General features: G+C 42.0%; 103 protein-coding genes, 5 tRNA genes and 5 pseudogenes (1 of these 113 running past the window's edge). 56 read left to right on the top strand and 57 right to left on the bottom strand.

Going from position 1 to position 115343, the window contains the following annotated elements:
- Window positions 1-107 precede the first annotated feature (107 nt).
- The 12 genes from V7K85_RS25720 (at window position 108) to V7K85_RS25775 (ending at window position 10089) form a co-directional block, all read left to right on the top strand.
- Window positions 108-359 carry a hypothetical protein gene (locus V7K85_RS25720; protein ID WP_334817857.1) on the top strand — a complete coding sequence of 84 codons (252 nt, stop codon included), beginning with the start codon at window positions 108-110 and terminating at the stop codon, window positions 357-359.
- A complete protein-coding gene (locus tag V7K85_RS25725) occupies window positions 352-714 on the top strand; it encodes a type II toxin-antitoxin system VapC family toxin (RefSeq protein ID WP_334817859.1) in 363 nt (120 codons plus the stop codon). The genes V7K85_RS25720 and V7K85_RS25725 overlap by 8 nt, the downstream gene beginning before the upstream one ends.
- Before the next feature lie 179 nt (window positions 715-893).
- Window positions 894-1388: a phosphohistidine phosphatase SixA gene (gene sixA, locus V7K85_RS25730; RefSeq protein ID WP_334817861.1), complete on the top strand. Its 495-nt coding sequence runs from the start codon at window positions 894-896 to the stop codon at window positions 1386-1388.
- A gap of 106 nt (window positions 1389-1494) precedes the next feature.
- Window positions 1495-2631 (top strand): citrate synthase, encoded by a 1137-nt coding sequence (locus tag V7K85_RS25735; RefSeq protein ID WP_334817863.1) that lies wholly within the window; start codon window positions 1495-1497, stop codon window positions 2629-2631.
- A gap of 477 nt (window positions 2632-3108) precedes the next feature.
- A complete protein-coding gene (nuoH, locus tag V7K85_RS25740; RefSeq protein ID WP_334817865.1) occupies window positions 3109-4227 on the top strand; it encodes an NADH-quinone oxidoreductase subunit NuoH in 1119 nt (372 codons plus the stop codon).
- A gap of 96 nt (window positions 4228-4323) precedes the next feature.
- Window positions 4324-4908, top strand: coding sequence for an NAD(P)H-quinone oxidoreductase subunit I (ndhI, locus tag V7K85_RS25745; protein ID WP_334817867.1), 585 nt, complete (start codon window positions 4324-4326; stop codon window positions 4906-4908).
- 151 nt (window positions 4909-5059) lie between these two features.
- Entirely contained in the window at window positions 5060-5674 is a 615-nt protein-coding gene (locus V7K85_RS25750; protein ID WP_334817869.1) for an NADH-quinone oxidoreductase subunit J, read from the top strand.
- A 59-nt stretch (window positions 5675-5733) separates the two neighbouring features.
- Entirely contained in the window at window positions 5734-6039 is a 306-nt protein-coding gene (gene nuoK / locus V7K85_RS25755) for an NADH-quinone oxidoreductase subunit NuoK (protein ID WP_006199065.1), read from the top strand.
- 6 nt (window positions 6040-6045) lie between these two features.
- Window positions 6046-6966: an NAD(+) kinase gene (locus V7K85_RS25760; RefSeq protein ID WP_334817871.1), complete on the top strand. Its 921-nt coding sequence runs from the start codon at window positions 6046-6048 to the stop codon at window positions 6964-6966.
- 15 nt (window positions 6967-6981) lie between these two features.
- Window positions 6982-7110, top strand: a complete 129-nt coding sequence (locus V7K85_RS25765) for a hypothetical protein (RefSeq protein ID WP_334817873.1) — start codon at window positions 6982-6984, stop codon at window positions 7108-7110.
- A gap of 225 nt (window positions 7111-7335) precedes the next feature.
- On the top strand, window positions 7336-8130 hold the full coding sequence (locus tag V7K85_RS25770; protein ID WP_334817874.1) for a GNAT family N-acetyltransferase: 795 nt from the start codon (window positions 7336-7338) through the stop codon (window positions 8128-8130).
- A gap of 291 nt (window positions 8131-8421) precedes the next feature.
- Entirely contained in the window at window positions 8422-10089 is a 1668-nt protein-coding gene (locus tag V7K85_RS25775; protein ID WP_334818088.1) for a glycosyltransferase family 39 protein, read from the top strand.
- Here the strand turns inward: V7K85_RS25775 and V7K85_RS25780 are convergent.
- On the bottom strand, window positions 10082-10333 hold the full coding sequence (locus V7K85_RS25780; RefSeq protein ID WP_334818089.1) for a glycosyltransferase: 252 nt from the start codon (window positions 10331-10333) through the stop codon (window positions 10082-10084). The two genes, V7K85_RS25775 and V7K85_RS25780, sit on opposite strands and share 8 nt — an antisense overlap.
- Before the next feature lie 411 nt (window positions 10334-10744).
- Between V7K85_RS25780 and V7K85_RS25785 the strand changes: the two genes are divergently transcribed.
- Window positions 10745-11464 (top strand): DUF4079 domain-containing protein, encoded by a 720-nt coding sequence (locus V7K85_RS25785; RefSeq protein WP_334817876.1) that lies wholly within the window; start codon window positions 10745-10747, stop codon window positions 11462-11464.
- Between the two features lie 431 nt (window positions 11465-11895).
- On the opposite strand, the gene V7K85_RS25790 is transcribed toward V7K85_RS25785, so the two are convergent.
- Together V7K85_RS25790 and cobU are read right to left on the bottom strand one after the other, a co-directional pair.
- On the bottom strand, window positions 11896-12345 hold the full coding sequence (locus V7K85_RS25790) for a hypothetical protein (RefSeq protein ID WP_334817878.1): 450 nt from the start codon (window positions 12343-12345) through the stop codon (window positions 11896-11898).
- Window positions 12346-12459: 114 nt separating this feature from the next.
- On the bottom strand, window positions 12460-13035 hold the full coding sequence (cobU, locus tag V7K85_RS25795) for a bifunctional adenosylcobinamide kinase/adenosylcobinamide-phosphate guanylyltransferase (protein WP_334817879.1): 576 nt from the start codon (window positions 13033-13035) through the stop codon (window positions 12460-12462).
- 216 nt (window positions 13036-13251) lie between these two features.
- Here cobU and V7K85_RS25800 point away from each other — a divergent pair, with 216 nt between their 5' ends.
- From V7K85_RS25800 to V7K85_RS25825, 6 genes are all read left to right on the top strand, one after another.
- A complete protein-coding gene (locus V7K85_RS25800) occupies window positions 13252-14079 on the top strand; it encodes a hypothetical protein (protein WP_334817880.1) in 828 nt (275 codons plus the stop codon).
- 158 nt (window positions 14080-14237) lie between these two features.
- Window positions 14238-15170: a glycosyltransferase gene (locus V7K85_RS25805; protein ID WP_334817882.1), complete on the top strand. Its 933-nt coding sequence runs from the start codon at window positions 14238-14240 to the stop codon at window positions 15168-15170.
- Window positions 15171-15193: 23 nt separating this feature from the next.
- Window positions 15194-16150 carry a glycosyltransferase family 2 protein gene (locus tag V7K85_RS25810; RefSeq protein ID WP_334817884.1) on the top strand — a complete coding sequence of 319 codons (957 nt, stop codon included), beginning with the start codon at window positions 15194-15196 and terminating at the stop codon, window positions 16148-16150.
- 24 nt (window positions 16151-16174) lie between these two features.
- Window positions 16175-16756 carry a hormogonium polysaccharide biosynthesis acetyltransferase HpsU gene (gene hpsU, locus V7K85_RS25815; RefSeq protein ID WP_334817888.1) on the top strand — a complete coding sequence of 194 codons (582 nt, stop codon included), beginning with the start codon at window positions 16175-16177 and terminating at the stop codon, window positions 16754-16756.
- 721 nt (window positions 16757-17477) lie between these two features.
- On the top strand, window positions 17478-18641 hold the full coding sequence (locus V7K85_RS25820; RefSeq protein WP_334817890.1) for a substrate-binding domain-containing protein: 1164 nt from the start codon (window positions 17478-17480) through the stop codon (window positions 18639-18641).
- A gap of 368 nt (window positions 18642-19009) precedes the next feature.
- On the top strand, window positions 19010-19486 hold the full coding sequence (locus tag V7K85_RS25825; RefSeq protein ID WP_334817892.1) for a hypothetical protein: 477 nt from the start codon (window positions 19010-19012) through the stop codon (window positions 19484-19486).
- Window positions 19487-19619: 133 nt separating this feature from the next.
- Here the strand turns inward: V7K85_RS25825 and V7K85_RS25830 are convergent, their stop codons facing one another.
- From V7K85_RS25830 to V7K85_RS25840, 3 genes and pseudogenes are all read right to left on the bottom strand, one after another.
- Entirely contained in the window at window positions 19620-20015 is a 396-nt protein-coding gene (locus V7K85_RS25830) for a nuclear transport factor 2 family protein (RefSeq protein WP_334817894.1), read from the bottom strand.
- A gap of 38 nt (window positions 20016-20053) precedes the next feature.
- Window positions 20054-21061 (bottom strand): annotated as a pseudogene (locus V7K85_RS25835) (zinc-binding dehydrogenase).
- Between the two features lie 212 nt (window positions 21062-21273).
- Window positions 21274-22074: pseudogene (locus V7K85_RS25840) on the bottom strand (aspartyl/asparaginyl beta-hydroxylase domain-containing protein).
- Window positions 22075-22319: 245 nt separating this feature from the next.
- On the opposite strand from V7K85_RS25840, the pseudogene V7K85_RS25845 reads away from it, so the two are divergent.
- A pseudogene (locus V7K85_RS25845) lies at window positions 22320-22727 on the top strand (hydantoinase); the annotation flags it as partial.
- A gap of 233 nt (window positions 22728-22960) precedes the next feature.
- Here V7K85_RS25845 and V7K85_RS25850 read toward each other — a convergent pair.
- The 6 genes and pseudogenes from V7K85_RS25850 to V7K85_RS25875 form a co-directional block, all read right to left on the bottom strand.
- Window positions 22961-23734 (bottom strand): DUF4437 domain-containing protein, encoded by a 774-nt coding sequence (locus V7K85_RS25850; RefSeq protein ID WP_334817895.1) that lies wholly within the window; start codon window positions 23732-23734, stop codon window positions 22961-22963.
- 85 nt (window positions 23735-23819) lie between these two features.
- Window positions 23820-24641, bottom strand: coding sequence for an alpha/beta fold hydrolase (locus tag V7K85_RS25855; protein ID WP_334817897.1), 822 nt, complete (start codon window positions 24639-24641; stop codon window positions 23820-23822).
- A 55-nt stretch (window positions 24642-24696) separates the two neighbouring features.
- Window positions 24697-24996: a protealysin inhibitor emfourin gene (locus tag V7K85_RS25860; protein ID WP_334817899.1), complete on the bottom strand. Its 300-nt coding sequence runs from the start codon at window positions 24994-24996 to the stop codon at window positions 24697-24699.
- Window positions 24997-25173: 177 nt separating this feature from the next.
- Window positions 25174-26253: a M4 family metallopeptidase gene (locus tag V7K85_RS25865; protein ID WP_334817901.1), complete on the bottom strand. Its 1080-nt coding sequence runs from the start codon at window positions 26251-26253 to the stop codon at window positions 25174-25176.
- 413 nt (window positions 26254-26666) lie between these two features.
- Window positions 26667-27112: pseudogene (locus V7K85_RS25870) on the bottom strand (class I SAM-dependent methyltransferase); the annotation flags it as partial.
- A gap of 203 nt (window positions 27113-27315) precedes the next feature.
- Window positions 27316-27483, bottom strand: coding sequence for a type ISP restriction/modification enzyme (locus V7K85_RS25875; RefSeq protein WP_334817903.1), 168 nt, complete (start codon window positions 27481-27483; stop codon window positions 27316-27318).
- Between the two features lie 495 nt (window positions 27484-27978).
- Between V7K85_RS25875 and V7K85_RS25880 the strand changes: the two genes are divergently transcribed.
- The gene (locus V7K85_RS25880) at window positions 27979-28251 is read left to right on the top strand and encodes a sensor histidine kinase (protein WP_334818090.1); all 273 of its coding nucleotides are present in this window, start codon (window positions 27979-27981) and stop codon (window positions 28249-28251) included.
- A gap of 63 nt (window positions 28252-28314) precedes the next feature.
- On the opposite strand, the gene V7K85_RS25885 is transcribed toward V7K85_RS25880, so the two are convergent.
- Window positions 28315-30585 carry a RelA/SpoT family protein gene (locus tag V7K85_RS25885; RefSeq protein WP_334817905.1) on the bottom strand — a complete coding sequence of 757 codons (2271 nt, stop codon included), beginning with the start codon at window positions 30583-30585 and terminating at the stop codon, window positions 28315-28317.
- A 381-nt stretch (window positions 30586-30966) separates the two neighbouring features.
- Here V7K85_RS25885 and patD point away from each other — a divergent pair, with 381 nt between their 5' ends.
- The gene (patD, locus tag V7K85_RS25890) at window positions 30967-31407 is read left to right on the top strand and encodes a heterocyst frequency control protein PatD (RefSeq protein WP_334817907.1); all 441 of its coding nucleotides are present in this window, start codon (window positions 30967-30969) and stop codon (window positions 31405-31407) included.
- A 208-nt stretch (window positions 31408-31615) separates the two neighbouring features.
- On the opposite strand, the gene V7K85_RS25895 is transcribed toward patD, so the two are convergent.
- Window positions 31616-32209, bottom strand: coding sequence for a TetR/AcrR family transcriptional regulator (locus tag V7K85_RS25895; RefSeq protein ID WP_334817909.1), 594 nt, complete (start codon window positions 32207-32209; stop codon window positions 31616-31618).
- A gap of 600 nt (window positions 32210-32809) precedes the next feature.
- Here V7K85_RS25895 and V7K85_RS25900 point away from each other — a divergent pair.
- From V7K85_RS25900 to trxA, 10 genes are all read left to right on the top strand, one after another.
- Window positions 32810-34399 carry a DHA2 family efflux MFS transporter permease subunit gene (locus V7K85_RS25900; RefSeq protein ID WP_334817911.1) on the top strand — a complete coding sequence of 530 codons (1590 nt, stop codon included), beginning with the start codon at window positions 32810-32812 and terminating at the stop codon, window positions 34397-34399.
- Window positions 34400-35041: 642 nt separating this feature from the next.
- Window positions 35042-35767, top strand: a complete 726-nt coding sequence (gene cysH / locus V7K85_RS25905; RefSeq protein WP_334817913.1) for a phosphoadenosine phosphosulfate reductase — start codon at window positions 35042-35044, stop codon at window positions 35765-35767.
- Between the two features lie 1142 nt (window positions 35768-36909).
- The gene (locus tag V7K85_RS25915; protein WP_334817915.1) at window positions 36910-37932 is read left to right on the top strand and encodes a helix-turn-helix domain-containing protein; all 1023 of its coding nucleotides are present in this window, start codon (window positions 36910-36912) and stop codon (window positions 37930-37932) included.
- 376 nt (window positions 37933-38308) lie between these two features.
- A complete protein-coding gene (locus V7K85_RS25920) occupies window positions 38309-40954 on the top strand; it encodes a TonB-dependent siderophore receptor (protein ID WP_334817917.1) in 2646 nt (881 codons plus the stop codon).
- A 231-nt stretch (window positions 40955-41185) separates the two neighbouring features.
- Window positions 41186-41332 carry a hypothetical protein gene (locus V7K85_RS36680; RefSeq protein WP_442940624.1) on the top strand — a complete coding sequence of 49 codons (147 nt, stop codon included), beginning with the start codon at window positions 41186-41188 and terminating at the stop codon, window positions 41330-41332.
- Window positions 41308-41730: a hypothetical protein gene (locus V7K85_RS25925; RefSeq protein WP_442940625.1), complete on the top strand. Its 423-nt coding sequence runs from the start codon at window positions 41308-41310 to the stop codon at window positions 41728-41730. The genes V7K85_RS36680 and V7K85_RS25925 overlap by 25 nt, the downstream gene beginning before the upstream one ends.
- A gap of 100 nt (window positions 41731-41830) precedes the next feature.
- Complete coding sequence (locus tag V7K85_RS25930) at window positions 41831-43084, top strand: exonuclease SbcCD subunit D (RefSeq protein ID WP_334817919.1); 1254 nt, start codon at window positions 41831-41833, stop codon at window positions 43082-43084.
- A 613-nt stretch (window positions 43085-43697) separates the two neighbouring features.
- Window positions 43698-44228 carry a YdcF family protein gene (locus V7K85_RS25935; RefSeq protein ID WP_334817921.1) on the top strand — a complete coding sequence of 177 codons (531 nt, stop codon included), beginning with the start codon at window positions 43698-43700 and terminating at the stop codon, window positions 44226-44228.
- A 485-nt stretch (window positions 44229-44713) separates the two neighbouring features.
- On the top strand, window positions 44714-45877 hold the full coding sequence (locus V7K85_RS25940; RefSeq protein WP_334817923.1) for a GuaB3 family IMP dehydrogenase-related protein: 1164 nt from the start codon (window positions 44714-44716) through the stop codon (window positions 45875-45877).
- Between the two features lie 356 nt (window positions 45878-46233).
- Complete coding sequence (gene trxA / locus V7K85_RS25945) at window positions 46234-46557, top strand: thioredoxin (protein ID WP_069070846.1); 324 nt, start codon at window positions 46234-46236, stop codon at window positions 46555-46557.
- 148 nt (window positions 46558-46705) lie between these two features.
- On the opposite strand, the gene V7K85_RS25950 is transcribed toward trxA, so the two are convergent.
- Window positions 46706-47299, bottom strand: a complete 594-nt coding sequence (locus V7K85_RS25950) for a MarC family protein (protein WP_334817926.1) — start codon at window positions 47297-47299, stop codon at window positions 46706-46708.
- A 210-nt stretch (window positions 47300-47509) separates the two neighbouring features.
- Between V7K85_RS25950 and V7K85_RS25955 the strand changes: the two genes are divergently transcribed.
- Window positions 47510-48322, top strand: coding sequence for a carbon-nitrogen hydrolase family protein (locus V7K85_RS25955; protein WP_334817928.1), 813 nt, complete (start codon window positions 47510-47512; stop codon window positions 48320-48322).
- A gap of 175 nt (window positions 48323-48497) precedes the next feature.
- On the opposite strand, the gene fba is transcribed toward V7K85_RS25955, so the two are convergent.
- The 11 genes from fba to pdhA all read right to left on the bottom strand — a co-directional run bounded on the left by fba (window position 48498) and on the right by pdhA (window position 58645).
- Window positions 48498-49577 carry a class II fructose-bisphosphate aldolase gene (fba, locus tag V7K85_RS25960; RefSeq protein ID WP_229500223.1) on the bottom strand — a complete coding sequence of 360 codons (1080 nt, stop codon included), beginning with the start codon at window positions 49575-49577 and terminating at the stop codon, window positions 48498-48500.
- 487 nt (window positions 49578-50064) lie between these two features.
- Window positions 50065-51582, bottom strand: a complete 1518-nt coding sequence (locus tag V7K85_RS25965; protein WP_334817932.1) for a metallophosphoesterase — start codon at window positions 51580-51582, stop codon at window positions 50065-50067.
- A 132-nt stretch (window positions 51583-51714) separates the two neighbouring features.
- Complete coding sequence (locus V7K85_RS25970) at window positions 51715-51873, bottom strand: hypothetical protein (protein ID WP_334817935.1); 159 nt, start codon at window positions 51871-51873, stop codon at window positions 51715-51717.
- An 85-nt stretch (window positions 51874-51958) separates the two neighbouring features.
- Entirely contained in the window at window positions 51959-52507 is a 549-nt protein-coding gene (locus V7K85_RS25975; RefSeq protein WP_334817937.1) for a hypothetical protein, read from the bottom strand.
- Window positions 52508-52680: 173 nt separating this feature from the next.
- Window positions 52681-52815, bottom strand: a complete 135-nt coding sequence (locus V7K85_RS25980; RefSeq protein WP_334817939.1) for a hypothetical protein — start codon at window positions 52813-52815, stop codon at window positions 52681-52683.
- A gap of 191 nt (window positions 52816-53006) precedes the next feature.
- A complete protein-coding gene (locus tag V7K85_RS25985; RefSeq protein ID WP_334817941.1) occupies window positions 53007-53579 on the bottom strand; it encodes a hypothetical protein in 573 nt (190 codons plus the stop codon).
- Window positions 53580-53829: 250 nt separating this feature from the next.
- Window positions 53830-55470 carry a tetratricopeptide repeat protein gene (locus tag V7K85_RS25990; protein ID WP_334817943.1) on the bottom strand — a complete coding sequence of 547 codons (1641 nt, stop codon included), beginning with the start codon at window positions 55468-55470 and terminating at the stop codon, window positions 53830-53832.
- Window positions 55410-56249, bottom strand: a complete 840-nt coding sequence (locus V7K85_RS25995) for an RNA polymerase sigma factor (protein ID WP_334817944.1) — start codon at window positions 56247-56249, stop codon at window positions 55410-55412. Before V7K85_RS25995 ends, V7K85_RS25990 begins: the two co-directional genes overlap by 61 nt.
- Before the next feature lie 264 nt (window positions 56250-56513).
- Window positions 56514-56585, bottom strand: a tRNA-Lys gene (locus V7K85_RS26000).
- A gap of 59 nt (window positions 56586-56644) precedes the next feature.
- On the bottom strand, window positions 56645-57514 hold the full coding sequence (locus tag V7K85_RS26005) for an aldose epimerase family protein (RefSeq protein WP_334817946.1): 870 nt from the start codon (window positions 57512-57514) through the stop codon (window positions 56645-56647).
- A gap of 96 nt (window positions 57515-57610) precedes the next feature.
- Window positions 57611-58645, bottom strand: coding sequence for a pyruvate dehydrogenase (acetyl-transferring) E1 component subunit alpha (gene pdhA, locus V7K85_RS26010; RefSeq protein WP_334817947.1), 1035 nt, complete (start codon window positions 58643-58645; stop codon window positions 57611-57613).
- Window positions 58646-58829: 184 nt separating this feature from the next.
- Here pdhA and V7K85_RS26015 point away from each other — a divergent pair, with 184 nt between their 5' ends.
- Window positions 58830-59072: a hypothetical protein gene (locus V7K85_RS26015; RefSeq protein WP_334817949.1), complete on the top strand. Its 243-nt coding sequence runs from the start codon at window positions 58830-58832 to the stop codon at window positions 59070-59072.
- A 523-nt stretch (window positions 59073-59595) separates the two neighbouring features.
- Window positions 59596-61908, top strand: coding sequence for an IMS domain-containing protein (locus tag V7K85_RS26020; protein WP_334817950.1), 2313 nt, complete (start codon window positions 59596-59598; stop codon window positions 61906-61908).
- 87 nt (window positions 61909-61995) lie between these two features.
- Here V7K85_RS26020 and V7K85_RS26030 read toward each other — a convergent pair.
- The 4 genes and pseudogenes from V7K85_RS26030 to V7K85_RS26045 all read right to left on the bottom strand — a co-directional run bounded on the left by V7K85_RS26030 (window position 61996) and on the right by V7K85_RS26045 (window position 66835).
- Window positions 61996-63805: pseudogene (locus tag V7K85_RS26030) on the bottom strand (hypothetical protein).
- A 79-nt stretch (window positions 63806-63884) separates the two neighbouring features.
- Complete coding sequence (locus V7K85_RS26035; RefSeq protein WP_334817955.1) at window positions 63885-64364, bottom strand: O-antigen ligase family protein; 480 nt, start codon at window positions 64362-64364, stop codon at window positions 63885-63887.
- A gap of 192 nt (window positions 64365-64556) precedes the next feature.
- Complete coding sequence (locus V7K85_RS26040; protein WP_334817957.1) at window positions 64557-65447, bottom strand: hypothetical protein; 891 nt, start codon at window positions 65445-65447, stop codon at window positions 64557-64559.
- A 230-nt stretch (window positions 65448-65677) separates the two neighbouring features.
- Entirely contained in the window at window positions 65678-66835 is a 1158-nt protein-coding gene (locus V7K85_RS26045) for a hypothetical protein (RefSeq protein ID WP_334817959.1), read from the bottom strand.
- A gap of 49 nt (window positions 66836-66884) precedes the next feature.
- Between V7K85_RS26045 and V7K85_RS26050 the strand changes: the two genes are divergently transcribed.
- Complete coding sequence (locus tag V7K85_RS26050; RefSeq protein ID WP_334817961.1) at window positions 66885-67130, top strand: hypothetical protein; 246 nt, start codon at window positions 66885-66887, stop codon at window positions 67128-67130.
- A gap of 695 nt (window positions 67131-67825) precedes the next feature.
- Here V7K85_RS26050 and dhaL read toward each other — a convergent pair.
- The 3 genes from dhaL to V7K85_RS26065 all read right to left on the bottom strand — a co-directional run bounded on the left by dhaL (window position 67826) and on the right by V7K85_RS26065 (window position 70631).
- Window positions 67826-68464 carry a dihydroxyacetone kinase subunit DhaL gene (gene dhaL, locus V7K85_RS26055; protein ID WP_334817964.1) on the bottom strand — a complete coding sequence of 213 codons (639 nt, stop codon included), beginning with the start codon at window positions 68462-68464 and terminating at the stop codon, window positions 67826-67828.
- Window positions 68465-68480: 16 nt separating this feature from the next.
- Window positions 68481-69554 carry a dihydroxyacetone kinase subunit DhaK gene (dhaK, locus tag V7K85_RS26060; RefSeq protein ID WP_334817967.1) on the bottom strand — a complete coding sequence of 358 codons (1074 nt, stop codon included), beginning with the start codon at window positions 69552-69554 and terminating at the stop codon, window positions 68481-68483.
- A gap of 201 nt (window positions 69555-69755) precedes the next feature.
- Window positions 69756-70631 (bottom strand): MBL fold metallo-hydrolase, encoded by an 876-nt coding sequence (locus V7K85_RS26065; RefSeq protein ID WP_334817969.1) that lies wholly within the window; start codon window positions 70629-70631, stop codon window positions 69756-69758.
- A gap of 220 nt (window positions 70632-70851) precedes the next feature.
- On the opposite strand from V7K85_RS26065, the gene V7K85_RS26070 reads away from it, so the two are divergent.
- The 4 genes from V7K85_RS26070 to V7K85_RS26085 all read left to right on the top strand — a co-directional run bounded on the left by V7K85_RS26070 (window position 70852) and on the right by V7K85_RS26085 (window position 72739).
- Complete coding sequence (locus tag V7K85_RS26070) at window positions 70852-71256, top strand: hypothetical protein (protein WP_334817971.1); 405 nt, start codon at window positions 70852-70854, stop codon at window positions 71254-71256.
- Between the two features lie 795 nt (window positions 71257-72051).
- On the top strand, window positions 72052-72273 hold the full coding sequence (locus tag V7K85_RS26075) for a type II toxin-antitoxin system HicB family antitoxin (protein WP_334817973.1): 222 nt from the start codon (window positions 72052-72054) through the stop codon (window positions 72271-72273).
- A 17-nt stretch (window positions 72274-72290) separates the two neighbouring features.
- Window positions 72291-72500, top strand: coding sequence for a 2-oxoisovalerate dehydrogenase E1 subunit beta (locus V7K85_RS26080; RefSeq protein ID WP_334817975.1), 210 nt, complete (start codon window positions 72291-72293; stop codon window positions 72498-72500).
- Window positions 72497-72739, top strand: coding sequence for a type II toxin-antitoxin system HicA family toxin (locus V7K85_RS26085; protein WP_334817977.1), 243 nt, complete (start codon window positions 72497-72499; stop codon window positions 72737-72739). Before V7K85_RS26080 ends, V7K85_RS26085 begins: the two co-directional genes overlap by 4 nt.
- A 246-nt stretch (window positions 72740-72985) precedes the next feature.
- Here the strand turns inward: V7K85_RS26085 and V7K85_RS26090 are convergent, their stop codons facing one another.
- Window positions 72986-73939 carry a heme o synthase gene (locus V7K85_RS26090; protein ID WP_334817979.1) on the bottom strand — a complete coding sequence of 318 codons (954 nt, stop codon included), beginning with the start codon at window positions 73937-73939 and terminating at the stop codon, window positions 72986-72988.
- A gap of 261 nt (window positions 73940-74200) precedes the next feature.
- Complete coding sequence (locus V7K85_RS26095; RefSeq protein WP_334817981.1) at window positions 74201-75121, bottom strand: COX15/CtaA family protein; 921 nt, start codon at window positions 75119-75121, stop codon at window positions 74201-74203.
- A gap of 393 nt (window positions 75122-75514) precedes the next feature.
- Between V7K85_RS26095 and V7K85_RS26100 the strand changes: the two genes are divergently transcribed.
- The 5 genes from V7K85_RS26100 (at window position 75515) to V7K85_RS26120 (ending at window position 82580) form a co-directional block, all read left to right on the top strand.
- Entirely contained in the window at window positions 75515-76597 is a 1083-nt protein-coding gene (locus V7K85_RS26100; protein WP_334817983.1) for a cytochrome c oxidase subunit II, read from the top strand.
- A gap of 83 nt (window positions 76598-76680) precedes the next feature.
- Window positions 76681-78417 (top strand): cytochrome c oxidase subunit I, encoded by a 1737-nt coding sequence (ctaD, locus tag V7K85_RS26105; protein ID WP_334817985.1) that lies wholly within the window; start codon window positions 76681-76683, stop codon window positions 78415-78417.
- A gap of 108 nt (window positions 78418-78525) precedes the next feature.
- Complete coding sequence (locus V7K85_RS26110) at window positions 78526-79152, top strand: cytochrome c oxidase subunit 3 (protein WP_334817987.1); 627 nt, start codon at window positions 78526-78528, stop codon at window positions 79150-79152.
- 932 nt (window positions 79153-80084) lie between these two features.
- Window positions 80085-81299: a serine/threonine-protein kinase gene (locus V7K85_RS26115; protein WP_334817989.1), complete on the top strand. Its 1215-nt coding sequence runs from the start codon at window positions 80085-80087 to the stop codon at window positions 81297-81299.
- Window positions 81300-81506: 207 nt separating this feature from the next.
- Complete coding sequence (locus V7K85_RS26120; protein WP_334817991.1) at window positions 81507-82580, top strand: PstS family phosphate ABC transporter substrate-binding protein; 1074 nt, start codon at window positions 81507-81509, stop codon at window positions 82578-82580.
- A gap of 230 nt (window positions 82581-82810) precedes the next feature.
- Here V7K85_RS26120 and V7K85_RS26125 read toward each other — a convergent pair whose 3' ends face one another.
- The 8 genes from V7K85_RS26125 to surE form a co-directional block, all read right to left on the bottom strand.
- Window positions 82811-82978: an element excision factor XisH family protein gene (locus V7K85_RS26125; RefSeq protein WP_334818091.1), complete on the bottom strand. Its 168-nt coding sequence runs from the start codon at window positions 82976-82978 to the stop codon at window positions 82811-82813.
- A 136-nt stretch (window positions 82979-83114) separates the two neighbouring features.
- Window positions 83115-84899: a tetratricopeptide repeat protein gene (locus V7K85_RS26130; RefSeq protein WP_334817993.1), complete on the bottom strand. Its 1785-nt coding sequence runs from the start codon at window positions 84897-84899 to the stop codon at window positions 83115-83117.
- The gene (locus tag V7K85_RS26135) at window positions 84889-86181 is read right to left on the bottom strand and encodes an ATP-binding protein (RefSeq protein WP_334817995.1); all 1293 of its coding nucleotides are present in this window, start codon (window positions 86179-86181) and stop codon (window positions 84889-84891) included. The genes V7K85_RS26130 and V7K85_RS26135 overlap by 11 nt, the downstream gene beginning before the upstream one ends.
- A gap of 926 nt (window positions 86182-87107) precedes the next feature.
- Window positions 87108-88016 carry an AAA family ATPase gene (locus V7K85_RS26140; protein ID WP_334817997.1) on the bottom strand — a complete coding sequence of 303 codons (909 nt, stop codon included), beginning with the start codon at window positions 88014-88016 and terminating at the stop codon, window positions 87108-87110.
- Window positions 88017-88144: 128 nt separating this feature from the next.
- Entirely contained in the window at window positions 88145-89239 is a 1095-nt protein-coding gene (locus tag V7K85_RS26145) for a bifunctional riboflavin kinase/FAD synthetase (protein ID WP_334818001.1), read from the bottom strand.
- A 44-nt stretch (window positions 89240-89283) separates the two neighbouring features.
- Window positions 89284-89454, bottom strand: coding sequence for a hypothetical protein (locus tag V7K85_RS26150; RefSeq protein ID WP_334818003.1), 171 nt, complete (start codon window positions 89452-89454; stop codon window positions 89284-89286).
- 309 nt (window positions 89455-89763) lie between these two features.
- Window positions 89764-90660 (bottom strand): MBL fold metallo-hydrolase, encoded by an 897-nt coding sequence (locus V7K85_RS26155; protein WP_334818005.1) that lies wholly within the window; start codon window positions 90658-90660, stop codon window positions 89764-89766.
- A 286-nt stretch (window positions 90661-90946) separates the two neighbouring features.
- Window positions 90947-91744 (bottom strand): 5'/3'-nucleotidase SurE, encoded by a 798-nt coding sequence (gene surE, locus V7K85_RS26160; RefSeq protein WP_334818007.1) that lies wholly within the window; start codon window positions 91742-91744, stop codon window positions 90947-90949.
- A 402-nt stretch (window positions 91745-92146) separates the two neighbouring features.
- Between surE and pheS the strand changes: the two genes are divergently transcribed.
- The 5 genes from pheS (at window position 92147) to V7K85_RS26185 (ending at window position 94996) form a co-directional block, all read left to right on the top strand.
- Window positions 92147-93139 (top strand): phenylalanine--tRNA ligase subunit alpha, encoded by a 993-nt coding sequence (pheS, locus tag V7K85_RS26165; RefSeq protein ID WP_334818009.1) that lies wholly within the window; start codon window positions 92147-92149, stop codon window positions 93137-93139.
- A 363-nt stretch (window positions 93140-93502) separates the two neighbouring features.
- Entirely contained in the window at window positions 93503-93829 is a 327-nt protein-coding gene (locus V7K85_RS26170) for a BrnA antitoxin family protein (RefSeq protein WP_334818011.1), read from the top strand.
- Between the two features lie 207 nt (window positions 93830-94036).
- Complete coding sequence (locus tag V7K85_RS26175) at window positions 94037-94228, top strand: hypothetical protein (RefSeq protein WP_334818013.1); 192 nt, start codon at window positions 94037-94039, stop codon at window positions 94226-94228.
- Window positions 94229-94361: 133 nt separating this feature from the next.
- Window positions 94362-94655, top strand: coding sequence for a DUF433 domain-containing protein (locus V7K85_RS26180; protein WP_099102280.1), 294 nt, complete (start codon window positions 94362-94364; stop codon window positions 94653-94655).
- Complete coding sequence (locus V7K85_RS26185) at window positions 94652-94996, top strand: DUF5615 family PIN-like protein (protein ID WP_334818015.1); 345 nt, start codon at window positions 94652-94654, stop codon at window positions 94994-94996. The genes V7K85_RS26180 and V7K85_RS26185 overlap by 4 nt, the downstream gene beginning before the upstream one ends.
- A 63-nt stretch (window positions 94997-95059) precedes the next feature.
- Here V7K85_RS26185 and V7K85_RS26190 read toward each other — a convergent pair whose 3' ends face one another.
- Both V7K85_RS26190 and V7K85_RS26195 read right to left on the bottom strand, forming a co-directional pair.
- Complete coding sequence (locus V7K85_RS26190; protein ID WP_334818016.1) at window positions 95060-95509, bottom strand: alpha/beta hydrolase family protein; 450 nt, start codon at window positions 95507-95509, stop codon at window positions 95060-95062.
- A 5-nt stretch (window positions 95510-95514) separates the two neighbouring features.
- The gene (locus V7K85_RS26195) at window positions 95515-96948 is read right to left on the bottom strand and encodes a S9 family peptidase (protein ID WP_334818018.1); all 1434 of its coding nucleotides are present in this window, start codon (window positions 96946-96948) and stop codon (window positions 95515-95517) included.
- Window positions 96949-97179: 231 nt separating this feature from the next.
- Here V7K85_RS26195 and V7K85_RS26200 point away from each other — a divergent pair, with 231 nt between their 5' ends.
- Complete coding sequence (locus V7K85_RS26200; protein ID WP_334818020.1) at window positions 97180-97401, top strand: hypothetical protein; 222 nt, start codon at window positions 97180-97182, stop codon at window positions 97399-97401.
- Between the two features lie 220 nt (window positions 97402-97621).
- Here V7K85_RS26200 and V7K85_RS26205 read toward each other — a convergent pair whose 3' ends face one another.
- Complete coding sequence (locus V7K85_RS26205) at window positions 97622-99064, bottom strand: RecQ family ATP-dependent DNA helicase (protein WP_334818021.1); 1443 nt, start codon at window positions 99062-99064, stop codon at window positions 97622-97624.
- 163 nt (window positions 99065-99227) lie between these two features.
- Between V7K85_RS26205 and V7K85_RS26210 the strand changes: the two genes are divergently transcribed.
- Entirely contained in the window at window positions 99228-99665 is a 438-nt protein-coding gene (locus V7K85_RS26210; protein ID WP_334818023.1) for a GNAT family N-acetyltransferase, read from the top strand.
- Window positions 99666-99970: 305 nt separating this feature from the next.
- Here V7K85_RS26210 and V7K85_RS26215 read toward each other — a convergent pair whose 3' ends face one another.
- From V7K85_RS26215 to V7K85_RS26225, 3 genes are all read right to left on the bottom strand, one after another.
- Entirely contained in the window at window positions 99971-100651 is a 681-nt protein-coding gene (locus tag V7K85_RS26215; protein ID WP_334818025.1) for a SnoaL-like polyketide cyclase, read from the bottom strand.
- A 318-nt stretch (window positions 100652-100969) separates the two neighbouring features.
- The gene (locus tag V7K85_RS26220) at window positions 100970-102574 is read right to left on the bottom strand and encodes a 2-isopropylmalate synthase (RefSeq protein ID WP_334818027.1); all 1605 of its coding nucleotides are present in this window, start codon (window positions 102572-102574) and stop codon (window positions 100970-100972) included.
- Between the two features lie 95 nt (window positions 102575-102669).
- Window positions 102670-103191 carry a LabA-like NYN domain-containing protein gene (locus V7K85_RS26225; RefSeq protein WP_196517317.1) on the bottom strand — a complete coding sequence of 174 codons (522 nt, stop codon included), beginning with the start codon at window positions 103189-103191 and terminating at the stop codon, window positions 102670-102672.
- A 739-nt stretch (window positions 103192-103930) separates the two neighbouring features.
- Here V7K85_RS26225 and V7K85_RS26230 point away from each other — a divergent pair.
- On the top strand, window positions 103931-106273 hold the full coding sequence (locus V7K85_RS26230) for a CHASE2 domain-containing serine/threonine-protein kinase (RefSeq protein WP_334818029.1): 2343 nt from the start codon (window positions 103931-103933) through the stop codon (window positions 106271-106273).
- A gap of 213 nt (window positions 106274-106486) precedes the next feature.
- Here the strand turns inward: V7K85_RS26230 and gorA are convergent, their stop codons facing one another.
- Together gorA and V7K85_RS26240 are read right to left on the bottom strand one after the other, a co-directional pair.
- Entirely contained in the window at window positions 106487-107833 is a 1347-nt protein-coding gene (gene gorA / locus V7K85_RS26235; RefSeq protein WP_334818031.1) for a glutathione-disulfide reductase, read from the bottom strand.
- A gap of 258 nt (window positions 107834-108091) precedes the next feature.
- Window positions 108092-108775, bottom strand: coding sequence for an exonuclease (locus tag V7K85_RS26240; RefSeq protein WP_334818033.1), 684 nt, complete (start codon window positions 108773-108775; stop codon window positions 108092-108094).
- A 130-nt stretch (window positions 108776-108905) separates the two neighbouring features.
- Between V7K85_RS26240 and V7K85_RS26245 the strand changes: the two genes are divergently transcribed.
- Both V7K85_RS26245 and V7K85_RS26250 read left to right on the top strand, forming a co-directional pair.
- Window positions 108906-109490 carry a helix-turn-helix transcriptional regulator gene (locus V7K85_RS26245; protein ID WP_334818035.1) on the top strand — a complete coding sequence of 195 codons (585 nt, stop codon included), beginning with the start codon at window positions 108906-108908 and terminating at the stop codon, window positions 109488-109490.
- Window positions 109491-109520: 30 nt separating this feature from the next.
- Complete coding sequence (locus V7K85_RS26250; RefSeq protein WP_334818037.1) at window positions 109521-111215, top strand: NACHT C-terminal helical domain 2-containing protein; 1695 nt, start codon at window positions 109521-109523, stop codon at window positions 111213-111215.
- A 196-nt stretch (window positions 111216-111411) separates the two neighbouring features.
- Here the strand turns inward: V7K85_RS26250 and V7K85_RS26255 are convergent, their stop codons facing one another.
- The 5 genes from V7K85_RS26255 to V7K85_RS26275 form a co-directional block, all read right to left on the bottom strand.
- On the bottom strand, window positions 111412-113013 hold the full coding sequence (locus V7K85_RS26255; protein WP_334818039.1) for a TROVE domain-containing protein: 1602 nt from the start codon (window positions 113011-113013) through the stop codon (window positions 111412-111414).
- A gap of 37 nt (window positions 113014-113050) precedes the next feature.
- Window positions 113051-113176: transfer RNA gene (locus tag V7K85_RS26260), tRNA-OTHER, on the bottom strand.
- Window positions 113177-113243: 67 nt separating this feature from the next.
- Window positions 113244-113370 (bottom strand) — tRNA-OTHER (locus V7K85_RS26265).
- A gap of 49 nt (window positions 113371-113419) precedes the next feature.
- A tRNA-OTHER gene (locus tag V7K85_RS26270) sits at window positions 113420-113545 on the bottom strand.
- Between the two features lie 28 nt (window positions 113546-113573).
- Window positions 113574-113707 (bottom strand) — tRNA-OTHER (locus tag V7K85_RS26275).
- A gap of 400 nt (window positions 113708-114107) precedes the next feature.
- Between V7K85_RS26275 and V7K85_RS26280 the strand changes: the two genes are divergently transcribed.
- Complete coding sequence (locus V7K85_RS26280) at window positions 114108-114836, top strand: hypothetical protein (RefSeq protein WP_334818041.1); 729 nt, start codon at window positions 114108-114110, stop codon at window positions 114834-114836.
- Window positions 114837-114867: 31 nt separating this feature from the next.
- On the opposite strand, the gene V7K85_RS26285 is transcribed toward V7K85_RS26280, so the two are convergent.
- Window positions 114868-115343, bottom strand: the 3' portion of a protein-coding gene (locus V7K85_RS26285) for a quinone-dependent dihydroorotate dehydrogenase (protein WP_334818043.1). 667 nt of this gene lie beyond the right edge of the window; the window shows 476 of its 1143 coding nt (coding positions 668-1143); the start codon falls outside the window, past its right edge — the gene reads right to left on this strand; the stop codon is at window positions 114868-114870.

Below are 115343 nucleotides of genomic sequence, written 5' to 3' on the forward strand. Positions count from 1 at the left end.
TTATACGCGCACCCATATCTTACTTACCTCAGTAGATACATTCTCCGTATTTATTTATCTTTACATAGTTTGGTTTTTTCACGCCGTTTTACTTAACACAATAAGAATTGTTTAATGAGTTTTTATCCCTTTCTGCGGAAGCACAGCGTCAAGTCATTGACTATATTGCTTTTTTGGGACAAAAATATGCAGTAGTTGAACCTACCTCTCAGTCGCCAGATTTTGACTTGATAAATGATAGCTTTATTGGGATGTGGAGCGTAGGCGTAGCCCGTCGTAGACATCGCCAAGATTTAGCTGATAGCACTGCTTGGGTGCGTAGTGTTCGAGAAAATGAGTGGTCAAAGTCAGATGACTAATTCAACCATCGTTGATACTGATATTCTAATTGATACAGGTCGCGGTGTTCTCGAAGCAGTAAAGTGTTTGCAAAATCTGAAAGCGAGTTCTGGCTTGGCAATTAGCATAATCACACAGATGGAACTAATGGTAGGTGGTGATAACAAAGCAGAACTACAAACACTAGAAAATTTTCTCAAACAGTTTTATATCATTAAGATTGACCAGGCTGTGTCTGACACAGCAGTTGATTTATTGCGGTCTTATCGGCTAAGTCATGGCTTGCTCATTCCTGATAGTCTCATTGCAGTTACAGCAATAGTGTTGAATTACCCGTTTATCACAAAAAACCAACGGGATTACAGATTTATTTAAGGTTTAAACCTATTGCCATATCCATAACACGTTAGAACACCTAACGCTGCGTTGCACTGAATAGATGGCAGCTCAACGAATACGTAATAGTGATTAAGATTAGGATAGGTTAATTCACACTAGACGTAACTCCTAACTCAGCACGGGCTACGCCCCGCTATGCTAACAAAATTCAAAGTATGGAACTATATTTAATTCGTCATGGCATCGCTGAAGACAAGGGATTAGGCATCAAGGATGAGGAGCGCAGCCTTACCAAAGAAGGACGGCAAAAAACTGAGAAAGTTGCCCAGCAACTTGTTAAATTGGGTTTAAGCTTTGATTTAATTCTCACCAGTCCTTTAGTGCGGGCCCGCCAAACGGCTGAAATCCTTATAGCAGAAAAACTAAGCTCCCAGTTAGAGGAATCTAGCCACCTCGCCCACGATGGTCAAATTTCTAGTTGGCTAAAAGACTGGTTAGAGGCAAGGAATTATTCTCAAAATACCCAACTGGCGCTGGTTGGACACGAACCTGATTTGACCAATTGGGCAGAAATTCTCCTATGGGGAGAAGTCAAAGCAAGCTTAGTCTTGAAAAAAGCAGGTATGATTGGGATAAAACTACCAGAAACAGGTTATCCTCTGGGTCGGAGTCAGATGTTTTGGTTGACACCACCCAAGTACCTGCTATAACAGTTTTCAACATTTTCAATTGTTGTTAGAAGGGCTACTGTTATAGCGACAATAATTTCTGGTAAGTTAGCTTGATCAGGTATTTCAAAAAGCAAATGGTGTTGCCATGATGGTGTGCGAATACAAGCCTGGTTTAGAAGGCATTCCCGCCGCCCAATCAAGTATCAGCTATGTTGATGGGCAAAAGGGAATACTAGAATATCGTGGCATCCGGATTGAGGAATTAGCAGAAAAAAGTACATTCATAGAAACTGCTTATCTCTTAATCTGGGGTGAACTGCCAAGCAAGGAAGAACTGCAAGGATTTGAGCATGAAGTTCGTTTCCACAGGCGGATAAAGTACCGCATTCGGGACATGATGAAATGCTTTCCAGAAAGCGGACACCCAATGGATGCCTTGCAAGCCTCTGCTGCTGCTTTAGGCTTATTTTATTCGCTCCGCGATTTACATAATCCTGTCTACATTCGAGATTCAGTGGTGCGCCTGATAGCAACCATTCCCACAATGGTGGCGGCGTTCCAACTGATGCGAAAAGGCAATGATCCCGTGCGTCCTCGTGATGACTTAGACTATTCCGCCAACTTTCTATACATGCTCAATGAGCAAGAACCCGAACCTTTGATGGCGCGAATTTTCGATATCTGCTTGATACTTCAGGTCGAGCATACAATGAATGCTTCCACCTTCAGTGCTAGGGTGACAGCTTCTACCTTAACTGATCCTTACGCTGTGGTTGCTAGTGCCGTGGGCACTTTGGGTGGCCCCCTGCATGGTGGAGCCAATGAAGAAGTAATTCAGATGTTGGAAAAAATTGGCTGTGTGGAAAATGTCCGTCCCTACATAGAGCATTGTCTAGAAAGTAAATCTAAGATTATGGGCTTTGGACATCGTGTCTACAAAGTAAAAGACCCACGAGCCACAATTTTGCAAGGACTTGCAGAGCAACTGTTTGAAAAGTTTGGGCATGACAAGTTTTATGACATTGCTCAAGAGATGGAACGAGTGGTAGAGGAAAAACTCGGTAGCAAAGGAATTTATCCCAATATTGACTTTTACTCTGGTTTGGTGTATAGAAAGATGGGGATTCCCACAGACTTGTTTACGCCAATATTTGCGATTGCCCGCGTTGCCGGTTGGTTAGCCCACTGGAAAGAACAACTAGCAGAAAACCGGATTTTCCGTCCTACCCAGGTTTACAACGGTCACCACGAAGTTTCTTATACCCCCATTGACCAACGTTAACTCGGATTGGGCATTGGGCACTTGTACTGAGCATCTCGACTTCTCTACGAGACGCTACGCGTAGCTTGCTTCCCCGTAGGGGTACGCTCGATGGAGCCGAAGCCGTTGGCGCAGCCCAAGGTAGAGAAGTATTGGGCATTGGCCAAACAGGGCATGGAAAATTGAACCAATGCCCGATATACTATGCGCTGTTTGGGCGGTCTTCACAGATCGGATCACTGCGTAAGTCCTGAAATATATACTTTCCCCTTGTCCCCTTGTCCGCTCAATAGCCAATCTCAATGCCAACCATAAGTAGAAGTTCTCATCTCGCTTCAGGGTGCTCAAACCATCCAAGGATATACTAGGCATGGGAATTGGCAACAAATCTTCAATCAGGCCTCATCACAGTAAAAATTATAAATGGGTGAATTTACGGATATTAATTCAACTAATAGTTGTAACTCACCATGACTCGATGTCTTAAAGAGCGGAAACATGAATTCAGGAATTGACCTCCAAGGAACTTTTATTGAATCCCTCCGGGATTTAGGTATACCAGCAGGAACAGCCAAAGCGATTTGGATGCCCTTGCCAATGATACTGATGCTGATTGGGGCAACAGTGGGGGTATTAGTTGCCACTTGGCTAGAACGGAAAATTTCCGCCGCCGCACAGCAACGAATTGGGCCAGAATACCAGGGGCCTTTTGGGTTGCTGGTGCCTGTAGCGGATGGTCTGAAGCTGGTATTTAAAGAAGATATAGTACCAGCCAAGTCTGACCCCTGGCTGTTTACCCTCGGGCCAATTATTGTTGTAATTCCGGTGTTTCTGTCGTTCCTGATCGTCCCCTTTGGGCAGAACATCGTAATTAGCAATGTCGGCATGGGAGTATTCTTGTGGATTGCCTTGTCAAGCATTCAACCCATTGGCTTGCTAATGGCTGGCTACGCATCAAATAACAAATACTCCCTCTTAGGAGGCTTGCGGGCAGCAGCGCAATCTATTAGTTATGAAATTCCTTTGGCGCTGGCGGTGTTAGCGATCGCTATGATGTCTAACAGCCTCAATACCGTTGATATTGTCAATCAACAGTCTGGCTATGGCATCCTAGGCTGGAACATTTGGCGACAACCGGTCGGTTTCCTGATCTTTTGGATAGCCGCCCTAGCTGAATGCGAACGATTACCCTTTGACTTACCCGAAGCGGAAGAAGAAATTGTAGCAGGCTATCAGACTGAATACTCAGGCATGAAATTCGGTCTGTTCTACCTGGGTTCCTACGTTAACTTGATCCTTTCTTCCCTACTAGTAGCAATTCTCTACCTGGGCGGTTGGGACTTTCCTATTCCCCTTAACCTCATCGCTGGTTGGCTGGGAGTCAGTGAACTAAATCCCGTGTTCCAGATAGTAACTGCTGCTTTGGGGATCATAATGACCGTTTTCAAAGCCTATTTACTAGTATTTGTCGCCATCCTGTTGCGCTGGACAGTGCCACGGGTACGGATTGACCAACTGTTAGATTTAGGATGGAAGTTTTTGTTGCCAGTTGGTTTGGTTAATCTCCTATTAACCGCCGCCCTGAAACTAGCCTTTCCCTTCGCCTTCGGCGGGTAAACCAATTTTAGATTTTAGATTTTAGATTTTGGATTGAATCTGAAATCTAAAATTAAAAATCCAAAATCCAAAATCCAAAAGAGAGAGTGAGACAAAATGCTCAAGTTCCTGAAACAAGTTGGTGATTACGCCAAAGAAACGGTACAAGCTGCGCGTTACATTGGTCAGGGACTTTCTGTCACCTTCGATCATATGCAGCGGCGTCCGATTACCGTACAGTACCCTTACGAGAAACTGATTCCTGGCGAACGGTTTCGCGGTAGAATTCACTTTGAATTTGATAAGTGCATCGCCTGCGAAGTTTGTGTTCGCGTTTGTCCGATTAACCTGCCTGTAGTAGATTGGGAATTCGACAAAGCCAGCAAAAAGAAAAAACTCAACCACTACAGCATTGACTTTGGAGTTTGTATCTTTTGCGGTAATTGTGTAGAATTTTGCCCCACCAACTGTTTATCCATGACAGAAGAATATGAGCTTGCCACTTACGATCGCCATGAATTGAACTATGACAACGTAGCGCTAGGTCGTCTGCCCTATAAGGTAACAGATGACCCAATGGTTACACCACTGCGCGAACTAGTTTACCTACCCAAGGGCGTTCTCGAACCACATGGAGTGCCCGCAGATGCGCCACGTGCAGGTGTGCGTCCAGAAGACCTGGTGGAACAAACAGAAAAATAACAGAAAAATAAATGTCATTTGTCATTTGTCCTTTTTCTAGTGACCAATGACCATGCAAATTTGTGATTTGTGATTTTGGATTGAAACAAAAATCTAAAATCTAAAATCTAAAATCTAAAATCCAAAATTGATTGACTAAGGACAAAAAACAGTGAATCTAGCGGAAGGAGTACAGTTTGTATCGCTTGGCATACTGGGCGTGATGATGATTGGGGCGGCTATTGGCGTGGTGCTGTTCTCCAACATCGTCTATTCTGCCTTTATGCTGGGGGGCGTGTTCATCAGCATAGCGGGAATCTACCTGTTGCTAAATGCTGATTTTGTTGCAGCTGCACAAATACTAATTTACGTTGGGGCGGTTAACGTGCTGATTTTGTTTGCCATTATGTTGGTGAACAAGCGGCAGGATTTTGTAGCATTTCCCAATTCTTGGGTGCGTAAACTGCTAACAGGTATAGTCAGTGTAGGATTGTTCGGTCTTTTAAGTACGATGGTGCTGGCTACTCCTTGGGCTTACTCAGCTGCTCCTGTGGCAGGTGGTGAAAGTTCTATAGTTTTAATTGGAGAACATTTCTTCACTGACTTTTTACTGCCTTTTGAACTGGCTTCCATTTTGCTGCTGATAGCGATGGTAGGAGCAATTATTTTGGCACGCCGTGAGTATTTGCCAGACCTATTGACACCATCCGATCTGGGGCAAACTGTTTTGACTTTGCAAGAACGCCCCAGAGAACTGGTATCAACAACCAGCGAAACGAAAGAGTAAGATTTGCGACCTCAGTCGCAGATAAAAAGCCAGTCTTTTCCGGAGGGATACCCAGATTCATGCAACTCCAGTACTTTTTATTACTAGCAGCAGCTTTATTCTGCATCGGCATCTACGGTTTAATTACCAGCCGCAATGCTGTGCGGGTGCTGATGTCAATTGAGTTACTGCTCAATGCTGTTAATCTGAATTTAATGGCATTTTCCAACTTCCTCGACTCAACATTAATTAAGGGTCAGGTTTTCACAGTATTTGTGATCACAGTGGCGGCGGCCGAGGCGGCGGTGGGTTTAGCGATCGTGCTTGCCATTTATCGTAACCGTGATACCGTCGATATGGAGCAGTTTAATCTCCTGAAGTGGTAATTGTGCGTGCAACTCAAGCAGGTAATCATTGCTTATAAAGCGCGAGATGCCCAGAGTAAAGAATGGGCAGAAATCTGTGCTAAACAACTAGAAAATCGCCAGTGCCATGTGTTGATGGGGCCTAGCGGGCCGAAAGACAACCCTTATCCCGTCTTTTTGGCTTCGGCGGGTCAACCAATCGATCTGGCTTTGGTACTTGGTGGTGATGGCACTGTTTTAACCAGTGCAAGACATTTAGCCCCAGCTGGCATCCCAATTCTGGGAGTGAATGTGGGGGGTCATCTGGGGTTTTTAACTGAGTCAGTGGAAGAGTTTCAGGATACGGAGAAAGTTTGGGATCGGCTGTTTGAGGATCGCTATGCTATCCAACGGCGGATGATGCTACAAGCTGCGGTCTATGAGGGTCATGGGTCTAATTTGGAACCTGTGAGTGAGCGTTACCTGGCTTTGAATGAATTTTGTGTCAAACCCGCTTCCGCTGACCGGATGATTACCTCAATTCTGGAAATGGAAATTGACGCTGAGGTAGTCGATCAATACGTCGGGGATGGGTTAATCATTGCAACTCCCACAGGTTCTACTGGTTACACCGTTTCTGCCAATGGGCCAATTATGCATGATGGTATGGAGGCGATTACCATCACTCCTATTTGTGCAATGAGCCTTTCTAGTCGCCCCCTGGTTTTACCCCCTGGTTCTGTGGTGAGTATTTGGCCTTTGGGAGATTACGATTTGAGTACCAAGCTGTGGACAGATGGGGTTTTGGGGACTTCAATTTGGCCAGGACACCGCGTTGATGTGCGGATGGCAGATTGTCGGGCTAAATTTATTATTTTGCGCGAGAACAATTCCTACTATCAGACGCTGCGGGAGAAGTTACTTTGGGCAGGTACAAGGGTTCACTACAGCAATAATCACCGTAGTTAATTAAGTCCTGTTAGAGTGCATTTATCGCAGATTGCGATCGCTACGCCCGCTGAAGGCATCGCAACCAAAATTATCCAAGCCCCTGGATTCATCCGGGGGCTTTTTGCCCTGATTTTGACTTTCTTAGCTGACTTACATTTATAGCGTATATCAAAGGAAAATTTTGTATCTTATTGCCAGATTTTTTGGTAATTAATGTCCATAATAAAAGCACTCTACCCCTAATTCAAGAGAGTAAAAAAGCACTATAGAGGTTCTTTTATCGAAAAGTGTCCCAATCACCCTTCGACACATTAATGCATAATGTAAGCTATTGTATAGTGCCTAAATCCTGGTAGGATATTTTCACAAATTTAAGTAGGAAGATAGATGGAAGTTTCTGGACGCAATATTAATTACCCACTGAATCCTCCTTCCCCTCTTGAAGATTTTCCCGTCCTTCAAACTGAAAAATATATCCTACGGCTGGCATCAACTGAAGAAGAACTAGAATCAATTTTTCGGTTGCGCTTTGAAGTTTTTAATCTTGAACTGGGCTTGGGATTTTCTGCTTCTAACTTTACTCAGATGGATATAGATAAGTTTGATGCGGTTTGCCATCATTTAATGCTGATCTCCAAACAAACGGGTAAAACGATTGGAACTTATCGGATGCAAACCTATACAATGGCTTCTCAAAGACTAGGCTTTGATGCTGCCGATATATTTAATCTTAATGCGATTCCTAATTCTGTGCTTCAGGCATCAGTTGAAGTTGGGCGTGCATGTATAGCTAAAGAATACCGCAACAGCCAGGCACTTTTACTACTATGGAAAGGTCTGGCAAATTATCTCATCTGGAGTAGAAACCAATATTTCTTTGGCTGTGCATCATTACTAACACAATCTTCTTGGCAAGCTACTTGTGCTTATGATTATTTTCAGCAGAATGGCTTGATGCATCCAAGTATTTTGGTTTATCCAAATTCACAATCTTGTCTAGAAATGCCTCAAAATTGCCCAGATTTATATAATGTTGAAATCCCTCAAATTTTGCAGGCATATTTAAATATTGGAGCTAAAATATGCAGTATTCCAGCTATCGACCGACACTTTAAGACTATTGATTTTTTAACTATATCTAATAGCAAAGACTTTCCTAGATGGCCTTACCAAATTTTGTAAAAATTCTCTTTTATTCTAAGACGCTCAGTTGCGGCTACAGGAACAAAGTCCGTATGGTGCGCTAGCAAAAGCGCACCATACGGACTGTAAGAATAGAAAGTTAATAGAAGAGAAGTATTTATTGTCAATATTTGAAATCAGATGACTCCCACTCAAAGGAGGTTGGTAATGTCTGATGAACAGGTTCAGATATAATTACTAGCGATGTCCACGACGGGCGTAGCTGCGGCACTTCATCCAGTGCGCCTGCCTGACTGGATTATTTTAGACAACTTCTTGGGAAAACTACTTATGCGCCATCTCAAATTTGCTCCGAGTTGGTTGCGATTTTTAATTATTTTCTTATTGACGATGGGTATATTGTTTCGCTTTTTTAACCTTGATGGCAAAGTTTACTGGCATGATGAAACTTATAGCTCATTACGAATTTCTGGTTACACAATTAATCAAGCAAAACAGCAACTTTTTAATAATCGTGTGATTGGCAAAGAAAGTTTTGCCCAGTTTCAAGGTGCAAATCCAGAAAAAAGCTTAAATGACACAATTATGACTTTGGCAACAGAAGATTCTCTGCATCCACCGTTGTATTACGTAATAGCGAGATTGTGGATGGAAATCTTTGGTAATTCGGTGACGGCGATTAGAAGTTTATCAGCCTGCATTAGTTTGCTAGTTTTCCCTTGTGTTTATTGGCTATGCCGAGAATTATTTAATGTATCATTATCGGTTCCTGGTGTAGCGATCGCACTCATGGCAATTTCTCCAATTCACCTAGTATACGCCCAAGAAGCACAAGAATATATTCTCTGGTTAGTCACTATATTACTAACCAGTGCGTCTCTGCTGCGAGCAATGCGGTTGGAATCACAAGATAAAGAGGAGCTAGTAAAAGCACGACAACGACCAGATTTATTCGCTATCTGGAGCATTTATGCAGTAACTTTAGCCATTAGTCTTTATACATTTCTTTGGAGTGGATTTGTAGCAGTTGCTCACGGAATTTATGTGATCAGCACTGCTAAGTTTCAGTTGACGGAAACGGTCAGAACTTATTTGCTAGCATCACTGGTAGGTTTTTTAGCCTTCATGCCTTGGATAACGGTTGTGATGGGTGAGTTTTTTCAATTTTTGATTTCAGCAGATAAGACAACAACGCAATCATCTTTGATACCTATATTTCCATTTTTGCTGATGCAGTTAAGCCGGATTTTTTTTGATATAAACCTGAGCTTAGACAATCCTATAAGCTATTTAATTACACCAATTTTTTTAATTTTTGTAGGATATTCAATTTATTTTATTTGTCGAACAACTAACTATAAAGTCTGGTTTTTTATGAGCACATTGATTGTAGTGCCAGCACTACCCCTAATATTGCCAAGTTTAATTGCTGGGGGCATACAATCATCTAGCGAACCATATTTCATACCATCTTATTTAGGAATCCAAGTGACTGTTGCTTACCTACTAGCTATGCAACTATATAATGGGAACGTGTCACGCCGGAGCATTTGGCAGATAATCATAGCATTAGTGATTATTTGTGGTCTGATTTCTTCTAAGGTGAGTTCCCAGGCAGAAACTTGGTGGAATAAGGGTATGAGCTATGACAATCCACAAGTTGCCCAAATTATCAATCAAACGACTCGCCCACTTTTGATTAGTGATGCTTTGGGCAATAATTATGGGAATGTCTTTTCTTTAAGCTATCTTTTGGAACCAAAAGTGCGATTTCTGTTGGTGAACAACCAAAAAATTCCCAAAATCCCTGATGGGTTTGCTGATGTTTTTTTATTCAATCCTTCAGATACTTGGCGCGAAACAATCGAAATAAAGTATAAATTAAAGACAGATATTGTTTCCAGTGAAAAATATTATTCGGTCTGGAAAATGGCTAAACCTCGTAAGTTGCACCGACGTAATATCTCACGCAGAGGCGCAGAGAAAGAGTCTAAATAGCAGGTTTTTTAGCCTTCACACCTTGGATACTGGTTGTGATAGTTATGGGGTCAGCGTTATCAAAGCTTTGGGGCGTTTGTACAAGGGCAATTTTTTTATCTGGAAAAAAGCCGATGGTACGAGTGAGAAAGTTTTTGGTAGCGACAAAATCAGCATCAAAAACTACTATTAGTTCTCCATTATTTTTAGCGAGCGCATGATTCAAATTACCTGCTTTTGTATAACTGTTATCAGGTTGCGTCAGATAGTGACAACCTAATTATTTTGTTAATTCTCTTATTTGTAAACGATTGATATCATCCAAAAGATAGATTATTTTATTTGCATAATCTAGGGCTTGATAACCAATAATTGTCAGCCGCAAAATAAAATTATGCAAAAAAAGCATTTAACTTAGTTATAATGTATTTTTTAAAAAAATCTCATAAAATATTTTCAATAACACTTCATCTTCAAAAATACTGTAATACATAAACTAGGTTTAGCTATAGTCATAATCTTTTATGAGATATTCAAATATTTGCTTTCTTAAAATCAGCTAAAAATCACAAAAGTAAATATTAAACAGATTCTCATCTGGAATTAATTTAAGTAGTCGGACGATGCTTTAAATTGTCCTTTGAGATGAATTTAATGATTTTTTGAACGGTGTTGTATGCAAATAACAGATTTTCTTGGTCTTTTACATCCAGCGATCGCAATTATATTCGTGTTTCCACTGATCGGTACAGTGGTTAATTTCGCTTGGCAAACCCGCCAACGCAGATTGCAAATTTTAGCCGGGAGTAAGAGCAAAATTCCCCCAGTGGTGGGTGGAGAACATAAGCAGTTAGGTGAAAGACTAACAGGTGCAGTTGTCGGATTAACTTTAATCGGATTAAGCTACCCGATTGGCAAAAATATTCTTAAAAATCAATTGTGGAATAAAACACCTTTTCAAGTTGTTTTTATCTTGTTAATATTTGCCGCAACCATCGCATCTTTAGTATTTCTTTATCAGGCAAAGCAGCGAGTGTGGAGGGGAGTTTTTGCAACTTTAACTGGTGCAGGTTTAGTAATACTAGGCTGTCAGGATGGAGTATATCGCCTCACCAAAGAGTGGTATTGGTCACATTATTATATTGGGATTACCGCAGCACTGCTGATGATTTTTTCATTAGCAATTGTTCAAGATATTTATCAAGATAAGTCCAATCGCTGGCGCATCGTCCATATGATTTTAAATTGTATTGCTTTGTTGCTATTTATTGGACAAGGCATGACAGGAACGCGAGACTTATTAGAAATTCCTCTGAGTTGGCAAGAACCCTATATTTATCAGTGTGACTTTGTTAATAAAACTTGTCCAACACCAAATTCCCAAGTACCAAAGTGAACTAAGGGATTTCCAATTGAATTGGAGACTCTTTATTGGAAACTAGTACCGCAAGGCGGAAGTCAAAAGTCAAAAGAATTATATTCCTTGCTCTTGCGCCATTTTGTAGACGCAAAGCGGCTTCCCGGAGGGTATGGTAGGTTTATTTACGCCGTGCTGTACTAGTAGTCTGTCAAAGCAACTTTGATGAGTTAATAAGTTTGTAGTTATGACTAAAGTCCTTGATTTGAGTGCTAAAGCGCTCACTACAAACCCAGCAAACTTACAACAACTATCAGATTTCTTAAAGGATATTTAGTCAATCAAGCGATCGCAATTCCCAAAAAACCTTATGCCAAAATTCTGTGGTGGGACTAAAAGCCACTACAGGAAAAATTAAAATAATCAAAGAATTAAAAAAAACTTGTCAGATTGAGAAATTGGTTGTTTGTTTATGCAATATTATCTACAAGCCGATCGCGAATTGTTTTGAGTTGGTCTTGAGTCTTTATTGGCTCTCGCGGTGCTGGTAATTCGGTATTAGGCCAGTTAGGTAAATTATTGCAGGGGCATAACAACGGCGGCATCCCGACGTTTCGCGCGGCTACTGGCATACTACATCGGCTGCAAGGTAACATCTCCCATGCTGGTGTCAACAGTTCAGCAATGGTTTCATCTGTACCCTCCAGGTAACAATCACCCGATTCCGGTGAAATAATTTTCTGCCAGCACTCTTCAAATTCTTCACTATAGCGATCGCCATTTAGCACCGATAGCGTAGCGTTAGCGAGTCCGCGAGCGTCTTGGGGCAAAAAGCTTGCCTTACCGTTGTCCGTAATCACTTTCTTACCTAACTGAAACCAGTAGGCAAGGTATCCTCTAACTTCTTGTTTGGTTGCCATATTACAATTTTAGATTTTAGACTTCGGCTTACTTCGACTTCTCTACGAGACGCTGCGCGAACGCTCAGTACAAGTCGCTCAGTCGAACGATTTTAGATTAATTTGAATCAAGAGTTAAGAATCTTGACTCCTGAATGTTCCAGCATCCTCTCTATTTGGCAATGGCGAACCAAGAACGCTGAGATTGAGAACATGACCACCAGTAACTAAATAAACAGTTTCGCTGAGTATACCTAGTTGGCGCACTAAAGAACCCAGGCGATCGCGGAACGTCCTCCCAAGGGGATAAGCTGGTACCACACCCCAGCCCGTTTCTTCTGCTACAAACAGCATATCAGCAGCAACCAGATCGACTGTCTCTAACAACTCTGCAAGGATGTTTTCCCAGCTAGATTCGTTTTGTTCCAGGAGATTAGCAACCCAAGTTCCTAAAGAATCAACTAAAAGGCAGGTATAGGGTTTGGCATCGGCGAGGGTAGCAGACAGTTCCACAGGTACAGATAGAGTTACCCAGTCTTGAGGACGACGTTGTTGGTGTTCTAAAATGCGTTGATGCCATTCTTGGTCATCTGAGTTATCGGTGGCTGTTGCTACGTAGACAACTGCTTTTCCTGACTGCATGGCCAGAGTTTCTGCCCATTCACTTTTACCAGATCGTGCTGGCCCTGTTACTAAAATGATTTTACCCAAAGTTGTTTCCTAAGTATTTTAACAATAAGTAGCTAATTGCAATTTATCACCGCAGTTTTTTACTTCATCGGTGAGATTTTTGGTTTCAAATAACTTTTAAGGGATAAAATTAGCACCAGCATCATTGATGTCACAACTGGCAAAAGCCGAAAATCCCAACAACCCCATTCTTAATTATTCAACACCACTGGGGACAGCAAATTTTAGGATATCTTTATGAACGCAGGCTTAAAACGCATTGAAGCAACTCTACACGATTTAGGGAATCGCGGCACTGCCTCTGCCGCCCAAACAGGTGATTCGACGACAAAAGGGCCTTTCTCCTTTAGAATCAGCGTCGGAGCCAACGAACCCACAGGAAGTACACAAACTCCATCCTCTCAGGATGGAGAACTAAAGACACAAGGACAAACAGTTGACTTGGGCGTACCTACTGAGAGTGATTATCCTTCTGAACAAAATTTCTTTCCTCATCATGACTCTGTGCAGACCTTTCAAGCACAAGAGAACGATAGTAAAACACCCAGCCTACCCAAGTTCAAAACTCCTAACTTTAGTAGCCATCGCCACGGAGCTAATCCAGGATTGGCGATGAATCTATTGCAAGAAATTCAGGAAACTGTCGTCGGTTGGCAAACAGAATTGCAAAATATTTTGAAGCAAATTCAGGATATTTACTTAGAAGGGCCAATTGTCAATGGTTGGTTAGAATCCAATCCCCAGGAACCAGAACCGGGAGGAACCGCAACACTGCGCCATGCAGAAGTTGACCGCCTAATGAACTACGTAGAAGAAATTTGCGCCACTGGTGGGAAAGTATCTTATCAATCATCTATTACTGGCTATCGCCTCTGCGGTGTAGACGATGCTGGTAAAGTCTGGTCGCGCCTATGTCCCGCAGATCAGGTTCCCAATGTTAGCATGGCGATCGCTCGTCACCAAAAGTTACGTCAACTCTTAGGGCGCAAGCAATCTTTGGAAACTCATCTGAGTCAACTAGCCCAAACTCTTGTAGTTTTACACAGTCATATTCAACAAACGTGAAGTTTTAAAGATTATTTCCGAAGAAACTCGGTTGGTGGGTCAGTAACTTTTGGTTTAGATTAACTCTCAGCAGCTGTGTGTTGGATTTAAGATTTTAATCTAAAATCGTTCGACTGAGCGTAGCAGAAGTCCCAAATCTCAAATCCAAAATTAAATCTATGCCAGACACCCAAATCTCTGCCATTATCTGTACCCACAATCGAGATACCTATTTAGGGGCTGCAATTGATAGTCTTTTAGCACAGGATTTTGCTGCTGACTTTGAAATTGTAGTAGTTGATAATGGGTCTAGCGATCGCACCCGTGAGGTTGTAGAACAAAGGGGCCACAATCCGCGCCTGAAGTATATATTTGAACCCACCATTGGTTTATCTGTCGCCCGCAACACGGGTGCAAAAGTAGCTAGTAGTGATATTCTTGCTTATCTAGATGACGATGCCGTTGCCAGCCCTCGCTGGCTACAAGTTTTATATTTTGCCTATTACAATAACTCTAAACTAGCGATCGCCGGTGGCAAAGTAACTCTTTTATGGCCCCCAGGAATCCAACAACCACGGTGGCTATCTCCAGGACTAGCTGCAAATCTGGGTGCATACGACTTGGGAAACAGTACCATCTACATCGAGCAACCTGGCTCAACACCCAGAGGCTTAAATTACTCCATCCGCCGCAGTTTCCTAGAAGAAATTGGCGGTTTTGATCCTCATCTCGGTCGAGTGGGGAAAAATCTATTATCAAATGAAGAACTGCAAATGACCGAATTTGCCCTACAGCGTGCTTGGCAAGTCGCTTATCTTCCCGAAGCACTAGTTGCTCACAATGTTGCCCCAGAGCGCCTCCAACGCTCCTGGTTTTTAAACCGAGGCTGGTGGCAGGGTATCAGTGAGTGCTATCGAGAACAACTCGCTGATAAAGCTGGGATTGCTCAGTTGCAGCAAGGTAGCGAACGGTTTGTGCGCGGCTTGTATAAGGCATTGCAATATTTCTCTGATCCAGCAGAACGGTTTGACAAACTTGTCTATGCTTACGGTCAGATTGGTTATTTAAATGCTGCTATTCAAGGTCTTTTATTCCCATCAAATAAGAAATAATCAATAACATAATTTATAGTCATATGTCATCTAAAATACCAGTTTCAGTACTAATCCCGGCAAAAAACGAACAAGTAAACTTGCCTGCCTGCCTCGCTAGCCTTAGTAGAGCAGATGAAATATTTGTAGTAGATTCTCAAAGTACCGACAACAGTGTTGAAATTTCTAAAAGTCACGGTGTAAATGTCGTGCAATTCAACTTCAATGGACGCTGGCCCAAAAAGAAAAATTGGTCTTTAGATAATCTACCTTTTCGCAACGAATGGGTACTAATTGTAGATTGCGATGAGCGCATCACTCCCGAACTTTGGGAAGAAATTGACCAAGCAATTCAAAATGATCAATATACAGGTTATTATCTCAACCGCCGCGTATTTTTCTTAGGGAAATGGATTCGTTATGGTGGGAAATATCCCGATTGGAATCTACGTTTATTTCAACATAAAAAAGGTCGTTACGAAAATTTAAATACTGAAGATATTCCCAATACTGGTGATAACGAAGTTCACGAACATGTGATTTTAGAGGGGAAAGTTGGGTATCTCAAAAATGATATGCTCCACGAAGACTTCCGCGACCTTTACCACTGGTTAGAACGACACAACCGATATTCCAACTGGGAAGCTAGTGTTTATCTTAATATTCTCACAGGTAAAGATGATAGCGGTACTATCGATGCTAATCTATTTGGTGATGCCGTACAACGCAAGCGATTTTTGAAAAAAGTGTGGGTACACCTGCCATTTAAACCCATTTTACGGTTTGTTTTATTTTATATTATTCAACGCGGTTTTTTGGATGGCAAAGCAGGATATATATATGCACGCTTGCTAAGTCAATATGAATATCAAATTGGCGTTAAACTTTACGAATTACGCAACTGTGGTGGTCACTTAAATACTGCAACTATCCCGAAGGAAGGAGCAGGGGAGCAGGAGAGCACTTGTGCAGAGGGAAAGCTATTAACCATTGACTCTTGATAAATGACTAATGACCAATGACTAATGACTAATGACCAACCTTTCGTAGATTTACGTAAATATGATCAATCTTGGTTTGATCGGGGACGGCCAAGTTGGTATATTTTTTTATGGTGGTTTGTACAAGCGATCGCCTTTCCCCTGACTCCTCAACCGTTAAATGTTCTACGTTGTGCTTTGCTACGACTATTTGGCGCTCGAATCGGCAAAGGCGTATTAATTCGACCTACTGCCCGCTTCACCTACCCTTGGAAAGTTACCATTGGCAACTACAGTTGGATTGGAGATAACGTAGTTTTATACAGCCTTGATCAGATCCGCATCGGTGAACACTGCGTAATTTCCCAAAAAAGTTACCTATGTACTGGTAGTCATGATCTCCAAGACCCTGCCTTTGGGTTGAAAACAGCGATTATCACCATTGACAATGGTGCATGGGTAGCAGCAGATTGTTTCGTTGGGCCGGGAGTGCAAATCGGGGCTAATGCTGTGATTGGCGCTCGTAGTAGTGTTTTTACTAATATGCCTTCTGGGCAGGTTTGTTGGGGAAGCCCCTGTCGTCCCAAGACGGTTCGGATAAAACTTGATTCCCCCACAAACCCGTGATTTGAGTGCGTTGCGGGGGTAAATGAGCAATCGTACAGAAAGTTACGCGCTTGGCTGGAAATTTTACTAAATATATTTTTTATTAATGAATACTGGTTTAAGTAAGTATCGTTTCTACTGTATTCATAGCTTATCTGACAGTATGATTTTTTGAACTATTTACAGCATACAACAATCAGTGACTTTTTTATCCACTGTCCCAAGTATTAATCAATCATTAATTTGTTAAGAAAAATAAATGTTTATTTATAGATTGAAATAACTCTAGAGAAATTTAATTAAATCATAACCAAAATTTAATAGTAATCTAACTCACACTTGTCGAATTTTATGATGAACTGTAGAGCGGAAGTAGAATTGCAGTTTTAAATTCTTACTAAGAATACTGTAGTTTCTGTTACAGCAACTGATGCTAATACTGGTATTTGTAGGGCAGTTTATATATTGGGAATGTTTTGAGAACTTTAAAAGTTTCAATAAGCAGAGGATTACCAGGACTATTTACGGCTCTTAATGCCTTATTACATGTTTAAAGTTTTGCCTTGAATTTGCTTTAACTCTAAATTTTTCAGCGTTTTATGCAAACTTTTGATTTATTAATAACCCTGATTTATGATGCCAGTTTTTTGAACTTAAAGAAGGTTATTTATAATCATTAGTTTAAGACTTGATTGAGATTTGATATGGTGTGGAACCGGAAATTAATTTTAAGGAGCAAGACATGAGTTTATACCCCATTCGCCTGAATAATTTGACAAGTTCAATTTCTGTACTTGCCATCACAATTGGTTTAGTAGTAGGCCAATCCGCTACTCAGAAATCTCTAGCTCAGACCATAGGTAATGGTGCAGGTGCAAGCACTGTAAATGCTTTGTTTACAAGTCTAAAAACAGTCGCTCCGAGCATCACGCTCACATATTCTCCAGTTGGTAGTAGCGCAGGGTTAACAGCTTTTTTCACTCAAACCCCACCAGCTGGTACTCCTGGCCCAATCACTTTTGCAGCTAGTGACGACCCCGTAGCAGGAACAGAAACAGTTACTGGCGGTCGTGGTTACGTCCAAGTGCCTGTGGTAGGTGTCGGAATCACATTAGCTTATAACGCTAATGGTCTGACTGTACCAACAGGTGGAATTAAGCTTTCACGAGCTAGTTACTGTGGTATTTTGAACGGTAGCATCAAAAATTGGAACGATAAGAGCATTAGTGCAGATAACGACCGCCAAATAGCACTCAATCTACCCATCAAAGTTGTACGTCGTAGTGACTCAAGTGGCAGCACTTTTGTCTTAAGCAGTCATCTTAATACTGCATGTAAGCCTGCTGCAACTCCAGGTATTCCAGCAGCTTATATATGGAAAAATGGAGTGGGTACAACTGTTAATTGGCCAAGCACTTTCATTGGCGCTACTGGTGGTGGTGGTGTAGCCAATGCGATCACAAGTACTAAAGGTGCTATTGGTTATGTGGATAGTGCTACCCGTTTAAGTAAAAGTCTTCCAGCCGCACTCTTACGTAACAAGAAAGGTAATTACACTGCTCCCTCATCAGATGCAATTACAGAGGCTCTTCTAGGTGGGACTGTCGTCAAATATGGTACTAACCCCACTAACAGGCTGATTAGAATCAATAATTTAAACGATCCAACCCGTCCAAATGCTTATCCCATTTCCACAGCAACTTATTTCTTGTTTTATGACATATATTCAGATGCTACCATAATAAATGGTATCAAAACCTTGCTCACCTTGGCTTCGGGATCAATTGCAGATATTTTCGTTGCATCTCTGGGATATGCTCCTCTTCCCGCTCCCATTAAAACTGTGTCTACAGGTGTTGTGAGTACTTGCGTAAATAGTGTTTTAGGTCCTTCTCCTTGCAATTAGGTTATAAATTGACCTATCAGCCTGTCGGAGCATAGCTGTTAATTCTGTTTGTAGACTTTAACAGCTATCGGTGGCATTGCTGAATTTAATTAAGACTTACCCACTCAAGCCTGAAAACCTGATCCCTCCTAATAAAAAGGGTAGAATTCTAAAGCCCCATTTTGGCGATCGTAGTAGTGTTTTTACTAATATGCCTTTTAGCCAGGTTTGTTGGGGAAGTCCTTGTTGTCTAAAGATGACTGCGATAAAACTTGATCCCCCCAAAAAGCCGTAATTTTATAGATAAACATAAAATCAAAGTTTCCTCAAGCAAGATGGTAAGCAGCAATGATAGTATATTTTCATGGCTGCTCTAATCCTTGCTATTGATGAACAAACTATTGGATGAAACGCTGTCAATCAAAATTGCTGAACACATAAACAGCAGAGCTAGTACTCCGTTTGATAATGCTTACAAAGCAGCATTATCCACTGAGGGAGCAAGATATATTCAGGGATTTTTAGCTTTTGCTGGGAAGCCATACAGACCAATTGAACACAGTTGGATTGAGCTAGGCGAAGGCTCCGACATAACCATTATCGATCCCACATTACCGCACCTGAACAAAAATCCCCAAGGACTCTGGTATTTTGCAGCACAAAGGCTAACCCTTAAAAAACTGAAAGCGATCATAGAAGAATCGAAAGAAGATTATCCAGAAGATGATCCATTGCCAATCTATGGTGATCCACCTTATGAATATTACGGTGATGTAATGTTGGGTGGTCAAGACTATTTAACTGCATATCAAGCCGCAGAGGCTAAGTGCAGAGAAATCAACGAACTCAACCCTGAGAGAAATTAACAAAAGTGAATTAAATAATTCGTAATTACGAATTACGTTAGCGCAGCGTAAAGCCTTCGGCATAGCTTCTCTACGAGACACTGCGCGAACGCTTAGAGCGAGTTCGCGAGCGTCATTACGAATTACGAATTATTTAATACGATTTACCATCACTGCCAAAGTATTCCCGATAGGCACAAATTTTGTCTCCCCGAATATCCCAGGAAACCGCTAAACGATTTTTGTAAGGTTGTTCTAACAAACGTCCCTCATCCCGAAACTCAAAAACAACTGTTGTGTCATTGCTAGTAAAACGGTCTGGAGTCAGGGTGAGTCCGCCTTGGAATGATTCAGAAACGTACTCGAAAAACTCTCTAGCTCGTTCTTTTCCCACATTTAATCCGTGGAATTTCCCCACCGGAAACCAAAGGGTAAAATCTTCTGTGAGCATATCTAAAAATGCTTGCCACTCCCCAGTTGCTAGACCATGTGTAAAATGCTCAAATGCCTGTTGAGCAACTTTTAAAGTATTTTCTGACTCTTGTGTCATCTCCACCCTCAACCGGATATAAACTAATACCGTGTTATTTAAAACCTCACAACCACTTTGCCACAATTTTGGCCACTGAGAAGATATTCTACAGCGTCGGGTATTGATTCTAGACCTTGAAACTGTTTTGGGTCAACGGCAACTTTGAGTTTGTCTGTGTAAAACAGGTTTAATAGCCGATCGCGTGCCTCTGCTATATGTTCTTTCTAATGAGGCATGAGAAAGCCTTTCACAGAAGCTGCTTTCCAAAATAGCTGGTGATAAATACGTGATTGTGTAATTTCTTCTACCTTATTTGCATATTCTGATATAAAACCAACCACTACTAACCGTCCCCGCACTGCCAAGTTTTCAACGCAGGTATCAAATACGGCTTTACCTACACATTCAAAAATTAAATTAATCCCATTGGGGTATTCTTGCTTGAGGATTTGATTGAGGTTTTCTGTGCGATAGTTGATAATGCGATCGCACCCTAATTCTCTCAATAACTTTGCCTTCGCCTCAGAACTACAAGTACCAATGACATGATTACCAGCTAACTTTGCCAATTGCACCGCAATATGACCAGTTCCCCCTGCTGCTGCTGTCACTAAAACCACTTCATTACTTTTCATCTCTCCCACTTGTTCCAATGCCACCAAGGCTGATACACCTGTAGGAATCAGGGTTAGAACTTCTGGTGTAGCTTCACGCACTTTGACTGCTAAGTTTGCATCAATAACCTGATATTCACGATAACCGCCGCCACGCGCTGTAGTTATGACAGCATCACCTATTTGAAAATCTTTAACATTTTCACCGATAGCGACAACTTTACCCACAGCTTCCACACCTAAATCAAAGGGAGGAATTGAGTTAACATAAGCAACATCACCACGACAAAGTAAGGTGTCAAATCCACCGTTAACGCCAGCAAATTTGTTTTGAATTAAAAGTTGACTACCAGCAGGTTGTGAAATAGGAATCTCGACAACTTCAACGGCAGATTTAAAATCGGGATTCAGTTGCTTTGCTATTAACTTTCTGTAGATTGTTGCGTTTATATCTAAATCTTAGGTTTACCTTACTCCTCAATTATTAGTTTTAACGTAGATAGCAATCCTAAATAATTCGTGAAAATCTCTATTAATTCTCTCTGCGGTTCGTTAGAAAAAATTATCACAAAGTCAGCGAAGGTGGACTATTGGTTTTAAACCCGCGTAGGTGGGTTTTGATTGTGTAGCCACGACTTCTAGTCGCCCTTCTCAAATATCCTCTAGGCTTCTAAAGCTTTATCCCACTCTAATTGATGAGCTAAACCATACTTGATAAAATCTTCTTCTTTAGCTTTATCGCTTTTACCAAAAACACCTAAGCTGTAAGGATTATCTTGCATACGTTGTGTGACTTGCTCTTTTTCAAATTGGATAATTTTCTCTCTAGGTTTATCCGGTTTAAAAAAGTCTACAACCAAGACAGTTCTATCATAATTGGTGTAATTATGCGGACAGTGTGGATAGCTGTGATCTAAAACCAGAAATTTTCCTTCATGCCAATAAAGTTGCTCATGGCATATTTTCATAGCCACATCCCCCTCTGGCACAATCAATCCTAGATAGCCACGATTCATATGAGGATTATAGTTCACATGTAGCTTGATATCCAAGCCTGGATGGAATGTACCAAAATACACATTTCTGATAATCTCATCATCGATAAAGTTAACTTTTTCTATTACTTTAACCAAATTTGGGAAATATTTCTCTCTTAAAGCAAGTGCTTTTTGTGATGCATCATCTGGCCCATAATCAGGATATTTTATTTGATACGTCTGAATATATTTTTCAATAAAAATACCTTGAAATCAGATACCAAAAGCACTGTATTTTGCATCACCTTTGGTTTTAATTGTTTTACTTTTAGGCCCAAGAATATCATAAGTAAGTTTTAACTCCTCATGAGATGCATTATTAATAAAGCCTGTAAACTCATCTTTAATCACTTGCCAATTATCTTGAAAAGTTTTGAGAAAAGTAAATTCCTTTGGGTCTATATGATACTCATTAAAACTTTCCATTGTCTTTTCTCCTGAAAATGATTTCATAAAAAACTGCTATATATGGAATTTGGTCTTCGTCCCAATTCGATGTTGGAATTCCTAACTCAACCAGGGCATTCATCCATCACTAGCTAAAAAACAAGTGCCCAGAGTTCTGGATCTAAGCTTGTACAATGGTTGGATGGAATAATATCATCTGTGTTGATATCATTTTTGAGCATTAAAACTTTGGGTTATATACTCATTTTAGTGTGAGGTGTACTGTGTCTGAAACTCCTCTATTAGATCAAATTATCGAAAATGTGCGGGTAGTTCGTCCCCATCAGAATGCGATGTCTACGACGGGCTACGCCTACGCACTACTTGATTTAGGAATTAAGGATGGAAAATTTGCTCAGATTGCCCCTAATATTAGCCCAGACACAGGTAAAGAGGTATTTGATGGCAAAAACCTGCTAGGCTTTCCTGGGGTCGTGGATGCCCATATGCACATCGGTATCTATCAACCCCTCGACAAAGATGCTGTGACTGAAACCAAAGCAGCCGCTATGGGAGGCGTGACTACCAGCTTAAATTACATCCGTACAGGGCAGTATTATCTTAACAAAGGCGGCTCCTACCGCGATTTTTTTCCAGAGGTGTTGGCGTTATCCGCAGGTAATTTTTTTGTGGTACGTGCGGCTGAGTCAGAGTCACAACAAGGTTATACACCCTTTGAAGGAGTAGAGTTAACTGGGAGGGTGAAGAGTACTTTTTTGCGTGGAAATCTTATCTACAACAACGGACAGGTTCTAGGTTCACCTACTGGACGCTATTTAAAACGCTCCCAGTCTTAAATAACTCCCTCTACATGAAAGTATTTGCAGGTTTGAACTAGAGACAAGATTACTTTATATTTTGGGATCTATTTATTCCAATCCGAAGGATAGTATGTTTCTAATGGTGGTTCCCAGGCATGGTAGGAAAGATGAGGATAGCCCCCACGAATAAGAGCAAAGAATCCAGTTTCAGTGTATGCTGGGGCGTGTGTAATAAGTGGCGGACGCGAAAAATAGCAACCTGGAGTCAAGAGACCTACCTGTGTTTTCATGCTTCCCTGGAGGACAAATCCCTCTTCCGTCATAGGATGATACTCTCCAAAAGTTTCAGCAAACTGTGGTAATAATCCGATCAGCCAAGTGCTTCTTTTAATATTAGTATCGGCACGCAGGGTTTTTCTCATTGCTCCTGGAGGAAAACCTGGAGTGAGAGTTTGAGACCAAGGAATTAGATAGGAATTTAAAGAAGGTATGTAATCTTGTCTTTTTGCTCCTGGTGCATCAGTTAGTGATTTCATAAAAATGGGGTGACCGCTTGGCATCCATAGGGCTGTAGTATTTTCTTGAGTGTTCCAAGCTTCCATGCAGACACCTTCGGGAATAAAGCCGTAAGTGTATTGTCCAAGATGCAGTTGTCCAATTTGCATTTGTCCACTAAGAACAAAAATTTCCACATCACAGTTGAAATAACCGGAATCGCTTTTCCAGTGTTGCGTCCACTCGACAATTTCTGTAGAAGAACCGTTTTCGGTATCGAAACTCAGAATCTGTGTCTGAGCACCTTCCAAAAGACCATCAACAACCCAAGGTTTCTGGGGTGTATCTGCTGATTGAATAAACTCAATGTGTTTTCTGGGCATAAAAATTTTAGAAGCTGTATATAGTTATTTACTCATTTGCATTGCATGATTTCGAGCAATATTAAAAGATTAAATTATCCTGGTTTTAAAAACTAGCTTTTTCTATAAATTCAATTACAAGCTTTGATATTTCTTCAGGTATTTGATTCATCATGCATATTGTTCCGCCTTCAATATCAATCATCTTTGCATGAGGAATTACTGTTAAAATAAACTCTCTCTTGTCTGCGTTAGCAAAACCTAGTCTTTCTAATTGTTTTACGTCCTCTGTACCAGATAATATTAAAGTTGGAGACTTAATTAAACGAAATCTTGCTTCCATTCTTTGGCAGTAGTCGATAACAGCCAAAGGTGCATACCAAGGATAGCCGAAACCTTTTAAATCGTCCAGAACCCAACGGTGATTTAACTCAGCAGAACCTATATAGCTTGCTCTCGCTGACCATCTTTGCATAAGATGGGAACCGTCTGCTTGGATCTTGAGATTTTCAAATTTATTAGATAAAGCTGCTTTTCCCTCTTCGTTAAAGTCATCTATGTTGCATAATATAATTTTTTCGACTCGCTCAGGATAAGCGGCTGCAACTTCTGCGGCTACACAAGCACCTGTATGGTTCCCAAAAATACTTGTGGTTTTGATTCCTAATTCGTCTAGTAGTAAAATAACAGTTTTTGCGTAATCTTCAATTGAATACATTCTGGGTGGTTTATCAGAGTCTCCTAATCCCAAAAAGTCCATAGCAATGACTAGTCTTTTCTGAGCAAAGATTGGCATCAACTCGCGAAATTCGTCACCACTTCGGAAGTTTTGATGAAGTAAAAACAGAGGTTCTCCCTCACCACCAATACGGTAAAGAATTTGTCCATCTTCGGTGTCTAAGAAAGCTCGCTTGATTAGTTTATTCATAACACCATGATCAATTTAGGATTTATGTTAGCCTTGATTTAACTTTTTCAGCAAATTACCTTTTTTGTGCTATGTTTTGTAGCCATTCAATCAGGGGCCTTAAGGTTCCTGGCAATGCTGCTTCACTGACAGTCACCGTATGCTGCTTACCGTTATCTTCTACTGTCAACTTATACTGAAAGCGATCGCTCTGGGGATTAGGCGAGGTAATTTGTTCAGGTAGCCTAAAGAAATCAGCAGCTTCCACTAGGCAAAGAAGGGTGTTGGCTTCGTTTGGTGGGAGAGTGTCTGTATCAACGGTTGTTTTCTTGGTAATCCCAGCAAAGCCGCCCGTGCGTTCAAAGGATATCCGCATTTTTTTGCTCTCCGTTGTGCTACTTAGTTGGGATAAATATAAACACTGGGAAATGAGAGTTTTCACCTCCCAGTTTAGCAACAACAAACAACACATCTAAAAGTAAAGTTAGGAGTTAAGAGTTAGGAGTTAGAAGTTAAGAAAAAATTCCTCACTCCTAACTGTTAACTGTTAACTCTAAAGAACTCCCACCTTTTGCCAAGCGGTCTGCACAGCTTTTTGCTCATCACTGTCATTACCGTAGAGTTCGCCAGCAATTTGAATGGTGACGCTGGCAGCTTTTTTAAAATCTGCTTTGGCACGCAAGCGATCGCGTAAAGCTATGTACCAGATTTTACCAGCTTTCTCCCAAGCATAGCCACCAATCTCAACAGCCGCTAGATAAAAGGCATAGTTAGGTATTCCTGAGTTGATATGCACCCCACCGTTATCATCAGAACCAGTATATTTATCTTTCATATGGGCTGGTTGGGGATCTTTACCCAGTACTGGATCATCGTATGCTGTTCCTGGTGCTTTCATTGAGCGCAGGGCAACACCTTTGACAGTGGATACCAAAAGACCTTCGCCAATGAACCAGTCTGCCTCTTGTGCAGTTTGATTTTTGGTCTTTTGTTTCACGAGGGAACCGAAGATATCAGAAAAAGATTCATTCAGTGCCCCTGGTTCGCCATAATACTGTAAACCCGCTTGATACTGGGTTACACCATGAGTTAGCTCATGCCCAATCACATCAATTGACTTCGTGAAGCGTTGAAACAGTTCTGCGTCGCCATCACCATAAACCATCTGGTCACCGTTCCAAAAGGCGTTGTCATATTTGACGCCATAATGCACGGTGGAATCTAAACGTAGTCCTTTATCGTCAATTGAATTGCGATCAAATATCTCATTAAATAAGTCATAAGTAGCACCAGCCGCATCGTAGGCTTCATTCACTGCTGCATCACTGCTGGGAGGGCCTCCCTCACTGCGTACTAGTGTACCAGGAAGTTGCTGCCCATTTTTCGCATCGTAGATGGTGCGGCGCTTCTCACCGGGAGAAGGCGCAAACGAGACATTACCTACAATATTTCTTCGTCCTAGAAATTGTGCCGAAACATTTAATGTATGAAAAGCCCAACTACGCTGCTGGGGATTGCCATTAACAACGACATTTTCCAGCATGTGCGGCGGGACAATACAACAAATCGGGCATCTAGAGTAAAGTGGATGCTCATACTTCAACCCGCCTGATTTCTTTTTATTTCGAGCCATCAAGATATTCTCCTTTTGAAACTAAGTGATGGCAAACAGTGGCTTTAACTCCACTTTTGAAAGGAGCAGAAAAACGAATAAAAATCGCGTGCCCCTGGTTTCTTTCTGAATAAAACTTTCTACTCTGTATTTTTGGATAGATCTATGGAGGATTGATAGTACCCTCACGGGTACTTCTGATGTGGAAATATTGCATAAAAACACAAGGTAATTTTAATTACCGCAAGTTTTAGCCAAAATCCTTGCGTGAGTTAGCAAGACCTCCTTTAAAGACCCAATGCGTTTATATATTAATTCTTATCATGGGAAATAATCTTATTTATTGCTGTTTTGTTACTATCAAGCTGTTAATCCTATAAATACCCATTAGAGACAGGCGAATCCCAAATTTAGGCATCCAAAACCTAAAATTTTCACAACCAGCCACCAAACACCGCCAGACCATAATATTTCCAAGGTACTGCAACTGTCTTAAATCCAGCTTTGCTCAACATTTGTAAATGAGTATCTAAGCTAGCTCCCTACCTGGTCTTGACTGGAGTAACCTTGAGTACTGCTGGTGCCATGTTTAGCGCGAATCTCTGTGAAATTAATTCCCTGTTCAACTGCCCATTCCTCTCGTGCATCCTTGTAAACTTTTGCTAAGGCTGGTAGATTCTGGTAAAGTCGGGTCTGCATTCCAAAAACAGCCGTCTTGAGTGAGGCTAGCAGCAATTCGCTCAAATAGCTTCAATTTCATCTCATCTTGGAGATGGTGAATTGCCAAGGATGAGACACAAGCATCAAATTCGCTACTAATATCCAAGTTCTCTGGATTATTTACCCAGTCACCAAAATCTGCTTTTATAGCAGTCCAGCGTTACTTTACTCTTGAAGATGGGGCAGTGATGCTTGATCCTCATGTATGTGATCATTTTTTTAATGCAGAAGCTGTCAATCAAGCTTTACGCACATTGATTAGTCTGTTGCCGAAAAATAGCGAATCGATTACACCTGAATCTGTTGAATAATCTGCATCGTCTCTACACTAACTGTGCAGACTCTTTGTAGTAAATCTATTACCTATTCTTTGTAATCTGCAAATCGGTAGGTATTGAATTTTTTAGCAATTGTATGGTCTTTAGATCTCTTTTCTTTGTATTGATCTAAAATCCATTCTAAAGCACAACGATTGCCAAGGCGATATTCCCAAGCAATTTTGGGTACACCTTCTAGGTTTGCAATATTCATTGACTAAGTTTTGAAATGCAACCCGAATCGATGTTTCTTTACGTGAACCGCCATATTGAATAATTCTTTCTACTTCTGTGTGATATTGACTAACCAGAAGTTTGGACATACTTTATCAAATTTTCATAATTTTATAACTTGCCCAATTTAGCTGCTGTATCACCTAGAGAGCCTCAGAATATCTAACGAATAAAAATCCAAGTTGTTTTGGGATGTCCGTAAAAACTAAGAGACACGATTAATCGCCTCTCTGCAAAAGATATCTATATAAATACAATCACAATTTTAATAGTGTTGAATTGCCGTATTATGTCTGTAACACAAACTATTTTGTGAAGCGATCGCTCTTACTTCTATGATCAAATAAGCTAATCGCATTGAAATTGCAATCAAGTGACTAAGCTAAACTGATTAGTTCAGCAATCAGCTATCTTTTCACTAACCTCCATCTTCCGTCAGTTGCGAACTTGATATCAATCTCAACAGCAGTGGGCTATCTCCGTTACTGATAGTGGTATTGGTATTTCCCCGGATGCTCAACCACAAATCTTCAATCCCTATTTTCGTGAACTAACTGCTCCAAAAGTGCAAAATTCTGATGGTACAGGATTAGGTTTAGCAATAGTATCTCGATTAGTTGAGTTAATGCATGGTGAAATTAAAGTAGATTCACAGTTGGGAAAAGGGTCTACATTTACGGTGATTTTGCCATTAGAAGGCATCGCCCAGGTAGAACCGCTTTGCTGCAATTCAAAATTCAAAACTTAAGAGTAAAATTACAACTTCAACTGGTGCGTTACACTGCGTTAACGCACCTAGCAATTAGGACACCTACTCGTCAATTTGACCAACGCGGCGGATATTCAAAATGTCGCTCATTTTCTTGATTTGGACAAACACTTGCTCTAGTTGAGAGCGATCGCGTATATCTATTCCTAAGTCCATCAATGCAGGTTGACCAGTAGCAGTTTTCACCTGAGCATGGCGGACATTGATCCCTTGGTCACTCAAACGTGACAAAATATCCTTTAGCACCCCTACGCGGTCAAGGGCTTCAATTTGAACATCTACTGGATAAGTGTGCGGACGACCACTATTTTCGGCGGCTGGGTTCCATCTAACTGGTACTAAGCGCTCATACTCCACAGTCTCCAGATTATGACAGCCTTGGCGATGAATCGAAATCCCCCTACCTCGCGTCACCACACCAATAATCGGTTCGCCAGGAATCGGGGTACAACACCCAGCTAAATAATACACCAACCCTTCTACCCCAACAATTGGCGAATCTGTAGAGCGGGAGGTAGTTGCAGGTGCATCTCGCAAAGCTTTTGATGTAGTTGATTCTTTGGGGACAAATGGGGACACAGTGGAAACTGGTTGTTGTCCCTTCGCCACTTCTCGCCAGCGATTTAGTACTAGGTTCAACGTAACTTCACCGTAGCCCAAACCGGCAAGTAAATCTTCCACGCTATGGTAATTACACTTTTCAGCGACAGTCTCCATTGCATCCGACTTCAGCAGACTATCAAAACCAGTTTTACCAAGTTCCTTTTCTAACAATTCCCGTCCGCGGGCGACATTTTCTTCGCGGCGCGATCGCTTATACCATTGTTTTATCCGATATTTCGCCGCCGAAGTCCTGACAAAGTTTAACCAATCCAAGCTCGGATGACTGTTCTTTTGGGTGATAACCTCTACAATATCGCCATTTTGCAGCCGCGTTGACAGAGTTACCATTCGCCCATTCACCCGCGCCCCTGCACAGTGGTTTCCCACTTCCGTATGAATACGATAAGCAAAATCTACAGTGCTAGAACCTGGACTTAAAGGAACAACATCCCCCTTAGGGGTGAAGACATAGACATCATCTTCAAATAAATTATCTTTGATGCTATCAAGATATTCTTGTGCATCCTTGAGATCAGTTTGCCATTCCAACAGCTGCCGCAGCCAAGTAAACTTATCATCTGTGGCTGTCAAATGGCTAATACTAGAACCTCCTGTTTCTTTGTACTTCCAATGAGCGGCAATTCCATACTCAGCGATATGATGCATTTCGATTGTCCGAATTTGCACCTCTAAAGGCCGACCAGTTAGTCCAATCACTCCAGTATGCAACGATTGGTAACGGTTAGGCTTTGGCAGTCCAATATAGTCTTTAAATCTTCCAGGAATTGGGCGAAAGGCATCATGAACCATTGCCAATGCCCGATAGCATTCCTCATTTGTTTGAACAATAATTCGCAGCGCTGCTAAATCGTAAATTTCATGAAATTCCTTTTGCTGCCGTTGCATTTTTTGGTAAATGCCATAAAGGTGCTTGGGACGACCACTGATTTCCTGGCAGTCAATTCCGGCTTGCTGCAAACGTTCCCACAAAATCTCTGTAGATTTTGTCAATTTCTCTTCTCGCGCCGTCCGTTTTTCGGAAACGTACTCCTGCATTTGGCGAAAAGCTTCCGGTTCTAAATATTTAAAAGCCAAATCTTCCAGTTCCCATTTAATCCGCCAAATCCCCAAGCGATTGGCTAAGGGTGCAAAGATATCTCGCGTTTCTTGGGCACTGCGGCGGCGGCTGGCTTCTGACATGTATTGTAAAGTTCGCATATTATGCAAACGATCTGCCAATTTCACCACAATCACCCGAATATCTTGCGCCATTGCCAAAAACATCCGCCGAAAGTTTTCCGCTTGGCTTTCGGTTTTGCTTGTGAAATTGATTTTAGAAAGCTTGGTGACACCTTCGACCAATTGCCGCACTTCTGGGCCAAAGCGTTCTTCTATTTCTTGACTTGTAACTTCTGTATCTTCAACAACATCATGGAGAAATCCAGCTGCTTTCATAGCAGCACTACCTCCCAAGTCATGCAGCAAGTCGGCTACAGCGATGGGATGAGCAATGTATGGTTCTCCAGATTTGCGGTATTGACCTTCATGCAGTTGGTAAGCAAATTCAAATGCTCGACCAATTAAGACTGCATCATTATGCCTTCGGTCATCTGCGGCTTCACTGCTAGTTGTCGATGACTCCTTCAAACATTTTTTTAACCATTCTGGAATGGCAAGATCAACTGATGAATTTATCGCTATGCTGCTCATAGAATTAGTTTTAGCGAGGACCGGTAGATAAGTGAATGATAAATAAAACTAGTAGCATCGCCGTGAAAAGATGCTGTTGATCGAAAAAGCAGTGTCAGGATGATTCTCCAATTGCCGATAGCACAGCGTAAAGCCTGCGGCATGGCAACTCTTAGAGACGCTACGCGTAGCTTGCTTAAGAGTAGGGTTACTCTTAGAGCGAGGCGGGAGCGTCTGCTAATCATCCAGTTTGAATTTCAAGGATCATAAAGAAAGAAAATCCATTGATGGCAAACAAAGCCTCAAATTACGATTTGAGGCTTTCAGTGCTGATAAGCGCTTAAGAAAGTTTATTGTATAAGAAAAATTACTTGACATTAATAGTATCTTAACTAGCACCGAATGTCTTTAAACCGTGAAAAATATCAGGCACTCATAACCTTATTAGAGCAATTACGCTCTGATGCCACCACTACCCAAATTGTCGCACCCGAACTGCGGCAGCGTGTAACCTCTTTGCAGCAATTTTTTGGGCAGCAGATTGTGCCTTTGGCTGATGTTGACGTTGGCGTTGGCGTTGGCGAAGCCTCTCGTAGAGAAGCCTCTCGTAGAGAAGCCTCTCGTAGAGAAGCCTCCCCGCAAGGAGAAGACTCGCGAGTGCAGTCTTATCAAACGGAGATGAGCAAGCAATTGCGCCTGTTGGAAATAGATGTGATGTTTTTGCAAGGAGCGCGGCAGGCATCTACTGCACAAACGAGACTTCAAACGATTAGCGATCGCTTGACAACTCTCATTCAATACTGTGATGCCATTCTGCAACCAGAAGCGGAAGGAGAAAAATAACAATTCTTTACCTTTTTCTCTAATTACTCCATCATCTCATTTACGACCGTTCATGAAAAGTTATTTTGGCAACAAGTTTCAAATCTGTAAAGGGGAATGGGGAGTTAGGAGCGGAGCCGGAGACGCTCCGCCTCCGGTTAGGAGTTGGGAGTTAGAAGTTATAAGAATTCTTCCTCCATGCCTAATGCCCTGTTTGCCCCATGCCCTTTTAACTAGTACCAATGCCTTTCAAGAGGAGATTCATCGTGCGGCGCATGTATACTTCTACTGGCTCGGTTGTGGGTTTGAAAATCAGTGCATAATATAGCGACCCGCTCACAAGATCGATAATTAAGTCTACGTCTGCATCCTTGTGAATTTCGCCTCTAGACTTGGCACGCTCAAGTACTTTAGAAAAGGCTTCACGTCGGAGTTTCGTATATTTTGTCCAATAGACCTCTGCAAACTGAGGATTGTTAGATGCTGTACTAATGATCAGGGCGAGTGTCTGACGACCAAGGGGACTATGTATTTTTTTGGCGGCATTATTGATTAAGATATCCATGTCTCCCCAAAAGCTGCCAGTATCGGGGATCGCTAAATCATCTCTTAGACTTTCTATAGCGTCTGCAACTAGTTCTTCTTTGGAAGTGTAACGCCGATAGATGGTTGTTTTACCAACTCCAGCACGGGAAGCGATCGCTTCTATACTCATGCTTTCATATCCTACCTCTGCAAGCAAGTCTAAGGTTGCTTGCAGAATAGCCTGGTCAGCGTGAATGCTGCGTGGGCGTCCAGAGAGGCTGTTGATTTGCTTACTCATAAAAATATCATCCCCAAGCAATATCTTCTTGGCAATTTGCTTCTACCTTTGGGCATAGAACATCGCCTATGGGAAACAAATAAGCCCTATAACCCAGTTCTTTTACACGAAGACAGCAGGAGTAACCATCCATCTTTAGTATAGGTATTTCTGCTGCTTTTTATTCAAGTCTCTTGACCGTTTTAATATGATACGCTACCGTAGCGTATACATACATGTATTGTTTAATTTTAGCTTTGGCGTAGGCGTAGCCTAACCCAGGTATCGCTTTAACCAAATAATTACTAATTCGTAATTAAGAGGATATAAGCCCCACCAAAATCTCTGATTTGGTGGTCAACTTTCGTAGTGGAGTGTACAGAGCAAGCACTGATAGCGCAGCGTAAAGCCTTCTCTACGAGAGGCTGCGCCAACGGCATAGCTTTTCTACGAGAGGCTGCGCCAACGCTTAGAGCGAGTCCGCGTACTCCTGCGGAGAAGCAAGCTACGCGCAGCGTCTCGTAGAGAGCGTCTTGCAATTACGAATTACGTAGCTTGCTTCTCGCCAAAGACGAGTATTATCAATTACTTTGACATCCCCCAAATATTATTGATGTAACAATGGCTACTAACATTAAAGGTGCGACTTTTGACCAATTTGGTTATGTCCAGGGGCCATTGAAGTGGGCGATCGCTTTCACGGCTTCCATTGGTGCAATCTTAGAAGTGATTGATACCAGTATTGTTAACGTTGCCCTGACTGACATCCAAGCTAGCCTTGGTGCAACTGTCAGTGAAGTAGGTTGGGTAGTGACTGGATATGCGATCGCCAATGTCGTCTTAATTCCCTTATCTGCATGGCTGGGAGATTACTTTGGGCGCAAAACCTACTTTATCTTCTCCTTAATTGGCTTTACCCTTGCCTCGGTTTTATGCGGGTTGGCATTTAATCTACCGATGCTGGTTTTTTCTCGAATTCTTCAAGGTTTATGTGGTGGCGGATTGCTAGCTAAAGCACAAGCGATTTTGTTCGAGACTTTTCCACCTGCTGAACAAGGTCTGGCCCAGGCAGTTTTTGGGGTAGGTGTAATTTCTGGTCCAGCAATTGGCCCCACTTTAGGGGGATTCTTGGTAGATGGTTTGGGCTGGCGATGGATTTTCTTTGTTAATATTCCCTTCGGGATCATTGCAGTAGTGATGTCCTTTGTATTTTTGCTCAAAGACAAAGACAAGAGCCAGACACAAAGCCAAGCCGTCGATTGGTTCGGGATTGGGTTTTTGGTCATCGCTGTTGGCTGTATGCAAACTTTGTTAGAGCAAGGAGAGGAAGACGACTGGTTTTCCTCCAGTTTCATCACCACGTTGGCGATCGCTAGTATTATCGGCTTGGGGTTGTTTATTTGGCGAGAACTGAAAACAGATCATCCTGCTGTGGATTTAAGAGTTTTGCGTCACCGTTCTTTAGCTGCGGGAAGCGTTCTCTCAGCAGTGGTGGGTATGGGGCTTTATGGCACACTCTTTGCTGTGCCGATATTTGCTCAGAGCGTGCTGCAATTTACGGCAACACAGACAGGACTATTGTTAGCACCTGGGGCTTTAGCGTCTGCGATCGTTATGATTTTATTAGGCAAACTGTCTAGTAAAATTGATGCCCGATTTTTAATTGCAATGGGCGCTGTCGGATCATCTGGAGTTATGTTTCAACTAGCAACAATTACCCCACAAACCGGCACAGATGATTTATTTTGGCCATTAGTATGGCGTGGGGCTTTTACTGTGTTGATGTTTCTCCCTTTGAGTTTGGCAGTTTTAGGCCCCCTACCCAAACGAGATGTTTCTGCTGGGTCTGGTTTCTACAACCTCACCCGACAACTAGGTGGTAGCATCGGCATTGCTCTACTCACCACTCTGCTTGACCGACGAGAGACTTTTCATCGAGCCATCCTGTTAGCAAAACTTAGTCCTTATGACTTAGAAACCAATCAGCGCCTCGATGCACTCAACGGGGCACTCCAAAGTCAAGGCATGGATGCGACAACTGCTCAACAACAAGCACTAGCTTTACTGAGTCAAACAGTAGATACTCAAGCTGCTGTTTTATCTTACGCAGATTGCTTTCGAGTCGTAGGCGTAGCGTTCCTTTGCTCATTACCCCTGTTACTATTCCTGGGTAAAGGCGGTGCAGGAGCGAAAGCGCCAGTCGGTCACTAGGGGTAGAGTAAATAGCGATGCCTGCGGCGGGCGTAGCCATCGCATCCCTATTTTTTCATTTAAATTCTCTGATTGCAAAACTACGTAAAAACACGGCTTCAAGATTATTGTCTACTCTAAGTCACACAAAAGGCTTAATATATACTGATATATGTGGATCAGAAAAGTAAAAGCCCTGCTCACTTTTGAGCAGGACTATGTGAAGTCTTATTGCTAAAATTAGAAATCTTTATCTTAGAAAAAGTTCATTATTGTAATAATACTAACGCTGGTCAACATCATTAAAGCGCCCATAATTATAGATTCGCCTAATAGATTGGGGAATTTGGAATTGTTCATTTAAGTAAAATCCCTTTTGTTAATAGTTACTTAACCATATCAAACTCAGTATAAATATCTATAAAAGCATTGTAAAACTTAAATTTACGTAAAGTTTCTTAGTAAACACTATGTTTTTTAGTTATGTAATAATTTTTACTTAGCATTGGTTACATCGATATTTTTCATCTCCCCCAGCTTCCCCGGTCCCACAATGTAGTAATTTCCGAACATAATAATTACCTAATCTCCGAGCGGAATAGGCGTCTTTATAGGGTAAAATAAATCTTAATCAAGGTAAAAATATTTGATCAGAAAATTATCATGACAGCTTCCACGGCATCTAGAAACCAAACGATCGCTTTTGACTTAGACAAATTAAATGAGCAATTTGAAACTGCCATTCCCAAAGAAATACTGGCATGGTCTATAGAGAATATCCCAACGGGACTGGTACAAACGAGCGCCTTTAACGTGGATGACATGATAATTACTCATATTCTTTACAGTGAACTTAAGCATCCCGTTCCTGTGATCTTTCTCGACACCTTGCACCACTTCCCCCAAAGCCTAGAATTAGTTGCCAAAGCCAAACAAGTCTACAATCTGGATCTGCAAACTTACAAAACTCCAGACCTAGACACCCGCGAAGCCTTTGAAGCCAAACACGGCGAAAAACTCTGGGACAAGGATATTGCCCAATTCCACCACATTACAAAAATTGAACCACTGCTACGGGGTCTAGACGAACTCAACAGCGTCGCTTGGATCACCGGACGCCGCCGTGACCAAGCAGTCACCCGTGCGAATATGCCCATATTTGAATTAGATAATAAAGGTCGGCTGAAAGTAAATCCCATAGCCACTTGGACACGCCAAGACAGCTGGGTTTACGTGGCTGAACACGGAGTCATCTACAACCCTCTACACGACAAAGGTTACCCCAGCATAGGCGACGAACCCATCACCACCAAAGTAGGTGAAGGCGAAGACGAACGCGCCGGACGCTGGCGGGGAAGTGAAAAAACAGAATGTGGAATTCATATTTAAGGGGAAGTAGGGAGTAGGCAGTGGAGAGTGGGGAATAGAAGAAAAGAAGAATTTTCCCTAACTCTCCCCTTCTGTGCTTACTCTGCGCCTCTGCGGTTAGATAACACTGTTACAAAACAAATTTAGGCAAGCAATTACAAACTGCTTAAATCATAAGTGTTTCGGCTTTTCAAGCGTGCCATTCGTAACAGATGCAGATAGCTGGCATTGCTCCCTTGACGATCGCAGATGTATGTAATGCTCACTGATAGGCTGCACCAGGCAATTCATCAGCTACGGGACGGCAGGAGTAACCCAAGCCAAGCAGTTGTTGGGGTGAAAGATTGCAGGAGACAGCGAATGTACTGCTGGTTGTAGTTTGACAAGCATAGCAAGGAGATTTGAGAAAGCTCCTGTTAACTTGCTACTGTGTTGTGATCACAATTAGCTTTTATCGGTTAGTCATAAGGACAAAAACCTGTTTTCTGTCAACTTTCCTTGTAAAAAACTGATAATTGTTTGCAATAGGTTACCTACTTACTGTAAGTTTATTCTCAATTGGATGATTAAACTTTCAGTAACTAGCAGTTATTTGCTGGTTTATTGAGAGTTAATGGGAGGTAGAGAATAAGTGTAGGGGTGGCAAATGGTGTTAAGGCAAATATTGAATATTCTCCTGGTTACAGACTCTATTTGGTTCGGCGTTGCAATAACAACGGCTATTGAAGTAGACTCTCAAGAATTTGGTGGGAGTTTTTGGGCAAGTTAGGGCAGAAGGGTGATGGGATGAAGAGGGGGACGATTATGCTGAGTCCTTGGACACGCAGGTGCGCGATCGCATCCTCAATTCCTTTGTCTCTTCCGAGAAGTATTGAGTTGTTAGGAATCTAGCTTGTGTGGGGTCAAGAAACAAACAATAATTAATCTCAATAAATTTTGGTTTAATTAATCACTACCATCTACTATGACTTTTACCATTACAGCACCGGAAGAAGGGAACAGAAGTTGAAAGCTAAGGAAATTTTGCTTTCGCGTCTGGAGAATCCGCCAACATTGGTGGAATTGGCTCAAATGTTAGGAGTAAGCGATCGCTGCTTTGACTAAAAACAAAGTCGCCATTCTGCAAGATACTAAAGATACTTGTGGTTGAGCAGTCAAAGGCTATGGAGACAATTACATCAGCACAATACCATCAACAGCATCTTGAAAACCGCAAGGGTTATGAAGTTGCCTACAACACTGAAGGTTATGATCGCATTGTCAAATATAGCGATCGCTATGTTACAGGCAGTTATCGAGAAGTTCAACTGCGACACGGAGTCCATCTGCTGCTGTATGATGGCACATGGCTCAGAGACTTAAGTGTAGAAAGCTCGTTTGATACTCATCAATGGCTTGTAGCAAGGTTTCACCTGGCAGGAAGTAGTAGGATACTGATTTCTAGAAATCGAGATAAATCCTTCAAAGCTGATTATATACATCAAACAGGTAAAAACTATTTATTTTATTTGTCAGATATTAAACAAATTGACGAAGTGGCAGTAGGTACAGAACTGACAATTCTAATTCTTTTCAACTTCGATTTCTTCAGGTCATTTTCTACAGGTTCAGAAGTTCTACCCAACCCATTACAAGCACTGCTAGAATCTGACACTCTGCCTTTATTCCATCGTCAAGTTGGTCAAATCACCTACCAAATGCATCTAGCCTTACAGCAGATTTTGCATTCTCCCCATCAAGGGATGATGAAGCGGATGTATTTAGAAAGCAAAGTCATCGAACTTCTATCGTGGCAATTGACTCAGTTTATCGAAACGGAACAGGGACAGTATCCAGTTACTAGTCTCAAGCCTGTTGATGTAGAAAGGATTTACCAGGCTAAGGAAATTTTAATTCAAAATCAGATCCAGCCACCTTCACTGATTGACTTAGCACAACAAGTCGGGCTACATCATATGAAGCTCAAGCTTGGCTTTCGTGAGATTTTTGGCACAACTGCATTTGCCTGTTTGCGGGATTACCGTTTGGAACAAGCAAAGCAGTTTTTACAAGAGGGCAAAATGAATGTGGAAGAAGTGGCAAATGTGGTTGGTTACTCACATCTAGGTCATTTTAGAAACGCTTTTAAGCGCAAGTTTGGCATTACCCCTAGTGCTTGTCGAGTAGGCAAGATTGTTATGGAATGATCATGTAAAAGGGACTAAGGATTAGGAATAAGAGTGAAAAAATTAACGTCAGTGCGATGAATCTCACTCTCCTACAAGACTACGGTGTACACACAAGTCTAGAATAATTTACACATCTGGGTTTAAGGGTAGGTTTTACCTCACCCTAACCCTCCCCGATATATTGGGGAGGGAACTAGATTTTCGGTTTCCCGCCTTTAGAAGGGGGGATTAAGGGGAGTAAAAATTAATACTACGCTCTTGCCGCGACCAGTTAAAACTCGTCCTTTATGGCCTAATTTTTGTCCTCTATGGCCTAGATTTGTTGTGCTATAAATGTGTAATCTCCTTACAATAGTTGCAAATCATTTTTAATAAAAATTTGGACTAAATTTCTGTGAGGAGCAATATCTTGCAACGACTTTGGCGATTTTTTATTTTTAATCTAGGGATTGGGATTTTCGCCCCCCTATTACTGACTCAAGCAGCCTTGGCTAAATCAAAAGGGAGTCAAATCATCACTGAAATACCTACAGTCGCTGATTCACAACCTCTCTCAACCACTGCAAAAAACTTGTTATCTCAAAATACAGACAATGATTTAGTGGTGAAAATCACTCAAGTTAAGGTGAACACCACAAATAAAGGAATTGAGGTAATTTTAGAAACAACTGCATCGGAAAAACTGCAAATAGATATCAAGAGTCAAGGTAATAACTTTATTGCAGAGATTAAAAATGCTCAATTGTTTCTACCATCAGGTAACAAATTTAGCCAACAGCAACCAGTGCAGGGAATCACTACTGTAACTACCACTAACTTTGATGCCAATACTATCCGGCTGACAGTAACGGGTGAGGCGGGTTTGCCAGTTGTGGAGTTGTATGATAGCCCGAAGGAAGGTTTGGTTTTTGGTGTTGCGAGTACGGCAGCTTCTGGGCAACTTGGGCAACAACCACCTTCACAACAGCCGGAACCTCAACAGCCACCAAACCAAACTCAGCCAGAACAACCATCGGCAGAGAATGATGAACCAATTGAGTTGGTAGTAACAGGGGAGCAAGATGGGTATCGCGTACCCAATGCTTCCGCCGGCACTAGAACCGATATGCCCCTGCGTGACATTCCCCAATCGATTCAGGTAATTCCTCAAGAGGTTCTGCGGGATCAAAATGTTACCAATACTGCTGAGGCGCTCAAAAACATCACTGGTTTGACTCTGAGCGGTGCCGGTGGTGCCAATACTGGTACTGTAGATGTCCAATTTAAGACTCGAGGGTTTGATGGCAATGCGATCAGGAATGGGTTGCCAACTGGATTTGCGGCTAATTCGCTTGAAGTATCGAATATTGAGCGAATTGAATTGCTCAAAGGTCCAGCTTCAGTTCTGTTTGGTCAGGGTAGTCCAGGTGGGACGCTAAATATCATTACCAAACAGCCTCTGCGCGACCCTTTTTATGCAATTGAAGCAACTGTTGGCAGTGATGACTTGTACCGGAGTGCTGTGGATCTGTCTGGACCACTGAATAACTCAAAGACAGTATTATATCGACTAAATACGTCTTACCTAGATAGAGACGGAACCACTGATTTTTTCAACAAGAAAGTGTTTTTTATTGCGCCTGTCCTGCGTTGGGACATTAGTGAAAAAACCAACTTGACTCTAGAGGCAGATTACACTGACTTAAAAACTGAAGCTAACCCACGGGGTTTACCCGCCTTTGGTACTGTCCTTCCCAACCCCAATGGTAAAATACCGCTTAATCGCTACATTGGTGAACCTGACAATAATGAAGAAGGGAGGACGGGTAGAGTAGGATACAGGCTGGAACATAAGTTGAGCGACAACTGGTCATTCCGAAACGCCTTCAATGCAGGGTTCAGTCGATACGGTTTTGATAAAGTTGCCTTTCCTGTCGGTCTTGAGGACGACAAGCGAACCCTGGATCGTATTGGTATTTTGGACCAAAAAGAGTATTCCAATTCTTATAACTTGACAACAGATGTGATTGGTAAATTCTCTACTGGCTCGGTTCAGCATCAATTACTATTCGGAGTCGATCTAAGTCGAACCGACACCATTGAATCGAGCGGTGGTTATGGCACTGCGCCATCCCTCAACCTGTTTAATCCGGTGTATGGTCAGCCGTTTGGTCCTGTCACTGATAAATATAAGTATTCCGGTTCGACCGATACACTAGGTGTTTATGTTCAGGATCAGGTCAACTTGACTAATAATCTGAAGTTGCTGCTAGGTGGACGGTTTGACACCTCCAGCTCCACAAGTAGAGATAAGTTAGCCAACACAGAAAGCAGCGATTCGAGTGATGCCTTCACTCCTCGTTTTGGCATCGTCTATCAGCCCATAGAGCCGATTTCACTGTATGCCAGTTACAGCCGCTCCTTTACCCCAAACAGTGGAGTGGATTTTTTTGGCAATCTGTTTCAACCCCAACGTGGTACTCAGTATGAAGTGGGCATCAAGGCAGATATTAGCAGCAAACTATCGGCAACCCTTGCCTTTTTCGACCTGACCAAGTCCAATATTCTCACGGACGATCCAGATCATTTTAACTTTCAGATCCAAATTGGCGAACAGCGCAGCCGGGGGATTGAACTGGGCCTGTCCGGCGAAATCTTGCCGGGATGGAAAGTCTTTGGTGGCTATGCCTACACCAATGCTCAGATTACAAACGACAACCGTACCTCTACAGTCGTCGGGAACCGATTAAACAATACGCCGGAGAATGCCTTTAACCTGTGGACAACCTATGAAATTCAAAAAGGTGCTTTGCAAGGGTTGGGGTTTGGCGTGGGCTTTTTCTTTGTCAGCGACAGGCAAGGCGATTTGGCAAATACCTTTAAATTGCCCAGCTATTTCACAACCGATGCTGCCATCTTCTACAAACGAAGACAGTTACGCACACAGCTCAACTTCAAAAATCTATTTGATGTGGACTACTTTGACACTGCCCTTAATGACCTGCGTGTTTTTCCGGGTGAGCCGTTCACCGTACAGGGTACAATTTCTTGGGAGTTCTGAGCTTCCCTCGCTCTGAGTAGTGTCTAGATGCTTTTAGGGCGAGTCAACAGACATCGCCACAAGCCAAATAGATCAAGTATCTCTCACTAACACAAATAGTAAATATCCAATTCCGACGGCATTTTCCCCTAATGACTGTAAAATTATTGCTAATTACTGGCATTAAGACTATTGGTCGCCGACCATGACTATTACCATGACAGCGGCAGCACAAGGAAACAGAAGCAGCAAATGAACAACCTGCAAAACCCAGAGCCGGATGAATTTATTTATCAAGTGTCTAGAACCGCTATCCAAGGAGTGGCGCAGCAAATCGTCAACTGTCCCTACCAAGGGATGACAAAGCGGAGTATTTGCAGGCAAAGATCCAAGAATTAATGGCGTTGCAACTTGCTCCGATTCTGGCACAGCAAGATGGATTGCAACCATCTCCACGCCTCAAGGCTCAAACCATTGCCCGTATTCATCATGCCAGGGAAATTTTGCTTTCCCGTCTGGAGAATCCGCCAACATTGGTGGAATTAGTGCAGATGGTAGGGGTGAGCGATGCCTGCGGCGGGCTACGCCTACGCACTCTGCGTTATGGGTTTCGAGAATTATTTGACACAACGGTATTTGGCTATCTTACCAATAAACGGATAGAGAAAGCAGAGTTAATGAGAGTAACAAAAACTAAACTCAGGAGCATTTACTTTCTGGCGAAACCAGAAGATGCCTTAATGGTTCGCTTTAAGCTTCCCCAAGAAATTAATGACCAATCCTTGATTTTTTGCTGAATTGCAGGATTTATGCGGTTACTCATCGGCTTTTGATTATTAGGAGTTAATCAAAACAGGTATTTGTCATTAATATGTAGACAAAGAACAAAGGACAAATATGATTAAAATCCTCCATCTCTCTGACATCCACATGGGAAGTGGCTTCTCCCACGGACGAATTAATCCCGCAACTGGATTGAATACACGGTTGGAAGATTTTGTCAATACCCTGTCTAAATGTATTGACCGAGCGCTGACAGATGCTGTTGATATGGTGATATTTGGTGGCGATGCTTTTCCAGATGCTACACCACCGCCCTATGTACAACAAGCTTTTGCCAGCCAGTTTCGCCGTCTCGTGGATGGTAATATTCCGACAGTGCTGTTGGTGGGAAACCACGACCAACATTCCCAAGGACAGGGAGGAGCGAGTTTAAATATTTACCGGACTTTGGGAGTACCAGGATTTGTAGTAGGTGATACATTAACTACTCACTGCATCGAAACCCGCAATGGCAAAGTGCAAGTAATTACCCTCCCTTGGCTAACCCGTTCCACTCTGATGACTCGCCAAGAGACTGAAGGTTTGTCTTTGGCAGAAGTCAACCAACTGTTAACGGAACGTCTGCGAGTTGTCTTGGAAGGAGAAATTCGCCGTCTTGACCCCGATGTGCCAACTGTCCTTCTGGCTCACTTGATGTCTGACAATGCTACCTTAGGCGCAGAACGCTTTTTGGCGGTGGGTAAAGGCTTTACTCTACCTCTATCTTTGCTGACGCGACCTTGTTTTGATTATGTAGCGTTGGGACACGTCCACCGCCATCAAAATCTAAATAAATCCAACAACCCGCCTGTGATTTATCCAGGAAGTATTGAGCGGGTAGATTTTAGTGAAGAAAAAGAAGATAAAGGCTATGTAATGCTGGAACTAGAGCGGGGAAGCGCTAAGTGGGAATTTTGTCCCTTAATAGTTCGGACTTTCTGCACTATTGAAGTGGATGTCTCGAAAGCAGATGATCCCCAGGCGGTATTAATGAAAGCGATCGCTAAATATGATATTCAAGATACTGTAGTGCGGCTAATTTACAAACTTCGCTCCGAACAGATGGATTTAATTGAGAGTTCCTCTCTACATACTGCTTTAAGTCTCGCTCATACCTACACCATTCAAGCAGAATTAGTGAGTCAATTAGCCAGGCCCCGGATTCCGGAATTGAGTGCGAGTAGCAGCATCGACCCAATGCAAGCGTTGAATACTTACTTGAACAACCGCGAAGACCTCAAAGACATAGCAGCATCAATGCTGGAGGCTGCACAGAAGTTATTAGCAGATGATGTGGAAGTCTGGCTGGAAGCAGCAACTAGTGAGTAGAATAGATGCTAATTATATTTTCATTTTCTAAGGGTAATGTCTCCTAACAAAGTTGTTTTTAGTTAGGGAGTTCTAAGTAAAAAAATATCTAACTATTTCTTGTGGGATGGAGAGAAGTCTATGCGCCTACTTCTAGCACTTAGAACTTTGGAGGGTCTCGCAATTGGTGTCAAGTTAAAGCATCAGCCCAGAATGTCAAGAGACCTGGCGGCGTTGTGTCAGTGTCGTTGACGAACAGCTTTAAGGAAGCCCATAGAGCGCTGATGCTCGACCAGCCAAGGAATGAGTTGTAACTCTGGGTTTTGCAACAGTGGGCGGTTAAAAAAATACAATGTACCACTAAATGGGGTTTTTCAACAAGCTGCTACAACCCTTTGATGGATTGTCCGATACAGGTTAGGATAATCCATCAATTAGAGGAACAACTTCAAGCACGCTTAATCGCGCTGTAACATGAAAACCATTCAAATATAAATTTGGGCAGATTTTTGAGGAGTTTGCTACTCTACAGATCAATTGTCGTTTTTTTATAGCCAGAGAAAATTAGGGACTCAGTAAATAAAGTTATCCAGCCTTGAATAAGCTACTCTTTACAGGTAAATCTTTTCGTTTTATGGCTTTTGTCCTACCCTTAATCATCTGGTGGGGATATAAAGAAGTACAAAACCAATTTGTACAGCCGCAAGCAGTTGTAGTGTTAGGTGGTTCAACGAGACATTTAGAGCGAGAGAAGTTTACAGCAAAATTTGTTCGTGAGCATCCAAATATACCAATTTGGATTACTGGGGGTAGTCCACCTAGATTTACACAACGATTGTTTACCAAAGCTGGTGTTGATCCCAAACGTTTACACTTGGACTATGAAGCCGTAGATACAGTTACTAATTTTACTACGTTGGTGGATGATTTGCAAGCTCGCGGCATCAAGAGCGTTTATTTGATTACTTCAGACTTCCATATGCGGCGGGCTTGTGTCATCGGCGAAATTATTTTGGGTAGTCGGGGTATTTATTTAAAAGCAGTGCCAGTTCCTTCAGAAAAACCCCCTGAATCTATCAAAAAATCTATTCGCGATGGGGCTAGAGCAATACTTTGGTTAGCAACTGGTTACACTGGTGTGGATGCAGCTAAAAATAAACGGTAAATCAAACCAATTTTAGATTTTGGACTTCGGCTTCTCTACGAGACACTCTTGCCTTCGCTCAGTCGAACGATTTTGGATTTTGGAATTGAAAATCTTCAGATTCAGAAGGTTTATCGATTTGAAACAATACAAACTATTCCAATTTAGTATCATTTATGGGAATTTGCATAATTTTGACCTAACTCAATACAGGCAAATTAAGAGAACTAATGCCAATAATCTTGAGATTAACTCAGTAATAACAGACACATCAAAGTACAATTGTCGAAAAACTAGCACAACACTAAGGTTCAAACAACACAACATGCAAACCAATTAACAGTTTTTGCTCATTTGGTTGCTTGGTGAATACTTTGCGTCTACCAAAGTTTCGAGGAGCGGTTTGGATAACTCGAATTTCTCTGTGTCGTTCAAGGAAAAAAAACGCCCCAATTCCGTCCACAATTTGATACCCTAGCTTAAACAGATTTGAGAAAAGTTAAAGCGTGGAAATTCAACTTGGGCGGGGAAAAACAGCTCGCAGAGCTTACGGAATAGATGAAATTGCTCTAGCCCCCGGTAACAGAACACTAGACCCCAGTTTGGCAGATACTAAGTGGCATATTGGCAATATTGAGCGAGAAATCCCGATAATTGCCAGTGCGATGGATAGCGTAGTAGATGTTCGCCTAGCTGTACGTTTGTCACAGTTAGGAGCATTAGGTGTCCTCAATTTAGAGGGTATTCAAACTCGCTATGCTGACCCAGAGCCAATATTAGATCGGATTACCTCTGTGGGAAAAGATGAATTTGTTGCCCTGATGCAAGAACTCTATGCCGAACCAATAAAGCCAGAATTAATTGAACAACGTATTCAGGAAATTAAACAACAAGGTGGCATTGCGGCAGTGAGTGCAACTCCAGCCGGTGCAAGTAAATACGGTGAGGCGGTGGCAAAAGCTGGGGCAGATTTATTTTTTGTACAGGCTACGGTAGTTTCTACTGCACATCTGTCACCAGAGTCTTTAGTACCACTTGATTTAGCAGAATTTTGCCGTTCCATGCCCATCCCCGTGGTGTTGGGGAATTGCGTGACTTACGAAGTCACTTTGAATTTGTTGAAAGCTGGGGCGGCTGGGGTACTGGTGGGAATTGGGCCTGGTGCGGCTTGTACGTCCCGTGGCGTGTTGGGTGTGGGTGTGCCACAGGCGACTGCGATCGCTGATTGCGCTGCCGCACGAGATGATTACTACAACGAAACTGGCAACTATATCCCGATCATCGCTGATGGCGGTTTAATCACCGGTGGCGACATTTGTAAATGCATCGCCTGCGGTGCCGATGGGGTGATGATTGGTTCCCCCTTTGCCAGAGCCGCCGAAGCCCCAGGACGAGGTTATCATTGGGGTATGGCGACTCCCAGCCCAATCTTGCCTCGTGGCACCCGCATTCGCGTTGCCACCACTGGTAGCCTAGAGCAAATACTCATTGGGCCAGCAGGACTAGATGATGGCACTCACAATCTTTTAGGAGCCTTAAAGACGAGCATGGGCACCTTAGGAGCTAAAAATATTAAAGAAATGCAACAAGTGGAAGTTGTGATTGCGCCTTCTTTATTAACTGAAGGTAAAGTTTACCAAAAAGCTCAACAATTAGGTATGGGGAAATAAAGAGAATAGGGAGTAGGGAGATCATGGAGAGGAGGGAGATGGGGGAGATAGGGAAGAAATAATTAATGCCCAATCCCCAATGCCCACTCCCTAATTCTGGAATAAATTTTTCCAGCCCCCTAAACAATTGCTGGAAAAATCTGATATGTCGCCTACAATAGAGATAGCGGAGACGCATGTTTCCGTTCACTCCTCACACCACACTCCGCCCGGACTACTGTTCGGGCGGTTCCTTATGTTTGTAAATAAAATTAAGAGAGCTTCTTAGCAAATGTACATCCTCTACTCCCAAGCTGATGTTTTTGCTATGGTAGAATTTTCACCAAGTTCAGATATTATTGGCGAAGGTTTTAGGCATGTCAACAGCCGCACAAGTTACCGATTCTAGTTTCAAGCAAGAAGTACTCGACAGCGATGTACCAGTTTTAGTTGACTTTTGGGCACCCTGGTGCGGACCATGCCGTATGGTAGCTCCTGTTGTCGATGAAATCTCCGAACAGTACAAAGGTCAAATAAAGGTCGTAAAAGTCAATACAGATGAAAATCCTAATGTTGCTAGTCAGTACGGCATCCGCAGCATTCCCACATTAATGATTTTTAAGGGTGGACAAAAAGTTGATATGGTGGTCGGCGCTGTGCCTAAAACTACATTAGCTTCCACTCTCGAAAAGTATCTTTGAAACTCAATCGGCAATAAAATCCTCTTGAGTTATCCATGTTGTTGTAACTTTAGGTTAATTTTTATAAACAAGTTTGAGAGGCACGAATTTATCGTCTCTCAAACTTGTTTACATTTGTATACAGTTTCAAAATATTTTTAGGAGTTTTCTACCTCAAAAACAACTCCCTAATTCCCGCACTACCAATTTCTACCGCTAGCGCCGCCAACAGAAAACCCAAAAGCTGAGTTACAATCACTCCACCTTCTGCACCAATCCACTGGTCAATCAAATTTGCTAAACGCAAAATTAACCAAGTGACAAACATCGCCCCTAATATACCTACCACCACAGCAATATGCGGACTTTGTGATTTTGATATCAGCAACATCACCGTTGTCAAAGTTCCCGGCCCCGCTAGTAGTGGTAAAGCTAGTGGAGTAATTGCAACATCGCGTCCTTCCTCAATAATCGGCTGATCTAATTCTCCCCGCAGCATTTGCAAAGCAATTAACAGTAATAATAGTCCTCCTGCTACTCGCAAAGAGCCGATACTGATTTCCAAATAATTCAAAATTACTTGCCCAGCAAAAGCAAACAGCAAAAGAACTGCGATCGCAATGATAATTGCTTTATCTATAACTTTGTTTCTTTGATCTGGCATCATGCCCTTAGTCAAAACTAAAACAATTGGTATATTGCCCACAGCATCTGCTAGGACAAACACAGCGATAAATGTTTGAATGAGAATAGGAATATCCACAGCAGAGAGCTTTGATCAGGGTTTAATCACAACCTAATCTAAATCTTGCTCAGTTTGCTAGAACCCAAAGGAAGATTAAGATCAGCAATAAAACAAGTCTGTTAAAGAAAATCTTCGCTGATACATTTCTAATTAAGTTCCACAGATGTTGAAGTAGCGATATATTTTGATAATCTATCTTCCATAAATCAACTGTTCGTTGTTGAATCTATGAAGTCTTATTTAGCCGCCGCTATTCAATTGACCAGTGTGCCAGATTTACAAAAAAACTTGGCACAGGCAGAAGAATTAATAGAGCTTGCCGTGCGTCAAGGTGCTCAATTGGTAGGTTTGCCAGAAAACTTTTCTTATATGGGAGAAGAAAAAGACAAACTCGCCCAAGGCGATGCGATCGCTCTTGAAAGTGAAAAATTCCTTAAAAAAATGGCTCAACGTTTTCAAATTACGATTTTGGGCGGCAGCTTTCCAGTTCCGGTAGACAATACAGGCAAAGTTTATAACACCACTCTACTCATCGACCCAAACGGTCAAGAACTTGCCCGCTATTACAAAGTACACCTATTTGATGTTGATGTTCCCGACGGTAACACCTATCGTGAATCCAGCACGGTTGTAGCTGGTACGCAACTACCCCCCGTCTATTTCTCAGAAAAACTCGGTAATTTAGGACTTTCTATTTGTTATGATGTCCGCTTCCCTGAACTTTACCGTCATCTAGCAGATAAGGGAGCTGATATTATTTTTATTCCTGCCGCCTTTACCGCCTTTACTGGCAAAGACCATTGGCAAGTACTACTACAAGCCAGAGCCATCGAAAATACCGCCTACGTCATTGCTCCTGCCCAAACAGGCAATAACTACGCCCGCCGTCTAACCCACGGACACGCGGTGATTATCGACCCTTGGGGCGTAATTTTAGCCGATGCTGGAGAAAAGCCGGGAATTGCGATCGCAGAAATTAAGCCCACTAGGCTCGAACAAGTCCGCCGTCAAATGCCCTCTTTACAGCATCGGGTATTCTAATGGGACTGGGAACTGGGGGATAAAGAGGACAAAGAAAGAATTTTTCCAATGCCCAATGCCCATTACCTGGGAATAAAACAAAAAACCGGGTAACCACCCGGTTTATGCCAATACAAGAATCCTCAGTCTTTTAGGAGCATAGCAGCACTGTGCCCCGATTTATTTGTTGTCAAAATTAAACTTTAGCAGCTGCTTTAGTAATAACGTTGAGTTCACCCTTAGCATACTTAGCAGCAAAATCTTCCAAAGAAATTTGCTTAATCTTGCTTGCGTTGCCAGCTGTGCCAAATTGCTGATAGCGTTCAGCACAAACCTTCTGCATATATGTAATAGAAGGCTTCAGGAAGTGACGGGGGTCAAACTCCTCTGGTTTTTTAGCCAAAGCTTCACGTACAGCAGCAGTAATAGCCAAACGGTTATCGGTGTCAATGTTTACTTTACGTACACCGCTCTTGATGCCTTTTTGGATTTCTTCTACAGGTACGCCGTAGGTTTCAGGAATTGCACCACCATACTGGTTAATCAGTGCAAGCAAATCTTCCGGTACAGAGGAGGAACCATGCATTACCAAGTGGGTGTTGGGCAAACGGCGGTGAATTTCTTCAATGCGGCTGATTGCCAAAATTTCCCCAGTCGGCTTGCGGGTAAACTTGTAAGCACCGTGGCTTGTGCCAATGGCAACAGCCAAAGCATCTACTTGGGTTGCTTCTACGAAGTCAACAGCTTCATCAGGGTCAGTTAACAGTTGAGAGTGGTCGAGTGTACCCTCAAACCCGTGACCATCTTCAGCTTCACCAGCACCAGTTTCTAGAGAACCCAAACAACCGAGTTCACCTTCGACGCTGACGCCCAAAGCATGAGCTACATTTACGACTTCGCGAGTAACACTGACGTTGTACTCGAAACTGGCAGGAGTTTTAGCATCAGCTTCCAAAGAACCATCCATCATCACGCTGGTGAAGTTGTTCTTAATTGCTGAGTAGCAGGTAGCAGGCGCATTACCATGATCTTGGTGCATGACAATGGGAATGTGAGGATAGGTTTCTACCGCTGCCAAAATCAGGTGGCGGAGGAAGTTTTCTCCTGCATAATTACGAGCGCCGCGTGAAGCTTGCAAAATTACGGGGCTATCTGTCTCGACAGCAGCCTTCAGGATCGCCTGAATCTGCTCCAAATTGTTAACGTTGAAAGCTGGGATGCCGTAACCGTTTTCAGCTGCGTGATCCAACAGCAGCCGCAGTGGTACAAGCGCCATAGATAGTCCTCCTAATGTGGTTGTCAGCTAGTTGGTGTGAGAGAAGCGTAATTATTACGCTAAATCTTAAGAGTTTTTTCAACTTATAGGAAATTATAACTAGTGTGGTGTGTCTATGTTGAAAAACTTTACGCCATAGTTACTATAATATATGTTCTATATTTGCTGTCTACTACTGTACTATGCTCCATACTTGCTCTGTATTGCTGTACATTTAGTTACTCTACAGCTAGTAGCTCTAGTAGCCCAGTATCCAAAATGGTCATGTCAAAGCGATCGCTTGAACTTAAGGGTACTAATTTCTGATGCTCTGAGGCTGTTTTGCCCTGACTATTGCATTTGGGATTAGATTATGCATACGCCTACGGAATTAGTGAAATTTTACCATAAAGGGGCGATGCCGAATAGCCCGTCATAGACATCGCACTGACAATTAATAAAGTGTGTTAGCTAAATCTAACGCCCCCTACAATATCAAGCGATCGTATTACAGTACAAACTTCACAAAAAAGGGATGTCCACTCTTTTTGATTTCATTTAGTTTAACCCAATTGACTCCATTATTGGAAGTATAGAACTTAGCACCAGAACATTTATTACTGGATATACCCGTAGGACAAGAATAGGTCAAATTCAGAGGTTGACCATTTACCGAATAGGTTACGCTACCCTTTGTGCCGAATAACCCCGGATAATCTTGTATCCAGAACTCTCTTTGCTCTCCTGGTAGAATCTGCTTAGGAGGATTGATGACATAATAACCATCATTAGCTTTGGATTCAATTAAATCCAATTTAGAATTTCCATTGGTGTTGTCAATAATGACATAACAAGAAAAATCCATTGAAATAGAAGCAATTACTGAGTCTTGAGGAGCAGCATAAGGAATAACTTGATAGGAAGTATTCTGCTTAACTACCTGATAAACACTGGGTAGGCATTTATCTGTATAAACTACTGTGAAAGTAAATGTTTGTGAGGGAATATCAGGAGTTGAAGGACATTCAAAACCATTATTAGCATATCCAACCAAACCATTGGTGATGCCTAGTTTGGGTACATGGGTATGTCCTAAAACAATCAAGTCTGAGTCAGAGGTTAGAGCAGAGTGTTGGGCAAACCAAGGAATATAAGTGCCATCTAAATCGGCAATAGCCGATTTGACTGTGGCTAATATACCATTTTTACCTCCTCCCCAATCAGCAATCCACTGATTTTGCAAAAGACGGTATAATTCTTTTGCTTTTGCTATTGTTGTTGTTTGACCGTTAGGTAAGATAATCGGTTCCTTCTCTGGTATTTCAGTCACGTTTGTGATGTAGTCGAGAACTAAATCAACTAAGCCCATAGATCCAGAATCAATTGCGGATTGAATTGAGGAGACTAAACCTCCTAAATTCATCCCGTTAGGAGCGCCTTGACCTATCAAATCAGCGACAGTTTGTCCAGGTTTCAGGGTTTTATTTAACATATAAGCCACTGCGCGGGTAACGAAATAGCCTAGAGGTAATGGGCTAATTTCACTCTGGAGGTAGGGGGCATTAAACATTGTAAATATATGCCCGTGAGTAAAGGCAATCTTTTTTCCTCCCGCAGTCTGAATGTAATAAATTGGGTCTGGAGAATGTTTGATTTTGTAATTCGATGAATTGGGAATTTGATGCAAATCATTTTTAGTGACGTTCATGTCATGGTTGCCATTTACATAAGTCACATTTCCTTTCAAAGCCGTTAAAGCCTGACTTAACTTTCCATTAACTCCAAAAATATTGGGATTAGCCTTTAAAATAGCAGCAAATTCAGGAGGTTGATGATTGGGGGGATAAGTCCAAAAATCGAATATATCACCGAGTAAAATTAGCTCTTGAATGGAGTCAGCCTCACTAATTACATAGTCTAAAATAGCTGCTAAATATGGTTCGTGGAAGTTTTTTTGATACCAGCTTGTGGGATGATTTGTACTGATATGGATGTCACTTAAGCTAACAATTTTATTTTTTGACACGATTGATTTTTTCCTAAAAAATAAGAATTTCAAACTTACGTATGATTTTCGTCTACACTTATAAGACGATTGCCGATCCCAATTTAGGAATTTTTTGATTTACAGGTATTTTTTCTGTCCCAAAATCCACTCTCAACTCCCATAAACCTTTCGCAACTTATCTTTTAACTGCTTGGACTCAAAGCACTGCAATAACCTGCGATGCGATCGCTGTATCATTCTTAAACCCTGCCAACGGCGATCGCACTGACTGCAATTAAAAAGAGCATAGGCGTAGCCCGTTGTAGACATTGCATAGATACTTAAGAAGGTGCGTTAGCTTTCTTCGCAACGCACCCTAACAGACTAGGCGACTGTATTGGTATTAATCAGTTCTCTAGAAACGGCTAATACGATAGGTAAGTGTGTAGTCCCAGGTAGACCAGCCTGTACCGCTTGTTTTGGACATTTTCCAAGCTCGCTCTTCATGGGAGGGTCCTGTGGAGGAAATGTCTAATTCGGTAGTACCCAGTAAGTCATCTTTATCTAAACTAGCAAGAATGCCTCCTGCGGTTGTAGCTGCTGAAAGTACCGTTCCTGCAATAGCTCCTTGTGGACCTGTTGCTGCTATAGCACCTGAAATAGCACTACTAATCTTTTTAACTGTGTCACCGTACTTAGCCCAGTCTTTTCCAGCATCTTCGTCGTAAGCCTTTAGTCCGCCTTTGACGCTTTGTCCTTGTGGGATTTCGCCTTCAAATAAAACGGTTTGGTCTGCTTTGAAAGATTTGGTTTGCTTATCATTGATTTTAATCGGAGTTGTCAGAATTGCCTTGGTGGTTTGTCCTCCAACCAAACCACCGACGAGATAAAAATCATCAGCACCGGTTACATCTTCGGTATCTCGGCAATAAACGTTAACTAATTCGACTTTTACCTTTGTCATAAATTTCTTAGCCTCTTGTGTTTGGTGTTGTGTTCAGAAGGGCACTCTGTTAATAAGCATCTGAATGCCTTTTTTTGTTCTTCACATCTATAAGACGTTTCCAGTGGTCGATTTTGGAATTTTTCGAGTTAGAGGCGTTTTTTCTCTAAATAAATCCATTCGATAAAACCAACTCAAGAACGAGAACCCTTCTGCACCATCGCTTGCAACCGTTTCAAAGCCTCCTTAACTTCCCCACGAGCCGGATAAAACAACTGCAAATTCAAGGCACTTTGATAAGCCTTTATCGCCCCTAAAGTATTCTCCAACCCAAAACAGGAGCGATCGCACTTCTTTGGGTAAGATAAGCGATCGCTCTTTTTACATATTCTTCTTGTCGGGTGGCCCGAAAAGTCCGCCCATACTTAAGGGCGCTTGGTCGCCCACCTCACAAGATTGGATAATTTATTTCTTGGTAATCTCCAAGATCAAGCGATCGCACTAAAAGCCATAACCCTGCTTATTTGACTTCATAATACCAAATGATTGATCCGTCTTTTTGTTGGATGGAAGCACGACCTTGGAAAGGAGAAATATTGACTGCTTTATCATTTGAATCGTTCATGTTGTCCCAAACTTTTTTTGCTGGGCTATCTCCGTCTTGATTTATGTTTCCGAGTCCAATTCTTCTTCTGCCTATAGTAGGAAAGTTGGCTGTTAATTGGAGATTTTTACCAGGTTCAACTCTATAGTTAGATGCAAAGGAAAAATTATTAGTAATAGGATGACCGTCAAATTGTTGTCCGACTGCGCTATTTGACTCAACATCACCAAGAGGCCAGGTTGTAAATGAGTCATTGTAAACGCCTGCACGCTGAAGAGTCCTTCCAGTTTTGTTAGCCACCAGAATAGTATATTTCCTGTCAAATCTTATGTTCTTTGCTATCTCGTCGAAAGTTGTATTTCCATTAATCCTAATGCTGGGTATGGGTAGAGGCGAGGCAGAGGCAGCATGAGCATTACTATGAAAACTACCAAATGTAATGCTTACAGCCAACAACAAAGCAACAAAAATTCTAGTTAGAGATTTCATGGAGTTAATTTCTCTTGACTTGTACACTTTTAAGACGATCTCCAAAGTCAAATTCGGAATTTTTTGAGTTAGAGGCGTTTTTTTCTGATAATGGGACTAACAAATAAAAAAATATTCTTTTAGTAGGGTGCGTCAGTAGCAATAATCTTTTGATATTCATAGATCCTGTCTGACTGATGCACCCTACTAACCATAAATTTGGGATAATTTATTTTTTGGTTTTCCCTAAATTCATCCCATCAAACCAACCTCAAGCACGAGAACTTTTTGGCACCATAGCTTGCAACCGTTTCACAGCCGCCTCAACCTCTCTGCGACGAGGATAAAACAACTGCAAATTCAAAGCATTTCGATAAGCCTGCATCGCCCCCAAAGTATCCCCCAACCCCTCTAAGGCTCTCCCCTGCCAGTAATGAGCAGTAGAAAGGTCGAAATCCATCAGTTCTTTGGTTCGCTGACAAGCCTCTGTCCACCACTTCCGACTCGCTGCATCATCCCCTAGTACCTGATAACTCTCTCCTAGCCACACCGCAGCAGGTGCAGATTGCAGATAACCCCCCACTGCTGGTAATAACTGCCATCCTTGCTGTAGCGCTTCCACGGCTTCCTGGTGTTTGAGCGCTAAAGCCAACACCCGTCCATGACGAAACCAAGCATCAGGTAACTGGGGCTGTAGTTGCGTCCCTTGAAAAGAAACACTACACCCCAGTTCCATATCTTTAAAACTTTCCACCAGCACCCGTCCCGCCGTCGCCCAAACACTCCAGCGTTCAGGAAACCGCTCAAGCATTTCTTCCACTATCGCAGCAAGATTTGCCTTATTTCCCTCTTTTCTTACTCCCCTCTCCTGATCGGGTAGGGGGTGAGGTTCAACAGGCAATATCTCACACAACGCCCGATAGATTTCACAATCGTTGGGATACAAACCATAAGCTTTCAGTATCATCTCAGTCGCCGCCTGATATTCCCCTGTATGGAATAAGAACTGCCCATAGTAATACCAACCGCTAGGATGATTGGGGTGTTGCTCTGCAAACTCTGCTAACACCCCTACCCCTTGCGTCCAATCCCCCCGATAAAGGTGATAATACGCTAGTGATTTGTAAGCTTCATCTGCGTGAGGAGCCTGTCGCAGCAAAAAACCAATCAGCTTTTTAGTCTGCTTTCCCTCTTCACCGGATACCAATCTCATCCCGCAACGCTGATCTAACTGTCGTTGGAGTACTTGGAAATCATCGGGAGCTAGAGCGATCGCTTTACTTAACCTCTGCCTAGCTTCCTGAAAGTTTCCTACTGCCATCAGCATGTCATAGCTGTGAATTAAGGCCACAATATCCTCTGGGTTGAGTGACAAAACCCGTGAAAAGGCTCGTAAAGCCCCAATCGGATTTTCTCTGGCCTTGTGCACCTGTCCCAATGCCAGCCAGTGAACTATTTTGTCAGGTTCTAGGTCAGCCGCAGAATCAAAAGCGATGATTGCTTTTTGACTTTCACCTTTACAAACAGCAATCAATCCGTTTATATGGTGCTGAGTCCCTTGATTACAGGATAATGTTAAGGCACTCTCATATAGCTCTATAGCCTCTGCCTCTCGTTTCATCATCTGCAAGATTTTCCCCAGTTGCAGCCGCACATTCATCAATTGAGGCGATCGCTCAATAACTTGGCGATACTCTGCGATCGCCTGCTCCCAGCTTCCCATTCCGTACAGCAAATCAGCCAATTCTAATCGTTTTTTCCATCCTTGGGGATACTTCTGGATGTACTTACTTAATGTTTTTAACTTCTGATCTTGCCTAGTTGGCTTTTCGTCTAAAACCAGATGAACATTCATCTCCACCCCAGAAGACTGGGGGAACTGTACCAAGTATGTTGCAAGGTTTCCAGACATATAACAGTTACTTTGTAATTAATTTCTTCAATGCTTGTTGTTATCGGCACTTCCCAGTCAGATATCACCCTTTGATCAGATTTAGATTCCACCATCGGAACCACCCATTTGAATCGGGGTGGCAGGGAATCTAGGGGAGTGTCATCTTCCCCGGCCAGATATTTGCTTAACTGCTTTTGCAGAATAGTTCGCGCCTGTTGAACCCGTTTGTAAACGTTGTCTTCACAGAGGGCGAGTTGCTTGGCAATGTCTCTGTAAGACTTTTCTTGGCAGTAGCGAAGGATAAAAGGTTCGCGCAGTCTCGTGGGTAAGGACTCAATTTTATGGCAAAGGTATGTCCTCAGTTCATCACCAAACATCTCTGACTCAGGAGATTCAAGCCTGGAAGTAACTACTGCATGATCTCTAAATTGAATGTCCTCAACATTTTTGATCCTTTGTGCCTCTCGCTTACGTTCTCGATGTAGATCCATGCAGAGGTTGTGGATGAGTCGGCTCAACCAAGCCCTGGGCTTGGTGATTTTATTGTCATAGTCTGGCCATTGATTCCAGGCTTTGAGCATTGCCAGGCTGAACAAGTCTTCGGCATCATGACGATTACCTCCCATCCACTGTAAGCAGCGACTGTAAAGATAATCTCGATACTGCTCCCATAACTGCCAAAAGTAAGTGTAATCGCTCCCAGACAAACCCTGTAATCGTATTTGCTTTGCCGGTAAGTTCTTAGTTTCCAGACCTGCTAAGGAAATAAAAGCTTTTTGCTCAAAATTTGCCTGCATCTGTTACTTCCAGTTGAAAAGCTCAAATTCAGTTATTCACCTTCAGCCCAGACTTAAGTAACCGTAAAATCACTGAAATAGGCTAACAACTTAGTTAATTTCCCTTAATCTGTAATCTTTCTTTATCTTCAGCAAAAAGCGATCGCTGATCCGAAAATTTTTTATTCCCCAGAGCGATCGGATTCACAATTTTCTTGATAGCCATAGAGCTAGCCTCGACGACTTTTATCCTCAAAGACTTAGCAAGCATTTTTTCCTTGAATATGGGTCGCCCGGGATTCGAACCCGGAACTAATCGGTTAAAAGCCGAGTACTCTACCGTTGAGTTAGCGACCCTTTTTTGCTTTTCGCAACTTTGCCATCATAGCATGAATATCTGTAGATTTGTAAAGCCTTTAGAAAAAATCTGCCCTGAAGCGCACAGATGCTGTGTAGCTGCTTTTTGGTTCTAACACAGTCAGATGTTCACCAGTGTTCAAGGAGTTGCGGGGAGCGCTCCACGGTTCTAAACAATAGAAATCTTTGCCTTTGAGCGTCCAAAACACCAAAATTGGATATTCATTGCTATAATCTAGAGTCAGTTTTAACTTGCGGCTGTTGTCTGTTACTGCGGCAGATTGACTGGTTAGCTGCTTAAAGGCAACGTCAATTTCATCGCGGCTAAAGTCAAAATTACCATTGAAGGGGTGAATTTCCTTGGTTATCTGGTCTTGATACTTTTGCGAAGGAATTTCAAACTCTAGCCCAGCTTTATTAACTGTCAAAAAATAAGGATGGAAACCCGTTGAAAAGGGCAGTGATGTGGATGAAAGATTTTTATACTGCTGCCGAATTTCTAAAGTATTACCTTGGAGTTCATAAGTGAACAGCACTTGAAAGTCAAAAGGATAAACTGCCCGTGTTTGCTCGTTGCTGTTAAGAACGAGGGTGAGGCTAGCTTTATCTTGAGTAACTTGGTCAGTTACTTCCCACGGTAGATCACGGGCAAAGCCGTGTTGTTTAAGAGTATACTGCTGTCCATTGTGAGTATAAGTATTATCCGGTATATTGCCGCAGATGGGAAACAAAATAGGATTTCCACCTCTGACGCTCAAATCAGGATTAGCAAAGCGTTCAGTATCTAAGTAGAAAATTTCCTGCCCCTGTATACGCCAACGAGTGATGATACCACCACGTTCTGGCACAACTTCCAGTTGAGAACCAGCGGTTTCATCTGAAAGGATGTAGGTTTTGTATTGTTGCTGTTGAACTGCAATGGTAAACACAAGTTTAGTCCTAAATATTAGCTGAGAGTTAGGAGTTAGGAATTGTGAGTTAGGAGTTAACAATTTATAACTCCTAACTCCTAACTCCTAACTCTGTTATTCGTCTTCTGCAAAAACGAAACGATATAACTCGCTGGGGTCTGGTTCTGGGCTACTTTCGGCAAATTTAACTGCTTCGTCGATTACACCCTGAATTTTACGGTCAATGGCTTTGATTTCTTCCTCATCCGCCAGGTTTTGCTCCAGCAAATAAGCTGCCAACTTCTTAATTGGATCACGGGCAAACCAAAATTCCTTCTCCGCTTTGCTTCGCATTTCATCAGGATCTGCCAAGGAGTGACCCCGGAAGCGGTAGGTAAGTGCCTCAATTAAAGTTGGGCCTTCACCTGCACGGGCACGGGCTACAGCTTCTTGGGCCACGGCTCGGACTGCTAGTACATCCATGCCATCTACTTCCACGCCCACCATGTTAAATACACTGGCTTTTTTATAAATCTCTGGCTGGGAAGTGGCTCGCTCGTGAGACATCCCAATGGCCCACTTATTATTTTCGACTACAAACAGAATTGGCAGTTTCCATAAGGCTGCCATATTTAGCGTCTCGAAAAACTGACCGTTGTTAGCTGCACCGTCGCCAAAAAAGCAAGCTGTCACTTGGTCAGCGCTTTCATCTTTTAGCACTTCGCGGCGGTATTTGCTTTGAAAAGCCGCTCCAGCTGCCACAGGAATGCCCTCAGCCACAAAAGCATAGCCGCCCAGCAAGCGATGTTCAGCAGAAAACATGTGCATGGAACCACCGCGCCCTTTGCTGCAACCTGTGGCTTTGCCAAATAATTCTGCCATTACCTCTTTTGCTGGTACACCCGCACTCAGAGCATGAACGTGGTCACGGTAGGTACTGCAAACGAAATCTTCACCCGGTCGCATTGACTGCACAACCCCACTGCAAACGGCTTCTTGACCGTTGTACAAATGGACAAAACCAAACATTTTGCCCCTGTAGTACATTTCAGCGCACTTGTCTTCAAACAAGCGCCCTAATACCATGTCCTCATACAACCGTAACCCTTCTTCTTTAGTAATGTGCGTAGTAGCAGGATTAAATGTGGGTAAAGTACGCTCTTGAACCATTATTTTTGATTATCCCTGTTGTACAACTTAAAGTTACGGTCTTAAATAAGTTGGTCTGATAACACCTTAGCTTTTAACAGGCTAGCGTTTGTAAGACTCAACAATCAAACTTTATTTATGCACCAAAAAAGGGTCTTAGGGAAATAGCCGAATTTTTCATTTTGCGGAAAGTCTGAGTTAAGGCTTGCTTAAATCAGACGCCACTTGCTTTCAGCCGAAAGACGCGACGCCAGTCGCTCATAAGGAAACCCCCAACTCTTGGAGACGCTTTGCCAAGGCGCTAGCCTCTCACGAATGGGAGAAGACCGCGCTGGCTCTCCAACGCAGTGGCGCAACTTTCCAAGACGGATTTTTAACTTTTCAGCCCATGCCCCGTGAGGATTTGACTCTAACGGCAACATCTGCCGCTTTGGGTTTTTATCTCTGACTATTCCCCTTCATAGACTAGCAATCAAGATAGACTGCTTTCTGCATATCCATTAACAATTTAAAAAAAACGATGCAAAAGTCTCTATACCCAAATAGGTAATTGTAATTAAAGGTTAATTATGATATTATTCTTTTCTCCTGTTATCAGGGTCAACCCCCAATAGTGGTATTTTAGTGACCGTTTACTGGGAAAGTCCCGAAAAAACCAATCATCAATAGATTCTTGCAACCACAACATTTATGCCGTCACTAAAAACGGTAGTTGTGGTTTGTGGTATCGAAGGCTGATAATAGTCATGTTAAACAAAAATACTAAGAATTAAGACAAACAATTGAGGCTTTCTAGGCGAAAGCAAAAAATTAGTACTAGAATGTGACTCAAAATTTCGGGAAGGTACAAAACAAGTTGTTGCAATATACACTTGTAGAGTAAATTCTACACGGCATTATCATGGCACGGTTTTACAGGCCTAGAAAGCTCTAGGTGAATTATATTGATCACGGTGCAGGGGAAGTAGGCTGTGCGAATTCCGCTAGATTACTACCGAATTTTAGGACTACCGTTAGCGGCAAGTGATGAACAATTGCGGCAGGCATACAGCGATCGCATTGTACAATTGCCACGACGTGAGTATTCTCAGGCAGCAATTTCTTCTCGTAAACAACTCATAGAAGAAGCTTACGTGGTTTTATCAGATCCAAAAGAACGCAGTACCTACGATCAGCTTTATCTTGCCCACGCCTATGACCCTGATAACCTTGCTGCTGCCGCAGTAGCACTGGAAAATCGTACAGAAAGCACCAAAAGGGGCATTGACACCCAGAGTCTGGGGATCGAAATTACCCAAGACGAATTAGTTGGCGCTTTATTAATTTTGCAAGAGTTGGGGGAATACGAACTTGTATTGAAACTAGGTCGTCCGTACCTGGTAAATAAAAATGGTACTACAAGTGCAAGAAAAGGCAATAATCTAGCAGACGAAGAAATACACGAAAGTGCTGAACATCCAGATGTTGTTCTCACTGTTGCCCTTGCTTGTCTAGAATTAGGTCGGGAACAGTGGCAGCAAGGTCACTATGAAAATGCTGCCATATCCCTAGAAACTGGTCAAGAACTGCTAGCACGCGAAGGGTTGTTCTCCAGTGTACAGGCAGAAATTCAGGCGGATCTTTACAAATTGCGACCATATCGAATTTTGGAGTTGCTAGCACTACCTCAAGAAAAGACTGCCGAACGACGCCAAGGCTTGGAATTATTGCAAAATCTCTTAGAAGATCGTGGTGGCATTGATGGCACGAGCAATGATGAATCTGGTTTAAATATAGATGACTTTCTGCGATTTATCCAGCAGTTACGCAACCACTTAACAGTCGCAGAGCAGCACAAGTTATTTGAAGCCCAAAGCAAACGTCCTTCTGCTGTTGCCACTTATTTAGCTGTTTATGCCTTGATAGCACGCGGGTTTGCTCAACGTCAACCTGCTTTAATTCGTCAAGCAAGGCAAATGCTCATGCGTCTGGGCAAACGCCAAGATGTACATTTAGAACAGTCGCTATGTGCATTACTTTTGGGACAAACCCAAGAAGCAACTCGTGTTTTAGAACTTAGTCAGGAGTACGAAGCTTTAGCTTTTATTCGGGAAAAATCTCAAGACTCTCCAGATTTATTACCGGGGCTGTGTCTATATGCAGAACAGTGGTTGCAACACGAAGTATTTCCCCATTTTCGAGATTTAGCAAACCAGCAAGCTTTCCTAAAAGATTACTTTGCTAACCAACAGGTGCAAGCTTATTTAGAAGCACTGCCAACGGATGCAGAAACAACTAATGAATGGGCTGTAATTAACCCCCAGTATTTTCCCCAGCCCCAGACAAATAATCCCCCTTTCCCCAACAATTCAACTAGGACTTCAGGGCAATTTAATCACAGTAGAACACCTGACCTAGATTTGCCAGAAACACCAACAAAAGAAACACCCGAATATTCAAATTTCTCACCACCCATGTGGAATTCATCTGGGAGTGTAAAATCAGAGATTCCTACTGTCGAACGGATGGGCAGAAATACTAATCAGCGTTTGAATGGTTCAGCTAAAACTGCTGCACCTGGTCATAACCAAAAGCGTCGGCGGAGAAAACCTACTCCATCTGCTAGCCGAGAGCGTTTACCAGATAATCGTCCTCATTCTCGTCGTCCTCGGCGGCGGCGAACTTTTGCTAACACCATAGAAGGGAAAACACGGCTGGTATGGAGAGTGTTTATTTCTTTGGTGAGTATATTAGTTTTCTGGGTGTTAGTCACAACGACTTTTGGATGGTTAAAAAATCTATTTTTTCCTACAGCATCTTTGCGTGGTTCACAGTTATTTGTACAAATAAATCAACCACCAATATCTATTCCTGATCCAAACAGTAAACCACAAGCAACAGATGGCCCTTTAACAGATGCAACGGCAGAGGAAGTTATTCAGACGTGGCTATCTACCAAAGCCGAAGCTTTAGGACCGAATCATGAGATTAATAATTTAGAGCAGATTTTAACTGGTTCAGCTTTGTCTCAATGGCGGCTGATTGCTCAACAGGATAAGTCAGACAATCGCTACCGCAAGTACGACCATAGCCTGAAGGTGGAATCTGTTGAGAAAATTGATTTATTTGCAGATCGTGCCGCAGTGGAAGCTACGGTTAAGGAAGCGACACAGTTATATGAAAATGGTCAGTTTCAAAAGTCTTCTAACGAGAAATTGCGAGTTCGGTATGATTTGATTCGAGAACAAGGTAAATGGCGCATCCAGAGTACATCTGTTGTCAATCAGATAAGTTGGAATTTTTAGGCGATGTCTACAGTTCGCCTACTACGAAGTGGGTGGTTCCAATCCCCCAGTCAGAGTGATTCTGATTCCTGGATTCTAAATTCTTCTTCAATCACTCTGACTCTGAAACTGATACCCACCCGCCTCAATTCTCAACTTACCTGATTTCCATCCTGAATAAATCGGGGTTTTATTACCATCAGCAGTTTGGTAAACAGCAAAATGATTCCGCCAGTCGTGGTAGTGTCCATTCCGCCAAACTTTTGGTAAATTATTATCTTGATATTGCAGTTTTACTTGAGCGAAAACCCCTTGATACTCAATCACTCCATGATTAATCTTATTCAGATTTAAACGCGACTTTTTCACCACAGACTGTTGAAATTGCTCACAACTACCGTAGGTTTGTTGTTCACCAACTTCGAGGGCAAATCCGCTTACTGTTCTCCCAGTACCCGCCGCCGTGAGAATTTGGTCATCAGGATATCTGGAGTTAATTTTCTGTGTTGCTGTGAGATTAATCCCTTGTAGGTGCAAATTAATTGGTGTTAATGCCAGCCATGTTTTTTCATAACTGATAAAAGTTACACCATTGCGAGTTTCAATCAAGGCTGATTTAGGTAAGAAAAATTGAAACGGTGCTAGTGGTTTGTTATTGAGCCAGATTACCAAATTACGGTACTGAGCAACGTTGTCACCACCAATGGATGAAGTAGATATTGAAGTCGGGTCTGTTATTGAGCCAGATTACCAAATTACGGTACTGAGCAACGTTGTCACCACCAATGGATGAAGTAGATATTGAAGTCGGGTCTGTTCCGGTAGCTGCAATAAAGTAATCTACTCCGCGCCGAGAATTGAACGCGATCATTTTAAACCCGTTCCAGTCCCCACCAGAACCTTGAGCTAATGTCCCTAGTTGAAAAGTGTTACCGAAATAAAGGGTTTCGTAAAACTGGGGTGCTGCGTCTCCTCCTGGTTTCCAGTTTTCGTAAGTTGGTTTGGAATTGAGTAGTTCTAAAGGTTTTTTAAATTCCTTCCGTGCTAAGGCAATAACAGCTAATGGTGGACGGTAACTGCTGGTAATTAGGTGTACTTCGTCGGCGTCTGGTTTGGGATCTGACAGTGGCGAATCCCCAAAATACAGCCCTAATTCATGAGTTGCCAGAGAACACCAAACACAGTTACCTTGACTATAGTCGCGCTTAGAGGGGCCACCAAATCCACCCCGCCAATATTTCAGTGCGCCTTCAGTAAAAAACCAATCAAGTGCAGATTTAGCCAGAGATTTTACCTCTGGATCTAATGCAAAATCGTAGAGATTTACATAAGTAGTAACAGCGTGTCCCAAGTAGTTTTCTGAATCCCACTCCCCTTGTCCAATTTGGTAGAGAGTGCGAACATTGCGGCGGATGCGCTGTTTATATATTTTACGTGTCTCTTCGTTGCCTGTTTCTTGGGCAAATAAATAAACCGCTACTTCCCGCATGGCTTTTAAATTATCAGTGTTGCGGCAATCAACCCAAGTATCGCAGTTATCAGTTGAAGCCGACCAAAATTTCCGAGGGCTAAGAAAGGTACGTGTGAGTGGGTCTTTTTTGGTCAAAATTGCCATCGCTTTCTTCATCCGCTGGCGATAGTTTGAGTCAAGATATTTGCCAAAGTAGAAGTATTTGCGGACTTGCTCTTTGAGGGTAAAGCCAGAGTAAAAGTCAATTCCCAAGGTGTGAGTATTTCTATCAGCATCGGCGTCTTTAGATTGCAGAAAGGCGATCGCTTTTTCTCGATTACCTGCGAGAAAGTCCATCATTGCTCTAGGGTAAGACCTTTTTTCGTTCTCAAAGGCTGTCGAACCGTAGTTACTGCCTGCAAAGAGTGTAATCGCTTGTTGGGAACGCGCCTGAAACTCTGCTTCCATCTGTTGTGTCCATTGTGACTCTGGCTTTGACTGAGTGCTGCCCAGTAATAGACACAGCAAACAGATGATGGTAGCGTTTTTAAGGTATGATTTTCGGGACACGGGACATTCCACATATACTGAGCGACCACCAAGCTAGATGCGTAAATTGGGCGCACTCAAACCAGGTGAAGGTGAAGGCAAGATAGGCAATGAAGACTGCTTCAATTCCCCGGTAAGGTGATTTGATAACCTGCCACAGACACCATCCTAACAGGGTAAGGTAGGATGCCATCCCCAGTAATCCTACCGATAATATCGTATCTAAAATTAGATTGTGCGCTTTAGTTGTGGGTAGCTGTGCGGTTTTTATTTGGCCATTTTCCTCTTGGTAATCGAAACTAAAATCACCCAAGCGAATTACTTTAGTTATTTTTATGCCAGGGCGCACATAGGAATAAGCAGTGCCAAAACCATTCATTCCCCATCCGAGTAAGGGACGGTAACTAATTCTATAGTTGGCCATGTGCCACAGATAAACCCGGTCTGATGTGATTTGTTTAATCAGAATGAAAATCAACAGTGATGGCGATGATAACCTAACTTCACTTCATTTCTGTATCAAGCCAAAGTCAATAGATGGCGTAAGTACTGTACCTGTCCAAAGATTTTCTATTACTACTCCAGGCAAGAATCTAGCCACTGTAGACAGGCTTAAACCTCGATAGGTAAAACGAACTCGGTAGCTTTCTGGTTTGAGATTTTGATAAGATCAAAAACCCCCAATCCTGTCAGATCCTCCCATTACAAGCAGGTTGTTGCGATTCCAGTAGATTTTTCCATCGACAAAGTATGTCAAATCCTCTCCTGGCATAGCTAATAAGAAATCATCTTCTTCAAGTAGTTTTAGTGCGTTTCTGCTATAGCTTAGACTGAGCAATTGCCCATTAATGCTTTGCAGTTCTGGTATTAAGCCATAAAATTTAAAGCGATAGGGGGTTGATGACAAGTTAGTAACTTTTAACCCAAACTTTAGAAATGTTCTGGCATCGGGTTGTTTTTTGGGAATAGTAAATACCTGTTTCGGCACTAGGGTTTCAAAACGGATACTATCAACTTCAACTGAATTATTAGTTGCAACAGGTTCAATTAAACGGAAAGTTATGTATTGAGTATTTAACCGAACTGTTTCTATCCCTACTGCTGACTTTATATTGGTGCGATATATGAACCGTAGTTGATAAGTTCCTAATTGCATATCATTGACAGTCCAATAATTACCAGGTTCATTAGGTAAATCAGGAATTTGAAATTGTAACTTTTTATTTTGCCAAGATAGTTTTGCATATAATAATGTAAAAGTAGACACTCCTGGCTGAACTAAATAATCATCATATTTATTAATTTTTCTCCGATTTTTCGGTTCTTGCATTTGTAAAACTTGACCATTTGACCCGACAATCTGGGGAATTAAACTGCCAGAGCGGTTGAAGCGAAAGTGAATTAGCATTTTGTTGCTAATAGTAATGTCAAACTCTACAGGTGTATTAGCATTAAGCTCTCTTTTTGGAATGGGTAATACTAAAAATTCTGTACGCCAGATTTGTAGACTTATACCCTGAGCTTCAATGCTGTTACTATCATTTGATTCAAAAGATGTCATGTGAGATACCCTCTCTATTTCCAGGTTTTAATGCGTCGTCCATCATAACAGCACATGTCTTAATGCCATTGTCCTGAAAAAGAATGATGATTTGTTGTCAAATAAAGATTTTTCAGAAATATTTTTGTCCTTTGCTTTCATTTTTGCTCCTTTAAGCATTAAGGTTAAATCATTTTTTGGGCAAAATGAGGATGTCTCTTATAAAGACAATAATTTCGTTCAAATTTTATTCATCCCTTGATAAGACCAAACTCTACAAGAGGCATAGCTATTCTCCCACTCCAAAATTTTTCTAATATTTGTTCTTCTAAACGCCTTGCTCTCAATTCAGAAACTTGATATATGACTTGGAGGCGATATAATGCACCAGCTTTCAGGTTAGGAAAATAATAAGAGCCACTTTTTCCATTCAAGCTATGAGTTTTGCTAGAAATTGCGAATTGAAGTTGAGAAGAATACCAAAAAAGTTTTCCACATAAATCCAAAAACATTTTTTCTCCTGGTTGAAGCAAGTAATAATTTTGTTCATTGTTTTTCCAAGCAAGTTTAGTTGGGTTGCCAGACCGATTTATTGGTTTACCATCATCGCTTATTAAAATGGCGTCAATAGAGCTTAATTGGTAAAAGCAAAGAGTGGTTGATGTATTATTTGTAATATAAATACCTAGTTTTACATCAGTTTTGGCTTTAAATAATTTAGAAGAGATGGTCAGTACAGACTCTGGCATATCTATTTTGAATAAGACTCCATCTACTTCTATTGCATTACTATCAGTTGATAAGAGTTGAACAAGACGAAGATTTACCCACGGGGTTGCCAATATGTCTGAACTAGTTTCTTGTTCAATTACTTCTTGGTTAATGTTAGAACTTGAAACATATGTATCTCTAGCATCAGTATTTAAAATAAATCGAAGTTGATAAGTTTTCGTTTCAAGTGGATCGAAGTACCAAAAGTAATTAGACCTAAAATTATCAAGAATATAGTCGGGAATAGTAGGAATTTTTAGTTGTAAAGAATTATCTTGCCAAAAAAGCTTTGCAGTTACAAAAAAAGTTGTACGGCATTTGGGTCTAATTCTCCACCAATCCAATTGTCTACCTTGGCTACTATCTGGCTGTTTACTTTGTTGATTAGTAACCAGATCGTCTGTAACTAAATGTCCCTGTATTCTCTGTCCATTTGATGTCAAAAGCTCTGGGATAAAAGCTTGTAAGTGGTTCAGATAAAAAGAATTTGAACTAGTGTGATTTATACTCACGCTGAATTTAATTGGAACATTAATCCCAATTTGTTTTTTGGGAATGGGATATACTCTAGTAAGAAAGAGTATTGTGTTAGGATTAACGATTTCTATGCTTATACCATTCAATTCATAAGATGTCATGTTTTTTATCCTCTCAACTTCTACTTTTCATGCGCCATCACACTAATTAGTGTATGACTATGCAGATCAGGCTAATGGCAAATACTTTTGGTTGAGTCCAGATTATGTTTCTGTATCTGTGAATAGCAATCTTGATGTTGTTTCAGTTCAAGGCTGGACTAAACAAAACTCTACTTTAGGTGTAGATACCATCCCCATCCAAATACCTTCTATTAAGTTCGTATTCATAGTTTCTCGGTCATATATCTCTGCCACTGCGTCTTTACACTATAAGATTTGGTTCCCAGATTACTAAATGGATACCATCTGTATGAAAAACATTGCCTTCATTTGATTCAAAAGATATCATATTGGCTACTCTCTCTACTTCCAGGTTTTCATGCGTCGTCCATCATAACGGTACATGTCTTAATGCCATTGTCCTGAAAAAGAATGATGATTTGTTGTAAAATAAAGATTTTTCAGAAATATTTTTGCCCTTTGCTTCATCTCAGCAAGGCAACAACATTAATATTCTCTTAAATGCAGGACAATCACTTTCTCTAAAAAGTTTATATAAATGTTCTTTATTTGAGTATTCACAAATGGATAATAGATGCATAAATTAAATTTTCCAAGGAGGAAAAACTATTTATTGCTGTACTTCGACGCTAGAGCTAATCAGAAAGCATTAAGATAAATGTAGGCTCATTTTGGGGTAGATCATAACCCCAGATTTACTGAATTATTAAAACAGCATATACTGACTTAAAAAACAAAAATTTATGAAGTTAATCTAAATTAAATGAGAAAAAAATAGTTTAATTAAAAAAAAGATAAAGCGGAGTATTAATGATACATTTAGTTTGTTGGTTTTATTAAAATGTATAAGGTCGTCTGGTTATCTTAGAGAGTCTTCATGAAAATAGCCGCGATCGCCTAAAATAAATACTCAGACTAGCTTGTGGAAACGTTTGTAGTGAGCCATTTATCTCTTTGATACAGCCAGCGTTATTCCCCAGAACTTTCCAACACCGCTAACAAACTCTTCAACATCAAATAAGCAGAAGTTCCTCCTGGATCTGGATGTCCAACACTCCGTTCTCCCAGATAACTAGCCCGTCCCTTTCTCGCCTGCATCGGTATAGTTTCTTGCAACCCCTTTTGGGCTGCTGCTACAGCCTGTTGCAAAGCTTCCAGTGTCCCCTTACTTTCCCCTACAGCTTGTCTAAAAGCCTCTACAGCCGGAGATAGTACATCTACCATTGTTTTGTCTCCTAGTTGCGCTTTTCCACGTTGCAGCACGCCGTCTAAGCCTGCTTGGAGTAGCTCTAACACATCTTGTGCTGTTAATTCTTGCTTATTTACTACTGCTGTACTGGCTCTTAAAAACCAAGTGCCATAAAGAGGGCCACTTGCACCGCCAATAGAAGAAATCAAGGTCATACTCACGGTTTTGAGAATGTTGCTGATGTCCTTGTCTGTAAGAGTTGGTAACTGAGTGCTTACCTTTTTGAAGCCACGATCCATATTGATCCCGTGGTCAGCATCTCCGATCGCAGCATCTAATTCTGTCAAATATGCTTTATTCTGCTCTATCTCGATTGCATAAGCCTGCAACCATTGCAATATCTGCGCCTGAGTTACCATATTAATTCGTAATTAGTTAAATTCCCCAGCGCCAACTTGGCGTTTTTACTGGTGCATCCCATAGCCGGATCATCTCATCATCTAACTTCAGCAGGGTAATGGAGCAACCTTGCATTTCTAGAGATGTAATATAAGGCCCAATCAAGTTTCGCACAATTTGCAATCCTTGCTGTTCGCAGATTTGGGCGAGTTTGCGGTAAACAATATACAGTTCAGAAATTGGGGTTCCACCCATGCTATTGACAAAAGCTAACAGGCGATCGCCTTTTGCAAATGGGAGATTTATTAGTTCTACATCTACCCATTCTCCTTTGTTTTCATCCCACTCGCGCAGTGTGCGGCTGTATGCTGTATCCTCAATGAGCGATCGCGTTAATATTTCGGTGATTTCGTCTACTGATTTGAGGGCTGTACGTTCTCTTCCTGGTTCACCGTGAATACCGATACCTAATTCAATTTCGCGATCGCCCAATTCAAATGTCGGCGTTCCATTAGCGGGAACTGTACAAGATGTTAGAGCAATTCCCATACTCCGCCCATTCAGATTTACTCGGCGACATAAATTTGCTATTTGTGGCAAATCATACCCCCCCTCAGCCGCTGCACCACAAATTTTTTCTGCCAGTATTGTTGTTCCCACACCCCGGCGTCCTTGGGTATAGAGGCTATCCTTGACTGCTACATCGTCATCAATCAAAATATTTAGGACTCGAATGCCCTCACCACGGGCTAACTCCGTTGCCATCTCAAAGTTCATCACATCGCCGCTGTAATTCTTGACGATATAAAGGATACCAGAGCCTCCATTTACTTGCTTGGCTGCTTCTAGCATTTGGTCAGGAGTAGGTGAAGTGAAAACCTCACCAGGACAAGCTGCATCAAGCATTCCTTTGCCCACGAAGCCAGCGTGCATGGGTTCATGTCCACTGCCGCCACCAGAAATAATTGCTACTTTACCCTGTATAGGTGCATCGGCTCGATAGACAAAAGCGGGATCATAGTTCAGTTTAATTAAATCGGAATGAGCCGCCGCCATACCTTCTAGACTTTCCCGCACAAAGTCTTCTGGCTTGTTGATCAGCTTTTTCATAATCCGTGTTTGGTTAAAAGGGTGCTAAAACCCAGGTTATAGCGCTTCTGGTTTGTATGCAATACGGTCTAACCTCTCTCTAAATCTCTCTCCTAAAAGGAGAGACTTTGAATTTTCCCCCTTCCCGCGTCGGGAAGGGGGTTAGGGGGTTAGGTTTTTTGTGGGCTTTTCCAGATGAGCAAATAATTATGAATTATTCGGTCAATTCAAAGATTCCATCAACTCAATACACTTGTGCATCTGCTGGCGCATGGTTTCCTTATCAGTATGAAACCTTCGCCCATGACCTGGTAGCACCCACTCAAAAGAGTAATTAGCCAAGTTACGCATAGATTTAGTCTGTTCTGACCAAGAATACCAGCAGAAATCGCGGAATGCAGTCAGTTGGTGCAAGCTTTCTGACCAAGCGAGATGATCACCAGTGAACAAAAACTTATTTTTGTAGAGTAGAACAGTTTGTCCTTTGGTGTGACCGGGAACTGGAATAATTAATAAATCTGGAGTCAAAGCAAATGGTTCAAAACCAGTTAGCTGTATTTCCACATTGCGAGTATCCCCAGAAATATCATCAGCATGAAGGATGCGATCGCACTGGAAATGCTCCGCAAACTTTTGATGATCAGCCACATCATCCTTATGAGTTAGGTACATATAACGAATTCCACCTATCTCTTCTAAACGCTTAACTAAAGGCGGCGTAAAGCGGGGAGAATCCACCAAAATGTTACCTTCTGGAAGTTGAATTAAATAGCTAGCAGCAGCGTAAGATTTTTCAGAATGATAGCCGCAGTGGTAAACATTTTCCGCTACTAATATTGGAAACTGTTGTTGAGCAATTTTGATATCTTTTGGTTTTTCAACTGTGCCAATAGAACTAGTAGGACATGCCAAAAGTGCTTCAAGTGCTGCTAATCTTTCTGCATGATTCGTTGGTTGATGATAAACCGCCGACTGTTCATCAACACGAGAAAACACTTCAGGAGTCATCCAGCGACAGGTATCACAATCAATACAGGTAGTATCTACATAAAAATCGCCGTTGACATTTTGGGAGCGACGTTGATTTAAATGAGCCATATTAATCCTTTTGCTTCCAGCCGCTTACCGGGGAGCGATAAACTCTATATCACTACGCTAGCAAAAGTGACTTGAGATTGTAGACATCACTAGAAGTAAATTTGCTCAAAAATATAAAGACTTGTGAAACCCAGTCAGCAGAAAATGGGAAAACTGATAAATATGGATGGTGGTGTAGTATAATTTATACATAATATATATTTTAAAAAGGTTTTTAGTTATGAGTTCAGCTAAAGAATATATGGATTTTGAGGAGACGAGCGCATCTATAGAATCTATTTTGGAGAAACTATCGAAGATATCATATAACAGTTTTATACATTTTGAAATACAGGATGAGCAAGAGGATGAACTTTTCGTTAATGGAATTAATTTATTAGAGTTTATGGAAAAAGAGTTGAATAATTTCTTCATTACGCATGACTTTAATCAAACACCTATTACAAATTTTTATGAAAATATTGAACAAGAAGCATCTCTTGCAAAAATAGCTCAAGAAGTAGAAGTTTTTGACAAGGATGATTTTGTTACTGCTAATAGAATTTTAAATAATCATATTCATGATACTTTTTATTCTGCATTACATGAAGATTATATGGTACATATTCGCAATTTAAACTGTTAAAAAAAGCTATGCTCTCCTGTTTTAGATTAAAAAAAGCAATTATTTTTAGTTGAGATCGTCATGGCAATATAATCTTAATCAGAAAACTAAATCAGCTAAATAATTATGCTATTAGCATAGCAAATAAAGAAGTTTTTATTAGAAAAGTACTCGTTGGTTATCCAGAAACTGACAGCCTTAAACTAGTCATCGCTTTTGAAGAAGATCAGTGTAATGAGCTAGATGTAAAAATAGAATCAAATTTTTATGGAAAGGAAAATCACGATTATCAAGAAGAATTAATTTCATTTTTGACAAACTTAAAAAATCAGCTTACACAGAAGATTGAAGATTTGGGTATAAGTCAGCATCAACTTATGGCTGATTATAAGATTCAACTAATACCATCCTAGAATGCAAATATGTCAAAAGCAAGACTATATTTAATTTAGAGGTGGTTATCTTTTAATGATTATAACTCTCTGCATTATTTCTCTAATCCTCTAACAATAACTAGGTGTTTTTTGGCTGATTTATTATTAGTGTCTGGTGGACACAAATTAGACACATCCTAGACAGCATATGTCTAGGATGTGTCTCAATACGGTTCAGTAAAGGCTCAAAGTCATGTAAATTAGGCATTGTTCCCAAGAATGGAAATTAAGTGTCGTGGATCTGAGGGATTTTTCATTGGTGTCTCCTGATATACAAAATGCTGACTTGCTTAAAGCAATCAAAATGGCTATTCCAGCAACGGCAATTGAACAGGCGATCGCTGTTCCCAATTTACAATAATTACATCCCAGAGGATTAGCTATGAAATGGCGCGTGATTCTTGAATCAGATCTAGAAACAGGCGATTGGGCTGTATGGTGTCCAGAATTACCTGGCTGTACTTCAGCACGAGAAACCGAAGAAGAAGCTTTGGAAAATATTAAAGAAGCAATTCAATTGTATTTACAGCCGGAATCAATTGAGTTAGCTCCTGGTATGATCGCACGAGAGATTATCGTCTCATTGAGCGATCGTAAAATTTAGTAGTTAAGGGAAGAGTTATGACTGAAATTGTATTTCTCGTTGAAGATGATCCAGATGGTGGTTATACAGCTAAAGCTTTAAACGAGTCAATTTTTACTCAGGCTGACGATATAGAAACACTACGGGAAATGATCCGTGATGCGGTTCACTGCCATTTTCCTAATGAACATAACCGTCCTAAAATCATTCGGTTACACATAGTCCGTGATGAGGTAATAGCTTCTTGAAACTCCCACGAGACTTATCTGGTTCAGAATTAGTTAACACTTTAGCTTGTCTAGGATATGAGATTAGTCATCAAAAGGGTAGCCACATTCGGTTAACTACTCAACAGAATGGTGAGCATCATCTCACAGTTCCTGCCCATGACCCTATTAAAATTGGCACACTTAACTCCATACTGCGAGATGTTGCTGCTCATGCTGGTTTAACTCGTGACGAATTACTTGCATTGCTTTTTCCATAGGGATTAAAAAGCGATAAATAAGTGAGTGAAATTAATGTTTAATAAATTCACTTATTACTAAAACTTTAGTTGCGTAGGCGTAGCCCGCAATTCTCTACGAGACGCGAGACGCTGGGCGAACGACAAAGCTCAGTGACCATCAGAGACATCGCAAATACGCCAAACTCTAATTATTATGTATATTTTTTAATTTCTGGAAATGCGATCGCGCCACTTTACCAACGCGATCGCTAAAGTTTCTTTCCCCTAACCAATAAAATGCAGCTGATTGATCGCCGCACTAATTAGATGATGAGTAATGGGAAGACTATCCACCACCATCCCCAAACACAACAGCATCATGTAGGAGATGGAATAGAGAAACAATTCTCTAGCTACAGTGCGATCCTCTGGATTTTGCAACAACCGCCAAGATTTGTGGATAAATAATCCTCCCAGAATTAGGGCGATCGCCGCATAAAGAATTCCACTTGCTCCCAAGGGATAAACCAATAACACGGTTGCAACTACGGTAAGTAGGGTATAGTACCAAATCTGCTTCACTGTTGCCGCAGTACCTTCAATCACAGGTAACATTGGTATCCCAACTTTTGCGTAGTCATCTTTAATCATCAGAGCTAGCGCCCAGAAATGGGGTGGTGTCCACAAAAAGACGATGGCAAAAATTAACCATGCTGACCAGCTTAATGTGCCTGTGACAGCAGCCCAACCCACTAACGCCGGAATTGCCCCAGCGGCCCCACCAATGACAATATTCTGGGTGCTGTGGCGTTTTAGCCAGTGGGTATAGACCAAAATATAAAAGACGATGCCAGAGAAGGCTAGCAGGGCAGCTAACAGATTGGCAAATACTGCCAGGAGTGTAAAGGAAATCGTCGCCAGTGCGATCGCAAAAATTAGAGCATCGCGTGCCTGCACCTTACCGGAAGGCATCGGACGATGGCGCGTCCGTTCCATGTCATAATCAATATCCCGGTCATAGACACAGTTAATCGTCTGGGCGCTTGCAGCCGCAAAAGTGCCACCAGTCAGAGTTACTAGCAACAGCAATGGATCTACTTCTCCCTTAGCAGCAATCCACATACTCCCAGCCGTGGTAATCAAAAGCAACGGAATAATCCGAGGCTTTGTTAGCTGGTAGTAACTTTGAATTACTTGTAAAAATGTTTCGTGGTGGCGAGAGACATTAGTCTCAATCATTTTGGCTCTGGTTCCTTATTTTTCAACAACTTATATGCAGCCCCCGCTCAAGCTGGCTCTTTGGGTCGAACGAAAACACAGATTTTTTGCACCTGCGTGGGTCGCAATACTCGCCGTTGCGGCTTTCATGAGTGCTGAGTACTGAGTTAGAAGTTAAGAGTTAAGAGTTAGGAGTTAGGAATTCTTCCCTTGCTCCGCATGCTCCCTCATGTCCCTCATTCTTTACTTAGCACTTAGCACGGGCTAAACGCCCCGCTACCGCTAACGTGACTCAACACTAACTGAGTCACGCAGTGCGAGAACTGTGAAAGCCACCAAAGTACCCAGCAAAGCAGCTCCTATAGCTTGGTGAGAGACGGTGAGAGGCTCGACTTGGAGATGTAATTTGAAAGTAGCGAATCCCAACAAGATTTGTAAGGTCAACAACCCACCAGCCATATTTGCCAGTTGTCGCAAAGCTGGATGTAGTGCTGGTGTGCGCCAACAGATAAATACCATTGCCAAAGTTGCCACTGTTGGCGGCACCAAACCAGCAATATGGCTGTACATCACAGTACAAAGTTGAGAACCGCCGAGGCATTGGTGTAGCGCCCAGCGAGACCCTACCAAAGCACCTAGCAGACTTTGCAGGTAAACCAGAACAGCGGCAGTTAAACCTACCCAAGGCAACTTACCAACGGTTCCATTCCCCTGATAGGGTGTGAGTGCCGTGCCAACAATCAGGAGGGTAGTAAAAAACAACAGCGCCGTTCCTAAATGGGCGGTAACGATATCAAACCGCAACAGTTCGGTAACGGTGAGTCCCCCCAAGATACCTTGGAAGACGATTAAAAACAGGGCGAATGTGGACGCCCAAGGTAGCCAAGAGGGCAAGAAACGACGATGCCACCAGGACAAACCGAAGAGTGCGATCGCGCTTACACCAATTAAAGCTGCATCCAATCTGTGAAACCACTCCAGGAACACCTGGAGATTCATTTGCTTGGCTGGCACAAGTTCGCCATAGCATAAGGGCCAGTCTGGGCAAGCAAGTCCAGCATTCATCACGCGGGTGGCACTGCCTATTGCCATCAAAATTAAGGTGGCTATGCACATTTTCCACACCAAGCGCCGAATCATTTCCTTGGGCTTTTGCTGCTGAAGTGCCGCTTCATTTTGTTGTTGTAGGACAAATTCGCTCATGAATGATACCTTCTGCCCGCTCTTGGTGGATCTTTTAAAATTTTCAATTTACTTTTAGCGTCCCATCTTCACCCTAGCGTATAGGCTAAAGGTTTATAGATTAGCACTCACTTATACTTTGAATCACTTTAGCGACGTTTTGCCTGAAGCTTTAGGTATTTTTTAAGATGTGAAAAATTGATTAATCACAATTAATTTAAGCTTCCTAAATTTTTCCACTGATTTACATCTACTTTTGGCAGTAGTTTGATAGTCACCTTCTACCCAAAATTAGTAAAATAGTCAAAAAAATTAATAAAAATTTCAGACCATTGGACTCCATGCCTTCTGGCCTAGACTACCTTAGTAAGTGAGCAGCTTTGAGATAACGTAGTAAATTAAATTAAGTAAGCCGTGAAGATTCCAAGTTCAATCTGGACATTACTCATTGGCATCGTGCTAACGCTAGTCAGCCTTTGGTACGGTCAAAATCACGGTCTGTTGCCAGCAGCAGCCACGGATGAAGCCGTATTGGTGGATGGTCTGTTCAACGCGATGATGATCGTTTCTACAGGTATATTCCTGCTCGTAGAAGGTATTTTAATTTACTCTGCATTCAAATACCGTCGGCGTGCAGGTGATAATGAAGACGGCCCACCAGTTGAGGGCAATGTACCTCTAGAAATTCTCTGGACGGCGATCCCAGCAATTATCGTTTTTGGCATTTCTGTTTACAGTTTTGATGTGTACAACGAAATCGGTGGCTTCGATCCCCATGCGATCCATGAAGCGCCGATGAATCAGGAGTCAATGACAATGCCAGGAAGTGCTATGGCTGCAACTTTAAGCGATACTCCTCCTAGCACCGAACCCAACCTGAATCAAGAAAAATCTGATGAGGCAATGCAAGACCGAGCTACCGCAGAAGTTCGCAATGCTGACCAAATTCCCCAACTGCGGAATGCCCCTGGTGTCGGTAGTGTTGCTCCAACAATTGGGGGCAGTCCTGATAAAGCAGGCAAACCACCAGAATTGCGGGTCAACGTCACAGGTCTACAATATGCCTGGATTTTTACCTATCCTGAAACTGGTATAACTACAGGTGAAATGCACGTCCCCATCGGACGAGAAGTGCAAATCAATATGACAGCTAACGATGTTATCCACGCCTTCTGGGTGCCAGAGTTCCGTCTGAAACAAGATGCGATCCCTGGTAGACAAAGCGAAATTCGTTTCACGCCCAAAAAAGCAGGCGATTATACCCTGATTTGTGCTGAACTTTGTGGCCCATATCACGGTGCGATGAGAGCATCAGTGGTCGTTGAGACAGAAGAAGCCTTTGATAAATGGCAGCAAGAGCAGCTAGTTGCCAGCAAGGAAACACTAAATCAAGCCGTTGCTGTTAACCCTGCGAATCTATCCCCAAATGAATTTCTCGCCCCTTACACCAAGGACATGGGAATTCAGCCAGAAATGTTACATCAAATTCACAAATAGTCAACAGTCCACGTCAAAAGTAATAACTCATAACGGGCTAAACGATCCACGATCGCTAACAGGACTCAAGACTCAGAACTCATATGACACAAGCTCAGTTGCAAGAAACTGCCAATATCCCCGCCCTTCTTGAGGAACCAGGGATCAGAAAATGGCAAGACTACTTTGGCTTCAACACCGACCATAAGGTGATTGGGATTCAATACCTAGTCACTACGTTTATTTTCTACTGCATTGGTGGCGTGATGGCTGAATTGGTTCGTACAGAACTGCGAACCCCAGAAGTCGATTTTGTCACCCCTGAAGTCTACAACAGCTTGTTTACGTTGCACGCCACGATCATGATTTTCTTGTGGATCGTGCCAGCTGGTGCGGGTTTTGCTAACTTCCTGATCCCCTTGATGATTGGGGCAAAGGATATGGCATTTCCGCGCTTGAATGCTGTTGCCTTTTGGATGATTCCCCCTGCGGGTTTATTGTTGATCACCAGTTTAGTGGTGGGCGATGCACCGGATGCGGGTTGGACTTCCTACCCTCCCCTGAGCTTGGTAACAGGTCAAGTAGGTGAGGGAATTTGGATTATGAGCGTCCTCCTACTAGGTACGTCATCGATTCTAGGGGCAATCAATTTCCTCGTCACATTGCTGAAGATGCGTATCCCTGGTATGGGGGTTCATCAAATGCCCTTGTTCTGCTGGGCGATGTTTGCTACCTCGGCACTGACTTTGGTATCTACACCAGTTTTAGCAGCAGGTCTGATTCTGCTTTCCTTTGACTTAATTGCCGGGACAACATTTTTTAACCCGACTGGCGGTGGCGACCCAGTAGTTTACCAGCATATGTTCTGGTTTTACTCTCACCCAGCGGTTTATATCATGATTTTGCCCTTTTTTGGGGCAATTTCGGAAATTATCCCGGTGCATTCCCGCAAGCCGATTTTTGGCTATAAAGCGATCGCTTATTCCTCTCTTGCCATTAGCTTTCTGGGGCTAATTGTTTGGGCACACCACATGTTTACCAGCGGTATCCCCGGTTGGTTGCGGATGTTCTTTATGATCACCACCATGATCATTGCCGTACCTACAGGAATTAAAATTTTCAGTTGGTTAGCAACAATGTGGGGTGGGAAAATCCAACTTAACAGCGCCATGCTATTCGCAATGGGCTTTGTTGGCACCTTTGTGATCGGCGGGATCAGTGGCGTAATGTTGGCAGCAGTGCCCTTTGACATTCACGTTCACGACACCTATTTTGTGGTGGCACACTTGCACTACGTCCTGTTTGGTGGTAGTGTTCTCGGCATTTTTGCGGCGATTTACCACTGGTTCCCGAAAATGACGGGACGGATGCTGAACGAATTTTGGGGTAAGGTTCATTTTGCCTTAACAATAGTTGGTCTCAACATGACCTTTTTACCTATGCATAAGCTGGGAATGATGGGCATGAACCGCCGCATCGCCCAGTATGACCCCAAATTTAGCTTTCTCAACGAAATCTGCACTTATGGCGCTTACATACTAGCAGTTTCAACATTCCCCTTCATCATCAATGCGATTTGGAGTTGGTTATACGGCGAGAAAGCTAGTAATAATCCCTGGAGGGCGCTTACCTTAGAGTGGATGACAACCTCACCGCCAGCGATCGAGAATTTTGATCAAACCCCAGTACTGGCTACCGGCCCCTACGACTACGGTTTGGAAAGGGCTAACGAAGGTGTACCTTTGTCTGATCCCAATCCAATCTTGTCTGCTGGTCCGAACTCGGTGTTAAGAGCAGAACCTGACCCAGCGGTTGCTGCCAATCCCGAAGACCGGAAATAAAGTTATTAGTTATGAGTTATAAGTTATGATTTATGACTTTAATAAAGTTGTTAGTTCAAAATTTCTAACTCCTAACTCCCCCCCTTCTCCTCTAGGCATTAAAAATTCATGCAAAGTCAAACTATTGACCCAGCTAAAACCGAATTAAATCATCACCATGCGGCGGAAGCGTCCGTCGGTCATCACGAAGAACATCCAGACCATCGGCTGTTTGGGCTAATTGTCTTCCTGATTGCTGAAGGGATGATTTTTATGGGGTTGTTCGGAGCCTACTTGGCTTTCCGTGCTACCTTACCTGCATGGCCCCCAGCAGGTACCCCAGAGTTAGAACTATTGCTACCTGGAGTCAACACCATCAATCTGATTTCTAGTAGTTTTGTCATGCACAATGCTGACACTGCGATCAAAAAGAACGATACACGGGGTGCACAAATCTGGTTAGCAATTACTGCTGCGATGGGTGCAATTTTCTTGGTGGGTCAAGTATATGAATATACCCATTTAGAATTTGGTTTAACTACCAATTTATTTGCTAGTGCATTTTACGTTTTGACTGGTTTCCACGGATTGCACGTTACCATTGGCGTTTTGGCAATTGTTGCCGTGTTATGGCGATCGCGCCTTCCGGGTCACTACAGTAACGAAAAGCACTTTGGCATTGAAGCAGCCGAAATCTACTGGCACTTCGTTGACGTGATTTGGATTATTTTGTTCGGATTACTGTATCTACTGTGAGTATTAATTATTAGTTGTTCACTCCACGCGAACAACTTAATAGGTCCCCAATAGGGGGCTTTTTTAATACAAGCTGCTGCTGCCGTTGCACCTGATGTCAGACTATTTTATCTATCGGCTGGCAGCAAAACTTAAATGAGGACAGTTTTTAGAAGATTAAATATCTGGGAAGTTATCTAAACGGTTTTTTATTTCCTATAGAACAGTTTTATCCTTTACCTAGCAAGAGTAACAGAAAATATATTGAAACCAGTATAGACTTTTACCACTATGAGTTTTGCTGAATTAAACTAAGTTATTGCAAGTGATACAGGCGCGAGTAAAAGGTGGGAAAGGTGGGAAAAGTTGGATGTTTTGTAGAAACTATTGAATAACTAGTTAATATGCTGTAACTTGATATGTTAGTGATTGACAACTAACATTTATTTACTTCAAAAACGATCACTCAATATTTACCTCAAGAACTTACCTGCTCTTTTTTAGTTTTGTCGAAATCACGTTGATATAGCGACGCGATCGCGGTTAGGAATGACTAAAATCTAGTAACAAAATTGTGGTGGACACCGTAACGATACTTGTGCTTTTAAATTGTACTGGTCAAGGTTTGGTAAGTAATCAGACCCAACAGTTAAAATAAATAGATAAATCTCCTGATTTTTGAATGTTGTCTTTTGTCCGCAGTTCTAGATACTATGGACTAGTGTTAAATTTACTTACGTGATATAATTGAACTATAACAGAAATAAATTCTAGATTAAGATACTTAATAAAGGTATTAAATCAACAAATCAACTGTCTAATCATAAAACTGCTCCAAAGCATATGAAGCCTGAGAAGCTGATTGCCTCAAATACCAACAAATCTAGCGGCAGGTATTCATAACCTCACCCAAGCTCTGAATGGTCAGGAAATTAAGAAGTAGTATATGCCATATGAGCCAGAACCCTCTAGTTAGAAAAACCCTCCGAAGTCGCTTTGAGACTGTTAAACTGTTGCGAAGCAAAGGCTCTGGTAATACTTACTTGTTAGCAGGTGCTAGACGTAACAGACATCAATCCTCTCTCGCCAGAAAAACACTTCGGAATCGCTTTGAGATTGTCAAACACTTAGGAAGTGGAGGATCTGGTGATACCTACTTAGCCGTAGACCGGGATTTACCAGGACAACCCCATTGTGTCGTCAAACATTTCCACCCAAAAGATTCTAATCCTGCTGTTCTACCCATCGCTAAAAAACTATTTGAGCGGGAAGCGGAAGTTTTATACCAGCTAGGCAATGACCACAATCAAATTCCGAGACTGTTTGCCCATTTTAATGAAGATGGGGATTTCTATTTAGTCCAGGAATTTATTGACGGTAATGCCTTGACTCAAGAAATTGTACTAGGTCAACGTCTTAGCGAGAATGCAGTCTTAGATTTGTTAAAAGACATCCTGGAAGTACTAGCCTTCGTCCACCAACACAATATTATTCACCGGGATATTAAGCCCCAAAATTTAATGCGGCGGCACTCCGATCAGAAGATTGTGCTAATTGACTTTGGGAGTATTAAGAGAATTGGTGCTTTGGGAGGAGGCTTAACAATTGCTGTTGGGACTCCTGGCTATATGCCAAGTGAACAGGCTAAGGGAAAGCCAAAACTTTGCAGCGATATCTATGCAGTAGGTATGATTGGCATTCAAGCTTTGACAGGTTTAATACCTGAGCAACTACAAGAAGATCCCAATACTGGAGAAGTTATCTGGCGCGATCAGGCACGGGTAAGTGACGCTCTTGCAAATTTTTTAGATACAATGGTTCGCGATCGTTTTAGCCAGCGTTACCAATCTGCCACAGAAGCTTTGCAAGCGCTTAATTCTGTTCTGGTGTTGTCACAGTCCTCACAATCTGCTGCCATAAACCAAAAGACTGATGATAGCTATTTGTTAACTTATAAAAACTTTATTTTGCTGCTGGGAATAGGGCTTGGTACTATTACTAGTTTTATACTAATAGTTTTAATCTATACATTTATTAATACAGGGAGATCGCCTTCAAACCAACCTACTCAATTAAATAATTCTATAGAAAAATTAATTGGACCACGGTTCACTAATGTTAATGTAAATAGCCTAGTAGCCAAATCAGCAACTAACAGAGGAGTCTAGAAAAGCAATTCCACCATTCCAAAGACTACCAAAGAGCAAATTGAATCTCACTAGATTAAAAAGAATTAATCATGTATTAGCAATCAGAAAACTGTCTATTAACTGGTTTATTAAAGATTTACTTATAACTTAAATCTCTAGACATTATTAGAGAATAAATACTTAGAAATTCATGTAAGATAAACACAATAAACCACATTTAAACATATGGACAATACAAATCAAAAAAGAGCTATCATTAATAGCGAAATTGCCCTCTTTCTTAGAGGTTTGATTATTGGTAAAGTACTGACACTTATAGTTATTGGCGGACTGCTTTGGTGGTTACTCAAGCCGAATTTATCGTCACCCAACACCGTTGATTCCTCTAATCAAAGTATCAAAAGCGCCCCTAATAATTCATCAACTTTTCAGACAGTTGCTAATGTCCCCACTGACTCATTTAACTACGGAGGCAGTACAGCTTGGGCATCTATCCGGCAATTGGTAGATACTCAGATCCAGAGCGATCGCCCTGAACTACAATTACGTTACGTAGACCCTATTAATGGTAGCCCTGGTTCTAGCTCAGGCATTCGGATGTTGCTTGATGGGCAACTGGACTTTGCTCAGTCCTCCCGTCCCCTTACAGATGAAGAACAAGCTATTGCAAAAGAGCGAGGCTTCACCCTTGAGCAACGTCAGGTGGGTAAGGATGGAATAGCAGTAGTAGTCAACCCATCACTCAATGTGGCAGGTTTAACTGTCGATCAATTACAAAAAATTTATTTGGGACAAATTACTAATTGGAATCAAGTAGGTGGGCCAAACCTACCCATCACACCTTTCTCCCAACAACCAAAGGACGCAGATACAGTAATATTTCCTAGCAACAGCGACTTGAAAAACCAAGCACTTGGCTCTAATGTGCAGTATGTCTACTCTACTACAGAGGCAGTGCGCCAACTTAGCAAAACCCCTGGTGGTGTATATTACGCTTCTGCCCGTTCTGTAGTACCTCAGTGTAGTGTAAAGGCTTTGCCATTGGGTGGGACTTTTAGTCAGCTAATTTCCCCCTATCGCCAACCCACAGTGTCGCCTGAGCAATGTCCACGTCAGCGCAACCAACTAAATACTCGGGCGATCAAAAATGGCAGCTATCCGATTACCGCTAACTTGTCTGTGATTATTAAGCAGAATAAAGGTCGGGAGCAGCAGATTGGGGATGCCTATGCCAAACTTTTATTAACTGACCAAGGGCAAAAGGCAATTGAGCAAGCTGGTTTCGTTGGGGTTCGCTAGTAAATTAGGTTCTGATAGCGATCGCATCGCTATCAGAACCTAATTTAAAGCAACACTTACATCCACGACGTATATAGCGCTTCTCGTTTGGATGCAATACATTCTGGCCTGACTTCCATTCCTCTTACAGCAGATTGCAATTTAGTGAGGTACAGATATTGGCAATATACACTGATTTTGTGCGATCGCATTCTGTGAAACTTGATGAATTAATACGATCGCATTTTCTCTTAGAGGTTGTCTGAATCTGCAATAAAACTATTAATTTCAACAGCTATTTTTTCTGTATTACCTTCTGCGGCGATAGTATTTTCAGCCGCTAAATCTATTTGTAGTTTAATTGCTTCACTAATCCGAATTGTAAAAGGGTCGTGAGTAATTATCCACCCATCTTTAATTAATGCTTTTTTTTACCTGTTGATGGAAAACATCTTTAGCCATTTTGCTGTCTCTAGATTAGAGTCTCAAAATGAAAATATCCGATTTTTTTATTGTGTTTTAGCGTTTAGTTTAACCCTAAATGAGATTTTTGCTCTATGCAATGCGTTCGCACTCTCCATTATTATGCATAGCTGCGGCAAGTTTTTCTAAATTTTGACGAATATTGACACTACGGAGATGATTTACGCCCCAGACTCGTTCGCAAATATCTAAAGCTTGCAGATAAAGGGGTTTTGCTTCGCTGTAACGTTCTGTCGCACGATAGATTTCTGCCAAATTGTTCAGACTTTCAGCAACATTAGGATGATTTTCTCCCAATAGGTGCTTATCAAATTCTAAGGCTTTTATACATAAGGGTTCCGCTTCATTGTAACGCCCCTGCTCCCTGTACATATAACCAAGAGCATAGATAGTATCTGCTAAAAGCGGATGCACCTTTTGCAATAGACGCTGCTTGAGTTCCAATGATTGCAAAAACAAAGATTCGGCTTGATCGTAGCGTCCTTGAGCGCGGTATATTAAACCTAAATTGTGCAAATCTGTTGCAACATCAGGATTCTCTTCTCCCAAAAATCGCTTATCTAGTTCTATTGCTTGTTGCGACAACGGTTCAGCTTCACTGTAACGTCCTTGATGATAATAAAGTAGTGCTAAATTATTCAGTATAAGAGCAAAAGAAAGATGATTTTCGCCAACCAGACGTTTTTCAAGTTCTAATGTTTGCAGATACAGAGGTTCTGCTTCGTCATAACGTCCTTGTTCATCATATAGTAATGCCAAATTGTTCAGACTGGCGGCGACATCGGCATGGTTTTCTCCCCACAGGCGTTTCCTCAGTTCCAAAGCTTGTTGATATAGGAGTTCCGCTTTAGTATATTGTCCAGTAGATTTGTAGAGTCCTGCCAAGTTATTGAGGCTAGTAGCAAAAGAAGGATGGTTGTCTCCCAAAAGACGTTTCGTCAGTTCCAAAGCTTGTTGATATATTGGTTCTGCTTCGTTGTAACGTCCTGTTGCACGATATATTCCTGCTAAATTGTTGAGGCTAGTAGCTAAGTCTATCTGCAAACTTAATTCATTTTGTAATTCACTCGCTTGACGCCAATACTTAATTGCTAATTCCTGTTCTTCTTGATAATTTTGAGATTCACCCCGATCTAATCTGCTGCGGTAAATATCACCCAACCTAGAATATAAAGTAGCCAAGCTGGGGTCTTTAGTTCCCCGTTCCTGTTCTACTTTCTCGATTAGCTTTTGTAAATCTTGAATGGGCAAGAAAAAGGGGTTATTTTCATTAGTATCTGTGCTAGCTAATTCCGTGTCTCTAAAAACAAAACGTATATGTTCTAGTTCTTTACCAGGAATAGCATTCGTCTTTTTAGATTCAAACCGGAATACACCGTTGCGCCAACTCCAAAAATCAGGGGCTTTTTTAATCAGGTTGACTAAAATTTGCTTAGTTACCCAAAGCACAATCGCAAAGGGAAACTCGCGTAATCCTTCCCTTGTCCACTGTAAGTAACCAAAAAATTTATCCTGTTCCGATTGCTCATTTCCCAACTTGAGAAAATAAAGTTGTTCAGCACCAGTCACAGTAATCACCGCCGGGTTCTGCTGACGGAGATATTCTTCTTGTTGTACCAAATGGTTAAGAGCAGCTTTTAGGCTCGGTTCCTGACGTGCTAAAGTCACTCGATATGGACGAAACTTAGGTTGTAGTTCGGCTTCATACTGGGCAATAATATCATCACGAAAGCTAGCATCATTGCAAACTGCAATCAGTAAATTCAATCCCCGTTTTTGAGCTTCAATAGAAACGATTAAATCATCATACGCATCTTGATTTTCTTCCTGATCATCTAATAATTCTTCATTTAACATTAATGGCTCCCTGTCTTCTCAAACTTTCTATAATAATTGGATGAACATCATACCAAGTTTCATCAGTTCGATATTCTAGAACATACAGCCCATGTAGCAAATCCAAAAACTCTGCTTGCTTGGGGTCATTGGGCATAAATTGTTCATAAACACTCTGCAAAATATCTATATCAACCTTTCCTAAACGTATGGAAAAATCATTGCGAATTTTATTGATTGCTTCCAGAAGAATTTTATCATCAATAATAACTTCTGCTGAGGGATTTCGCCGGATCATCCGCAAACAAATGCGGCAACATTCCTTAGAAATACGAATTAACTCTCGCAATACGCCACCACTGGAAATCACAATTTTTTCAGCAGTTTCTACTGCGATTAATTCACTGGAAATCCGCTTTTGTAAAACTTCACCGAGAATCTTTGTTGCTTCCGGGCGAGGTTGGGCGTTAGGGAAACGATTTTTCCCTTTTTCAAAGATTTTTAAGACAGGCATTGCGACAACCTGGTCGTTGGTTTCAGTGGTAATTATTGTGCTGATAAATGTTTCCCGAAGTACTGCGATCGGGATAGTGTAGATAATTTGAAAGTTAGGTTGGCAAAGAGCTTTAATGTTATCTCGATAAATTTCGTTAACTCTTCCTAAGTCAAGTTTATCTAAATCATCAATAATTACTAAAACGTTTTGTTTAGTTGCAGCTTGAATCAGAGCAGCAATTTCATTAATTCTGGCAACTAAATCTGATAACTTGCGTTCAAATTCTTGCTTAATTTCATCCCGAACGCTAGCATCAGCTTTTAATTTAGAGCTAATCAACTTTAAAAGGTCAAAACCTATACTAGCTTCTGCCTGTAAATTTAATTCTTCAGTGCGAGTGCGGGTAGCAAACCACTTATAAAGAGCTTCTTTAGTAGATTGAGGAATATCAACTCGGCGTGCTTCTGCCTCTGTCATTAAATTAACTGCGATCGCAAATAGTATATTAATATGGTTAACAGCCGACATTTCAATTTTGTCAGCAATAGAGAATAGAACTACAAAATATTTATTTTGAATTTGTCTGCTAAACTCAGCTAACAAAGTGGACTTACCACATCCCCGATGTCCTGTAAAGACAATTTTGCCATCTCTATTGGGACTATCTTCCACTAATTGGTTAAGGTCTGCAATCAAATCATCACCATATTCGACTCTAAATTTTTCCATTTCGTTCTGTTCCATCAACGGAAATAGTTCGAGATTGCTGTATGCTTCTTGAAAGGAGTTTAATAAGTCTTGAGACATTGGATGGTGCCGTTAACATGCTAACTATCCATATAATGGCTCATGATTTTTGAAGTAAAAGTTCAGGCAGTTGCAACTTCCCTAGCTCTGTCAATAAATGACTACTAGGTGGATACTGTCTGATGTTTTCAAAGAAGATACTCTCCCTTGCACAATCCTAACCAAGAAACAAGTAATAGAGGTTGAGATAAATAATAATGAATGATAGATTATACATTTGAAAAATAGGAATAAATGATAGATTATACATTTGAGATAGTGAAAGCTACCTAATAAATAAATAAATAAAATTAAATTTTAAATTATAAAATTTAATTTGTAGCCTGCTTTGCTTCTGTCTTTTCTTCCTACCCTTGAGAGAACAGATTTTTCTCAATCCAGTCTGAAAAAGTAATTTTTTCGTTCAAAATTTTTCTCTGTGGCCGATGCTGCGCGTAGCTTGCTTCCACGAAGTGGTACGGAGTGAAACCCAACAAAGCCATGAAAATGTTGGGTTTCCTTCCTCAACCCAACCTACATTGGAGTTATTTTTTAGGCTTAACCGAGCAGTATTGGAATTAGAGGGCGATTTTCCTCAAACCAATAAGTGTCCCAAGGTATCATTTGCCTTCAAATAACAGTTAAAAGCCACCTTTAGGACACCCCTAAAGCATATTAAAATTTTCTCATTGCCCTGTTTTTAACTGCTAATAGCAGTTAAAAACAGCCAAATTTTACCATGCGCGATCGCCTGAAATAGTAAATTTGTATTTTATAACCCAATACGCTTGGGATAAGCCTATTATTTCTTCCCCTGCCTGCCTACACTAAGGAATTTTCTTAACCCAAGCGTATTGTTTTATAACCCGCAACTTGGGTTAGTAGCATTTTCAAGAGAAAGCAATTAGGTCAAAACTTAGAATCAACTGTTGTCTACCTTTTTAATATTAAGGAATAGAAACCGATCGCAATAATCGCTCAACAACAGTTCTTGCATTGCGTCCTCCTCTGGGAATAAGCCGATGGCAAAGAACGTGAGGAACGAGAAATTTCACATCATCGGGGATGGCATAATCACGCCCTAATAGAAAAGCTAGCGCTTTGGCAGCCCGTTGTAATGCTAATGTGCCACGCGGACTGACGCCAAGGGCGATTTCCTCATCTTGGCGTGTTACCCGCACCAATTCGAGGATGTACTGTTGCAAAGAAGTTGCAACTTTTACTTGAGAGCAGAGGTAACGCAATTCCTGTACTTCTGCCAAAGTAATACAAGGCTGCAAATCAGCAACCTTCAAACCATTTTGGAGATTTTGCAGCATTTGGAGTTCTTCTGCCTCCGAAGGATAGCCCAAACTCAGCGACAACATAAACCGATCCATTTGCGCTTCCGGCAGGGGAAAAGTACCTTGATACTCAATAGGATTTTGAGTGGCAATCACAAAAAACGGCTGGGGAACTGCACGAGAGACACCATCGACTGTTACCTGATGCTCTTCCATAACTTCCAGTAAAGCTGACTGAGTGCGGGGTGTAGCGCGGTTAATTTCGTCAGTTAGAAGGATATTAGCAAAGACTGGCCCAGGAAGAAAAGTAAATTCGCCGCTTTTTGGGTTCCAAATGTTGGTGCCAGTGATGTCAGTTGGCAGTAAATCGGGGGTACATTGTAGTCGTTGAAACTTGCCATCTAGTGAACAAGCTAGGGATTTAGCGAGCAGGGTTTTACCAACACCAGGGACATCTTCTAGGAGGGCATGACCACCACCTAGCAAGGCTACTAGCACTAAGCGTATTGCCTCAGTTTTGCCAACGATGGTAAGAGCCAGATTTTGTGTTAAAGCGTCAATTTTTTCTCTCATGCGGTGCGGGGAGTGGGGATTGGGGATAAGGGGCAATGGGGATTGGGGACTAAGAACTGGGAGATATAAATTAATATTCTTCCCAATGCCCAATGCCCTATCTATTGTTCCCAGTCAGCACTGGGCACTCAAAATTCAGGACTCAAAACTTCTCTAGCAACTACGCAGTCAAGTTGAATTTGTGTTTTCAGGGCTTCTAGAGAAGGAAATTTTTGTTCAGGGCGTAAAAATTTAACTAACTGCACAGCCAGTTTTTTACCATACAAATCACCAGACCAATCGAGTAAATGTACTTCCGCAGATGAATAAGCACCATTTACAGTTGGGCGGTTACCGATATTGATTACGCCCAAGCTCTCACTTGGTGCAGCATCTGATGTTTCACTGAGAGTGAAAACGCGGACAGCATAGACTCCTTGACGGGGCAAAAACTTTTCTTTTGGTAGTTGGAGGTTGGCGGTGGGAAAGCCAATTGTTCTGCCCAATTGTTGACCTTGAACGACATCACCAAGGAGGGTGTAAGGGCGTCCTAGTAGTAGATTTGCGTTTTCGATATCGCCGTGCTCAAGGGTTTGGCGGATCAATGAAGTGCTAATGCGGGCATCTTGAGGCGGAGTAGTACTGACGCAACTGCTTTGGGTGGGCGAGTCACCTGTATAAGTTTGTAAGGGAACGATGGTAACGGGGATATTATGCTTGGCGGCGAGTAATTGCAAATCCTTAGCAGTACCACTGCGCTTTTCGCCAAAACAAAAATCCTGCCCGATGCTAATTCGCTGGCATCGCAGTTGTTGCACAAGAATTTTTTCTACGAATTCTTCGGGGGTCAAAGCAGATAATTCTTTGTCAAAGGGTAGTAGTACCAGTTGTTCTACCCCAAGCGATCGCAATTGTTGGACTTTTTCATCTAGTGGCGTTAACAAAGTCCGGGGTTGCCCTGTAAAAAACTCCTGTGGATGGGGGTCAAAGGTGACAACTGTTGAGTAGGTATATTCTTTATTTGTCAGTTGTCCGTTGTCTGTTGTTAGTTGTTGATTTTCGTTTGACTGCGGGTTACTAGTTACTGACAACTGACCACCAGCGTGCAAGACTGGTTGAATTACCCTTTGATGACCAAGATGAACACCATCAAACTTGCCAAGGGCAACAGCAGTCGGCGTTAGCAGCCCTTCGCTCGAAGGAGCAACCCACACAGAACACCCATTTTTAGACAAATTTAGCACGTGGATTCTGAGATTTTAGGTTTATTTTAGCTATCAGCAGGAAGCTACCCTATGGTAAACCGCCTTGAGGAGGACAGCTTTTGTAGACGGTCTTGAACTTCCACCAACTGCCCATGAGGTCTTGTGCTATTAGCCAGGGTGTTAATGCCACCCCTTTTAGCTATCAGCCAAAAGCCTAAGCCACGGGAAGTCGCCCAAGATGGTTTCTTATGCAATTAGCTGTCAAGCTAATTGCTAAGTCCAGATAACCCCAAATACCAGAGCTAAAAAGGCTCTAGTTTCGTGCTGAGACTGCAACGAGGTTACCCTCCGATCAGCCGCAATCTTAGGGCGTCTGTGGGTGTCTGGGCCGTGTTGGTGAATCTATAAAGTGTGTCCTCCTGTTGTCGCCCTTATTCTGTGGTCGGCGCTCTGACAACTCTGGGCAGCGCTGTCTCACCGTGCAGCCAACAGGTATGCTCTCGCGCTGAAAGCTTCTGATCACCAATCTAATCTAAAATCTCCAATTCCTCCGATCGCAATCTTTAGACAGAAAACTTCCTAACAGGAAAAGATTCTGATAAGGAAACTGAGAGCGGAACCTGAAGTACCATTCCTTCGCGTGCCATGATCGCCCCAGGAAATTTCGCCGCTGCTTGTTTGCCTACACGATCCAAAAAGTCGTCGTCGTGCGCGGGGTCGTGGTGGTAAATCACCAGAGTTTTGACGTTAGCAGCTTGTGCCACTTTTACTGCTTCTTGCCAGGTAGAATGTCCCCAGCCAATTTTCGGGGATTTTGGGGAATGGTATTCCTCGTCCGTGTAGGTAGAATCGTAAATCATAATGTCAGCATTACGAGCTAGCGACACTACATTGTCATCGAGTCGGTCGGGAAAATGTTCGGTATCAGTAATGTAAACAGCAGCACCGCCACGCCAGTTTACGCGGTAGCCTACGGCTTCACCTGGATGGTTTAAAGGTGCTGTTTCTACGGTAACGTCATCGATGTATATTGGTTGCCCTGGTCGAATGTCGTAGAAATTTAAATTGGCTTGCATAATCTGCAAGGGTACAGGAAAGTTTGGGTGCAACATTTGATCATTGAGGCGCTGTTCTATGGTAGAACCATCAGGTGCGATCGCCCCGTAGATATGAAAGTCATTCCCCTTCACAAACCCTGGGGTAAAGAAGGGAAAACCCTGCATGTGATCCCAGTGAGAGTGGGTAAAAAATATGTGAGCTTCTAAGGGCATTTGGTGCAATAAAGATTGCCCCAAAACATGTAGTCCCGTACCAGCATCGAAAATTAAGCGTTTATCGCCCGCTTGCATTGATATGCAAGGGGTATTACCGCCGTAACGAACGGTGTGTGGTCCTGGACTGGGGATGCTGCCGCGAACGCCCCAAAATTGTACGGTAAATTGGTTCTCTATCCTAGACATGGGTGTTGCTTGCTGGACTGAGCGGGCGATAAATGAAAAAATGCTACTTGTTTTGTCTAAGTATATGCTGTCTCACCGATTTTGTTAGAGGGAGGATTTCTTGGTAAAACAGCATACCCTGTTTCTGGCTGATTGTGTAAATGTGGATGAAATACTGTCAGGTAGAATTTTCCAGTTTTTGGGGTGAAGGTGTATCAGTTATTTCAAGAGTGCCCCTAAGTTATAGCCTACATTTTTCTCTGATGCATTTAAATAACCCCAGTTTTATCCTGATAAATCAAATGATTCACGAAATATTGAATTCCCACTCAGACAATTTATCTAGTCCATCTGCGTAAGTAAGATTGTATTGTAATGGGGTAATACTGATGTAGTTTTTACGTACAACATGCACATCTAAGGGGACATTTTGAAGCAGATCTAATCCGGTTGGGGGTTCCACATCCTCAATTACCTCTCCGGTTAACCAGTAGTACGTTTTTCCACGAGGATCAACTCGTTTATCAAACACATCAATGTAATGCCGCAATCCTTGACGGGTAAGAGTAACTCCGGCAATTTCTTCCCACTGAACAGCAGGAATATTGACGTTGAGTAACATCAAATCTGGTAGCGGTTTTTGGGCTAACTGGTCTACAAGAATTTTGGCAAACTTAGCAGCAGGTTTAAAGTCTTTAGATGTGTGACTAATAAGACTTAGCGCTACACTGGGAATGCCTTCAATTAGACCTTCCATTGCCGCCGAAACAGTTCCAGAATACAAGATTTCAGTTCCCAAATTCGCACCTTGATTAATGCCAGAGAGAACCAAATCGGGGGGAGTCTCTAGCAAAGCCCACAGCGCCAATTTGACGCAATCTGAAGGCGTACCATCGCAAGCCCAAGCTTTGACAGCGGGATGAAAAATCCCTTCAACAATTTCGGCGCGAATTGGTTGGTGTAAAGTTAACCCATGTCCAGTTGCCGATCGCTCTCGATCTGGGCAAACTACACTAACATCATGACCTGCCTCTGCCAAGTAGTTGGCTAGGGTACGAATACCCAAGGCAGAAATGCCGTCATCGTTGCTAATTAGTAATTTCATAGTCATTGGTCACTTGTACTGAGCGTAGTCGTTGGCGCAGCCTCTCGTAGAGAAGTATTGGTCATTAGTCATTGGTCATTAGTTATTAGTTATTTGTTATTAGTCATTTGTCAATGTCTGAGGTCACAGGCAGCAAAAAAAACATACATACTCACTAGTACGTCACGGCGTCAGTTTACCTACCTTTAACAAGGGGCTGAAGCCCCAAGTCTTGTTAATTGAGATGTTAGCCAGATTTCTATGCCCGCTGTACTAGCCCAATCGTCTCTAACTGATAAACAGAAGTTTGGTTTCGACCCTCGCCTTTGGCTGATGTTAATGGCACATCTGTAAGTTTATTTATCGAGCAGTTCACAGCTTTTGACTATAGACTAATGACTAATGACCAATGACTAATAACTAATGACTAGCAATTTAGAAGCTCAACTTTTAGCACTGCGGCAGTCAGGAGAAAAAGCGATCGCAGCCGCTGATACCCTAGAACGTCTGGAGGAACTCAGAGTTAACTATCTGGGTAAGAAAGGGGAACTGGGGGCACTGTTGCGAAGTATGGGGCAAATGAGCGCAGAGGAACGACCGAAAATTGGAGCGATCGCCAATACAGTCAAAGAATCCCTGCAAACTAGTCTAGACCAGCAACGCGCCGCCCTGGAAGCTGCACAAATTCAAGCTTTGCTAGAGGCGGAAACTCTGGATGTAACTATGCCGGGAATTTACAGCCCCCAAGGTCGCATTCATCCCCTCAATGGTATTATCGACCGGGCGCTGGATATCTTTGTCGGTATGGGCTACACCGTGGCTCAAGGGCCAGAGATGGAAACAGATTACTACAATTTCGAGGCTCTCAATACTCCGCCTGACCACCCCGCCCGTGATATGCAGGATACCTTCTACCTCCCAGATGGTAATCTTCTCCGAACTCATACCTCATCTGTTCAAATTCGTTACATGGAAAAAGAGGAACCACCAATTCGGGTTGTGGCTCCAGGGCGAGTTTATCGGCGAGATAATGTAGACGCGACTCACTCGGCTGTTTTCCATCAAATAGAACTTTTAGCCATTGACGAGGGACTCACTTTTACAGACCTCAAAGGCACAATTAAGGTATTTTTACAAGCAATATTTGGCGAGTTGCCAATTCGCTTCCGCGCTAGTTATTTCCCGTTTACCGAACCCTCGGCTGAGGTGGATTTGCAGTGGAATGGGCGCTGGCTAGAGGTGATGGGCTGCGGTATGGTTGATCCAAATGTACTTAAGTCTGTGGGTTATGACCCAGAAATTTATACAGGGTTTGCTGCCGGTTTTGGTGTAGAACGCTTTGCAATGGTGTTACATCAAATCGATGATATTCGTCGCTTGTATGCTAGCGATTTGCGGTTTTTACAGCAATTTTAGGGAAGCGATCGCTTTAAAAAATCAAGCAGACTAGACTGAGCGATGAGATGACCGAATTTTAGATTTTAAATTTTGGATTTTGGATTGAATAATTCAAAGTTCAAAATTTAGCACGGTATAAGCTGATGCAGTTCACTTGGGATGAAAATAAGCGGCAATCAAATTTAGGCAAACACGGGTTTGATTTCGTAGATGCTTCTCAGGTTTTGAAGGTGCAACATTCACGTTTGAAGATGAGCGCTATGCTTATGGAGAACAGCGCTTTATTACACTGGGACTATTGCACGGGCGAGTGGTGGTGATTGCCCATACGAGAAGTTGGGGATGAAATTCGTGTGATTTCGATGAGAGAGGGAACTAAACGTGAGCAAATCATTTTCTTTCAAAGCCTCTCAAACTGATTGGGAGAGGATTGATGCAATGCAAGATAAGGACATTGATCTTTCTGACATTCCAGAAGTGACTGAAGAACAGATGAAGCAAGCAGTGCTGCGGGTTGGCAGAAAACCTGTTGAACGGGGTCAACAACGTGTCGATATCCTCCTAGATGCTTTCATCGTGGAATACTTCAAGTCAAAGGCAGGTGAGCAAGGATATCAAGTGCTAATTAATCAGGCATTGGCAGAATATATCCTAGCAAAAACAGTGGATTTATCAGTTTCAGAAGTCAACGAGATTTTACCAAATTAAAGTAAACTATTATCTGGAGCGAGGCTGTTGCAATTACAAGACTATCTCGATTTTCTGTTGCAAAAACAAGAGTCTGAGCATCAGAGTAGGTTCAAATCTCCCACTTAAGTATTTGGTGAGAAAATAATTAGCGATCGCTTCAACTATCTCTTGACAGGATATTGGGTCAAGAATTGACGGAGGGTTTGAAGGAAATTGAAGGTAGAATTGGGAAGAGAATTAGGGGGGAGTAAAAAAAACCAGGATAAATCCTGGTACGTTGATATTTTAGATGATTTATTTCATAAATTTATGATGTGTCCTAACGGTATAACTTCTGAGAATTTTAAACAAGCATTAACAGAATATGAAAATGAATTTATAAAAAATCCTAACATCATAGATCCGTTTGATATTTAGCGATTTTCTGGTCTAGCAAAGCCATCTCCTTCATTGCTGGAAATTACATAATTACACAGCTAAACCAGCCTGCTGCTGACCAGAACTATTGGTAAACTAAAGGCAACGCCAGTTCTGCTGAGTGATTTATTCTATGTTTGCTGAAACCTCCTCGCGCTACGTTACCCGTAACCCGGAAATTTTGAGTGGAGAGCCAATTATTATAGGTACTCGGACATCTGTTCGTGCCATTGTCGGTTTGTGGCGGTTGGGGATTATGCCAGAAGAAATCCTGAACCATTTGCCACATTTAACCCTGGCACAAGTATTTGATGCCTTAAGTTTTTATCTCGATCATCAGGCAGAGATTAATGAATACATTGAGCGAAACCGAGTACCCGATGAATTAATACATCCATCTGTAAAAGCTATATTGGGCACATCGTGACAGTTTTTGCTACACTTTACAGCGATGAGGATATGTCAGCGTTGGTTGCTACACTGTTGCGATCGCGCGGTTTAAATATCACAACTGTTCCTGAACAAGGAACTATCGGCAAAACTGACCGTGAGCAACTGGAATTTACAACTTTTGTAGGCAGATGTATTCTGACACATAACCGTGTTGATTTTGAGCGGTTGCATCTCCAATATATAGATGAGAATAGAGAACATTTTGGGATTATCGTTGTGCCTCATAAAAATGCTTATGAAGTGGCGCAACGGATTGGTATTCTGGTAAGCACACTAACCGCTGATGAAATTAGGAATCAGTTGTTGTATGCATGAATCGTTCAAAATTAAAAATATTAAGGTGGTCGGTGAATGACACTAACCACCATGCGTGAGACTTTATTTAACTATTCCTGAATGACCGGGGATATCTACCAAAGGTTCAAATCTGCCACCTATGTATTTGGCGAGAAACTCTTCTGCGATCGCAAAAAAGTGCAACCGATTTTCTGGTCTAGCAAAACCATGTCCTTCATCTGTATAAAGTGCATATTGCACTGGCAAACCAGCTTGTTGCATTGCATTGACAATTTGATCACTTTCTGATTGTTTCACCCGTGGATCATTTGCACCTTGACCAATGAGTAAAGGTTTTTGAATTCGGTCAACAAAGAATAAAGGCGATCGCGATTTGAGAAACTCCTCTTCTGTCTCCAAGTTGCCAACGCGATGATAAAGCATTGCCTTGATCGGTTCCCAATAGGGCGGGATAGTTTCTATCAAAGTAATCAAGCTACTTGGCCCGACAATATCCACACCAGCAGCAAAGATTTCGGGTGTAAAAGTCAACCCTACTAAGGTGGCGTAACTCCATAAGAACCGCCCATAATCGCAATCTTTTGCGAGTCAGAAATGCCTTGTTGCACTAGCCAGTTCACGCTGTCAATTAAATCATCGTGCATTGTGCCAGCCCATTCCCGATTACCAGCATTCAAAAACGCTTTACCATAGCCAGTGGAACCGCGAAAGTTCACTTGCAGAACAGCATAACCCCGGTTAGCTAGCCATTGCGCTGTGGGAGAGAAACCCCAAACATCCCGCGCCCAAGGGCCGCCGTGAACCAGCAGTACTGTTGCTAGATTCTGGCTAGGTATTCCCACAGGAGTTGTCAGGTAACTGTGGATAGTCAAGCCATCCCGCGCCTCGTAGGAAATCGGTTGCATTGAAGCTAATTGCAACGTTTCGAGTTTGGGTTGGTTACTAAAGAGGAAAGTGCTAGTTTTGGCATCTCGGTTATAGGCATAGTAATAAACTGGCCCATTGTCAGTTCTATAAGCTACTAACCAGGTTTTATCTTCCAAGTCGCGGCTAATTATAGAGAATTCTCCAGAACGCACCTTGGCGATTTCCTCAAAATCAGCGGCGATACTCTGGTCAATTACCTGCCATTCCTGTTTATCTTTGTAGAAAGAAACTGCTTGGATAACTCGCGTCAGTGGCTGAATGATTATCCCCACAACATCATACTGTTGGTCTTCAGCAATAACTGTTTCTTGACGAGTGTCTAAGTCAACAGATAGCAGACGTTTGGCATTAGCATCGTGATTCCCTTGAATATAAAGTGTTTTACCATCAGCCGAGAAGCTAACAGAATTCCCTTCTTCCTCTGGTCCCCAGTGGCGGAGAATTTCCCACTGTTTATCTGGCGTTTTCTGTAATAAGAGGTCGTAACCACCATCGGGTGTACTAGCTGTCGCTGCACGTACTTGGAAATCGGCATCAGATGTCCAACTGATAATGTTACCGGGATTGTCAGTGTCGAACTCTACAGCACCATTTTTTAGGTTGATGCGGTAAACGTCAAACTTTTGGGGATTGTTCAAGTTCAACGCTACCAGCATTTGATCTGGAAATTTAGGTTCCAGTTCCACGAGTTCAGCTTTTATACCCTGGAATGGCGTTAAATCACGCACAATCTTGGAGTGAATATTAACCAAGTGGAGGTGAAAGTTCTCGTCACCATCCGAGTCCTGCATATAAATCAACTGATCGGCGTTATAAGTCCAGAAGAAAATGCGGATACCGCGCTTTTTGTCGGCAGTTAGTATCTGGTCGTCTTCTTGTCCTACAGTTCGCAACCAAACCTGTAAGACATTTTTCTCATCGGGGGCAATATATGCCAAGTACTTGCCATCAGGCGAGAGTTGTGGGCTGGTTTTTTCGGGATTCCCAAACAGAATTTCGCGCGGAATCAGCGGTGGTAGGGAAGGCGCTTGAGCAGATGACATATTTTCATTCTCTACTTGACCTCTTTATTGTTACTTAGTGGTGAAAATGACAATTCATCCTATTGGATGAACCTAGCTGGAAAATAGAAAATAGGGCAATACAGTTGAGTTAAGGAAATTTATCTGTTAAGGCAGGTTGTTCTTGATCTGGGGGAGTTGCGGAAGTCAAACACAAGAATTTGTAGCTTTAATTTAGAGAATTGGTATTCAAATCAGCGATAAGCAAAACTCGTGAATGAGTCTTTGATACTCGCCGATGAGTCTTTGATACTCGCCGATGAGTCTTTGATACTCGCCGATGAGTCTTTGATACTCGCCGATGAGTCTTTGATACTCGCCGATGAGTCTTTGATACTCGCCCACGAGTCTTTGATACTCGCCTACGAGTCTTTGATACTCGCAAACAGAGTTATTACCTCGTTCCCAGTCTCTGACTGGGAATGCCTATTCTGAGGCTCCGCCTCCCTTACTCGCGGCACCGTAATGAGGAGCATTTCCAGCCACTGGCTGGAAACGAGGTTTTAAGGGGTTTTGGCTTAAGTTGACACCCATGAGCATTGCTGTGCCCTTACAACATGTGTGGTTCAATTAAATGAAAACTGTTATAAATTTACAGTAACAATCCTGAACCAAACCTATTGGATAGGGGACAGGTGACAGAGAACAGGACAACTTAGCGGCAATTGTCGCAATGTCCGCAACGCCAATTAGCTGCTTCTTTGTCAAAACCAAAGGCATTTAATAAAAACTGCCAACGACACTGCTTTGTAGTTAGATATTGATGCATTTGTTTGGCAGCGTGTAATTGCGTCGGTGGCTGATTTCCGGCTTTTTGCCCAATGGTGTAATGGAAAGGATCAAGCCAGTTTAGCTGACCGTTGCTATGGAGTAAAGCTAAAGCGATCGCACCTTCGGGAAATTGTCGGGTTACTGCATTCACTTCTCCCTGTTTTGGTAATTTTTTCACAAGTTGTTGCGCTATTTGTTGTTGCGATCGCATTTGTTCTTCAAAAAACTGCTGTCTTTGCTTATCTTCTGCATCTAACCACCCTGTAGGTTCACTCACCAATGTCAACGCTTCGGCCGGTTTCCCATCCCTTCCAGCCCGGCCAATTTCTTGCACATATTCAGATAGCAGATGTGGCGCGTGAAAATGGGCTACCCAACGTACATCTGATTTGTTTATCCCCATACCAAACGCACAGGTACACACAACAAAGGGTATTTTGCCACCTAACCAACTTGCTTCTACTGCACGGCGTTCTGCTGCACCCAATCCCGCATGATAACTAGCTGTGGCATAACCCATGTCTGCTAACCATTGGGCTAAATCTTCGCTATCTCTCCGAGTGCGAACATAAACTAATCCAGATTGTTGCGGTCTATTTTGAATAAACTTTAATAATTGTTGTTTCCTACCTCTTGGTGTCCAAGCAATGCGGACGCTGGGATGCAAATTAGGACGGTAGGGATTCAAACGGAAAATCTCTGGTTGCTGTAATTGTAAAACTGTTTGAATAATCTTTTGGGCTAAGGGGTCAGCAGTAGCGGTAAAAGCAGCAATGCTAATTTTTGTTCCCGGTGGTTTTGATTTTAGTAGTGCAGGACGCACCGCCCCTAATCTGCGATAAGCTGGGCGAAAAGTATCACCCCACTGCACTAAACAATGGGCTTCATCCAAAATTAAGCCATTAATTTGCAATTGCGGCTGACATAATCTTTCCCAGACTGGCGCACTTAGCAAAGTTTCTGGCGATAAATAAAGTAATCTTAGCTGTTGACGTTCTAAAGCTTGCAGAGTTGCACGGCGTTGAGATGAAGACAATTCACTATGTAAAAGCGCTGCTTTCTGATGGCTTTGTAGTAGTTCCTGTACTTGATTTTCCATTAGCGCCACCAAGGGCGAAACTACCAAAGTTAATCCTGTTTGTAGCAGTGCAGGAAGTTGAAAACAAATCGACTTACCGCCACCTGTGGGCATAATAATCAGCGCATCTTTTTGTGCCAATAAACTGCTGACAATTTCTCCCTGTGGTGGACGAAAATCTTCATAACCCCAAATTTTTTGAAAAGTCGTGCGAATTTCTTGCCAAGATTTGGTTGTCGGCTGATTCATAATCAATAGTAGATGCACCCATATCCTTGAACACTGAATATAGCCTCTGTTATCCAGCTAATGGTTCAGTAATTTCATCATCTTAGGTTGCAACCCACTGACTGCAAGAATGAATTAGAATTAATTATTATGCATCAACATATTAAATAAAAGATTCAGCCAGATGAACGAAGAATTAAAACATAAATTTTACATTAACATCGATAAATCTAAATTAGATATTCAAATGATTCATGATTTTTTACAAACTTCCTATTGGGCTGAAAACATCCCATTAGCCACTGTGGAAAAGGCAATAAACAATTCTTTATGTTTTGGACTTTATGAAGGTAATCAACAAGTTGGCTTTGCTAGAGTGATCACTGATTATGCAACTTCTGCATTGTTAAAAGATGTTTTTATTCTGGAGCCTTTTCGAGGACAGGGTTTAGGAAAATGGTTTGTAGAATATATTTTGGAATATTCAGAACTGCAAGACGTTCAAAGGTGGATGTTAGGCACAAAAGATGCTCATGGACTTTATCGCCGTTATGGTTTTAAAAATTTGACAGAGCCAGAAAAAATCATGATGCGTCTAAATATTAATGCTGATCAAGCATAAGCAATGTCTAAATTGGACAAGGCCTATGTAAACCAGTTTCACTCGATATAGCACTTCTGTCTTGTATGCAATGCACTTTCACCTCACTTCCATTCCTCTCTCCTAAAAGGAGGAGCCACTGCGTTGGGCGGCTCTGCCGACTTAAAGCACGTGGCGTCAGAGGCTTTGAATCTTACTCCCCTTCCCTACAAGGGAAGGGGCTGGGGGTTAGGTCTTTCAGACTCAACTGAGAAACGCTATAGCGCTCCTAGTTGTTTCCTAAAAGCGCTGATCAAGTGAACTATTTGACTACAAAAAAATAAAAATTAGTCACTGTTCTGATTTTGGGAATGGAAGGGACAACCGCCTGCCGTTAATTTCTCAAGAAAGACATTATTATCAAAATAATGCTCTAAAAGCTCAATCTTTAAATCATCAGTCACACGAGCAATACTAACCCCTACGATTTCTACTATTTCCCCTGTGGGCGCATAGTCTTTATAGGAACCATTAAATGTTCCCCAATGTCGCCACTTAAAGGTTACATTAGGTGGCCCTGAAAGGACTTCTGTTACTTCCCAAAGAAAGCCATGACGAAAGGCTTTATGAAAAAGTTGAAATGAAGATTCAAAGGTTTCTGTTTCAGAGCTATACTGCTCACTTTCACCCAGAAACAGGTTATAAGTACCTTCCTCGGCGACCTCCTGAGCAGTGAATTGTTGTCCGCCATTGCTACTCATCCTAAACTTATCAGTAACAATCGAAAGCCACTGTTGGGGATTAGATTTATTAGAAGCTTCCATCTCAAAAGTTCGGACTAAATTTTGAGCGATCGCTTCTAAAGAACCTTCTGGATGCTGAAATTTACTTTCCTGATGAAGAAATTCATTGGTGTAAGAATAATCTGGGCGTTTTCCTTCTCGCCACTGTACTTCTTCATCATGAGCAATGACTATATCTCTATCTTGTACCCAGAGCGGCAATTCTGTAGTTTTTTCGCTACTCATACCAGCTGACTGACTATAAACATCATTTTTGATGATAAAGTTTTATGGATATAAAGTAAATCTAAAAATCTGAAAAAGTAAAAAATATTTATAATCCAATATCGTTCAGTTAAAGTTATTCGTGGTATTTTTCGGTGTCTAGAAATGTTGCATTACAACGTCTGTACATTCGCAAAAAGGCGAATAAAAGCAAAATAAACGACAGATAAACACTTATATTTCTCTGTGTTTATCTGTCGTTCTATTTAACAAATCTCAACTTATGCAAGATATCTAATGCAGTATTGCATCCAACTGCGAATCAGAACAGAGATATTTTTACACTTTCTGTGCAGATACTTTCTCTGGCTTTTCTTGAGTTTGCAATGCAGAATACAACCTGTTCAGGGCATTTACATAAGCTTGAGCAGATGCCACGATGATATCTGTGTTCGCTGCATGACCAGAAAACACTCTAGATTCATAACGTAAACGAATCGTCACTTCTCCAATGGCATCAATACCAGCTGTTACTGACTGCACAGAAAACTCAATCAACTGGTTGGGCACATTCACCACCCGGTTGATGGCTTTGTAAACTGCATCCACTGGCCCAGTCCCGATCGCAGCATCGGTTAATTCTTCACCTTCTGGGGTGCGGAGGGTGACTGTAGCGGTGGGTTTGGCGTTGCTACCACAGGAAACTTGCACCAACTCTACCCGGAACAAATCGGGTGCTTGTTGGATTTCATCGTTAACGATCGCTTCTAAATCCCAATCAGAAATTTCTTTCTTTTTATCTGCTACTTCTTTGAATCTGACGAATGCTTTATTTAACTCAGTATCCGACACTTCAAAGCCCAATTCTTTCAACCGAGTGCGGAAAGCATTTCTACCTGAATGTTTGCCCAAAACTATTTGATTGTCTGTTAAGCCAATCAATTGGGCATCCATAATTTCATAAGTGAGTTTGTTTTTTAACACACCATCTTGGTGAATCCCAGACTCATGAGCAAAGGCATTCGCCCCGACGATCGCTTTATTTGGTTGTACTAACATTCCCGTCAAATTAGAAACTAAGCGTGAGGTTTTGTAAATTTGCCGGGTGTCGATATTTGTCAGGGATTCTTGAGATTCTTCTGCTCTGCCGAGATAGGGATTAAAATATTGTCGCCGCACATGCAGCGCCATTACCAATTCTTCTAGTGACGCATTTCCGGCGCGTTCACCAATGCCATTGATTGTACATTCTAGTTGTCGTGCGCCATTTTTCACGGCTTCTAAGAAGTTAGCAACTGCCAAGCCTAAATCATTGTGACCGTGAACGGAAATAATCGCTTGGTCGATATTGGGGACATTTTCGATAATCCCCTTAATCATGGCTCCAAATTCGCTGGGGGTTGTGTAACCCACTGTATCGGGAATGTTAACTGTTGTTGCACCAGCGGCGATCGCTCGCTCTAACACTTGGTAAAGAAATTCTGGATCACTACGAGCCGCATCCATCGGCGAAAATTCTACATCTGTCATGAAGGACTTGGCATAAGCTACCATTTCTTCGGCGATCGCTAGCACTTCTGCCCGTGACTTCCGCAACTGATACTCTAAATGAATATCAGAAGTCGAAATAAATGTGTGAATTCTGGCGTTAACTGCTGGTTTTAATGCTTCTGCGGCTGCTTCAATATCTGCTTTAATTGCTCTTGCCAAACTGCAAATTACCGGGCCATTTTCTATCCCCACAATTTTGGCAATCTTGCTGACTGCTTCAAAATCTCCGGGACTGGCAAACGCAAAGCCTGCCTCAATTATATCCACGCCCAGACGCGCTAATTGCTTGGCAATAACTAGCTTTTCGTCAATATTCAGAGTTGCTCCTGGACACTGCTCTCCATCTCGCAGTGTAGTATCAAAAATGAGGATTCGATCTGTTTTGTTTGTCATTTGCGGTTTGTCGTTTAGTTTTTACTTCTGGCTCAATATATCTTCAACCTTAGTTTTTCTTTTACTCTTTCCTTTGTAAATAATTGCTAAGGCTACTAACCTTCGGTTTTTTCTATTTGCTCTCTGATATCATTTAAATCTATATATCTGTCAGTAGCGTTGCGTAGTTCTCTAGCAATCATTCCTTCTGTTGACACTACTGTAATATGTGTATTTTTGGAGCGTAATAGTTCGATTGCTCTTTCAAAATCTCCATCGCCACTGAATAATACTACTCGATCATACTGGTCTACTGTATTAAACATATCTACAACAATTTCAATATCTAAATTTGCTTTTTGTGAGTAACGACCAGACGTATCATCATAATATTCTTTAAGAATTTTAGTTCTGACTGTATATCCTAGACTAATTAGAGCATCTCTAAAACCTCGCTGATCTTGTGGGTCTTTTAAGCCAGTGTACCAGAATGCATTAATTAATGTTGTTTCTGATTGCTCATGTTTGAAGTATTCTAAGACTCGCCGCGGGTCAAAAAACCAGCCATTTTTTTGTTGAGCATAGAACATATTGTTTCCATCTACAAAAATAGACAGACGATTCATTGGAGAACCCATACAAATTTACACCTAATAATATAAATGAATTTAGATGGAACAATAGATTATAGCAATTTTCAAATGCCTTGTTTGCTAATATCTATAAAGTAGCTCTTCATCTATAGCTTTTATCCTACCTCTTTCAAGGCATAAAAACGGATGCAACATTGGAGTTGAGATACCGTGTGCTAAACCTTATTCACCTCCGGGACTGCAAGAGCCACCCTGTGATCAAAATCTACCAATAAAATTGAACCAGTAACAGCATTCATCGCTGTATAACACTAAAGTTTACTCCTAAAGAGGTATAGCATAGACTTAGGGTAGGATATAAATTAATGCCTATCTATAGGTAAAGCTTTCAGTATCAGGACACGCTTTGTGGGGAGTACCAATATTGCGCCAGAGACAGACGACAGACTTGAGACAGCTTCTGGTAAAGCACCCAGTTAGGAGCGTACCTATTGGTTAGGTTAGGGTAAAATCTCGCCAGAACCAAATGCACAGGCAGAGTATATCCAGCTCTCTTTTGTGAGACAATCACTAGTTGTAACTCACTCAACAGAAAAAGAATAAGTTAAATAGTGCTTGAGTAGGAATCTCTTGGGGCTAGCTCTGCCAATAAAAGTTTGTTGATGAGTAGAAGATACTTTACAAATGTATAAGATTGTCATTTAAGTCTTATTTCAATGTGCTTGCACTAAAACGTGGTCTGAATAAATAAAAGTGTTCGACTTAAATCAATCAGTAACACGACATGGCAGAAGAACCTACATCTACCTTAACTAAAAACTATGTCTCTGCTGCCAACAGACTGTCAAGTAAACCGACAAAAGTAACTTCGACAGTATCGGCTCGCCAGTCCAGGTGGATGGTTCGCTTAGGTCATCTACTCGCTGGCACTTGGGCAATCGGGGCAGCACTGCTGAGTGCTTCTGGGTGTGAATTGGTTCAGTTGCTCGAAAATCAGGCGCAATCTGATTTTTTTCAACTGCGTGGGCCAATTGTGCCTCCAGAAGACATCGTAATTTTAGCAATAGACGATCAGTCAATATCAGTTCCCGAACAGTACTATAAAACAGATCCGAAACAGTATGCCTACCTAAAAACACTGAAATCTTATCCTTATCAACGTGCTGCATATGCTCAGGTAATCACAAAATTAATCAAAGCAGGTGTCCGCTCTGTCGGGGTAGCTGTCGTTTTTGACACGCCAAGTAGTTATGGAGTTACTGACGATCGCCAACTCCAGGCAGCATTGCAAAAATATGGCAGCAAAGTTACCTTAGCAGCCGTCTACGAAAATTCCCAGACGCACCAAGGGTCTTTTATGCAACTGATAGACCCACAACAGATGTTTCGCACAGGGTCAGTGTCCATTGGCTCAGTTAATTACCCCGTGGAGGTGGATGGCAAAATTCATCGATTGGCGAGTGAGTTTTCTAAGTTGTTAGCTGAAGATAATTTCATCGAGAAGCTACCCTCTTTTGATGAAGCAGCGCTCAGGGCAGCACAAGTAAATTATCCTCAACCAAAAAGCGATCGCATTTATTTTTGGGGGTCTGCGGGTACATTTGAGCAAATACCCTTTTGGCATGTACTCGAGCCGGAAAACTGGAACAGCTATTTGCAGCAGGGAAAGGTCTTCAAAGACAAGATAGTGCTGATTGGTGCAACAGGTAAGTTAAACAATAATTATTATCCAGTCGCTGCTAGCAACAGCAGTAAACCCATGTCGGGCGTGGAAATTCACGCCAATGCGATCGCAACTTTGATGTCAGGTAAAGCGCTCGTCCCAGGAATTAACAGTCCACCATTGCGGGGTTTGTTTGTGCTAATTCTAGTTGGCAGTACAGCCTTGATGATTAGCAGACGCAAGCGTAGTATCAATAGATTTCTATATAGCCTCGCCCTGTCTGGTAGTTGGGTAGGAATTAGCTATGGGTTATTTGTCTATGGTCAGTTAATTTTCCCTACTACTGTACCAATGATTGCGATCGCGATGACCGGACTTTGCTACCTGGGAACCTCATTGGTGAGAGAAAGCATCCGAAAACGCCAATTAGTAGACATTTTTCAGAAGTATAAAACTTCCGCCGTTGTCCAAGAGATTATTAGCCAACAAGATGACTTACAAGACCTAATCCAGCAACGAGATTTAGCCTTATCAGGGACAGTCCTGGTTCAACGCTACAAAATTGTCAAAGTTCTCGGTTCCGGTGGATTCAGCGAAACCTACATTGCCGAAGATACCCAACGTCCTGGTAATCCGCGATGTGTTGTCAAGCAACTAAAACCAGCCAACACTAAACCACAAGGATTGCAACTTGCCAGACGTTTTTTTAACTCAGAGGCGCAAACACTCGAAAAATTGGGAACACACAATCAAATCCCTCGACTTTTGGCGTATTTTGAAGAAGATGAAGAATTTTATTTAGTGCAAGAACAGATAATTGGTCATCCTTTAAATCAGGAACTCCCAGCAGGCAGAGCAATTGATCAAATTGCAGTTATCAAAATTGTCAGGGACTTATTGCAAACATTAACATTTGTCCATAAAAACAACGTGATTCACCGGGATATTAAACCCAGCAATATCATTCGGCGACACTCAGACGGAAAACTGGTACTGATTGACTTTGGAGCCGTCAAAGAAGTCAGCACAAAACAGCTTGATCATCAAGAGCAAACCTCCTTGACCATTGGCATTGGTACTCAGGGTTACGCACCAAGCGAACAATGTTTTGGGCGTCCCCACTACAGTAGTGATATCTATGCGGTTGGGATGGTTGGGATTAAAGCCTTGACTGGTATAGCACCCCGTGAGCTAGATAGAGATGCTGATGGAGAGATAAAATGGAGCGAGCGGGCGCAAGTGAGCCACTCCCTAGGTAAGATTCTCAGTAAAATGGTGCTGGAGGACTTTAAACAGCGATATCAGTCTGCATCAGAGGCTCTTGAGGATCTTGATGCTCTTGAAGCTTTTGACGATATTGTAAATTCCCAAAGCAGATACCCAATGCCACAGGATGACTCATTAATGAATACTTTAGACGATTTAGGCGCTCCCACAAAATCTTGCTCAGAAGGACAAGATTAACAATTCAAAATTCAAAATTCAAAATTAAAGACATTTTCAGACGGGGATTTAAACTCCGACTGAAACTGGGGCCACGTGTAATAGTAGGGTCTTAAACCCAATAAGTTTACGATAATTGGGCACAAGGGCGGGGAGCAGAGAAGAAAAATTTTCTCCCATATACCCCGCCCCCTTATCTGTTCGTGCCTTTTTTACTCAGCCCTGCACGTGATTTTAATTTAACGACAGGAATTCTTCTCCTGTCGTGGGATGAATGGCTATTGTTTCATCCAAATCTTCTTTGGTAATGCCCTTGCGAATTGCCACGCCGAGACTTTGAATGATATCTGCTGCGTGTTCACCCACCATATGAGCACCCAAAACTTGCCCAGAATCACCATTTAACACTAACTTCATAGTGGTTGGCTCATTCTGTTCAATTAGCTGATACAACAGTGGTTGGAACTCGGTGGAGTCGCATTGTACAGATTCACCAAATTTTTCCCGTGCTTTCGCCTCCGTCATCCCCACACTAGCCGCTTCCGGACGGCAAAAAACAGCAGTGGGCACATAATCATAATTCAGTTTTTGCGGCTTGTTCCCAAAAACTGTATCGGCAAAGGCAATACCTTCTGCCTTAGCCACTGGACTCAATTGCAGACGGCTGGTGCAATCACCCACAGCAAAAATATTTTCTTGGCTGCTGCGGCTGTATTCATCTACTTTAATTGCACCATCTTCGCCAAGTTCAACATGGGCATTTTCCAAATCAAGATTCTTGGTATTTGGAGCGTAACCTGTGGCTACTAAGATGGTATCTGCTATAATTATTTCTCGGTTTTCACCAGTAATAGTTAACAACAAACCTTCTTCTGAGAATTTGATTTCTTGACTGGTGCTATTGGTGAACAACTTAATTCCCCGTTTGCTCAAACCTTGTTGTACCGCAGAGCGAATGTCATTATCAAACCCCGATAAAATCATCTCGTCTTTTTCAATTACCGTCACCTCGCAGCCAAAAGCGTGCATCATGCTGGAAAATTCTACGCCAATGTAGCCGCCGCCAATGACTGCTAAACGTTTCGGCAGATAAGGCAGCTGAAACATCTCGCGGGATGTGATGGCATATTCTATACCTGGGATTTGGGGCTTAAGGGGTTGTCCTCCCACAGCAATTAAAATTTTGTCTGCTGTAACTTTGCGTCCATCAATATTGATAGTATGGGTATCAATGAAAGTGGCATGTTGAGAAATTAGTTCAATTCCAGCTTTTTGCAATTGCTGAAAATAGGATTGGTTAATCTTGTCAATATGCTGGTGTACTGACTTAATAAATAATGTCCAGTCAAAGTATGTTTGACAGTCACTCCACCCATAACTGTGCGCGATTTGATTTTGCAGGGCGAAGTCAGCAGCGTAAACAATCAGTTTTTTGGGAACGCAACCGCGATTTACACAGGTTCCACCAATGGCTTCTTGTTCAGCAACAGCTACACGGACTCCGTAACTAGCTGCTTTTTTAGCTGCTGCCAATCCCCCAGGCCCAGCACCAATGACAAACAGGTCGTAATCAAATGTCATAAAAATCTGTTCCTTTTTCACTTTTTGGAAAGCAGAGCTATTTCATCCCTTATAGTTACTCAGACAAAACTTCATCTACTGTCTTTGGGTGGACAATTTGGGATGAAATCAGGCTGATATGTGGCAGATTGCCGCTTAGATAACGATTACATCCAAAAGGAACAGCGATCGCTCGAATATTGCTAAGTTGTATTACATTATCTTGCCAAAAAAGGATCTTGTCTATCCTACAAAAGGTAAATATTTGCGATGCTTAATTTAGGCGGGTATGCGATCGCACTTCTGGGCAGCAACTGCACTGAAGAAAAAATTCAGCCGATTAAGCCATTGATGCCAGACATGAATTAGCCTTGCACGATCAAATTCAAAAATCTCTGCTTCTTCACCTGGCAAAGCTACAACGATCAGAGCATGGTTAATTTTGGAGTTAAAAAGGCGATCGCTATAGTATCGGTTAATTGCACCACCATAAGCAGCTAGTTGTAAAGGCTTGTCATAAAGCTTATCAATTCTCAGTTTTGGTTCCTCGGCTGTAGTCCATTCAATTACATGCGGAACACTTTGATAACAGGCAACTAAATCAACTTTACTGGCGTAAAGTTCCTTATAGTTAGGCACGACTTCCTCAACAAGTTGAACATCGCTAAGTTGGTTTAGCACAGATTGAACGCTATCCCAGTAAGGCTGAATCAGGCTGTTGTCAGGTTTGGGCGAGTAACCTTGCAGATATTCTTTAATCAACTGATGTAAGGCATTTCCTCGATGACGGCTGTTAGCAGCAATTCGATTTGCCTCCACGTTACCAACTTTATTGCGCCAAGAAGAGAGGGCGGCTAGAGACTCCGGTGGCTGTGTCGCTTTTAAAACTGTGGTGACAGCAGGAAGAAGAACGCCACCATTGCCTTGATAGTAGCATCGTCCGTTGATGTAAGTAGATTTCATAAGTTGTGAGTCGTGAATTACTACATCAACTTTTGCGTTAGCCTAGTACACAAGTAATACACATACTGTGAGTCTTTGCGAGTATATCGAGTACACAGATGTGTACCGTGGTTTTGATGGGCTGATAGTTATGAATCAACAACATTTCAATGCAGTGTTTAATCGCTTAACTGAAAGGCGGCGAGAGGTACTGCTGAAACTACTTGCTAATGAAAAAGATGAAGCGATCGCTAATTCTTTGCATATTCAGAAACCAACTGTCAGAAAACATCGTGAGGAAATTTGTAAGTTATTTGGCTTAAATAATGAATTTTCAGACGAACGCCGTTCAAAGCTTCCAGAATTGATTGCTTTATTTGCCAAGTACAAACCTGAGTTATTAAATCAAAATACTTCAGAGTTACCACAAACTGAAAATTTCAGTGAAGATAAAACGATATCTGAAAATCCTGATTTTGTGGGGCGCGAGGATGCGATCGCACACCTCAACATGCTGATTGATTGTAATGCAAAAGCCATTGGTATTTATGGCAAAGGTGGTATAGGCAAAACAACACTGGCTTATGATTACTTCGAGATTCAAAAGCTAGAGTATTTGGAACTTCAAGTAGGAAGGGAAGCTCAGTACATCACTTCTGTAAAAAGCTGGGTTAAGGATCAGCTACGTCATAAGTTTAAAGAAGAACCAGAGCCGGATTTTATTGGGACACTGTAGCAACTAAAGCGTAAGCTTCAGAACAAACCAGTGGGTATACTGATTGATAATATTGAAACTGCCTTAGATGAAAATGGGAAGTTTAAAAAAGACCATATTGACTATTTAGAGTTATTTATTCGAGTTTTGAATGCTCCTAGCGTTAAATCAATTACACTGATTACTAGCCGTGAGATGCTTAACGAAGCTAAGTTGAGCTTTGTTGAAGCTTACCAATTACCAAAACTAGATGAGGATGCATGGCGGGAATTTTTTAGTAGATTTGATATTTATGCTAATTCTCCGGCTTTGAGTGCAATCCATAAAGCTTATGGTGGTAACGCACTATGTATGAAAGTTCTTCGGGAACCTATAAAAACAAAATATAATGGTGATTTAGAGGCTTATTGGCAAGATAATAAAGAATTTTTGTTAAAGGGCAAGATAAAAGATTTAATTGCAAGTCAATTTGACCGTATCCAAGATAATAATATTTATGCTTATAAGCTTCTTTGTCGTTTAGGATTATATAACTATCAAAAAATACCTGATGTTCCAATAATTGGAATGTTATGTTTACTTTGGGATGTAGGAGAAGAAGAAAAGCTACCTAGTATTGATTCTTTAGAACATAGTCATTTATTAGAGTTCTGCAATGAAAGAGTCGAGAATATACCTGATCTGTGGGAAGATGATATTTATTTACATTTTCCAGCAGATCAAGGATGGATGTTAAATTTACAAAAACTGCAAAATGAAGTGAAACTATCAGTATTTCGACCAGCAGGATACTCTATACATAAAGTTATCTGGGAAGAAGCTAAATTAAGGCTTAATTTAAGCAAACAATCAATAGATTATTTACTATTTTCCTTAAAAAATCAAGTGGATAGATTGCTAGGAGTATCTGAAACATCGCAAAAATTTTTAAATTTTGTATATCAAAAGCAGCAAACACTTTTTTGCAATTTTCCTTATAAAAAATCTTGTATTCGTTCTGCTTATATTGAACTAGCTATGGACATATATGGGAATTTAACTAATGAAATTGATCCCAGATTTGAGCTAGAAAATGCAGGAACAAGTCATTTTATGGATATGAATTTATCTATTGAACTAGATATTAGTTTTGAAATTGCTCAGGATATCAATGGTATTCTTATATTTTTATATGCTTTTGCTCCAAAATCTCCATTTTGGGAACTAGCTAACACTAGTGATTTGAGTGATATAGACTTTGCTTTAGAAATTTACCCTGGAATTCAACGCATTTTAACTCATAAATTACAAATAAATCCACAGTTGCATGAAGCGTTACAATATATTCAATCTCTTCTACCTGAGAATGTTGAAGAGATAGTTTGTGTCCGTAGTTACTTACGTTTAGGTAGACCTGAATTAATTCCAAGTAGTCGAATAATTCCAATTGTGTCCCTGAAAGAAATTAAGAGTATTTGTGGATCTCAGTTACGTGGAAGTATAGAAGAATTTGAGAAATGGTTTCAAATTAATGGTCAAGAATGGCTTGACAAAATTGCAGAGATAATGTCAAGTATTCCACGTCTAGATATTAGCGCTGATTGGCAGTTCAGCGAACAAGAAATGCAACAACTTAGGCAATACTACGATGCAAATAGGTTATTAGTTGATTGCCTCAATCAAGCTTCTCAAAAAATGCGATCGCACATCGAAGACACCCTACTCTTACCCATCGCTGAAATAGAAAAACGACCATTCAAAAATTAAATCGCCTTCTTCTTTGCGTCAGGTAAAAATCAAAAACAAAGGCGGGTGCGGGGTTTGAACCCGCTAATCCCCACAATGGTGGAGACATAACCGATAACCCTAAATTCTTCGGCCCCGAAAGGCAAGTTGCGAACAGGGATAACCCGCCATGAAGTATGAAAGATAAAGTGTTTCATCCTTTACCCTTCAGCAATATTTACAACTCATTCGTAGCCAGCATCTGGATAATCCGAGGCGTACCCGGATCGAACCCTGCCAAATCCCAAGACAGCGAATCTTCAGGATCTACCAAAGTAATTTGGTAAGGTGTCAAGCTAACATACACCGCCTTGACGTTGGGATTTACCTTTTTCCGGTACTGTTTCAACGCTTGACTTGGATGCTTATTCCCAGCCCAGCTTTCTGAGTCAGTCCAAAAACAGACAACATCCGCCTTGAACTTGTTTTTAATCATCCAGTCGTAAGCCACAGATGCATCCGTTCCACCAAAGTTTTGGTTGCTAGCTTTGCGAACCGCAGAACTAAAACTATCTTTGGCGGTGATATCTAATTCACGGAATTCGGTAGCAAAGCCGCGAATCATGTAGTTTTTCTCTGCTTTTGCTGTTACTAGTGCCATTGTGGTGGCAATTTCACAGCAACTCAGCCCCATATCTGCAACCAAGCTACCCATAGAACCAGAAACGTCTACGGCGTGCATGAACACTTTACGTGTGGGTTGCACAACATCAAAAGACAGTTCAACCGCCTTTTCTAAGATGTCCACAATCCGAGGAACTGGATTCCAAGTCTTCTTACTGCGTCCTAATGTTCCACCAGATTCATAAGTTTTGAGTGCTTTCAAAACATCAATCGGATGGATGCGACCTTTACGCAGATGTTCTCTGCGATTAAGAACTGCTTCCACATGGAGCAAATTGGCGCTTTCATCGGTTCGCAACACGCCCAGTTCAGTTAAAGAACCCAAGTTACGCAGCATTGCACCTATTGGCATTTCCTGAAATAGCAGCTGCCAAGCAACCTTGTCCATTTTGCCCACAGGTGCAGCCATTTCGTGGGTTAAGCGCCCTTGGGAAATAGCTTCATGGGTTTGGGTTGGATTTCGCTTCAGCCACTCATACCACCAAATCTGCGCCAACGCCTCCGAAGGGATGTCTGCTGGCAATTTTTCCCAGCCTCTAACTACCCACTCAAATAGTTGACGGTGATTTTCTGTAGGCGGTTTGACATGAAACAACCGCAACGCATCTCGGTGGGAGAAGCCTTGACGCTGTTGATATTTCAACAGTTGATAAGCTAAACCCTTGACATCTTCCCGTGAGAGCCAAGTTTTACCAGCTTCCCGCACTACTTTGCCAAATCCCCGCAGAGATTTGGTGTAGTTCAACCATTCGTAGAAGTGGCTACCAGTGCGGACAACTTGCGGGAAGATTTCACCAAACGCCTGTTTTGCTTCTGGTGCTTCATCCATCGACAACAGCACCAAAGCTAAGATAGGCGCACTGTTATTTATGGCGCGTCCATCGCTAGCATACAAAATTTCTTCCGCTACACGACCGGGATTTTCAGCAACAGCTTGTCTGACAACTGTCACAAAATCCTCAGTTAATTCCTGTTTACCAGCGTAGTAAGTGCTTTTTGCTGTGCCAACTAACAAACAACGGCGCAGCATTTTCCAAATACCAGCATCAAACATAAAGCCGCCGGAACGTCCCTGAACCATTTCTGCTTCCCGTCCGGGGATAGGCTGATTTTGGGGTGTTGTAGTCTTTTTGTTAGTGAAAAAATTGTAATTCATCGCTTCATCTCCCGGCCCTTGCGGGCAAAAATGAAAGGTGGCAGAGCAGGACTTGAACCTGCGACATCCGGCTTAAGAGGCGATAACCCTAATTCGTCGGCCTTTTCAGGCAAGGTGTGAACAAGGATGTTTTTCGGCGCTCTACCAACTGAGCTACCTGCCACATGAAAATTTTGGATTTTGGATTTTAGATTTTGGATTTTAAATTCAATCCAAAATCTAAAATTATTTGGTGTAGCGGAGCGGGATTTGAACCCGCGACCTCTCGAACCCTATTCGATAACCCTAATTCGTCGGCCTTTTCAGGCAAGGGGTGAAGAAGGATGTTTAGCGCTCTACCTCTGAGCTACCCGCCACATATAAATTCAAAATTCAAAATTGAAATTCCAGCACTCAGTACTAAATTTGGTGTAGTGGAGCGGGATTTGAACCCGCGAATGCTCGTTTTTAACGATAACCCTCAATTCGTCGGCCTTTGCAGGCAAGGGGTGAATAAGGATATTAAGCGCCTTACCACTTGGCTACCCACTACATGACAATTTAGAACTCAGCATTGAATTTGGTGTAGCGGAACAGGATTTTTACCTGCACCTCCAGAAGTTTGATCAAGGGTATTTAAGTTATATGCGATAACCCTCGATATGTCGGCCCTTCCGGGCAAGGTGGGTGCTCTGTCATTTGAGCTATCCGCTACTGGTGAAAGCTAACTCCCTAATGAAAGTTGACTTGTATTATTAATGTAGCATACGTATTATCTATTGTCAAGGGTCTGGCAAGCTAATGCACGAATTATTGCTTTGGAAAGAGAAGTCTGAGCGGTATAAGCAAGGCGCTGCTTAGAATTTCGAGGGATATTATCTGAGATGTATTGCGATCACTCTTGTCAAAACCCTCTTATTTTTCTCTGGAAAAAAACTTCTGCTTGTTCGCTAACTAATTGAAGATAAGCATAAGGGTGATAAGGGTATAACATCCACTAAATAAAGGTTTTGCCGGCAAATTTGCCGCAACTTGGCCAAAAGATACAAAAAAGTGTTCCAATTTTTGCCAAGATAATAGTATTATTTCCTAAAATTCACTTGGCAAAAATCGGCATGAGTGAAAAACCCATAGAAGATTACGGCAAGGCTTTTCTCGTTCTACTTTTGCCCATCTCGTTTTTGATTATTTTTCTGGTTACTACCTGGAGAATTTTACTGGCGGTAATTTTGCTGGTAATTGGCTTCAAGCTTTGGCAGGAATATCAATGGCAACAGTGGACTGTGCGAGTTAACCCAATTTTTCATCAGTTGGTTCGCGAAAATCAGGGCAGACTTACGCCAATGGACTTGGCAATCAAGGGCAATTTTACTGGAACAACGGCAAAACGCTACTTGGATGGTAAAGCCTCGGAATTTGGTGCCAGTATAGTGAACTCTGAAGGTGCAGGGCAGTCTTATTACTTTATAACTGCCAGCATTCTCGGCAATATTCTTGACAGTAGTGAGCCTGTTAAAGAACTTCCTGCTCAACCAGTTACGAAAACTGCGCGAACGCTCCTAGCACCACCACCACCACCAACCCCACAGGAGGAACTAGAAACCGAATTACTGCCACAGCCAACCCATGAGTCAGCTAAACGATCGCTGGAAAAACAGTTAATTTTTGGCTCTCTGATTCAATCTGAACTTGCCAAACGGCTAAATGTCTATTCCAGCACGGTTTATAAACGGCGAAATGATCCAGAGTTTCCTGAGTGGAGTCGCAGTAAAGACCCTGATGGTATTCCCTGGTCATACTCAGAAAAAACTAAGGAGTTTTTTCCAGTAGAGGAAGAAGGATAACAATTCAAAATTCAAAAATCAAAAATATTAATTACTTTTGATTTTTGAATTCTGAACCCACAGCTTCGTTGATGGAATTGAATCCGCTTTGTTCTAACTTGGAAAGCAAATCTAAAAGAATCCGGCGTACCATCAGTGGGCCTTCATAAACCCAACCTGTATAAACCTGGATCAGGCTAGCACCAGCAGTAATTTTCTCCCAAGCATCAAAGGAAGAAAAGATGCCACCAACGCCAATAATCGGGATTTGTCCTTGGGTTTGCTGCCAAATAAAACGAATTACCTCAGTGGAGCGATCGCGCAATGGTTCACCGCTAATTCCGCCAGCTTCTAACTGGGGTGATTTGCCAGTTTGGTCAATCACCTGGGTTTTCAGTCCATCACGGCGGATGGTGGTGTTAGTGGCGATAATTCCCGCCAGTTGGTAGGTTTTAGCAAGAGTTATAATGTCAGCGATCGCCACCAAATCCAAATCTGGTGCTATCTTGACAAAAATTGGCTTTTGTG

It is taken from the genome of Nostoc sp., assembly GCF_036917615.1.
Lineage (GTDB): Bacteria > Cyanobacteriota > Cyanobacteriia > Cyanobacteriales > Nostocaceae > Nostoc.

Excerpts from the sequence above, each read along its gene's own strand:
- V7K85_RS25725 (WP_334817859.1), top strand. The coding sequence starts at position 352 with ATGACTAATTCAACCATCGTTGATACTGATATTCTAATTGATACAGGT.
- sixA (WP_334817861.1), top strand. The coding sequence starts at position 894 with ATGGAACTATATTTAATTCGTCATGGCATCGCTGAAGACAAGGGATTA.
- V7K85_RS25735 (WP_334817863.1), top strand. The coding sequence starts at position 1,495 with ATGATGGTGTGCGAATACAAGCCTGGTTTAGAAGGCATTCCCGCCGCC.
- nuoH (WP_334817865.1), top strand. The coding sequence starts at position 3,109 with ATGAATTCAGGAATTGACCTCCAAGGAACTTTTATTGAATCCCTCCGG.
- ndhI (WP_334817867.1), top strand. The coding sequence starts at position 4,324 with ATGCTCAAGTTCCTGAAACAAGTTGGTGATTACGCCAAAGAAACGGTA.
- nuoK (WP_006199065.1), top strand. The coding sequence starts at position 5,734 with ATGCAACTCCAGTACTTTTTATTACTAGCAGCAGCTTTATTCTGCATC.
- V7K85_RS25770 (WP_334817874.1), top strand. The coding sequence starts at position 7,336 with ATGGAAGTTTCTGGACGCAATATTAATTACCCACTGAATCCTCCTTCC.
- V7K85_RS25775 (WP_334818088.1), top strand. The coding sequence starts at position 8,422 with ATGCGCCATCTCAAATTTGCTCCGAGTTGGTTGCGATTTTTAATTATT.
- V7K85_RS25785 (WP_334817876.1), top strand. The coding sequence starts at position 10,745 with ATGCAAATAACAGATTTTCTTGGTCTTTTACATCCAGCGATCGCAATT.
- V7K85_RS25790 (WP_334817878.1), bottom strand. The coding sequence starts at position 12,345 with ATGGCAACCAAACAAGAAGTTAGAGGATACCTTGCCTACTGGTTTCAG.
- V7K85_RS25800 (WP_334817880.1), top strand. The coding sequence starts at position 13,252 with ATGAACGCAGGCTTAAAACGCATTGAAGCAACTCTACACGATTTAGGG.
- V7K85_RS25805 (WP_334817882.1), top strand. The coding sequence starts at position 14,238 with ATGCCAGACACCCAAATCTCTGCCATTATCTGTACCCACAATCGAGAT.
- V7K85_RS25810 (WP_334817884.1), top strand. The coding sequence starts at position 15,194 with ATGTCATCTAAAATACCAGTTTCAGTACTAATCCCGGCAAAAAACGAA.
- hpsU (WP_334817888.1), top strand. The coding sequence starts at position 16,175 with ATGACTAATGACCAACCTTTCGTAGATTTACGTAAATATGATCAATCT.
- V7K85_RS25820 (WP_334817890.1), top strand. The coding sequence starts at position 17,478 with ATGAGTTTATACCCCATTCGCCTGAATAATTTGACAAGTTCAATTTCT.
- V7K85_RS25825 (WP_334817892.1), top strand. The coding sequence starts at position 19,010 with ATGAACAAACTATTGGATGAAACGCTGTCAATCAAAATTGCTGAACAC.
- V7K85_RS25830 (WP_334817894.1), bottom strand. The coding sequence starts at position 20,015 with ATGACACAAGAGTCAGAAAATACTTTAAAAGTTGCTCAACAGGCATTT.
- V7K85_RS25850 (WP_334817895.1), bottom strand. The coding sequence starts at position 23,734 with ATGCCCAGAAAACACATTGAGTTTATTCAATCAGCAGATACACCCCAG.
- V7K85_RS25855 (WP_334817897.1), bottom strand. The coding sequence starts at position 24,641 with ATGAATAAACTAATCAAGCGAGCTTTCTTAGACACCGAAGATGGACAA.
- V7K85_RS25860 (WP_334817899.1), bottom strand. The coding sequence starts at position 24,996 with ATGCGGATATCCTTTGAACGCACGGGCGGCTTTGCTGGGATTACCAAG.
- V7K85_RS25865 (WP_334817901.1), bottom strand. The coding sequence starts at position 26,253 with ATGGCTCGAAATAAAAAGAAATCAGGCGGGTTGAAGTATGAGCATCCA.
- V7K85_RS25875 (WP_334817903.1), bottom strand. The coding sequence starts at position 27,483 with ATGAATATTGCAAACCTAGAAGGTGTACCCAAAATTGCTTGGGAATAT.
- V7K85_RS25885 (WP_334817905.1), bottom strand. The coding sequence starts at position 30,585 with ATGAGCAGCATAGCGATAAATTCATCAGTTGATCTTGCCATTCCAGAA.
- patD (WP_334817907.1), top strand. The coding sequence starts at position 30,967 with ATGTCTTTAAACCGTGAAAAATATCAGGCACTCATAACCTTATTAGAG.
- V7K85_RS25895 (WP_334817909.1), bottom strand. The coding sequence starts at position 32,209 with ATGAGTAAGCAAATCAACAGCCTCTCTGGACGCCCACGCAGCATTCAC.
- V7K85_RS25900 (WP_334817911.1), top strand. The coding sequence starts at position 32,810 with ATGGCTACTAACATTAAAGGTGCGACTTTTGACCAATTTGGTTATGTC.
- cysH (WP_334817913.1), top strand. The coding sequence starts at position 35,042 with ATGACAGCTTCCACGGCATCTAGAAACCAAACGATCGCTTTTGACTTA.
- V7K85_RS25915 (WP_334817915.1), top strand. The coding sequence starts at position 36,910 with ATGGAGACAATTACATCAGCACAATACCATCAACAGCATCTTGAAAAC.
- V7K85_RS36680 (WP_442940624.1), top strand. The coding sequence starts at position 41,186 with ATGAACAACCTGCAAAACCCAGAGCCGGATGAATTTATTTATCAAGTG.
- V7K85_RS25930 (WP_334817919.1), top strand. The coding sequence starts at position 41,831 with ATGATTAAAATCCTCCATCTCTCTGACATCCACATGGGAAGTGGCTTC.
- V7K85_RS25935 (WP_334817921.1), top strand. The coding sequence starts at position 43,698 with ATGGCTTTTGTCCTACCCTTAATCATCTGGTGGGGATATAAAGAAGTA.
- trxA (WP_069070846.1), top strand. The coding sequence starts at position 46,234 with ATGTCAACAGCCGCACAAGTTACCGATTCTAGTTTCAAGCAAGAAGTA.
- V7K85_RS25955 (WP_334817928.1), top strand. The coding sequence starts at position 47,510 with ATGAAGTCTTATTTAGCCGCCGCTATTCAATTGACCAGTGTGCCAGAT.
- fba (WP_229500223.1), bottom strand. The coding sequence starts at position 49,577 with ATGGCGCTTGTACCACTGCGGCTGCTGTTGGATCACGCAGCTGAAAAC.
- V7K85_RS25970 (WP_334817935.1), bottom strand. The coding sequence starts at position 51,873 with ATGTCTACAACGGGCTACGCCTATGCTCTTTTTAATTGCAGTCAGTGC.
- V7K85_RS25975 (WP_334817937.1), bottom strand. The coding sequence starts at position 52,507 with ATGACAAAGGTAAAAGTCGAATTAGTTAACGTTTATTGCCGAGATACC.
- V7K85_RS25985 (WP_334817941.1), bottom strand. The coding sequence starts at position 53,579 with ATGAAATCTCTAACTAGAATTTTTGTTGCTTTGTTGTTGGCTGTAAGC.
- V7K85_RS25990 (WP_334817943.1), bottom strand. The coding sequence starts at position 55,470 with ATGTCTGGAAACCTTGCAACATACTTGGTACAGTTCCCCCAGTCTTCT.
- V7K85_RS25995 (WP_334817944.1), bottom strand. The coding sequence starts at position 56,249 with ATGCAGGCAAATTTTGAGCAAAAAGCTTTTATTTCCTTAGCAGGTCTG.
- pdhA (WP_334817947.1), bottom strand. The coding sequence starts at position 58,645 with ATGGTTCAAGAGCGTACTTTACCCACATTTAATCCTGCTACTACGCAC.
- V7K85_RS26040 (WP_334817957.1), bottom strand. The coding sequence starts at position 65,447 with ATGACATCTTTTGAATCAAATGATAGTAACAGCATTGAAGCTCAGGGT.
- V7K85_RS26045 (WP_334817959.1), bottom strand. The coding sequence starts at position 66,835 with ATGACATCTTATGAATTGAATGGTATAAGCATAGAAATCGTTAATCCT.
- dhaL (WP_334817964.1), bottom strand. The coding sequence starts at position 68,464 with ATGGTAACTCAGGCGCAGATATTGCAATGGTTGCAGGCTTATGCAATC.
- dhaK (WP_334817967.1), bottom strand. The coding sequence starts at position 69,554 with ATGAAAAAGCTGATCAACAAGCCAGAAGACTTTGTGCGGGAAAGTCTA.
- V7K85_RS26065 (WP_334817969.1), bottom strand. The coding sequence starts at position 70,631 with ATGGCTCATTTAAATCAACGTCGCTCCCAAAATGTCAACGGCGATTTT.
- V7K85_RS26070 (WP_334817971.1), top strand. The coding sequence starts at position 70,852 with ATGAGTTCAGCTAAAGAATATATGGATTTTGAGGAGACGAGCGCATCT.
- V7K85_RS26075 (WP_334817973.1), top strand. The coding sequence starts at position 72,052 with ATGAAATGGCGCGTGATTCTTGAATCAGATCTAGAAACAGGCGATTGG.
- V7K85_RS26080 (WP_334817975.1), top strand. The coding sequence starts at position 72,291 with ATGACTGAAATTGTATTTCTCGTTGAAGATGATCCAGATGGTGGTTAT.
- V7K85_RS26090 (WP_334817979.1), bottom strand. The coding sequence starts at position 73,939 with ATGATTGAGACTAATGTCTCTCGCCACCACGAAACATTTTTACAAGTA.
- V7K85_RS26095 (WP_334817981.1), bottom strand. The coding sequence starts at position 75,121 with ATGAGCGAATTTGTCCTACAACAACAAAATGAAGCGGCACTTCAGCAG.
- ctaD (WP_334817985.1), top strand. The coding sequence starts at position 76,681 with ATGACACAAGCTCAGTTGCAAGAAACTGCCAATATCCCCGCCCTTCTT.
- V7K85_RS26110 (WP_334817987.1), top strand. The coding sequence starts at position 78,526 with ATGCAAAGTCAAACTATTGACCCAGCTAAAACCGAATTAAATCATCAC.
- V7K85_RS26115 (WP_334817989.1), top strand. The coding sequence starts at position 80,085 with ATGAGCCAGAACCCTCTAGTTAGAAAAACCCTCCGAAGTCGCTTTGAG.
- V7K85_RS26120 (WP_334817991.1), top strand. The coding sequence starts at position 81,507 with ATGGACAATACAAATCAAAAAAGAGCTATCATTAATAGCGAAATTGCC.
- V7K85_RS26130 (WP_334817993.1), bottom strand. The coding sequence starts at position 84,899 with ATGTTAAATGAAGAATTATTAGATGATCAGGAAGAAAATCAAGATGCG.
- V7K85_RS26135 (WP_334817995.1), bottom strand. The coding sequence starts at position 86,181 with ATGTCTCAAGACTTATTAAACTCCTTTCAAGAAGCATACAGCAATCTC.
- V7K85_RS26140 (WP_334817997.1), bottom strand. The coding sequence starts at position 88,016 with ATGAGAGAAAAAATTGACGCTTTAACACAAAATCTGGCTCTTACCATC.
- V7K85_RS26155 (WP_334818005.1), bottom strand. The coding sequence starts at position 90,660 with ATGTCTAGGATAGAGAACCAATTTACCGTACAATTTTGGGGCGTTCGC.
- surE (WP_334818007.1), bottom strand. The coding sequence starts at position 91,744 with ATGAAATTACTAATTAGCAACGATGACGGCATTTCTGCCTTGGGTATT.
- pheS (WP_334818009.1), top strand. The coding sequence starts at position 92,147 with ATGACTAGCAATTTAGAAGCTCAACTTTTAGCACTGCGGCAGTCAGGA.
- V7K85_RS26180 (WP_099102280.1), top strand. The coding sequence starts at position 94,362 with ATGTTTGCTGAAACCTCCTCGCGCTACGTTACCCGTAACCCGGAAATT.
- V7K85_RS26195 (WP_334818018.1), bottom strand. The coding sequence starts at position 96,948 with ATGTCATCTGCTCAAGCGCCTTCCCTACCACCGCTGATTCCGCGCGAA.
- V7K85_RS26205 (WP_334818021.1), bottom strand. The coding sequence starts at position 99,064 with ATGAATCAGCCGACAACCAAATCTTGGCAAGAAATTCGCACGACTTTT.
- V7K85_RS26210 (WP_334818023.1), top strand. The coding sequence starts at position 99,228 with ATGAACGAAGAATTAAAACATAAATTTTACATTAACATCGATAAATCT.
- V7K85_RS26215 (WP_334818025.1), bottom strand. The coding sequence starts at position 100,651 with ATGAGTAGCGAAAAAACTACAGAATTGCCGCTCTGGGTACAAGATAGA.
- V7K85_RS26220 (WP_334818027.1), bottom strand. The coding sequence starts at position 102,574 with ATGACAAACAAAACAGATCGAATCCTCATTTTTGATACTACACTGCGA.
- V7K85_RS26225 (WP_196517317.1), bottom strand. The coding sequence starts at position 103,191 with ATGGGTTCTCCAATGAATCGTCTGTCTATTTTTGTAGATGGAAACAAT.
- V7K85_RS26230 (WP_334818029.1), top strand. The coding sequence starts at position 103,931 with ATGGCAGAAGAACCTACATCTACCTTAACTAAAAACTATGTCTCTGCT.
- gorA (WP_334818031.1), bottom strand. The coding sequence starts at position 107,833 with ATGACATTTGATTACGACCTGTTTGTCATTGGTGCTGGGCCTGGGGGA.
- V7K85_RS26240 (WP_334818033.1), bottom strand. The coding sequence starts at position 108,775 with ATGAAATCTACTTACATCAACGGACGATGCTACTATCAAGGCAATGGT.
- V7K85_RS26245 (WP_334818035.1), top strand. The coding sequence starts at position 108,906 with ATGAATCAACAACATTTCAATGCAGTGTTTAATCGCTTAACTGAAAGG.
- V7K85_RS26255 (WP_334818039.1), bottom strand. The coding sequence starts at position 113,013 with ATGAATTACAATTTTTTCACTAACAAAAAGACTACAACACCCCAAAAT.
- V7K85_RS26280 (WP_334818041.1), top strand. The coding sequence starts at position 114,108 with ATGAGTGAAAAACCCATAGAAGATTACGGCAAGGCTTTTCTCGTTCTA.